The 113,012-nt window shown below is 59.6% G+C and carries 109 protein-coding genes, 1 tRNA gene and 2 pseudogenes (1 of these 112 running past the window's edge); 44 read left to right on the top strand and 68 right to left on the bottom strand.

The features are described 5' to 3' along the window. From infB to ggt, 10 genes are all read left to right on the top strand, one after another. A protein-coding gene (gene infB, locus REA38_RS07280; protein WP_033636822.1) for a translation initiation factor IF-2 crosses the window boundary here: on the top strand, window positions 1-1,892 show its 3' portion. 796 nt of this gene lie to the left of the window's left edge; 1,892 of the gene's 2,688 nt are visible here — the last part of the coding sequence; its start codon lies off the left edge, out of view; its stop codon occupies window positions 1,890-1,892. Between the two features lie 69 nt (window positions 1,893-1,961). Next, the gene (gene rbfA, locus REA38_RS07275; RefSeq protein WP_004933508.1) at window positions 1,962-2,372 is read left to right on the top strand and encodes a 30S ribosome-binding factor RbfA; all 411 of its coding nucleotides are present in this window, start codon (window positions 1,962-1,964) and stop codon (window positions 2,370-2,372) included. Further along, entirely contained in the window at window positions 2,372-3,316 is a 945-nt protein-coding gene (truB, locus tag REA38_RS07270; RefSeq protein WP_033636823.1) for a tRNA pseudouridine(55) synthase TruB, read from the top strand. The genes rbfA and truB overlap by 1 nt, the downstream gene beginning before the upstream one ends. 124 nt (window positions 3,317-3,440) lie before the next feature. Beyond that, the gene (rpsO, locus tag REA38_RS07265) at window positions 3,441-3,710 is read left to right on the top strand and encodes a 30S ribosomal protein S15 (protein WP_004933502.1); all 270 of its coding nucleotides are present in this window, start codon (window positions 3,441-3,443) and stop codon (window positions 3,708-3,710) included. A 256-nt stretch (window positions 3,711-3,966) separates the two neighbouring features. Beyond that, window positions 3,967-6,084, top strand: coding sequence for a polyribonucleotide nucleotidyltransferase (gene pnp, locus REA38_RS07260; protein WP_033636825.1), 2,118 nt, complete (start codon window positions 3,967-3,969; stop codon window positions 6,082-6,084). A 128-nt stretch (window positions 6,085-6,212) separates the two neighbouring features. Then, window positions 6,213-7,097: a lipoprotein NlpI gene (gene nlpI, locus REA38_RS07255; RefSeq protein ID WP_033636826.1), complete on the top strand. Its 885-nt coding sequence runs from the start codon at window positions 6,213-6,215 to the stop codon at window positions 7,095-7,097. Window positions 7,098-7,213: 116 nt separating this feature from the next. Next, window positions 7,214-7,294: a protein YrbN gene (gene yrbN / locus REA38_RS24550; protein ID WP_099032700.1), complete on the top strand. Its 81-nt coding sequence runs from the start codon at window positions 7,214-7,216 to the stop codon at window positions 7,292-7,294. Beyond that, window positions 7,284-9,206, top strand: a complete 1,923-nt coding sequence (locus tag REA38_RS07250) for a DEAD/DEAH family ATP-dependent RNA helicase (RefSeq protein WP_004933492.1) — start codon at window positions 7,284-7,286, stop codon at window positions 9,204-9,206. The genes yrbN and REA38_RS07250 overlap by 11 nt, the downstream gene beginning before the upstream one ends. Window positions 9,207-9,332: 126 nt before the next feature. Further along, window positions 9,333-10,337 carry an IS110 family transposase gene (locus REA38_RS07245; protein ID WP_308885504.1) on the top strand — a complete coding sequence of 335 codons (1,005 nt, stop codon included), beginning with the start codon at window positions 9,333-9,335 and terminating at the stop codon, window positions 10,335-10,337. A 470-nt stretch (window positions 10,338-10,807) separates the two neighbouring features. Next, window positions 10,808-12,571: a gamma-glutamyltransferase gene (ggt, locus tag REA38_RS07240; protein WP_308885503.1), complete on the top strand. Its 1,764-nt coding sequence runs from the start codon at window positions 10,808-10,810 to the stop codon at window positions 12,569-12,571. 53 nt (window positions 12,572-12,624) lie between these two features. Here the strand turns inward: ggt and malZ are convergent, their stop codons facing one another. Then, window positions 12,625-14,448, bottom strand: a complete 1,824-nt coding sequence (malZ, locus tag REA38_RS07235; RefSeq protein WP_308885501.1) for a maltodextrin glucosidase — start codon at window positions 14,446-14,448, stop codon at window positions 12,625-12,627. Window positions 14,449-14,694: 246 nt separating this feature from the next. On the opposite strand from malZ, the gene REA38_RS07230 reads away from it, so the two are divergent. The 4 genes from REA38_RS07230 (at window position 14,695) to REA38_RS07215 (ending at window position 17,004) form a co-directional block, all read left to right on the top strand. Then, window positions 14,695-15,951, top strand: a complete 1,257-nt coding sequence (locus REA38_RS07230; protein ID WP_039566999.1) for a mechanosensitive ion channel family protein — start codon at window positions 14,695-14,697, stop codon at window positions 15,949-15,951. A gap of 132 nt (window positions 15,952-16,083) precedes the next feature. After that, window positions 16,084-16,353, top strand: coding sequence for a hypothetical protein (locus REA38_RS07225; RefSeq protein ID WP_033637289.1), 270 nt, complete (start codon window positions 16,084-16,086; stop codon window positions 16,351-16,353). 85 nt (window positions 16,354-16,438) lie between these two features. Further along, on the top strand, window positions 16,439-16,717 hold the full coding sequence (locus REA38_RS07220; RefSeq protein WP_308885499.1) for a type II toxin-antitoxin system RelE/ParE family toxin: 279 nt from the start codon (window positions 16,439-16,441) through the stop codon (window positions 16,715-16,717). Further along, window positions 16,717-17,004: a HigA family addiction module antitoxin gene (locus REA38_RS07215; protein ID WP_033653280.1), complete on the top strand. Its 288-nt coding sequence runs from the start codon at window positions 16,717-16,719 to the stop codon at window positions 17,002-17,004. The genes REA38_RS07220 and REA38_RS07215 overlap by 1 nt, the downstream gene beginning before the upstream one ends. Before the next feature lie 45 nt (window positions 17,005-17,049). On the opposite strand, the gene proY is transcribed toward REA38_RS07215, so the two are convergent. From proY to phoB, 5 genes are all read right to left on the bottom strand, one after another. Beyond that, a complete protein-coding gene (gene proY / locus REA38_RS07210) occupies window positions 17,050-18,456 on the bottom strand; it encodes a proline-specific permease ProY (RefSeq protein ID WP_019454218.1) in 1,407 nt (468 codons plus the stop codon). A 73-nt stretch (window positions 18,457-18,529) separates the two neighbouring features. Further along, window positions 18,530-19,846, bottom strand: coding sequence for a branched-chain amino acid transport system II carrier protein (brnQ, locus tag REA38_RS07205; protein ID WP_033653282.1), 1,317 nt, complete (start codon window positions 19,844-19,846; stop codon window positions 18,530-18,532). A gap of 484 nt (window positions 19,847-20,330) precedes the next feature. Next, a complete protein-coding gene (locus tag REA38_RS07200; protein ID WP_308885496.1) occupies window positions 20,331-21,293 on the bottom strand; it encodes a phosphate ABC transporter substrate-binding protein PstS family protein in 963 nt (320 codons plus the stop codon). A gap of 14 nt (window positions 21,294-21,307) precedes the next feature. After that, on the bottom strand, window positions 21,308-22,624 hold the full coding sequence (gene phoR, locus REA38_RS07195; RefSeq protein ID WP_025301740.1) for a phosphate regulon sensor histidine kinase PhoR: 1,317 nt from the start codon (window positions 22,622-22,624) through the stop codon (window positions 21,308-21,310). A 24-nt stretch (window positions 22,625-22,648) separates the two neighbouring features. Beyond that, window positions 22,649-23,338 carry a phosphate response regulator transcription factor PhoB gene (gene phoB / locus REA38_RS07190; protein ID WP_004940438.1) on the bottom strand — a complete coding sequence of 230 codons (690 nt, stop codon included), beginning with the start codon at window positions 23,336-23,338 and terminating at the stop codon, window positions 22,649-22,651. Window positions 23,339-23,553: 215 nt separating this feature from the next. Here phoB and sbcD point away from each other — a divergent pair, with 215 nt between their 5' ends. The 3 genes from sbcD (at window position 23,554) to licT (ending at window position 29,114) form a co-directional block, all read left to right on the top strand. Next, window positions 23,554-24,786, top strand: a complete 1,233-nt coding sequence (gene sbcD / locus REA38_RS07185; protein ID WP_308885494.1) for an exonuclease subunit SbcD — start codon at window positions 23,554-23,556, stop codon at window positions 24,784-24,786. After that, the gene (gene sbcC / locus REA38_RS07180; RefSeq protein WP_308885492.1) at window positions 24,783-28,034 is read left to right on the top strand and encodes an exonuclease subunit SbcC; all 3,252 of its coding nucleotides are present in this window, start codon (window positions 24,783-24,785) and stop codon (window positions 28,032-28,034) included. Before sbcD ends, sbcC begins: the two co-directional genes overlap by 4 nt. Before the next feature lie 231 nt (window positions 28,035-28,265). Continuing rightward, the gene (gene licT, locus REA38_RS07175) at window positions 28,266-29,114 is read left to right on the top strand and encodes a BglG family transcription antiterminator LicT (RefSeq protein WP_041033609.1); all 849 of its coding nucleotides are present in this window, start codon (window positions 28,266-28,268) and stop codon (window positions 29,112-29,114) included. On the opposite strand, the gene REA38_RS07170 is transcribed toward licT, so the two are convergent. The 3 genes and pseudogenes from REA38_RS07170 to mak form a co-directional block, all read right to left on the bottom strand. Beyond that, window positions 29,111-29,497 (bottom strand): type II toxin-antitoxin system VapC family toxin, encoded by a 387-nt coding sequence (locus REA38_RS07170; RefSeq protein ID WP_033637281.1) that lies wholly within the window; start codon window positions 29,495-29,497, stop codon window positions 29,111-29,113. The two genes, licT and REA38_RS07170, sit on opposite strands and share 4 nt — an antisense overlap. Continuing rightward, window positions 29,494-29,727: a type II toxin-antitoxin system Phd/YefM family antitoxin gene (locus REA38_RS07165; RefSeq protein ID WP_060429530.1), complete on the bottom strand. Its 234-nt coding sequence runs from the start codon at window positions 29,725-29,727 to the stop codon at window positions 29,494-29,496. Before REA38_RS07165 ends, REA38_RS07170 begins: the two co-directional genes overlap by 4 nt. A gap of 102 nt (window positions 29,728-29,829) precedes the next feature. After that, window positions 29,830-30,743, bottom strand: a pseudogene (gene mak / locus REA38_RS07160) (fructokinase). Between the two features lie 216 nt (window positions 30,744-30,959). Here mak and rdgC point away from each other — a divergent pair. Next, window positions 30,960-31,871, top strand: coding sequence for a recombination-associated protein RdgC (gene rdgC, locus REA38_RS07155; protein WP_004940461.1), 912 nt, complete (start codon window positions 30,960-30,962; stop codon window positions 31,869-31,871). A 65-nt stretch (window positions 31,872-31,936) separates the two neighbouring features. Here rdgC and ppnP read toward each other — a convergent pair whose 3' ends face one another. The 14 genes from ppnP to REA38_RS07085 all read right to left on the bottom strand — a co-directional run bounded on the left by ppnP (window position 31,937) and on the right by REA38_RS07085 (window position 46,692). Continuing rightward, entirely contained in the window at window positions 31,937-32,227 is a 291-nt protein-coding gene (gene ppnP / locus REA38_RS07150) for a pyrimidine/purine nucleoside phosphorylase (RefSeq protein WP_004940463.1), read from the bottom strand. A gap of 211 nt (window positions 32,228-32,438) precedes the next feature. Further along, window positions 32,439-33,116 (bottom strand): AroM family protein, encoded by a 678-nt coding sequence (locus REA38_RS07145; RefSeq protein WP_039567007.1) that lies wholly within the window; start codon window positions 33,114-33,116, stop codon window positions 32,439-32,441. A gap of 4 nt (window positions 33,117-33,120) precedes the next feature. Continuing rightward, entirely contained in the window at window positions 33,121-34,050 is a 930-nt protein-coding gene (locus REA38_RS07140) for a DUF1177 domain-containing protein (RefSeq protein WP_033647333.1), read from the bottom strand. 34 nt (window positions 34,051-34,084) lie between these two features. Continuing rightward, window positions 34,085-35,641 (bottom strand): OPT/YSL family transporter, encoded by a 1,557-nt coding sequence (locus REA38_RS07135; protein WP_060420419.1) that lies wholly within the window; start codon window positions 35,639-35,641, stop codon window positions 34,085-34,087. 219 nt (window positions 35,642-35,860) lie between these two features. Continuing rightward, the gene (locus REA38_RS07130) at window positions 35,861-36,634 is read right to left on the bottom strand and encodes an IclR family transcriptional regulator (protein ID WP_033647338.1); all 774 of its coding nucleotides are present in this window, start codon (window positions 36,632-36,634) and stop codon (window positions 35,861-35,863) included. A 253-nt stretch (window positions 36,635-36,887) separates the two neighbouring features. After that, a complete protein-coding gene (locus tag REA38_RS07125; RefSeq protein ID WP_308885487.1) occupies window positions 36,888-37,679 on the bottom strand; it encodes a TonB family protein in 792 nt (263 codons plus the stop codon). 2 nt (window positions 37,680-37,681) lie between these two features. Then, on the bottom strand, window positions 37,682-39,013 hold the full coding sequence (locus tag REA38_RS07120) for an HlyD family type I secretion periplasmic adaptor subunit (protein WP_033647342.1): 1,332 nt from the start codon (window positions 39,011-39,013) through the stop codon (window positions 37,682-37,684). Beyond that, entirely contained in the window at window positions 39,010-40,791 is a 1,782-nt protein-coding gene (locus tag REA38_RS07115) for a type I secretion system permease/ATPase (protein ID WP_308885485.1), read from the bottom strand. Before REA38_RS07115 ends, REA38_RS07120 begins: the two co-directional genes overlap by 4 nt. 72 nt (window positions 40,792-40,863) lie before the next feature. Beyond that, entirely contained in the window at window positions 40,864-41,430 is a 567-nt protein-coding gene (locus REA38_RS07110; RefSeq protein ID WP_308885483.1) for a heme acquisition protein HasA, read from the bottom strand. 78 nt (window positions 41,431-41,508) lie between these two features. Continuing rightward, window positions 41,509-44,208, bottom strand: coding sequence for a TonB-dependent hemoglobin/transferrin/lactoferrin family receptor (locus REA38_RS07105; RefSeq protein ID WP_308885482.1), 2,700 nt, complete (start codon window positions 44,206-44,208; stop codon window positions 41,509-41,511). A 156-nt stretch (window positions 44,209-44,364) separates the two neighbouring features. After that, window positions 44,365-45,318 carry a FecR domain-containing protein gene (locus REA38_RS07100; RefSeq protein WP_049196414.1) on the bottom strand — a complete coding sequence of 318 codons (954 nt, stop codon included), beginning with the start codon at window positions 45,316-45,318 and terminating at the stop codon, window positions 44,365-44,367. A 76-nt stretch (window positions 45,319-45,394) separates the two neighbouring features. Then, window positions 45,395-45,895 (bottom strand): RNA polymerase sigma factor, encoded by a 501-nt coding sequence (locus tag REA38_RS07095; protein ID WP_033653296.1) that lies wholly within the window; start codon window positions 45,893-45,895, stop codon window positions 45,395-45,397. A 144-nt stretch (window positions 45,896-46,039) separates the two neighbouring features. Further along, window positions 46,040-46,240 carry a YaiA family protein gene (locus tag REA38_RS07090; RefSeq protein ID WP_004940491.1) on the bottom strand — a complete coding sequence of 67 codons (201 nt, stop codon included), beginning with the start codon at window positions 46,238-46,240 and terminating at the stop codon, window positions 46,040-46,042. Window positions 46,241-46,287: 47 nt separating this feature from the next. Continuing rightward, entirely contained in the window at window positions 46,288-46,692 is a 405-nt protein-coding gene (locus REA38_RS07085; protein ID WP_041033588.1) for a nuclear transport factor 2 family protein, read from the bottom strand. 96 nt (window positions 46,693-46,788) lie between these two features. On the opposite strand from REA38_RS07085, the gene REA38_RS07080 reads away from it, so the two are divergent. Beyond that, window positions 46,789-47,532 carry an AraC family transcriptional regulator gene (locus tag REA38_RS07080; RefSeq protein ID WP_033647351.1) on the top strand — a complete coding sequence of 248 codons (744 nt, stop codon included), beginning with the start codon at window positions 46,789-46,791 and terminating at the stop codon, window positions 47,530-47,532. Between the two features lie 36 nt (window positions 47,533-47,568). Here the strand turns inward: REA38_RS07080 and aroL are convergent, their stop codons facing one another. The 4 genes and pseudogenes from aroL to REA38_RS07060 all read right to left on the bottom strand — a co-directional run bounded on the left by aroL (window position 47,569) and on the right by REA38_RS07060 (window position 52,007). Beyond that, window positions 47,569-48,093, bottom strand: a complete 525-nt coding sequence (gene aroL, locus REA38_RS07075; RefSeq protein WP_033637260.1) for a shikimate kinase AroL — start codon at window positions 48,091-48,093, stop codon at window positions 47,569-47,571. A gap of 109 nt (window positions 48,094-48,202) precedes the next feature. Continuing rightward, window positions 48,203-48,721 (bottom strand): GNAT family N-acetyltransferase, encoded by a 519-nt coding sequence (locus REA38_RS07070; RefSeq protein WP_033647354.1) that lies wholly within the window; start codon window positions 48,719-48,721, stop codon window positions 48,203-48,205. 53 nt (window positions 48,722-48,774) lie between these two features. Further along, window positions 48,775-50,899, bottom strand: a pseudogene (locus tag REA38_RS07065) (TonB-dependent siderophore receptor). Further along, window positions 50,892-52,007, bottom strand: coding sequence for an ABC transporter substrate-binding protein (locus REA38_RS07060; RefSeq protein WP_308885478.1), 1,116 nt, complete (start codon window positions 52,005-52,007; stop codon window positions 50,892-50,894). Before REA38_RS07060 ends, REA38_RS07065 begins: the two are co-directional and overlap by 8 nt. A gap of 216 nt (window positions 52,008-52,223) precedes the next feature. Between REA38_RS07060 and REA38_RS07055 the strand changes: the two genes are divergently transcribed. Beyond that, complete coding sequence (locus tag REA38_RS07055) at window positions 52,224-52,685, top strand: GNAT family N-acetyltransferase (RefSeq protein ID WP_308885476.1); 462 nt, start codon at window positions 52,224-52,226, stop codon at window positions 52,683-52,685. On the opposite strand, the gene REA38_RS07050 is transcribed toward REA38_RS07055, so the two are convergent. From REA38_RS07050 to REA38_RS07040, 3 genes are all read right to left on the bottom strand, one after another. Next, the gene (locus tag REA38_RS07050; protein ID WP_033647359.1) at window positions 52,686-53,243 is read right to left on the bottom strand and encodes a class I SAM-dependent methyltransferase; all 558 of its coding nucleotides are present in this window, start codon (window positions 53,241-53,243) and stop codon (window positions 52,686-52,688) included. Between the two features lie 240 nt (window positions 53,244-53,483). After that, complete coding sequence (locus tag REA38_RS07045; protein ID WP_033647361.1) at window positions 53,484-53,768, bottom strand: YdgH/BhsA/McbA-like domain containing protein; 285 nt, start codon at window positions 53,766-53,768, stop codon at window positions 53,484-53,486. 371 nt (window positions 53,769-54,139) lie between these two features. Beyond that, window positions 54,140-55,501: an esterase-like activity of phytase family protein gene (locus REA38_RS07040; protein ID WP_308885473.1), complete on the bottom strand. Its 1,362-nt coding sequence runs from the start codon at window positions 55,499-55,501 to the stop codon at window positions 54,140-54,142. A 426-nt stretch (window positions 55,502-55,927) separates the two neighbouring features. Here REA38_RS07040 and aqpZ point away from each other — a divergent pair, with 426 nt between their 5' ends. Then, window positions 55,928-56,623 carry an aquaporin Z gene (gene aqpZ, locus REA38_RS07035; protein WP_025301712.1) on the top strand — a complete coding sequence of 232 codons (696 nt, stop codon included), beginning with the start codon at window positions 55,928-55,930 and terminating at the stop codon, window positions 56,621-56,623. Window positions 56,624-56,680: 57 nt separating this feature from the next. On the opposite strand, the gene REA38_RS07030 is transcribed toward aqpZ, so the two are convergent. After that, window positions 56,681-57,451: a class I SAM-dependent methyltransferase gene (locus REA38_RS07030; RefSeq protein WP_033647366.1), complete on the bottom strand. Its 771-nt coding sequence runs from the start codon at window positions 57,449-57,451 to the stop codon at window positions 56,681-56,683. Window positions 57,452-57,568: 117 nt separating this feature from the next. On the opposite strand from REA38_RS07030, the gene REA38_RS07025 reads away from it, so the two are divergent. The 3 genes from REA38_RS07025 (at window position 57,569) to REA38_RS07015 (ending at window position 59,871) form a co-directional block, all read left to right on the top strand. Next, a complete protein-coding gene (locus REA38_RS07025; RefSeq protein WP_041033575.1) occupies window positions 57,569-58,354 on the top strand; it encodes a helix-turn-helix transcriptional regulator in 786 nt (261 codons plus the stop codon). Window positions 58,355-58,479: 125 nt separating this feature from the next. Further along, window positions 58,480-59,226, top strand: a complete 747-nt coding sequence (locus REA38_RS07020; RefSeq protein WP_103829812.1) for a DUF2076 domain-containing protein — start codon at window positions 58,480-58,482, stop codon at window positions 59,224-59,226. 96 nt (window positions 59,227-59,322) lie between these two features. Continuing rightward, window positions 59,323-59,871: a GNAT family N-acetyltransferase gene (locus REA38_RS07015; protein ID WP_197837983.1), complete on the top strand. Its 549-nt coding sequence runs from the start codon at window positions 59,323-59,325 to the stop codon at window positions 59,869-59,871. On the opposite strand, the gene REA38_RS07010 is transcribed toward REA38_RS07015, so the two are convergent. The 5 genes from REA38_RS07010 to REA38_RS06990 all read right to left on the bottom strand — a co-directional run bounded on the left by REA38_RS07010 (window position 59,862) and on the right by REA38_RS06990 (window position 62,832). Then, on the bottom strand, window positions 59,862-60,113 hold the full coding sequence (locus tag REA38_RS07010; protein WP_033637247.1) for a hypothetical protein: 252 nt from the start codon (window positions 60,111-60,113) through the stop codon (window positions 59,862-59,864). The genes REA38_RS07015 and REA38_RS07010 overlap by 10 nt on opposite strands. Window positions 60,114-60,199: 86 nt before the next feature. After that, on the bottom strand, window positions 60,200-60,652 hold the full coding sequence (locus tag REA38_RS07005; protein WP_103829814.1) for a thiol-disulfide oxidoreductase DCC family protein: 453 nt from the start codon (window positions 60,650-60,652) through the stop codon (window positions 60,200-60,202). A gap of 73 nt (window positions 60,653-60,725) precedes the next feature. Continuing rightward, window positions 60,726-61,055, bottom strand: a complete 330-nt coding sequence (locus tag REA38_RS07000; protein ID WP_308885469.1) for a hypothetical protein — start codon at window positions 61,053-61,055, stop codon at window positions 60,726-60,728. Between the two features lie 154 nt (window positions 61,056-61,209). After that, window positions 61,210-61,836 carry an isochorismate family cysteine hydrolase YcaC gene (ycaC, locus tag REA38_RS06995; protein WP_004928476.1) on the bottom strand — a complete coding sequence of 209 codons (627 nt, stop codon included), beginning with the start codon at window positions 61,834-61,836 and terminating at the stop codon, window positions 61,210-61,212. 114 nt (window positions 61,837-61,950) lie between these two features. Beyond that, window positions 61,951-62,832 carry a pirin family protein gene (locus REA38_RS06990; RefSeq protein ID WP_033637244.1) on the bottom strand — a complete coding sequence of 294 codons (882 nt, stop codon included), beginning with the start codon at window positions 62,830-62,832 and terminating at the stop codon, window positions 61,951-61,953. A gap of 125 nt (window positions 62,833-62,957) precedes the next feature. Between REA38_RS06990 and REA38_RS06985 the strand changes: the two genes are divergently transcribed. After that, entirely contained in the window at window positions 62,958-63,866 is a 909-nt protein-coding gene (locus tag REA38_RS06985; protein WP_033637243.1) for a LysR family transcriptional regulator, read from the top strand. Here REA38_RS06985 and REA38_RS06980 read toward each other — a convergent pair whose 3' ends face one another. Then, window positions 63,867-64,250, bottom strand: a complete 384-nt coding sequence (locus REA38_RS06980; RefSeq protein ID WP_060445709.1) for a VOC family protein — start codon at window positions 64,248-64,250, stop codon at window positions 63,867-63,869. It abuts the gene before it with no gap. A 2-nt stretch (window positions 64,251-64,252) separates the two neighbouring features. Continuing rightward, window positions 64,253-65,035 carry a DeoR/GlpR family DNA-binding transcription regulator gene (locus tag REA38_RS06975; RefSeq protein ID WP_033647381.1) on the bottom strand — a complete coding sequence of 261 codons (783 nt, stop codon included), beginning with the start codon at window positions 65,033-65,035 and terminating at the stop codon, window positions 64,253-64,255. A 33-nt stretch (window positions 65,036-65,068) separates the two neighbouring features. Between REA38_RS06975 and REA38_RS06970 the strand changes: the two genes are divergently transcribed. Then, window positions 65,069-65,359 (top strand): hypothetical protein, encoded by a 291-nt coding sequence (locus tag REA38_RS06970; protein ID WP_308885462.1) that lies wholly within the window; start codon window positions 65,069-65,071, stop codon window positions 65,357-65,359. Next, window positions 65,301-65,825 carry a hypothetical protein gene (locus REA38_RS06965; RefSeq protein WP_223307172.1) on the top strand — a complete coding sequence of 175 codons (525 nt, stop codon included), beginning with the start codon at window positions 65,301-65,303 and terminating at the stop codon, window positions 65,823-65,825. Before REA38_RS06970 ends, REA38_RS06965 begins: the two co-directional genes overlap by 59 nt. A gap of 35 nt (window positions 65,826-65,860) precedes the next feature. On the opposite strand, the gene REA38_RS06960 is transcribed toward REA38_RS06965, so the two are convergent. The 4 genes from REA38_RS06960 to REA38_RS06945 form a co-directional block, all read right to left on the bottom strand. Beyond that, window positions 65,861-66,124: a DUF333 domain-containing protein gene (locus REA38_RS06960; protein ID WP_004940597.1), complete on the bottom strand. Its 264-nt coding sequence runs from the start codon at window positions 66,122-66,124 to the stop codon at window positions 65,861-65,863. Window positions 66,125-66,174: 50 nt separating this feature from the next. Then, window positions 66,175-66,663 (bottom strand): DUF2501 domain-containing protein, encoded by a 489-nt coding sequence (locus REA38_RS06955; RefSeq protein ID WP_015376789.1) that lies wholly within the window; start codon window positions 66,661-66,663, stop codon window positions 66,175-66,177. 126 nt (window positions 66,664-66,789) lie between these two features. Further along, window positions 66,790-67,380: a lipid IV(A) palmitoyltransferase PagP gene (gene pagP, locus REA38_RS06950; RefSeq protein WP_025301698.1), complete on the bottom strand. Its 591-nt coding sequence runs from the start codon at window positions 67,378-67,380 to the stop codon at window positions 66,790-66,792. A gap of 207 nt (window positions 67,381-67,587) precedes the next feature. Further along, complete coding sequence (locus tag REA38_RS06945; RefSeq protein ID WP_033647383.1) at window positions 67,588-68,016, bottom strand: universal stress protein; 429 nt, start codon at window positions 68,014-68,016, stop codon at window positions 67,588-67,590. 675 nt (window positions 68,017-68,691) lie between these two features. Here REA38_RS06945 and REA38_RS06940 point away from each other — a divergent pair. Further along, on the top strand, window positions 68,692-70,371 hold the full coding sequence (locus REA38_RS06940; RefSeq protein ID WP_039567029.1) for an alpha-keto acid decarboxylase family protein: 1,680 nt from the start codon (window positions 68,692-68,694) through the stop codon (window positions 70,369-70,371). A gap of 53 nt (window positions 70,372-70,424) precedes the next feature. Here the strand turns inward: REA38_RS06940 and REA38_RS06935 are convergent, their stop codons facing one another. Continuing rightward, window positions 70,425-71,528 (bottom strand): DUF1615 domain-containing protein, encoded by a 1,104-nt coding sequence (locus REA38_RS06935; RefSeq protein ID WP_308885460.1) that lies wholly within the window; start codon window positions 71,526-71,528, stop codon window positions 70,425-70,427. 177 nt (window positions 71,529-71,705) lie between these two features. Between REA38_RS06935 and tehB the strand changes: the two genes are divergently transcribed. After that, window positions 71,706-72,569, top strand: coding sequence for an SAM-dependent methyltransferase TehB (gene tehB / locus REA38_RS06930; protein WP_308885458.1), 864 nt, complete (start codon window positions 71,706-71,708; stop codon window positions 72,567-72,569). On the opposite strand, the gene REA38_RS06925 is transcribed toward tehB, so the two are convergent. Next, the gene (locus REA38_RS06925) at window positions 72,564-73,277 is read right to left on the bottom strand and encodes a 2OG-Fe(II) oxygenase (protein WP_308885456.1); all 714 of its coding nucleotides are present in this window, start codon (window positions 73,275-73,277) and stop codon (window positions 72,564-72,566) included. The genes tehB and REA38_RS06925 overlap by 6 nt on opposite strands. Then, window positions 73,274-74,329, bottom strand: coding sequence for a bifunctional DNA-binding transcriptional regulator/O6-methylguanine-DNA methyltransferase Ada (gene ada / locus REA38_RS06920; RefSeq protein WP_060452691.1), 1,056 nt, complete (start codon window positions 74,327-74,329; stop codon window positions 73,274-73,276). Before ada ends, REA38_RS06925 begins: the two co-directional genes overlap by 4 nt. Window positions 74,330-74,566: 237 nt before the next feature. Between ada and leuE the strand changes: the two genes are divergently transcribed. Together leuE and REA38_RS06910 are read left to right on the top strand one after the other, a co-directional pair. Continuing rightward, complete coding sequence (leuE, locus tag REA38_RS06915; protein ID WP_016928933.1) at window positions 74,567-75,205, top strand: leucine efflux protein LeuE; 639 nt, start codon at window positions 74,567-74,569, stop codon at window positions 75,203-75,205. Between the two features lie 159 nt (window positions 75,206-75,364). Beyond that, window positions 75,365-76,864, top strand: a complete 1,500-nt coding sequence (locus tag REA38_RS06910; RefSeq protein WP_308885454.1) for an aldehyde dehydrogenase family protein — start codon at window positions 75,365-75,367, stop codon at window positions 76,862-76,864. A 33-nt stretch (window positions 76,865-76,897) separates the two neighbouring features. Here the strand turns inward: REA38_RS06910 and feaR are convergent, their stop codons facing one another. The 3 genes from feaR to REA38_RS06895 all read right to left on the bottom strand — a co-directional run bounded on the left by feaR (window position 76,898) and on the right by REA38_RS06895 (window position 79,090). Continuing rightward, window positions 76,898-77,797, bottom strand: a complete 900-nt coding sequence (feaR, locus tag REA38_RS06905; protein ID WP_164097306.1) for a transcriptional regulator FeaR — start codon at window positions 77,795-77,797, stop codon at window positions 76,898-76,900. 139 nt (window positions 77,798-77,936) lie between these two features. Beyond that, entirely contained in the window at window positions 77,937-78,578 is a 642-nt protein-coding gene (locus tag REA38_RS06900) for a DsbA family protein (RefSeq protein WP_060422125.1), read from the bottom strand. A 107-nt stretch (window positions 78,579-78,685) separates the two neighbouring features. Further along, on the bottom strand, window positions 78,686-79,090 hold the full coding sequence (locus tag REA38_RS06895; RefSeq protein ID WP_033647394.1) for an Exc2 family lipoprotein: 405 nt from the start codon (window positions 79,088-79,090) through the stop codon (window positions 78,686-78,688). 193 nt (window positions 79,091-79,283) lie between these two features. On the opposite strand from REA38_RS06895, the gene REA38_RS06890 reads away from it, so the two are divergent. Beyond that, window positions 79,284-79,532: a hypothetical protein gene (locus REA38_RS06890; RefSeq protein WP_019454278.1), complete on the top strand. Its 249-nt coding sequence runs from the start codon at window positions 79,284-79,286 to the stop codon at window positions 79,530-79,532. On the opposite strand, the gene REA38_RS06885 is transcribed toward REA38_RS06890, so the two are convergent. Further along, window positions 79,529-80,296: an NAD(P)H-dependent oxidoreductase gene (locus tag REA38_RS06885; RefSeq protein WP_308885452.1), complete on the bottom strand. Its 768-nt coding sequence runs from the start codon at window positions 80,294-80,296 to the stop codon at window positions 79,529-79,531. The two genes, REA38_RS06890 and REA38_RS06885, sit on opposite strands and share 4 nt — an antisense overlap. An 84-nt stretch (window positions 80,297-80,380) precedes the next feature. Between REA38_RS06885 and REA38_RS06880 the strand changes: the two genes are divergently transcribed. The 6 genes from REA38_RS06880 (at window position 80,381) to REA38_RS06855 (ending at window position 86,526) form a co-directional block, all read left to right on the top strand. Continuing rightward, complete coding sequence (locus REA38_RS06880) at window positions 80,381-80,761, top strand: helix-turn-helix domain-containing protein (RefSeq protein WP_047569126.1); 381 nt, start codon at window positions 80,381-80,383, stop codon at window positions 80,759-80,761. A gap of 126 nt (window positions 80,762-80,887) precedes the next feature. After that, entirely contained in the window at window positions 80,888-82,489 is a 1,602-nt protein-coding gene (locus REA38_RS06875; RefSeq protein WP_308885450.1) for an ABC transporter substrate-binding protein, read from the top strand. Between the two features lie 278 nt (window positions 82,490-82,767). After that, entirely contained in the window at window positions 82,768-83,292 is a 525-nt protein-coding gene (gene cybB / locus REA38_RS06870; protein ID WP_079656961.1) for a cytochrome b561, read from the top strand. Between the two features lie 54 nt (window positions 83,293-83,346). Continuing rightward, complete coding sequence (locus REA38_RS06865; RefSeq protein ID WP_308885448.1) at window positions 83,347-84,633, top strand: hypothetical protein; 1,287 nt, start codon at window positions 83,347-83,349, stop codon at window positions 84,631-84,633. Beyond that, window positions 84,630-85,805: a hypothetical protein gene (locus REA38_RS06860; protein ID WP_033647403.1), complete on the top strand. Its 1,176-nt coding sequence runs from the start codon at window positions 84,630-84,632 to the stop codon at window positions 85,803-85,805. The genes REA38_RS06865 and REA38_RS06860 overlap by 4 nt, the downstream gene beginning before the upstream one ends. 16 nt (window positions 85,806-85,821) lie before the next feature. Further along, the gene (locus REA38_RS06855) at window positions 85,822-86,526 is read left to right on the top strand and encodes a hypothetical protein (protein ID WP_033653327.1); all 705 of its coding nucleotides are present in this window, start codon (window positions 85,822-85,824) and stop codon (window positions 86,524-86,526) included. 3 nt (window positions 86,527-86,529) lie between these two features. On the opposite strand, the gene REA38_RS06850 is transcribed toward REA38_RS06855, so the two are convergent. Then, on the bottom strand, window positions 86,530-87,645 hold the full coding sequence (locus REA38_RS06850; RefSeq protein WP_308885443.1) for a hypothetical protein: 1,116 nt from the start codon (window positions 87,643-87,645) through the stop codon (window positions 86,530-86,532). Between the two features lie 486 nt (window positions 87,646-88,131). On the opposite strand from REA38_RS06850, the gene REA38_RS06845 reads away from it, so the two are divergent. After that, window positions 88,132-88,662: a hypothetical protein gene (locus REA38_RS06845; protein ID WP_039567038.1), complete on the top strand. Its 531-nt coding sequence runs from the start codon at window positions 88,132-88,134 to the stop codon at window positions 88,660-88,662. A gap of 50 nt (window positions 88,663-88,712) precedes the next feature. On the opposite strand, the gene REA38_RS06840 is transcribed toward REA38_RS06845, so the two are convergent. After that, on the bottom strand, window positions 88,713-88,931 hold the full coding sequence (locus REA38_RS06840) for a TM2 domain-containing protein (protein WP_015376761.1): 219 nt from the start codon (window positions 88,929-88,931) through the stop codon (window positions 88,713-88,715). Between the two features lie 614 nt (window positions 88,932-89,545). After that, window positions 89,546-90,430: a LysR family transcriptional regulator gene (locus tag REA38_RS06835; RefSeq protein WP_308885439.1), complete on the bottom strand. Its 885-nt coding sequence runs from the start codon at window positions 90,428-90,430 to the stop codon at window positions 89,546-89,548. A gap of 187 nt (window positions 90,431-90,617) precedes the next feature. On the opposite strand from REA38_RS06835, the gene REA38_RS06830 reads away from it, so the two are divergent. Continuing rightward, window positions 90,618-91,754 (top strand): alpha/beta hydrolase, encoded by a 1,137-nt coding sequence (locus tag REA38_RS06830; protein WP_033647518.1) that lies wholly within the window; start codon window positions 90,618-90,620, stop codon window positions 91,752-91,754. Between the two features lie 140 nt (window positions 91,755-91,894). Then, complete coding sequence (locus tag REA38_RS06825) at window positions 91,895-93,022, top strand: MFS transporter (protein WP_308414722.1); 1,128 nt, start codon at window positions 91,895-91,897, stop codon at window positions 93,020-93,022. A gap of 392 nt (window positions 93,023-93,414) precedes the next feature. On the opposite strand, the gene REA38_RS06820 is transcribed toward REA38_RS06825, so the two are convergent. After that, on the bottom strand, window positions 93,415-94,206 hold the full coding sequence (locus tag REA38_RS06820; RefSeq protein ID WP_308885436.1) for an SDR family oxidoreductase: 792 nt from the start codon (window positions 94,204-94,206) through the stop codon (window positions 93,415-93,417). A 148-nt stretch (window positions 94,207-94,354) separates the two neighbouring features. On the opposite strand from REA38_RS06820, the gene REA38_RS06815 reads away from it, so the two are divergent. After that, window positions 94,355-95,248, top strand: coding sequence for a LysR family transcriptional regulator (locus REA38_RS06815; RefSeq protein ID WP_041033515.1), 894 nt, complete (start codon window positions 94,355-94,357; stop codon window positions 95,246-95,248). 171 nt (window positions 95,249-95,419) lie between these two features. Here REA38_RS06815 and REA38_RS06810 read toward each other — a convergent pair whose 3' ends face one another. From REA38_RS06810 to REA38_RS06775, 8 genes are all read right to left on the bottom strand, one after another. Then, a complete protein-coding gene (locus tag REA38_RS06810) occupies window positions 95,420-96,271 on the bottom strand; it encodes an aldo/keto reductase (RefSeq protein WP_041033513.1) in 852 nt (283 codons plus the stop codon). 210 nt (window positions 96,272-96,481) lie between these two features. Continuing rightward, window positions 96,482-97,546: an alpha/beta fold hydrolase gene (locus tag REA38_RS06805; protein WP_193145750.1), complete on the bottom strand. Its 1,065-nt coding sequence runs from the start codon at window positions 97,544-97,546 to the stop codon at window positions 96,482-96,484. Window positions 97,547-97,653: 107 nt separating this feature from the next. Further along, window positions 97,654-98,238: a flavodoxin gene (locus REA38_RS06800; protein ID WP_308885431.1), complete on the bottom strand. Its 585-nt coding sequence runs from the start codon at window positions 98,236-98,238 to the stop codon at window positions 97,654-97,656. Between the two features lie 9 nt (window positions 98,239-98,247). After that, entirely contained in the window at window positions 98,248-99,009 is a 762-nt protein-coding gene (locus REA38_RS06795; protein ID WP_308885429.1) for a carboxymuconolactone decarboxylase family protein, read from the bottom strand. Next, window positions 98,987-99,466 carry a cupin domain-containing protein gene (locus REA38_RS06790; RefSeq protein ID WP_060452689.1) on the bottom strand — a complete coding sequence of 160 codons (480 nt, stop codon included), beginning with the start codon at window positions 99,464-99,466 and terminating at the stop codon, window positions 98,987-98,989. The genes REA38_RS06795 and REA38_RS06790 overlap by 23 nt, the downstream gene beginning before the upstream one ends. Window positions 99,467-99,530: 64 nt before the next feature. Next, window positions 99,531-100,988 (bottom strand): heavy metal sensor histidine kinase, encoded by a 1,458-nt coding sequence (locus tag REA38_RS06785; protein WP_308885427.1) that lies wholly within the window; start codon window positions 100,986-100,988, stop codon window positions 99,531-99,533. A 14-nt stretch (window positions 100,989-101,002) separates the two neighbouring features. After that, window positions 101,003-101,683 carry a heavy metal response regulator transcription factor gene (locus REA38_RS06780; protein WP_197839149.1) on the bottom strand — a complete coding sequence of 227 codons (681 nt, stop codon included), beginning with the start codon at window positions 101,681-101,683 and terminating at the stop codon, window positions 101,003-101,005. Window positions 101,684-101,697: 14 nt separating this feature from the next. After that, a complete protein-coding gene (locus tag REA38_RS06775; protein WP_308885424.1) occupies window positions 101,698-102,864 on the bottom strand; it encodes an aldo/keto reductase in 1,167 nt (388 codons plus the stop codon). Window positions 102,865-103,154: 290 nt separating this feature from the next. Here REA38_RS06775 and REA38_RS06770 point away from each other — a divergent pair, with 290 nt between their 5' ends. Then, the gene (locus tag REA38_RS06770; protein WP_374213776.1) at window positions 103,155-104,165 is read left to right on the top strand and encodes an alpha/beta hydrolase; all 1,011 of its coding nucleotides are present in this window, start codon (window positions 103,155-103,157) and stop codon (window positions 104,163-104,165) included. A 174-nt stretch (window positions 104,166-104,339) separates the two neighbouring features. Here REA38_RS06770 and REA38_RS06765 read toward each other — a convergent pair whose 3' ends face one another. The 7 genes from REA38_RS06765 to gpt all read right to left on the bottom strand — a co-directional run bounded on the left by REA38_RS06765 (window position 104,340) and on the right by gpt (window position 111,041). Then, window positions 104,340-105,530, bottom strand: coding sequence for a multidrug effflux MFS transporter (locus REA38_RS06765; RefSeq protein WP_308885419.1), 1,191 nt, complete (start codon window positions 105,528-105,530; stop codon window positions 104,340-104,342). Window positions 105,531-105,992: 462 nt separating this feature from the next. Continuing rightward, a tRNA-Thr gene (locus tag REA38_RS06760) sits at window positions 105,993-106,068 on the bottom strand. Between the two features lie 180 nt (window positions 106,069-106,248). Further along, a complete protein-coding gene (gene proA / locus REA38_RS06755; RefSeq protein ID WP_308885417.1) occupies window positions 106,249-107,502 on the bottom strand; it encodes a glutamate-5-semialdehyde dehydrogenase in 1,254 nt (417 codons plus the stop codon). Window positions 107,503-107,511: 9 nt separating this feature from the next. Then, window positions 107,512-108,615, bottom strand: coding sequence for a glutamate 5-kinase (proB, locus tag REA38_RS06750; RefSeq protein ID WP_033637217.1), 1,104 nt, complete (start codon window positions 108,613-108,615; stop codon window positions 107,512-107,514). Window positions 108,616-108,731: 116 nt separating this feature from the next. Beyond that, complete coding sequence (crl, locus tag REA38_RS06745; protein ID WP_004930258.1) at window positions 108,732-109,133, bottom strand: sigma factor-binding protein Crl; 402 nt, start codon at window positions 109,131-109,133, stop codon at window positions 108,732-108,734. Window positions 109,134-109,193: 60 nt separating this feature from the next. After that, on the bottom strand, window positions 109,194-110,441 hold the full coding sequence (gene frsA, locus REA38_RS06740; RefSeq protein ID WP_033653332.1) for an esterase FrsA: 1,248 nt from the start codon (window positions 110,439-110,441) through the stop codon (window positions 109,194-109,196). A 141-nt stretch (window positions 110,442-110,582) separates the two neighbouring features. Further along, entirely contained in the window at window positions 110,583-111,041 is a 459-nt protein-coding gene (gpt, locus tag REA38_RS06735) for a xanthine phosphoribosyltransferase (RefSeq protein WP_033637215.1), read from the bottom strand. Between the two features lie 339 nt (window positions 111,042-111,380). On the opposite strand from gpt, the gene pepD reads away from it, so the two are divergent. Further along, window positions 111,381-112,841 carry a beta-Ala-His dipeptidase gene (pepD, locus tag REA38_RS06730; protein ID WP_049196487.1) on the top strand — a complete coding sequence of 487 codons (1,461 nt, stop codon included), beginning with the start codon at window positions 111,381-111,383 and terminating at the stop codon, window positions 112,839-112,841. Window positions 112,842-113,012 lie beyond the last annotated feature (171 nt).

The following is a 113,012-nucleotide window of genomic DNA, read 5'->3' as shown; positions in this document are numbered from 1 at the left end:
CCAAGCAGAAGAAAGGCAACAAGCTGTCCGAATCCAAAGCGGATCGCGAAGAAGCGCGTGCCGTTACCCGTGGCGGTAAAGGCAAACGCAAGCCTAGCGCTCTGCAGCAGGGCTTCAACAAGCCGGCGCAGGTGGTTAACCGTGACGTGGTGATTGGCGAAACCATCACCGTGGCCGAGCTGGCCAACAAGATGGCGGTAAAAGGTTCTCAGGTCATCAAAGTGATGATGAAGCTGGGCGCCATGGCCACCATCAACCAGGTTATCGACCAGGAAACCGCACAGCTGGTTGCCGAAGAGATGGGCCACAAAGTTATCCTGCGTCGTGAAAACGAGCTGGAAGAAGCGCTGATGAGCGACCGTGATACGGGCGCTGCGGCCGAGCCGCGCGCGCCGGTCGTGACCATCATGGGCCACGTTGACCACGGTAAAACCTCTCTGCTGGACTACATCCGCTCCACCAAAGTGGCGGCGGGCGAAGCCGGCGGCATTACCCAGCACATCGGTGCCTACCACGTAGAAACCGAGAACGGCATGATCACCTTCCTGGATACCCCGGGCCACGCCGCGTTTACCTCGATGCGTGCTCGCGGTGCTCAGGCGACTGACATCGTGGTGCTGGTAGTGGCGGCCGACGACGGCGTGATGCCACAGACCATCGAAGCTATCCAGCACGCGAAAGCGGCGCAGGTGCCGTTGGTGGTTGCGGTGAACAAAATCGACAAGCCGGAAGCCGATCCGGACCGCGTTAAGCAGGAACTGTCTCAGTACGGCGTTATGCCGGAAGAGTGGGGCGGCGAAGCGCAGTTCGTCCACGTGTCCGCGAAAGCCGGTACCGGTATCGACGAACTGCTGCAGGCTATCCTGCTGCAGGCCGAAGTTCTGGAACTGAAAGCGGTTCGCAGCGGCATGGCGAGCGGCGTGGTGATCGAGTCCTTCCTGGATAAAGGCCGTGGCCCTGTGGCTACCGTGCTGGTTCAGGAAGGTACGCTGAACAAGGGCGATATCGTTCTGTGCGGCTTCGAATACGGCCGTGTGCGTGCGATGCGCGACGAGCTGGGCCGTGACGTGACCTCCGCCGGTCCGTCTATCCCTGTGGAAATCCTGGGTCTGTCCAGCGTGCCTGCAGCGGGTGACGAAGCGACCGTGGTGCGCGATGAGAAGAAAGCGCGTGAAGTGGCGCTGTACCGTCAGGGCAAGTTCCGCGAAGTCAAACTGGCGCGTCAGCAGAAGTCCAAGCTGGAAAACATGTTCGCCAACATGACCGACGGCGAAGTGTCCGAGCTGAACATCGTACTGAAGTCCGACGTACAGGGTTCTTGCGAAGCGATCAGCGACTCGCTGCTGAAACTCTCCACCGACGAAGTGAAGGTGAAGATTGTCGGCTCCGGCGTAGGTGGCATCACCGAAACCGACGCGACGCTGGCTGCGGCATCCAACGCCATCATCCTGGGCTTCAATGTGCGTGCCGACGCTTCTGCGCGCCGCGTGATCGAAGCGGAAAGCCTGGATCTGCGTTATTACTCCGTGATCTATAACCTGATCGACGAAGTGAAGCAGGCGATGAGCGGTATGCTGGCGCCGGAATACAAGCAGCAGATCATCGGCCTGGCCGAAGTGCGTGACGTGTTCAAATCGCCTAAGTTCGGCGCTATCGCCGGCTGTATGGTTACCGAAGGGACCATCAAGCGTCACAACCCAATCCGCGTACTGCGCGACAACGTGGTTATCTATGAAGGCGAGCTGGAATCCCTGCGTCGCTTCAAAGATGACGTTAACGAAGTCCGTAACGGCATGGAATGTGGTATCGGCGTTAAGAACTATAACGACGTGCGCGTCGGCGACATGATCGAAGTGTTCGAAATCATTGAGATCCAACGCTCCATCGCTTAACGATTGCACATCTGCTTATATCTGTTTACGGGGGGCCTTGTGCCCCCCGATTTGTCTGGAGAATCCAAAATGGCAAAAGAATTCAGCCGCGGCCAACGCGTGGCGCAAGAGATGCAGAAAGAGATTGCGATCATTCTGCAGCGTGAAGTGAAAGATCCGCGCGTCGGCATGGCGACCGTTTCCGGCGTAGAAGTGTCCCGTGACCTGGCGTATGCCAAGGTTTACGTCACCTTTCTGAACGTACTGACCGAGAACCACGATCCGGATCTGGTCACCAACGGCATTAAAGCGTTGCAGGACGCTTCCGGTTATATCCGCACCCTGCTGGGCAAAGCGATGCGCCTGCGCGTGGTGCCGGAGCTGACCTTCGCTTACGACAACTCCCTGGTGGAAGGCATGCGCATGTCCAACCTGGTGACCAACGTGGTGAAGAACGACGCCGAGCGCCGTTCCGCCTCAGGCGATGACAAGGAGGATTAATGAGTCGCCCTCGTCGCCGCGGCCGTGATATCCACGGCGTGCTGTTGCTGGACAAGCCGCAGGGTTTGTCGTCCAACGATGCGCTGCAAAAAGTAAAACGCCTGTACAACGCCAACCGGGCGGGCCATACCGGCGCGCTCGATCCGCTGGCGACCGGCATGCTGCCTATCTGCCTGGGCGAAGCGACCAAGTTTTCGCAATATCTGCTCGATTCCGACAAGCGCTATCGGGTGATCGCCAAGCTGGGACAGCGTACCGATACCTCCGACGCCGACGGCCAGATCGTGCAGGAGCGCCCGGTGAACTTCACCCAGGCGCAGCTCGACGCGGCGCTGGACACCTTCCGCGGCGATATCCAGCAGGTGCCGTCGATGTATTCGGCGCTGAAATACCAGGGCAAGAAACTCTACGAGTATGCGCGCCAGGGCATTGAAGTGCCGCGCGAAGCGCGCAGCATCACGGTGTACGAGCTGCAGTTTATCCGTTGGGAAGGGGATGAGCTGGAGCTGGAGATCCACTGCTCGAAAGGCACCTACATCCGCACCATCACTGACGATCTCGGCGAGCTGCTGGGCTGCGGCGCGCACGTGATCTATCTGCGCCGCCTGCAGGTGGCGACTTACCCGATCGCGCGCATGGTGACGCTGGAACAGCTGAACGCCCTGCTGGAGCAAGCGCAGGAACAAGCGATCGCTCCCGGCGAGCTGCTCGATCCGCTGCTGATGCCGATGGACAGCCCGGTTGAGAACTATCCGGAAGTGAATTTGCTGCCGGTGGTGGCGGGCTACGTCAAGCAGGGGCAACCGGTGCAAGTGGCCGGCGCGCCGGCTTCTGGCCTGGTGCGCATCACCGAGGGTGAAGAGCGAAAATTCATCGGCGTTGGTGACATCGCCGAGGACGGTCGCGTGGCGCCGCGCCGCCTGGTGGTCGAGCATTTCGACTGACGGCGGGGCTCTGCGTCGCCTTGCGATCGCACTGCGCTAAGAGTAGAATGGCGCAGCTTATGCATTGGGTTGCTGAATTAGAGATCGGCGCCTGTTTTTATTATCTATAATCTGGAGTATTACAATGTCTCTAAGTGTTGAAGCTAAAGCTCAAATCGTAGCTGATTTCGGTCGTGGTACTAACGACAGCGGTTCTACCGAAGTTCAGGTTGCCCTGCTGACTGCGCAGATCAACCATCTGCAAGGCCACTTCTCCGAGCACAAAAAAGATCACCACAGCCGTCGTGGTCTGCTGCGTATGGTTTCTCAGCGTCGTAAGCTGCTGGACTACCTGAAGCGTAAAGATGTAGCACGTTACACCAGCCTGATCGAGCGTCTGGGTCTGCGTCGCTAATCTAGCAAGTTTCAGTGGAAAGGGGCCTATTTTGGCCCCTTTCTTCTAGGAAGCATAAGCAAATCAGGTTAATGTATTACTGATGTTTCCAAACAGGTTCTTCCGTTACAGAGGTTCGCGCGGCTAATGAGAGGCTTTATCTCCCGCCTGAGATAAGGATTGTCATTAGTCGCGAGGATGTAGTGAGAAGGCAAATCGAGTCACAGGCGTGTCGAGTCGTCAATGCGATTGCGCGCCGCTAATCAAGGATATAATTTTGCTGACACCGATCATTCGCAAATTCCAGTATGGCCAGCATACCGTCACCATCGAAACCGGTATGATGGCGCGTCAGGCCACCGCCGCCGTTATGGTGAGCATGGATGACACCGCCGTATTCGTTACCGTCGTTGGCCAGAAAAAAGCCAAGCCGGGCCAGAGCTTCTTCCCGCTGACCGTTAACTACCAAGAGCGTACCTACGCCGCCGGCCGCATCCCGGGCAGCTTCTTCCGTCGCGAAGGCCGTCCGAGCGAAGGCGAGACCCTGACTTCTCGTCTGATCGACCGTCCGATCCGTCCACTGTTCCCGGACAACTTCCTGAACGAAGTTCAGGTGATCGCGACCGTGGTTTCCGTTAACCCGCAGGTGAACCCGGACATCGTTGCGATGATCGGTGCTTCCGCAGCCCTGAGCCTGTCCGGTATTCCGTTCAACGGCCCAATCGGCGCCGCGCGCGTGGGTTACATCAACGATCAGTACGTACTGAACCCGACGACCGATGAGCTGAAAGAAAGCCGTCTGGATCTGGTGGTTGCCGGTACCGCCGGCGCAGTGCTGATGGTGGAATCCGAAGCGGACGTGCTGAGCGAAGATCAGATGCTGGGCGCCGTGGTGTTCGGCCACGACCAGCAGCAAGTGGTTATCGAAAACATCAACGCGCTGGTTGCCGAAGCCGGCAAACCGAAGTGGGATTGGCAGGCGCCTGCGGTCAACGAAGCGCTGCAAGCGCGCGTGGCTGAACTGGCCGAAGCTCGCCTGGGCGATGCTTACCACATCACCGAAAAACAAGAGCGTTACGCTCAGGTTGACGCGATCAAAGACAGCGTTGTTGAAACCCTGCTGGCGCAGGACGAAACGCTGGACGCCGGCGAAATCCAGGACATCCTGGGCAACCTGGAGAAAAACGTGGTGCGTAGCCGCGTACTGCGTGGCGAGCCGCGTATCGACGGCCGTGAAAAAGACATGATCCGTGGCCTGGACGTGCGCACCGGCGTACTGCCGCGCACCCACGGTTCCGCGCTGTTCACCCGTGGCGAAACTCAGGCGCTGGTTACCGCGACCCTGGGCACCGCGCGCGACGCGCAGAACCTGGACGAGCTGATGGGCGAGAAGACCGACAGCTTCCTGTTCCACTACAACTTCCCTCCGTACTCCGTGGGCGAAACCGGCATGGTCGGTTCTCCTAAGCGTCGTGAAATCGGTCACGGTCGCCTGGCGAAACGCGGCGTATTGGCTATGATGCCTAAACCGGAAGATTTCCCGTACACCGTTCGCGTGGTGTCTGAAATCACCGAATCCAACGGTTCTTCTTCCATGGCTTCCGTGTGCGGCGCGTCTCTGGCGCTGATGGACGCCGGTGTGCCAATCAAGGCTGCCGTTGCGGGTATCGCGATGGGCCTGGTGAAAGAAGCCGATAACTTTGTGGTTCTGTCCGACATTCTGGGTGACGAAGATCACCTGGGCGACATGGACTTCAAAGTGGCCGGTAGCCGCGACGGTATCACCGCGCTGCAGATGGACATCAAAATCGAAGGTATCACCCGCGAAATCATGCAGGTGGCTCTGAACCAGGCCAAGGGCGCGCGTCTGCACATCCTGGGCGTGATGGAACAGGCTATCAGCACCCCACGCGGCGATATCTCCGAATTCGCACCGCGTATTCATACTATCCGCATCAACCCGGATAAGATTAAAGACGTGATCGGTAAGGGCGGTTCCGTTATCCGCGCGCTGACCGAAGAGACTGGCACTACCATCGAAATCGAAGATGATGGTACAGTTAAAATCGCTGCGACCGACGGGGAGAAGGCGAAATTCGCTATCCGTCGTATCGAAGAGATCACGGCAGAGATCGAAGTGGGCCGTATCTACCAGGGTAAAGTGACCCGTATCGTTGATTTCGGCGCATTCGTCGCTATCGGCGGTGGTAAAGAAGGTCTGGTACACATTTCTCAGATCGCCGACAAGCGCGTCGAGAAAGTGACCGACTATCTGCAGATGGGTCAGGAAGTGCCGGTTAAGGTACTGGAAGTTGACCGTCAGGGCCGCGTGCGTCTGAGCATCAAAGAAGCGATGGCGCCGGAAGCGGGTTCACCTGCGCCTGAAGCAGAATAACTGTATAGATAGTTTTACAGCTCCCCGCCACGGGGTTGGGAGCTGTTCGTATCGCGCGGGTAGGATGCCCGCGTTTTAGCAAACGGAGGACAGGACGTTCATCCAATGTTTGTCTTCGGGAGTGGGAAATGAAGCCTTTCTTGCGCTGGTGTTACGTTGCGACAGCACTCATGCTGGCAGGATGCAGCAACCATGATTGGCGTAAAGACGAAGTTTTGGCAATCCCGTTGCAGCCAACGTTGCAGCAGGAAGTGATCCTGGCGCGCATGGAACAAATTCTTGCCAGCCGGGCACTGACGGATGACGAACGCGCACAGCTTTTATATGAGCGCGGTGTGCTGTATGATAGCCTCGGGTTACGTGCATTAGCGCGCAATGATTTCTCGCAGGCGCTGGCGATACGTCCCGACATGCCGGAAGTTTTCAACTACCTGGGCATTTACTTAACGCAGGCAGGCAATTTTGATGCTGCCTATGAAGCGTTTGATTCTGTACTAGAGCTTGATCCAACTTACAATTACGCGCGTTTAAACCGGGGCATCGCACTGTATTATGGCGGCCGCTTCCCGTTGGCGCAGGATGATCTGCAGGCGTTTTATCAAGACGACCCAAACGATCCCTTCCGTTCGTTATGGCTGTATCTGGTGGAGCGAGAAATCGATCCCAAGAAGGCCGAGGTAGCGCTTCAGCAGCGCTATGACAAAGCGGACAGAGGGCAATGGGGATGGAATATTGTCGAATTCTACCTGGGCAAGATCAGCGAAAAAACGCTGATGGAACGCCTCAAGGCAGATGCAACGGATAACACTTCGCTCGCTGAGCATCTCAGTGAAACTGACTTCTATTTGGGTAAACACTACCTGAGTCTGGGGGACAAGGACACCGCTTCGGCGCTGTTCAAACTGACGGTGGCTAACAACGTTCACAACTTCGTTGAGCACCGCTATGCATTGTTGGAATTGGCGCTTTTGGGCCAAGAGCAAGACGACCTATCGGAATCGGACCAGCAATAGCTGACGAACACCTATCAGCCTGATGAACATTGGTTTTTAACCAAAGTTATCGCCTTCACGGGCGAGGGCTTTTTTGTTCGTTTTATAATCTAATTTGAGCCGGTTCACACTTTTCAATGAAAATGACTGAAAATTTTCTCGACGAGTTATGTAGACTGGCTGCCATTATTAATGAGGCACGTGTACATGACGACTGAGTTTGAAACCTCTTTTGCTGATCTGGGGCTGTCTGCTCCAATCATTTCCGCCCTGAACGATCTGGGCTATGAAAAACCATCTCCGATCCAGGCTGAGTGTATTCCTCACCTGTTGAACGGCCGCGACGTGCTGGGCATGGCACAGACCGGTAGTGGTAAAACTGCAGCGTTCTCGCTGCCGCTGCTGCACAACCTGCAGGCAGACCTGAAAGCACCTCAGATCCTGGTGCTGGCACCGACCCGCGAACTGGCGGTTCAGGTTGCCGAAGCGATGACCGATTTCTCCAAACACATGAACGGCGTCAACGTGGTAGCCCTGTACGGCGGCCAGCGTTACGACGTGCAGCTGCGCGCTCTGCGCCAGGGCCCGCAAATCGTTGTGGGTACCCCAGGTCGCCTGCTGGACCACCTGAAGCGCGGCACCCTGAACCTCTCCAACCTGAGCGGTCTGGTGCTGGATGAAGCCGACGAAATGCTGCGCATGGGCTTTATCGAAGACGTAGAAACCATCATGGCTGAGATCCCGGCTGAACATCAGACCGCGCTGTTCTCCGCCACCATGCCGGAAGCGATCCGTCGCATCACCCGCCGCTTTATGAAAGAGCCGCAGGAAGTGCGCATCCAGTCCAGCGTGACCACCCGTCCGGACATTAGCCAGAGCTACTGGTCGGTGTACGGCATGCGTAAAAACGAAGCGCTGGTGCGTTTCCTGGAAGCTGAAGACTTTGACGCAGCGATCATCTTCGTCCGTACCAAGAACGCGACCCTGGAAGTGGCCGAAGCGCTGGAGCGCAGCGGTTACAGCAGCGCCGCGCTGAACGGCGACATGAACCAGGCACTGCGTGAGCAGACCCTGGAGCGCCTGAAAGATGGTCGTCTGGATATCCTGATCGCAACCGACGTTGCGGCTCGCGGCCTGGACGTTGAGCGCATCAGCCTGGTTGTCAACTACGACATCCCGATGGACTCCGAGTCTTACGTTCACCGTATCGGCCGTACCGGCCGTGCGGGCCGCGCCGGCCGCGCGCTGCTGTTCGTGGAAAACCGCGAACGCCGCCTGCTGCGCAACATCGAACGCACCATGAAGCTGACCATCCCGGAAGTGGAACTGCCGAACGCAGAACTGCTGGGTGAGCGTCGTCTGGCCAAGTTCGCCGCAAAAGTTCAGCAGCAGCTGGAAAGCAGCGATCTGGATCTGTACCGCGCACTGCTGACCAAACTGCAGCCGGAAGAAGAGCTGGATATGGAAACCCTGGCCGCAGCGCTGCTGAAAATGGCACAGGGCGAACGTCCGCTGATCCTGCCACCGGATCCGGTCTTCAAGCCGCGTCAGCGCCGCGAGTTCAACGACCGTGACGATCGTCGCGGTGACCGTGGCGATCGCCGCGACAGCCGTGACGGCGATCGTCCGCGTCGCGAACGTCGTGACGTTGGCGAAATGCAGCTGTACCGCATCGAAGTGGGCCGTGACGATGGCGTAGAAGTGCGTCACATCGTTGGCGCTATCGCTAACGAAGGCGACATCAGCAGCCGTTACATCGGTAACATCAAGCTGTTCGCGTCCCACTCCACCATCGAGCTGCCAAAAGGCATGCCGGGCGAGATTCTGAATCACTTCACTCGCACCCGCATCCTGAACAAGCCGATGAACATGCAGCTGCTGGGCGATGCACAGCCGTTCGAACGCCGCGAGCGTCGTGACGGTGGCAACGGCGGCGAGCGTCGCGGCAACGGGCGTCCGTTCAACGGCGAACGTCGCGAAGGCGGCCCACGTCGTTCCTTCGGCGAACGTCGTGAAGGCGGCAACGGCGGCGAGCGTCGTGGCGGTAACTACAACCGTGACGGCAAACCGGCGCCACGCCGTGATGACGGCGCACCGGCTGCACCACGCCGTCGTTTCGGCGACGCGTAATCGCTGATTCACCGTTCGCGGTGAAGCGCTCTGAAAAACCAGCCTGCGGGCTGGTTAATGAGATGGTCACCCCCACCCTGTGAGCGGTACGCTGGCAGGGTGTTTTTCTTTCTGAAGGGGATCATCATGCAAAACGTTACGCTCATCGGTATTGACCTCGGCAAGCAGTCGTTTCATGTTCACGCTCAGGATAAAAATGGCAATGCTTTGCTGCGTAAGAAGTTTTCGCGCACCCAGTTAACCGTCTTTCTCTCTACCTGCATCGCCTCTACCGTGGTTATGGAGTCCTGCGCCGGTGCCCACTTTATGGCTCGTCATATCACCCTGCTCGGCCATCAGGTCAAGCTTATTTCTCCCCAATTCGTCAGGCCTTTCGTCAAGAGCAACAAGAATGATTTCATCGACGCCGAAGCCATTTGCGAAGCCGCCTCTCGGCCCTCTATGCGTTTCGTTACCCCACGAACCGAAGAACAACAGGCTATGTCTGCTTTGCATTGTGTCCGCGATTCACTCGTCAGGGAACGGGTCAGGACCACTAATCAGATGCACGCTTTCCTGCTGGAGTTTGGCATCAGCATGCCGCGCGGTATTGCCGTGATTAAACGCCTGTCTGCCGTACTGGAAGAACACAGGCTCCCGCCTTATTTAACCCGGCTGCTTGTACGCCTCCATCAACATTACACCTACCTCAGCGAACAGATTGAGGTACTTGAACAAGAGCTAAAAAACCATATGGCCAACGATGATGCCGCACAGCGGCTGCTGACCATTCCCGGCGTCGGCGTGATAACGGCCAGTCTTTTGGCAACGAAGCTGGGCGATGGGAAAAACTATGCCAGTAGCCGGGACTTCGCCGCATCGACGGGATTGGTCCCGCGACAATACAGCACCGGTGGGAGAAACACCCTGATGGGGATAAGCAAGCGCGGGGATAAAAACTTACGCCGTTTATTGGTCCAGTGTGCTCGTGTTTTCATGCAGCGAATTAAGCATCATCCGGGGCGGTTGGCGGATTGGGTGACGAGCCAGCTAACGCGACATCATTCGAACGTCGTGGCTTGCGGATTAGCCAACAAGCTGGCGCGCATAGCCTGGGCGGTCACCACGCACCGTACTGCTTTTAACCAATAAAAAAGAGCTAACAGCGAGTACTTGTTAGCTCTTGGGCATTACCCAGTGACTTTCTGGTTTTGCGACGACCGATTATTGATGACATGAACGGCACCGTGGCCTGTTGAGAAACCTGACATAAAAAATGGCTCTTTGAAGCCGACCGGTTTTTCAGGTTCAACAGGCGCGAAACTCATCGTGGCGCGAACAGGGTATCGTTCACCAGACGCCGAATAGATTTACGCAAGCCCATCATAGATCAAAATCGGTGTTGCAAAAACGGGGGTGACCATAGATTTTTTTATGCCCCTTTATGGGGCAGACCGCCCACCTTCAGTGCTTTATTTCCCTGTTTCCGCTCACATTTCCCACCCTGCTCGCCGCGCGTGCGCCCATCAGCGGCTACTATCAATAACGCTGGCTCGCGCTTTGCAAGCGAACAGCGGCAAGCAAACACAACACAATAAAAAACTGACAGGGTAGGAATAACTATGTTTTTACAGAAATGGAGCAAACCCCTGACCATGGCGGCGCTGCTGGTCAGCGGCAGCCTGTATGCGGCATCCAACCCCGCGGTGGAAGCCAAAAACGGCATGGTGGTCACCTCGCAGCACCTGGCCTCGCAGGTCGGCGTGGATATCCTGAAGATGGGCGGCAACGCCATCGACGCCGCCGTGGCGGTGGGCTATGCGCAGGCGGTGGTTAACCCCTGCTGCGGCAACATCGGCGGCGGCGGCTTTATGACCGTTCACCTGGCGGACGGCACCGACACCTTCATCAACTTCCGTGAAACCGCGCCGGCGGCGGCCAGCGCCAACATGTATCTGGATGCCGACGGCAAGGTGAAGAAAGACGCCAGCCTGTACGGCTATCTGGCGGCGGGCGTGCCGGGCACCGTGCTGGGGATGGAAACCGCGCGTGAGAAGTACGGCAAGCTGAGCCGTGAACAGGTGCTGGCGCCGGCGATCAGGCTGGCGCGCGAAGGCTTTGTGCTGACCCGCGCCGATACCGATATCCTCGACACCACCGTCGCGCGCTTCAAACAGGATCCCGAGTCGGCCAAAATCTTCCTGCGCCCGGACGGCAGCCCGCTGCAGCCGGGGGACAAACTGGTGCAAACCGATCTGGCCAATACGCTGGAAGCCATCGCCAAAGGGGGAACCGACGCCTTCTATAAAGGCAAGATCCCGCAGGCGGTGGAGGCGGCGGCCAAACAGGGCGGCGGCATCTTGACCGCCGCCGACTTCGCCAATTACAAGGTCACCGAAACCCCGCCGATTACCTGCAGCTATCGCGGCTACAAGTTCGTGTCGGCGCCGCCTCCCAGCTCCGGCGGCGTGACGCTGTGCGAAATCCTCAACGTGGTGGAAGGCTACGACCTGAAAAGCATGGGCTTCAACTCGGCGGCGGCCATTCACACCATGACCGAAGCGATGCGCCATGCCTACATGGACCGCAACACCTACCTCGGCGACCCGGAGTTCATCAAAAACCCGATCGACCGGCTGGTGAGCAAGAGCTACGCCGAGCAGATCCGCAAGAAAATCGTCGCGGACAAGGCCACGCCGTCGGAAAACGTGCAGCCCGGCATGGAACCGCATGAGAAGCCGGAAACCACCCACTATTCGATCGTCGACCATGACGGCAACGCGGTCTCCACCACCTATACCGTCAACGGCCGCTTCGGCGCCGTGGTGATCGCACCGGGCACCGGCTTCTTCCTCAACGACGAGATGGACGACTTTACGGTCAAAGTGGGCGAGAAAAACCTGTACGGGCTGGTGCAGGGCACCGCCAACAGCATTGCCCCCGGTAAGCGCCCACTATCGTCGATGAGCCCGACGCTGGTGACCAAGGACAACAAGATCTTTATGGTGCTGGGCTCGCCGGGCGGTTCGCGCATCATCACCATCACCCTGCAGACCGCGTTGAACGTGATCGACCACGGCATGGCGCCGCAGGAAGCGGTGGACGCGCCGCGCATCCATCACCAATGGTTGCCGGATGAGGTGTACTACGAACAGCGCGGCGTTTCCGCCGATACGCTGAAGCTGCTGAGCGGCATGGGCTATAAGATGGTCGAGCAAACGCCGTGGGGCGCCGCCGAACTGATTCTGGTCGGCTTGCCGGGTGCGGTGGGCGTCAGCCCGGCCAACTCCGGCAACGACTCGGCGGTTTCCGGCAAGGTGCGCGAAGGCTATCTGTACGGCACCAACGACGTGCGTCGCCCGGCAGGTTCTGCGGTCGGTTACTGATGTAAACGCCTACTCACCTTTATCGCGGGGGCCCTTCGGCCCCCGCAGTGTCTTTAGCCTTCACAGCGCCACACGGTGGCCGTCTCTTCCGCCAGCTGCAGGCGCAGCCCGCCTGCCGTTTCGCTCAACTCTCCCCGCCCTTCCACACGCCGCCACGGGCCGCGCGCCAACAGCGGGTTGTACGGCAGCTGCGCCTGGCCGCTGCCGTCGCGCTGCAGCGCCACCAACACCTTCTCCTGCTGATACAGGCGCACGAACACCAGCGTTTCCCCGCTGGCGTACAGCACCTGACAACCGCCGCGGCGCAATGCCACGCTCTGTTTACGCAGCGCCGCCATGCGCTGGAACAGCGCCAGCAGCGGCCGGTCCCAGTCGCCGACGTCCCACGGGAACGGCTTGCGGCAGAACGGATCGTTGCCACCGTCCAGACCAATCTCATCGCCGTAATAGAGGCAAGGCACGCCGATCCAGCTCAGCAACCACACCGCCGCCATCTGCATGCGCGCCACGTTCCCCTGCAACAGCGTGAGAAAACGCGCGGTATCGTGGCTGTCCAGTTGGTTGAACTGGATCAGCTGTCGGCCATGCGGCAGCCCTGCGCGGTAGCCGTCCATCCACTGCGCGCACCCGGCGGCGTCCAGCCGCACCGGGTGATAGGCCACGTCCAGCCCCGCCAAAAATGCCCGCACCGGCAGCGCGAAGCCCATGTAGTTCATCGCCGCATCCTCCACGCCGGCGTGCAGCCAACGGCGCGCGTCGCCGAAGTGCTCGCCCAATACGTAGGCCTGCGGATTCTCCTGCTTCACCGCCTGATAGATGCCAGCCAGGTGGTACAGGTTGCCGGTGGCGCCGCCGTTCTCCCCCAGCATGTGCACCACGTCCAGTCGCCAACCGTCGATGCTGTACGGCGGGCGCAGCCAGTGGCGCACCACGCTGCCTTCCCCGCGATAGATCGCTTCCGCCACCTGCGGCTCGGCAAAGTTGAGCTTCGGCAGGCTGGCGTTGCCCTTCCAGTCGAGCGCGCGGCCGTCCGGGTAAAAGTTGAACCAGCCGCGATACGGCGAATCGGGGTGGTGACAGGCGCCGTTTTCGCCCTGACGATGGCGGTCGAACCACGGATGCGAGTCGCCGGTGTGATTGAATACCCCGTCCAGCACCAGTTTCATGCCCACCTTGTGAGTGCTCACTCGCAAACGCTGCAGCGCCGCGTTGCCGCCGAAGTGCGGATCGACCTGGTAATAGTCCTCGGTATCGTACTTATGCACGCTCGGTGCGGTAAAAATCGGGTTCAGGTACAGCGCCGTCACCCCCAGCTGCTGCAAATACGGCAGTTTGGCGCCGATGCCGTCCAGATCGCCGCCGTAAAAGGTCGAGGCGGCGTGGCGATCCTCCAGCGGGTGCTGCCAGTCGCGCCGAATCACCTCGGCGCCGGCCGCGTGATGGCGGTAGCTGCCGCTCTGGATGCCGTGCTCGCCGCCGCTGCTGGCGAAGCGATCGGGGAAAATCTGGTAGAACAGCTGATCCGCCACCCACTCGGGGCCGTTGTCAGGTTCGTCGACGGCGAACTGCGCCAGCTGCCCCGGCGGCGTTGGCGACCAGCCCTGCGGCCCGAACCACTGCTGGCGATCGGCCCACAGCAGCTTGAAGCAGTAACGCCGCGTCGGCTCGCCCTCATTCAGCGTCAGGCTGGCCTGGTAGCGCCGCATCCCCTCGTGGCGCTGCGCTTTCATCGCCAGCAGCCACTCTTCGTTGTCCGGTTCGGCGCGCAAAAACACCCGTTCCGGCAGTTCATCCCCCTGTAACCACAGCGTGATATCCAAACGTTGCCCTTGCTTCACCACAAAAGGCGGGACCGGTTGATGCCAGGCGTTAAGCATACTGTTCTCCTGCTGTACCAAACGAAATCGACGGCGTTCTTCAAGAAGCGAACAATGCCACGTTAAGTGCAACTCCCCCTCCTCTCTGGCCGCAAAACCCGGGGATGAGCCGGGGGGCGGAGACCGAAAAATAACGCTAACCCGATGTAAAAAAAGGTAAACAGGCACAAATCCTGCACGTTACCCCTTAGGCTAACGCGTTTTAAGTTTACAGGATATTTTTTGCGCATTTTTTAAGGAGCGGTAATGCAACAACAGATAACGCGCTGGCTGGAACAATTTGGTTTGGAATTCGGCGGAGTGATGTCGCTGTTGATGGTATTGGGGTTGATTGTCCTGATCTCGGTCGCGATCCACCTGGTGCTGCACCGGGTGGTGCTGGCCGCCCTTCAGCGCCGCGGCCAGCAATCGCAGCGCGTCTGGCAACAGGCCATCACCCAATACAAACTGTTCCAGCGCGTGGCGCTGCTGCTGCAAGGGGTGATCATCAGCATCCAGGCGACGCTGTGGTTACAGAGCGGCAGCCAGACCCAGGCGGTGATCGTCACCGCCGCACAGGTGTGGATCCTCGCCTTCACCCTGCTGTCGCTGTTCTCGCTGCTGGATACGCTGCTGGCGCTGCTGCGCCAAAGCCCGATCTCCAATCAGCTGCCGCTGCGCGGCATTTTCCAGGGCCTGAAACTGGTGGCGGCGATCCTGATCGGCATCATGATCGTCTCGCTGCTGATGGGCAAATCGCCGCTGCTGCTGCTCAGCGGCCTGGGCGCCATGACCGCAGTTCTGATGTTGGTGTTCAAGGATCCGATCCTCGGCCTGGTGGCCGGCATCCAGCTCTCCGCCAACGATATGCTGAAGATCGGCGACTGGCTGGAAATGCCGAAATACGGCGCCGACGGCGCGGTCACCGACATCGGCCTGACCACGGTCAAAGTGCGTAACTGGGACAACACCGTCACCACCATTCCCACCTACGCGCTGATCTCCGACTCGTTCAAAAACTGGCGGTCGATGTCGGAATCCGGCGGGCGCCGCATCAAGCGCAGCCTGAATATCGACACCGGCAGCGTGCACTTCCTGTCGCAAGAGGAACAGCGCCGCCTGCAGCGCAACCCGCTGCTGCACAGCTACCTGAACGATAAAACCCAGGAGCTGAGCCGGCACAATCAGGAGATTGCCATCGATCTGGCCTCGCCGCTCAACGGCCGCCGCCTGACCAACCTCGGCACGCTGCGCGCCTATCTGGAAGCCTACCTGCGCGCTCACCCGCGCATTCACCAGAACATGACGCTGATGGTGCGCCAGCTGGCGCCGACGCCGGAAGGCCTGCCGCTGGAAATCTACGCCTTCACCAACACCACGGTCTGGGCGGAGTATGAAAGCATTCAGGCGGATATTTTCGATCATATTCTGGCGGTGATCGACGAGTTCGGCCTGCGCGTGCATCAAACGCCAACCGGCAATGACCTGCGCGGCATGCTGCTACAAAACGCCAACGCTTCCTGACGTCGGCTGACGTAACTGTGTCTGCTGGTAATGATGTTCTTTCAATTGCCAGCAGATATCTCCATCCCCTTCTTTTCCCCGGTGAAAACGGCGTTAATGCGCCATCATCTTCACCACCGAGAGGGAAAGCCCTTGCTGAAACGCTTACGTCACCGGCTGTTTACCCTGATGGCCACCCTGCTGTTTATCGGCTGCCTGCACAGCGCTTCGCTGGACGAAAGCCGCATGCCCCGCAACCTGCAACCTTCGCTGAGCGCCCTGAGCAGCAATATGCAAGACATTCGCGAGGTGCTGGCGCGCTGTGCCGGCGAGGAAGAGGAGGAACGCCTTAACGGCGGCGACGTGCGTATCGAAGCGCGCGCCGCCGGGGAGGATGAAGCGGAAGACAAACGCCCGGCATAATAGGTTAAAAAACGCCCCATCTTGTTGCGCCATACGCAACACCTGGCTATGATGCGTATAGCGCAACACTCATGGAGCCGTCAGGATGATAAGAAGCTTCAAGCATAAGGGACTCAAAAAGTTTTTCGAAACCGGTTCAACGGCGGGTATCGACGCCAAGCAGGCGAAGAAAATCGCGCTGCGGCTGAGCGTGCTGGATCTGGCGAAAGTGATTGATGACGTAGATCTGCCCGGCTTCTTCTTGCACCCGCTAACGGGCGCTCGCAGCGGGCAATGGTCCGTCACCGTAACCGGCAACTGGCGTATCACGTTTGAACTGGTCGAGGGTGATGTTTATATCGTGAATTATGAGGACCATCACTAATGAACCGCATGCATAATCCCCCTCATCCTGGCGAGTTGATCAAAGAAACCATGGAAACGCTGAATCTCAGCGCGCGTGCGCTGGCTAAAGCGCTGGACGTCGCGCCCTCCACGGTTCAACGCCTGATCAGCGGAAAGTCCGATATCTCGCCGGAAATGGCCATCCGCCTGTCCATCGTGATAGGCAGTTCCGAACAGGTTTGGATGGGCATGCAGGATGCTTACGATCTGTGGCAGGCCAGGCAGTGCATCGACGTTTCCAAACTGCGCAAGCTGGACTTCGCTTGACGCCTGCTCCTAAAAAAACACCGGCCTTAGCCGGTGTTTTTCCATTTAGTCTTGCTGCGTCGCCAACGGTGCGCGTTTTTTCTGATGGTTGACCTTGAACCAGTACCCCGCCAGCAGCAATACCACCCAAACCAGGCCGGCGTACAGCGAGACGCGCGTGGTCGGGAAATAGCCGATCAGGCCGATGATGAACACCAGGAACACGATCGCCACCACCGAGGTGAACACCCCGCCGCGCAGCGGGAACGCCAGCTGCTTCACCTGTTCTTTGCTCAGGCTGCGGCGGAAGGCGATTTGGGAGAACAGGATCATGATCCACACCCACACGGTGGCGAAGGTCGCCAGGGAGGCGATCACCAGGAACACGCTCTCCGGCATGATGTAGTTGAGGTATACCGCCAGCAGCAGCGCCAGCATCATCACCACCACCGTCACCCAGGGAATGCCGCGCTTCGACACCTTGCTGAACATCTTCGGCGCATGGCCCTGCTCGGCCATGCCGTGCAGCATGCGGCCGACGCCGAACACGTCGCTGTTGATCGCCGACAGCGAAGCGGTGATCACCACGAAGTTGAGGATACCTGCCGCCACGGTGATGCCCATATGCTGGAAGGTCAGCACGAACGGGCTGCCGTTGGTGCCCACCTGATTCCACGGGTAGATAGACATGATGACGAACAGCGTGCCGACGTAGAACACCAGAATGCGCCACGGCACCGAGTTGATGGCCTTCGGAATCGATTTTTTCGGATCTTTGGCTTCGCCGGCGGTGATGCCGATGATTTCAATGCCGCCGTAAGCGAACATCACCAGCTGCAGCGACAGGATCATGCCGATAAAGCCGTTGCTGAAGAAGCCGCCGTTCGACCACAGGTTATGAATGCCGGTCGGTTGCCCGCCGTTACCGATGCCCCAGATGATGATGCCGATGCCGGCCGCGATCATGATGATGATGGTGGCGACCTTGAAGAACGAGAACCAGAACTCCAGCTCACCGAACACCTTGACGCTCATCAGGTTGATGGCGCCGATGATCAGCACCACGCTCAGCACCCAGATCCAGTGCGGCACTTCCGGGAACCAGACCCCCATATAGATGCCGAAGGCGGTCACGTCGGCGATGGCGACGATCAGGATTTCAAAGCAGTAGGTCCAGCCGGTGATGTAACCCGCCATCGGGCCGAGGTAGTCCTGCGCATAGCGGGAAAACGAGCTGGCCTGCGGGTTGTTGACCGACATCTCCCCCAGGGCGCGCATGATGATAAAGGCCACGATGCCGCCGATCAGGTAAGCCAGCAGCACGCTCGGGCCGGCCATTTTGATGGCGTCCGCCGAGCCGTAGAACAACCCGGTGCCGATGGCCGATCCCAGTGCCATAAAGCGGATATGACGCGTACTGAGGCCGCGTTTCAGCTTATTGTCGGGGGCAGTGGTGGGTGACTGTTGTTGCATGAAAATGACCCATAGTTTTAAACGTAAAAAAGCCACGGACATGTCCGTGGCCCTGGATTAAGCCGGGGGATTATCAGTGCGCGGTCACTTGGGAACGCGTGCACACCCGATCATAAATCGCGACCAGCACCAGCATCAGCAGCGAAGGCGGCAACCATGCCAACCCCTGCTCCGCCAGCGGCAGGTGAGTGGTCCAGGCCGGCAGCAGCTGCTGGAAACTGGAGGCTTTCACCGCGTCAAGGATACCAAACAACAGGCTGACAAGCATCACCGGCGCGATGATGCGCGGCGCGCTGTGCCACCAACGCAGGGTGAAGCTCAGCACCACCAGCACGATGCACGGCGGGTAAATCGCGGTCAGCACCGGAATGGAGATCTGGATCAGGTGGCTCAGGCCGAGGTTGGACACCACCATCGAGAACAGACCCAGGATAAACACCAGCGTCTTGTACGAGAACGGCAGGTATTGCGCGAAGAACTCGGCGCAGGCGCAGGTCAGGCCTACCGCGGTCACCATACAGGCGATGAAGATCAGCGCCGCCAGGAAGAAGCTGCCCAGGCCGCCGAAGGTGTTCTGAACGTAAGCGTGCAGGATCACCGCGCCGTTGGTGGCGTCCGGCACCAGCGCGCCGCTACCGGAGCCCAGCTTGAACAGGCTCAGGTAAACCAGCGTCAGGCCCACGCCGGCGATCAAACCGGCCAGAATGGTGTAGCGGGTTAACAGACCGGCGTCTTTCACGCCGCGCGAGCGCGCCGCGTTGACGATAACGATGCCGAATACCAGCGCGCCCAGCGTATCCATGGTCAGGTAGCCGTTAACGAAGCCGGAAGAGAAAGGCACGCTCTGGTAAGCCGCCGTCGCCGGAATCGGCGCGCCGGCAGGCCACAGCAGCGCGGCGATGCCCAGTACGCCTAACGCCACAATCTTCAGCGGCGCCAGCACATGGCCGACGGTGTCGAGCAGGCGGCCCGGATACAGGGAGATGCCGATCACCAGCGCGAAGTACACCAGGCTGTAGATGAACAGCGGCATGGCGCCGTCGCCGGTCAGCGGGGCGATGCCCACTTCAAAGGACACGGTGGCGGTGCGCGGCGTGGCGAACAGCGGGCCGACGGCCAGGTAGCAGACGGTCGCCAGCAGCAGGCCGGCGCCGCGGCCGATCGGCGAACTGAGGGCATCGATGCCGCCGCCGACGCGCGCCAGCGCGATGACGGTGATGACCGGCAGACCGACGGCGGTGATCAGGAAGCCCAGCGCCGCGATCCAGACGTGTTCACCGGACTGCAAGCCGACCATCGGCGGGAAGATGATGTTCCCAGCCCCAACGAATAAGGCAAAGGTCATGAAGCCCAGTGCCAGGATATCTTTTGACGTTAAACGATGACTCATACGATGTCGTGTTGCCTGTTCAAATGAAAAAAATTGTCCGATAGCGTGGTGGCGTGACGCCCCACCGGTTGCCGGCATGCCCGATCGTCGCAGCGCCAAATAAGCATCCTAAACGCAGTCGATCCGGCGTTTATGTCCCTATTCGAAAGTGGCCGCTCATGAAGATGGGCAAAATTTTAGGAGTTATAAAAATGGAGGTTTAATCCGACAACGAGGGCTAAGGTAAACGTTTATAGCGCTTCAAGGCAAGACGCACGGCGAAAAGCAGAGCTATCGACCATATAAACTTTAGCCACCAGTCGATCATATTGGCTATCAATAAATATACACTACATGATTTGTATCATTTTTGAACAATGGATTCACGAAACGTGAAACATATACCGCTTTACCGCGCGAAAACGCCAATAAATGCCCGGTTTTCGCGTGGTATAAGCTCCGTTTGGCCGTTAAAAAAGGCGAAAATTACGCCGCTTTTTGTCGCTTATTGCACCGTGGCCGCCGCGAGCGGCTGCAGCCCGAGCGCCTGGCGGGTCCTCTGCAGGGCGGCCGGCGGCAGCGGCAGATAGCCGTCGTGATTGACCAGGTTCTGCCCTGCGTTCGACAGCACGCGATCGAGGAACGCGGCGGTCAGCGGCTCCAGCGGTTGATTGGGGGCTTTGTTGATGTAGATATAGAGATAGCGCGACAGCGGGTAGCGATCGTTGCGCACGTTGGCGGCGGTAGGCGCGACATAGTCCTCTCCCGATTCCGCCAACGGCAGCAGCCGCACGCCGCTGGCGCGAAAACCGATGCTGGCGTAGCCGATGCCGTTGAGCGAACCGGCCACCGCCTGCACCACCGAGGCCGAACCGGGCAGCTCATTGACGCGCGGCATAAAATCGCCGCCGCACAGCGCGCGCAGTTTGAAATAGCCGTAGGTGCCGGACGCCGAGTTGCGGCCGAAGCGCTGCAGCGAGCGCGTCGCCCAGTCGCCGCTCAGCCCCAGCTCGCCCCAACGCGTCAGCGGCTTGCTTTCACCGCAGCGCCGGGTGGCGGAGAAAATGCGATCGAGCTGCTGCAGATTGAGGCCGCGCAGCGGGTTATCCTGATGCACCAACACCACCAGTGCGTCCACCGCCACCGGCACCGCCAGCGGCGCATAGCCGTAACGGTGTTCGAACGCCGAAACCTCGGCCGCCTTCATCGGCCGGCTCATCGGGCCCAGCTGCGCGGCGCCCGCCGCCAACGCGGTCGGCGCGGTCGACGAGCCGGCGGCCTGGATCTGCAGGTTAACGTTGGGGTAATGCCGGCTGAAATCCTGCGCCCACAGCGCCATCAGATTCGCCAAAGTATCGGAACCGACGCTGGACAGGTTGCCCGCCAGCATGCCGTCGGGCTGCGCCAGCGCGCCGCGTCCGGCCAGCAACGCCAGGCAAAGCAACAGCCCTCGGGTTATTCGGGTCATACCGGTGTCTCGCGTTAATTTTTCACCGCATTCTCTGATAAAGCGGCGGGAACAATCAACCGGTTGGGTAAGGTAAAGATAAAGCGGGTGCCGATCCCCGGCTCGCTGAGGATCTCCAGCCGCGCGTCGTGATGGCTGAGCGCATGTTTGACGATCGCCAGCCCCAGCCCGCTGCCGCCGGTCTGGCGCGAACGGGCCTTGTCGACGCGGTAAAAACGCTCGGTCAGGCGCGGCAGGTGTTCGGCGGCGATGCCCGGCCCGTTGTCGCTGACCTGGAACTGCGCGCCGTGCGCCGTCTGCTGCCAGCTCACTTCGATATGGGTGCCCTTCGGCGTGTGGTTGACCGCGTTGTACACCAGGTTAGACACCGCGCTGCGCAACTGGTCTTCATTGCCGAACACGTTGAGCTGTTCGTTCACCCGGAAAGTGATCTCGTGATTGCCGCCGCTCAGCGATTGCGCCTCGCGCTGCAACACCCGCAGCATCAGCGGGATATCCACCCGCTCGTTCATGTCGACATTGGGCGCCGCCTCGATGCGCGACAGCGTCAGCAGCTGCTTGACCAGCCCGTCCATCCGGCGGGTCTGCTCCTGCATGGTGCCGAGCGCCTTGCTGCGCAGCGAACCGTCCTGCTCTTCGTCGCCCATCATCTCCAGATAGCCCTGCAGCACCGTCAGCGGCGTGCGCAGCTCATGGCTGACGTTGGCGAAGAAGTTGCGCCGCGCCCCCTCCAGCTGGCGCATCTGGGTGACGTCGCGCGCCACCATCAGCAACTGCCCTTCGGAATAGGGCATCACGCGGAATTCGACGTAGTGTTCGTTGTTCAGCTGCAGCGTCAGCGGGCGCGAGAACTCCTGCTGTTGCAGATAATGGCTGAATTCCGGATAACGCAGCAGGTTGAGGATGTGCTGGCCGTTGTCCTCCGGCCAGCGGAAGCCGAGCAGATGCTGCGCCAGCCCGTTGCACCAGAAGATGTTGCCTTCAACGGTGGTCATCACCACCGCGTCAGGCAGCGATTCGGCCCCGCTGCGAAAGCGCTTGATCAACAGCGCCAGCTCGCGCCGGCGGCGGCGATTGCGCTGCTGCATCTGATACAGGCCATAGAACAACGGCTCCCAACTCCAGCGGCCGGGCGGCGGCGTCATGCTGCGGTCGATCCACAGCCAATGGGAGAGTTTGAGCTGGTTGTAGAAATTCCACACCAGCGCGGCCAGCGCGGAGGCCAGCAGGAACCAGGGCAGATAACCGAAAATCAGCCCCAGCAGTAAGGCGGGCAAACAGAAAAGAGCCAGCTCCAGAGCCAGCCTCTTCCACGACAGACGTTCTAACACGGCATATTCTCCAGCGCAGCGCGATCAGTAGCGCGTTGAGAACCGGTAGCCGGTGCCCCGAACGGTTTGAACCATTTTATCATGCCCACTGGTTTCTAATGCCTTGCGGAGCCGACGGATATGCACGTCAACGGTACGGTCTTCCACATAAACGTTAGTGCCCCAGACGTGATTAAGCAACTGCTCACGGCTATAAACCCGCTCCGGGTGGGTCATAAAGAAGTGCAGCAGCTTGAACTCGGTCGGCCCCATGTCCAGCGCCTGATCGTTCGCCATCACGCGGTGGGAGGACGGATCCAGGCTCAGCCCTTGCATTTCAATCACCTCTTCCACCGCCATCGGTGAAATGCGGCGCATGACCGCTTTGATGCGCGCCACCAGCTCCTTGGGCGAGAACGGCTTGGTGATGTAATCATCCGCCCCCACTTCCAGGCCGCGCACCCGGTCTTCTTCTTCGCCGCGCGCGGTCAGCATCATCACCGGAATATCGCGCGTCAGCGCTTCGCGCTTCATATGTTTGATAAACTGAATGCCGGAACCGCCGGGCAACATCCAGTCGAGCAACACCAAATCAGGGAACGGCTCAGACAGGCGCGTCACGGCGCTGTCATAATCCTCGGCTTCCAACGGTTGGTAACCATTCTGTTCCAACACAAAGCACACCATCTCACGGATCGGCGCTTCGTCTTCCACCACCAGTATGCGTCTTGCCATCGTCAATCCTGCCAATGTGTTAGCGACTTTGCGGGCGCCATTATGCGTCAGTTTTGTGACACTTTTATGAAAAAAAGCGGCTGTTATAGGCAGTAAGCATAGCGATTATTTCCCACCGCAAAGAAAAATCATCCGGTTGTCATCATCATTGCGCCGGGACAGCCGCCGCCGCGGCCTTTATAATCATCGCCATTACCTTTGCATCCGGGAGTGTCATGCGCCTGATCCACACCTCTGACTGGCACCTTGGCCAGTACTTTTTCACCAAAAGCCGCGCCGCCGAGCACCAGGCTTTTCTGAACTGGCTGATCGAGCAGATCGAGCAGCAGCAGGTGGATGCGCTGATCGTCGCCGGGGATCTGTTCGATACCGGTTCGCCGCCCAGCTACGCCCGCGAGCTGTACAACCGCTTCGTGGTGGAGCTGCAGCGCACCGGCTGTCAGCTGGTGGTGCTGGGCGGCAACCACGACTCGGTGGCGACGCTGAACGAATCGCGTGAGCTGCTCTCCTGCCTGAACACCACGGTGATCGCGAGCGCGCAAAGCGCCCCCGAACAGCAGATTGTGGTGCTGAACCGGCGCGACGGCCAGCCGGGCGCCGTGCTGTGCGCCATCCCGTTCCTGCGGCCGCGCGATCTGCTCACCAGCCGCGCCGGCGAATCCGGCGCGCAAAAACAGCAAGCGCTGCAGGAAGCCATCGCCGAACATTACCAGGTGCTGTATCAGGCGGCCTGCGAACGCCGCGATCGGCTGGGCCTGCCGCTGCCGATCGTCGCCACCGGCCACCTGACCACCGTCGGCGTCACCACCTCCGACTCGGTGCGCGACATCTATATCGGCACCCTCGACGCCTTCCCGGCGCAGGCCTTCCCGCCCGCCGACTATATCGCGCTGGGCCACATTCACCGCGCGCAGAACGTCGCCAAATCAGAGCATATTCGCTATAGCGGCTCACCGATTCCGCTCAGCTTCGATGAACTGGGCAAAGCCAAAAGCGTCTTCCAGGTCGATTTCGCCGGCGGCGCCCTGCAGCAGGTAGAAGCGTTAGCGATCCCGCAGTTCCAGCCCATGCAGCTGATCAAAGGCGATCTGGCCGAGATCGAACGGCAGCTGCAGCAATTTGCCGACTATGCCGGCGAGCTGCCGGTGTGGCTGGATATCGAAGTGGCGACGCAGGACTACCTCAGCGATATCCAGCGCCGCATCCAGCTGATGGCGGATGAGCTGCCGGTGGAAGTGGTGCTGCTGCGGCGCAGTAAAGAGCAGCGCCGCCAGGCGATCGCGCAGCAGGATAAGGAAACGCTCAACGAACTGAGCGTCAACGAGGTGTTCGAACGGCGCCTGGCGCAGGAGGCCGACATGCCAGAAGCGCGCCAACGGCGGATGCACCAACTGTTCCGCCAGGTGGTCGAGGCGGTGCAGCACAATCCTGAGGAAACCAATCCATGAAGATCCTCAGCCTGCGGTTAAAAAACCTCAACTCGCTGCAGGGCGAGTGGAAAATTGACTTCACCGCCGAGCCGTTCGCCAGCAACGGCCTGTTCGCCATTACCGGCCCGACCGGCGCGGGCAAAACCACCCTGCTGGACGCCATCTGCCTGGCGCTGTACCACCAGACGCCGCGTCTCAACGTCACGCCGAGCCAGAATGAGCTGATGACCCGCCACACCGCCGAATCGCTGGCGGAGGTCGAATTCGAGGTCAAGGGCGTCGGCTATCGCGCCTTCTGGAGCCAGCGCCGCGCCAAAAACGCGCCGGACGGCAATCTGCAGGCACCGAAGGTGGAACTGGCGCGCCGCGAGGACGGCAAGATCCTGGCGGACAAGGTGCGCGACAAGCTGGAGATCACCGCCGCCATCACCGGGCTGGACTTCGGCCGCTTCACCAAATCGATGATGCTGTCTCAGGGGCAGTTCGCCGCGTTCCTCAACGCCGACGCCAACGATCGCGCCGAACTGTTGGAAGAGCTGACCGGCACCGAAATCTACGGGCGGTTGTCCGAACAGGTGTTCGAATCGCACAAGCAGGCCAAAACCGTCCTGGATGGGTTGCACCAGCGCGCCAGCGGCATCGAGCTGCTGAACGATGAACAGCGCCACTCCCTGACTGAACAGCTGACGGCGCTGAGCGCGCAGGAAAGCGCCCTCGGTAAGCAAACTCAGCAACAGCAACAGGCGCTGAGCTGGCTGCAGCAATGGCAACGCCTCCAGCAACAGCAAAACGAGGGTCAACGGCGGCTGGAAACCGCCCAGCGCGAGCAGACGGAGGCCGCCCCGCAGCTGCAGCGGCTGGCGCTCAGCGAACCGGCCGAGAAATTGCGGCCGCTGCGCGGTGAACGCGATCGCTGCCGCGCCGAGCTGCAGACGATACAACAGCAGGCAGCCCAGCTGACGCAGCAACAGGAACAGCACTCGGCGCAGCTGGCGCCACTGCAGCAGGCGGTGGAAAAGGCCCGTCTGGCGCAGCAAGCCCATGCCGAGCATATGCGGCAGCAGCAACAGCTGATCGATGACCAGGTCGCCCCGCTCGACCACCAAATAGCCCAACTGCAGTCGACGCAGGCCGAGCGGCGACAGGCCGGCGATGCCGCCGCGCAGCAGTGTGCCAAACAGCAAACCACGCTGGAGCAGCTCACCGCCGAGCGCAGCCAGCTGACGGCGCAGGCCGCACAGCATCAGCAGCGGTTGAACGCGCTGACCGAAGCGCTGGCCGTTCAGCAGCAACAGCAGCAGGCGCTGGCGGCGCAAACGCCGCTGGCCCCGCTGCGCCAGCGCCTGAGCGCCCTGGCGGATCTGCGCCCGACGCGCCAGCAGTTATTTACGCTCGCCTCTTTATCGCAACAAGTTGTTAAACGGCTGGAACAGCAGCGGCAAGAGCTAAACATCGGTCAAAATGAACTGACCCAGTTGGAGCCACAGTTAGAGCTCATCCGTCAGCAATTTAAGCAGCAGAAAGCCCACCAGGCCGATGTTGAAAAAACCTATGCGCTGGAACAACGGATCGTGGGTCTGGAAGCCGAGCGCGCCCGTTTGCAACCCGGCGCCCCCTGCCCGCTGTGCGGCTCATGCGATCACCCGGCGGTAGAACAATACCAAGAGGTAAAACTGTCAGAAACTGCGCAACGTCTGGAGCAAATGAAAGTCCAGACCGAAGCATTGCAAAAACAAGGCGTCGAGCTGCGAGCCCGTTACGACAACCTGCAACAGCAATTGCAACGCCAACAGCAGGCTATCGCGCAGGATGAGCAGCAGTTGGCTGCCCAACAGCAGCAGTGGCAGCAGCTCAGCGCGCCGCTGGCATTCGACTTTACGTTGGCCGAGGGCGAGCGCCTCAGCGCCTGGCTGAGCGGCTGCGACGACGAAGAGCGGCGCGGGCAGCACGCGCTGCAGCAGCATGAACAGGCGGCGCAGGCGGTACAGCAGGCAAAAGACGCGCTCGCCGCTCTGCAAACGCAGCAGCAGCAGGCGCAGCAACGGCTGGCGCTGCTCGAAGAGCGCTTTACGCTGCTGCAGAAAACCCATGCCGACAGCCTGCAACAGCAGCAAGACCTGCAACAACGCTGGCAAGAAGGCGAGAAGACCCTCGCCGAACGGCGCGCGCAGCGGCTGGCGCTGTTCGGCGAACAGCAGGTCGCCGAGGTGCGCGAACAGCTGCGCGCCAAACAAACCGCCTGTGAGCAGGCCAGCTTGCAGGCCGCCGAGCAGTGGCAAAAAGCGCAGGAACTGCGCGAGCGCCTGGCCGGCCAGCAGGCCGGATTGCAACAACAGCACACCCAAATGCAGGAACGGCTGCAGCAGGCGCAGCAGCTGTGGCAGCAGGCGCTGGCCGACAGCGAATTCGCCGATGAAACCGCCTTCGCCGCTGCGCTGCTGGACGACGCCCTGCGCCGCGAATTGCAGCAGCGCAAAGAGCAACTGCAACAGCGGCAGGTGGAGGCCGCCGCCCTGCTGACGCAGGCGACGCAAACGCTGGAGCAGCATCGGCAAAGCCGCCCAGAAGGGGTGGATGAAGCCAACGCGGATCTCGACGCACTCACCCAATCGCTGGCCGAGCTGGCACAGCAGTTGAAAACGTTGCAGCTGCGCCAGGGTGAACTGCGCAACCAGTTGGAAAGCGACGCCGCCCGCCGCCTCAATCAACAGGCGCTGTTCGAGCAAATCGCCCGCAGCCAGCAAGACTACGACGACTGGAGCTACCTCAACCAGCTGATCGGCTCGAAAGAAGGCGACAAGTTCCGCCGCTTCGCTCAGGGGCTGACGCTCGATCATCTGGTTTATCTGGCCAACCAGCAACTCGGCCGGCTGCACGGGCGCTACCTGCTGCAGCGCAAAACCAGCGACGCGCTGGAGCTGCAGGTGGTGGACACCTGGCAGGCCGACGCGCTGCGCGATACCCGCACCCTGTCCGGCGGCGAGAGCTTCCTGGTCAGCCTGGCGCTGGCGCTGGCGTTGTCCGATCTGGTCAGCCACAAAACCAGCATCGACTCGCTGTTCCTCGACGAAGGCTTCGGCACGCTGGACGCCGAAACCCTCGATACCGCGCTGGACGCGCTGGACAGCCTGAACGCCTCCGGCAAAACCATTGGCGTGATCAGCCACGTCGAGGCGATGAAAGAGCGTATTCCGGTGCAGATCAAGGTGAAAAAGGTCAACGGACTCGGCGTCAGCCGGCTGGGGGCGCACTTCAGGCTGGAGTGATCCCGCCGCGCGCGGCGCAGAAGTGTGACCGCGGCGGCACTCCGCGGTGAAAAGCGTTGAGCCGCGGCGAGCACGGGTTATTATGCAGGCATAACAGGATTGTTACTGTATCCCCTCCGCCGCTCAGGCCGCAGGACAGAAACATAAAATACAGGCAAAACCTGACGCCCGGGATCGCTTCCGGGCGTCAGGTTTTTTCGTTTTCAGGATGCTGAAACACCGGGAAAGACCATGAAAATCGCTAAAATACTCAATAATAACGTGGTGATTACGCTGGACGACCGTCAGGAAGAGACGGTGGTAATGGGAAAAGGAATCGGCTTTAAAAAGAAGCCCGGCGACACGCTGGACGAAAGCCTGATCGAAAAGGTGTTCACCCATAACGGCGGTGAAATCGCCGAGCGCTATAAAGAGCTGCTCTCCGAGATCCCGCTGGCCTGCGTCACCACCGCCGACCGGATTATTACCCTCGCCCGCGAACGGCTGCCGGGCAAGTTGCATAACATCGTCTACATCACGCTGACCGACCACATCCATTTCGCTCTGCAGCGCCATGCGGAAGGGTTGGATATCAAAAATGCGTTGCTGTGGGAGATTAAAAAGCTCTATCAGGCCGAGTTCGCCGTCGGGCTGGAGGCGCTGGCCTTGATCGCCGAGCGGCTGAATACCGCGCTGCCGGAAGACGAGGCCGGATTTATCGCCCTGCACCTGGTCAACGCCCAGCTTAACGACGAGATGCACAACACGCTGCACATCACCCGCGTAATGCAAGAGATCCTCAACCTGGTCAAATACCACTTCCGCTTTGATTACAACGAGGAAGCCCTGAGCTACCATCGTTTCGTCACCCATTTGAAATTCTTTGCCCAGCGCCTGCTGGGGAAAAACTACGTCGACAGCGACGACGACTCGCTGTATCAGGTGGTGAAAGAGAAATACCGTGAGTCATTCGCCTGCGCCGGCAAGATCAACCGCCACATCGAAAAGCACTATCAGCACCAGCTCACCACGGAAGAGATGATGTTCCTGACCATTCATATCGAACGGGTGCGCAGCGAAAGCGAGGAGAAACCGGCTTAACGGCGGGCATCCGCCACCCGCACGCCGTACTGCGGAAACACCGCGTCGGCGGAGATCAGCGTCAGCCCCTCGGCCTGCGCCTGTGCGATCAGCATGCGATCGAAAGGATCCTGATGATAGGGCGGCAGCTGCCCGGCCTGTTGGCAATGAAAGGCGTCCATCGGCAGCGCCAGAAAATCTTCGGCCTCGATGATCGCAAAGATGTCTTCCGGCAGCGCCAGCTTGCCCAGCGCCTGCTTGATCGAGATCTCCCAAATGCTGGCCGCGCTGACGTACACCGCATTGCCCGGATCGGCGATCTGCCTTTTGGCGTTCGCGCCCAGGCAGGCGTCATCAATCAGCCACCACAGCAACGCGTGGGTATCCAGCAGCAGGCGCTTCATGCATCGCCCTCAAACAGCGCCGCAATGGCCGCATCCCCCGCGTTGAAATCCACCGGCACGGTAAACTTGCCCTTGGCGGCGCCGGGCCGGCGCGCTTCGCCCTGGATGGCGACCAGCTGTACGTACGGCTTCCCTGCTTTTGCAATAATCACGGTTTCTCCCTCCGCGGCTCTGTCCGCCAGCTGGCTCAGATTGGATTTGGCTTCGTGCATATTGGCCTGAATCGGCATACGCGTCCTCCTTAGCTAAGTTAGCTAAAGCATAAAGCGCCGTCCAGTTTTTGTACAGGGAATGGTTTAAAGCGCGAGCAGCCTCGCGCTTTGCTGCAACGCTTAGCGCTGCTGTTGCGGCCATAACCAGGCCGCGCCGCGTACGCCGCTGGAGTCGCCGTGCACCGCTTTGCGGATCGGCGTTTCACACTCGCCGCCGAACACCCAATCTTTCACCCGCTGCGGCACCGTGCGGTACAGGCGATCCACGTTGCTCATGCCGCCGCCGAGCACCACCACGTCCGGATCCAGAATGTTGATCACGTGCGCCAACGCTTTCGCCAGCCGCATTTCGTAGCGCACGATCGCCTGCTCCGCCAGCGCATCGCCCCGCTCGCTCAGCGCCATGATTTCGTGCCCTTGCAGCGCGTTGCCGCCCAGGCGCGCATAGTCGGTGGCGAAACCGGTGCCGGAAATAAAGGTTTCGATGCAGCCCGGTTTGCCGCAGTAGCACGGCACTTCGCGGGCGTAGCGCAGCTCATCGTCATCCTGCCACGGCAGCGGATTGTGGCCCCACTCGCCGGCGATGCCGTTGCCGCCGGAATGCGCCTGCCCATTCAGCGCCACGCCGGCGCCGCAGCCGGTGCCGACAATGACCGCAAACACGGTTTGCGCGCCGGCGCCTGCGCCGTCGGTGGCTTCCGACACCGCCAGGCAGTTGGCGTCGTTGGCGATACGCACCTCGCGCGCCAACAGCGCTGAGAGATCCTTGTCCAGCGGTTGGCCGTTGAGCCATACCGAGTTGGCGTTTTTCACCCGCCCGGTAAACGGCGACAGCGTGCCGGGAATGCCGATCCCGACCGATCCCCGCTCGCCGGTATGATCTTCCGCCAGTTTCACCAGCCCGACGATCGCCGCCAGGGTTTGCCCATAGTCATGGCGCGGCGTGGCGATGCGATGGCGAAACAGCTCCCGGCCGTCGTCCGCCAACGCAATCACTTCAATTTTGTCCCGCCCAAATCGATGCCAATGCGCATGTATTTTTCTCCTCGATGCCGCGCAGCGTTGCCACAGCCTAATGTAAGTACGCGGATGAATCACCTGTTTCCCTCTCCCCCGCCCGGCCTTTTCCGCTGCGGTCGGCGACGCAATTCGGAGAGAATGGGGCGATTTTTCAGCGTCAATTCGTTATCATGCCGCCCTGCTTTTGACGAATCAGCGTGCCGAGCGCACGCCCAGCCAGGGATAACATTATGCTGTGGTTTAAGAATTTGATGGTTTACCGTTTGAGCCGCGAAGTGGCGTTAAACGCGGATGAAATGGAAAAACAACTCAGCGCGTTCGCCTTCACGCCGTGCGGCAGCCAGGACATGGCCAAGACCGGCTGGGTCTCCCCGATGGGCTCGCACAGCGATGCGCTGACGCACGCGGTCAACGGCCAAATCGTCATCTGCGCGCGCAAGGAAGAGAAAATCCTGCCGTCGCCGGTCATCAAGCAAGAGCTGCAGGCCAAAATTGAGCGCCTGGAGGCGGAACAACATCGCAAACTGAAGAAAACCGAGAAAGACGCGCTGAAGGACGAAGTGCTGCACAGCCTGCTGCCGCGCGCCTTCAGCCGCTTCAACCAAACCTTCATGTGGATCGATACCGTCAACGATCTGATCATGGTCGATGCCGCCAGCGCCAAACGCGCCGAAGATACGCTGGCGCTGCTGCGCAAAAGCCTCGGCTCGCTGCCGGTGGTGCCGCTGACCATGGAAAGCCCGATCGAACTGACGCTGACCGAATGGGTGCGTTCCGGCGAGATGCCGGCTGGTTTCGCCATTCAGGATGAAGCGGAACTGAAAGCGATTCTGGAAGAAGGCGGCGTGATCCGCTGCAAGAAACAGAATCTGATCAGCGACGAAATCGCGGTGCATATCGAAGCCGGCAAGCTGGTGACCAAGCTGGCGGTGGATTGGCAGGAGCGCATTCAGCTGATGCTGTCGGACGACGGCTCGCTCAAGCGCCTGAAGTTCGCCGACACGCTGCGCGAGCAGAACGACGATATCGATCGCGACGACTTCGCCCAGCGCTTTGACGCCGACTTTATCCTGATGACCAGCGAGCTGGCGGCGTTGATCAAAAACACCATCGAAGCGCTCGGCGGCGAAGCCCAGCGTTAATCCCGCCGCAGAAATGACCAGGGCCCAGCATCCGCTGAGCCCTGCGTTTCCCTAACGAACAAAATTTATTTGCTCAGGTAGCGGCACAGATAGGCGGTCGCGTCGGCCACCTGCAGGTTGAACTCGCTGTGCCCCGGCACGAAGAACTTCTCGCCCGGCGTAAACACCTGCCAGTCCGGCGCCCCCGGCAGCAGCACTTTCAGCGCCCCGGTGATCACCGTCATTTCTTCCGGCTGCGCGGTGGAGAAGGTGTATTCCCCCTCTTCCATCACGCCCACGCTGGTAAGACCGATGCTGCTACTGTCAAAACCGATAGACTTCACTTTTCCGGCAAAATACTCATTCACTTTCAGCATAGACTGGCACCCGCGTAATCATCTTGATGGAAAATCCATATTGGGGGATTGCGGTTGATCTGTCACTGGTTTTTCGCGCGAAATGCGATCGCGGCGCAGAGGAAAACGCCGCCGGGCCTCTCTACGGCAGTCAGGGCTGCTGAAACCCGGGGATACCCGCGAGCGCAAAGCGCCCGAGGCCGCGCCGGGCGGTGATTTATGGCTATTTGAATCAGCCGATTAACTCTGCGGCCAGCTTGGCGACCAGAACGTTCGACAGCAGCACCGGCACCGACAGACGCGCCTGCAAAAAAGCGCGGTGGCGCTGGTGATAACCGATGCAATCGAGCACCACCACCTCCGCCCCCTGCCGCAGCAGTGCGCAAGCCGCCTGCTCCAGCGCGGCGTCATCCGCCAGATAAGGACTGGCGACGGCATAGCTCGGCGGCGTCGCCAGCTGCCGCCATTTGCGCGCCTGCTGCCCAACCTGTTCCGCCACCGGCACCACGATGCCGACGCGGTGTTCGCCGACGATCGCGGAGATCAACGGCGGGATGATGCGATCCGGCTCCAGCAACAGCGCCTGCTCCGCCTGCAATCGGCCGAATTCGCCGGTGCACAGCAGCAGAATCACCTGGCATCCCGCCGCCTCCAACTCGCGGATCTTCTGCTGCAACCCGCTTTCGACGCGAGCGGCACAGAGCGTCACCTGCGTGCCGTCCAACAGGCGCGACACCAGCAGCTTATCGCCCCGTTGCGGCGCATAACGCTCGGCGATCTGCCCGGCATCCAGGCCGTCCAGCAAACCGACGTGCCTCACCCGCTCCGCCGGCAGATAAGCAGACAGCAGCGGCATGATATCGCTGCGTGGCGCCTGACCGATGGTCAGCGTGGCGAATGAAGCCGTCATGGGGCTATCTCCTTTTTTGCAGGTGACTCAGACTGCCGTACAGCGCCAGCAGCTGGCCATATTCGGCGGCATCGTAGAACCGGCAGGTGCCGCGGCCGAATTCTTTGGCGACTTCCACCGCGAATTTGACCGCCAGCGCGATATCCGTTTCGTGGCTGGCGCCGGTGCCGCAGCCCGGCACCACCGATTCGCTGCAGATCGCCACGCCGACTACCGGCGCCGCAGTAGCGGTCGAGGGCTGCAGGATGCTGTTGAGGTGATGCACGCCGTTGCCGTAAGGGGTGATGTCCTGCGTGGTGATCGGGAAGGTCACCGCCGGGCGGCCGCTGGTCATCTCCATGATGCGCAGCAGATCTTCCGCCACCCGCAGGATGTAGCCCTCTTTCACCGTCGGCGATAGCGCATAGCCTTTGTGGTTGATGATGCGGTTGCCTTTGGTGGTATCGATCGACAGGATGGCGTCAGCCTCCGGCACCACTTCATTATCGTTCATCGTCACGTCATCGATCGGCGAATCCATAAAATCGACCGGATCGTGCGGCCGGGTCGGTGCGTTCGGGCAAATATGGGTGGTGACGATCACATCCCCCGGCAGCGTATCGCCCTTGCGCTGCATCTCCGCCAGCTTCAGCGCGGCGGCAATGGCGGCGATCGCGCCGTCGCCGTCGGACACCAGCCCGATACGCGTCGGCCGCGCGCCGATGCCGCCCAGGCGGCCGATAATGCCCAGCGTCGGCGCCGCACCGCCAGCGAATTTGCCTGCGCTGCCGGGGATCTCGATGCGCACAAAATCGGTGCCGCCCTTCGGCCCCTCGGCGCGCAGGGTGCTGGCGCGGATCGCCGGGTAAGGCGCAAACAGATCGACGACGTCCTGGCCGCTGACGAATGCGCTATCAATCAATTCAAAAACCTGCAGCGTTTGTTGCAAACTCATGGTCGTTTTACCTCACCAATGTCATCGGCAGGGGCTATTTGCCCTTGCTGGAAAAAATCGAGCTGAAGAAGTTGTAGAGCGCGTCGCCGGCGATAAATCCGGCCGCCATGATCTCCATCGGCGTGCGGCCGCGATCGCCCCAACGGCGCAGGATCGCCACGCGCAGCGCGATGCCCACCAGCACCGCCCACCCAGCCAAAGCGTTGTTGATCAGCAGGCCGGTTGCCAGCAGCACGCCGAGCTGGCGCTTGGGGCCGCCGATCAGCTGCACCACGGCACCGGGGATCGCCCAGATCAAAAGGCTCCAGGCGATGCCCGGCTGCGCACCGGCCTCGATGGTCTTGGCGTAAACGCGCGCGACCGGCGGGATCAGGTCCTGCAGGAAATAGCTGTGATAAGAGAGGTAAACCACCGGAATGGCGATGAGGAAGGCGATCAGCGCCGCAAACAGTTGAATGCGGCGCCCCAGCAGCTCCTGCCGCAGATCCTCGCCGTAGCCGCGCAGGATGAAGCCGGCTTTCAAGTCAAAGCCCATGTCGGCGAAGGCCGGCCCGGTGGCGGCGGTAAAGCCGGTCAGGATGCACAGCGCCAGCGGTGGGAAACCGATCAGGATACCGACGATCAGGGTGATCAACGCCACCGCGAACGCCGGAAACCAGCCGGAGTGCATGGCGGCGATACCGACGATCAGCTCATGAACGAAAGCGGCGAACGCCGCGTAAATCACGAACAGCGCCAGCATCGGCAGCGACATCTCGCTAAACAGCCCGCCGACCAGAGCCAAAAACGCGGCGATGGCGATGTAGCCGACCGCCCCCAGGCCGAGCGCTTTGCTTACCGCGCTGTCCGGTTGGGTATAACCGGCGCTATCGGCGCGGCGGCTGCGGATCACCTGCGCGACCTGGATCAGCGCCACCAGGCCGGCGCCGACCATCACGCCGTGCGGAATAAAATGGGCATTGATATCGAAACCGGCCACCGGCTCGGCGTAGGCCCGCAGCAATAGCCCGACGCCGAACATGCTCAGCGCCCAGATATTGCCGATAAAGGCGGTGCCGAAGGCCGCCATGGGGATCTTGAGCATTGATCCGGCGATGCCCACCCCTACGCCCACCACCAAAAGCCAGGCCTGCTTGCCGCCGCGATCGCCGGCTTTAATCGCCTCCGCGGCGGCGACGCCCGGCGGCCAGGCATTGGCGGCGGGGAACACTTTGGTATCGAACAGACGATAAAGCAGATAGGCGTCGAGCAGCATCGCCGCCGCCACGCCGCAGAACATCGGCAGAATAAGCTGCGGTTGCCCCATCACGTAAGGCACCGCAATCGGCATCAGCAGACAGTTGGCCGCGCCGAAGGTGGCGGAGGAGATCACCGTCTGCGCCAGGTTCTGGGTGTGCACCGAGCGGTAGCGTTGAAACATTTGCAGCGGAATGCGTGCCAGCAGCATGGCGATCAGCGCACCGATGATCGAGGTGTTGGGCGTCACGCCCAGCGTAGTGATCAGCTGAACGCCGATGATCGCCCCCACCACCGAAAGCAGCGCCATGACCAACAGCGTGCCGGCCTCTTTTAGCGGATTATTTGATTTCATACTTGGTATCCCTGAATATTTCCTGCCGCATGCCGGAAATAACGCCCGACGATAGTTCGCCGCGGCAGTTCCATTATTTGGAACTGCCGGCGTCATAACGTGATTATTTTTTTATTTAGCCCGTCTGTTTCTCACCAATAAAATACGGTGAAATATAATTAATGAGTTCCCTGGTGTCGGCGCTCGTTAATGACGATGAAACGTTATAGCTCCGGCGCGTTAGTTGATCTGCTGCCAATAATCATCGCCATATTTTTCCGCCAGTTGGCGGCTGACTGCGGTTAATTCGGCCAGAACTTCCGGTACAAACGGCTGTTCCTCGCCCTGCGAAGGGAAGGACAGACACAGCCCCACCGTCTCGCTGCCGTGCTTGTTCACCAGCGCGGTCGCCAGCGAACTGATGCCGTTCAAGGTTTCATTGCGCGCCAGCGACCAGCCCTGGCGCCTCACCTGCTGCAACTTCTGCAGCAGCGCATCCAGCGTTTGCGGCGCATTGGGCGAAGCCGCCCGGTAACCGCCGGCGTAACGCGCCCGAACCTGCTCGTCGCTTTCACGCGCCAGTATCGCCCGACCAACCGAGGTTTCCGCCGCCGGTGAACGGTAGCCCGCCGGGGTGACCACCTGCAAAAAGTGGCGGCCGGGGAACATGCGCATCACCATGATCTCCTGCCCCTCCAGCACCGAGAGGTAGCCGGTACACGCCGTCTGGCGGCACAGCTGCGCCATGCTGGCCGCCAGGTTGTCCACCAGCGGCATCGACAGGTAGTGGCTGGATGCCGCCAGCAACAGCGCGCCGATGCGGTAACGCCGGCTATCGGGATCGCGCTCCAGCATGCCCTGATTTTCCATGCTCTGCAGCAGGCGCGATACCGTGCTTTTCGGCAGCGCCAATTGATCTACCACGTCGCTGAATGCAATGCCCGGTTGGCCATGCATCACGCGTTGTTGAGAAAAGAGTTTTAATACCGCAGCGGCATTTTCCAGCGTTGTCATGATCCGCCTTGTTCCACTATATGGAACTCAGTTCCTATTTTATAATTAAAAACTAAAACCCGAACTCCGCAGCGTCAAGCTGTTTATTTTTTGTCAGCCGTAAAATAAAAGGCATTCGTGCTTTTTAAATGAAAATATCGCGCAGAACGCCAACTCCGCCGCGCCAAATAAAATAACGATACGCTTTGAAAATAATGAATGGCAGGACAAGCTGCTGAAAAATGATTTTATCAGGGAGAGATATTGTCGCGGCTCAAAAACTTGCGCCGCGCAAACTGAAATCGATCGGCAACGTCAATTCCACCGTGTCGTTGACGTAGGCGTCCGCCGGCGGCGTAGGCAACGGCGAAGCGCGCTTGACCAGCGCCTGGATTTCGCGATCCAGCGACGGCAACCCGGCGCTGCTGACCAGCGTCACCGCCAACACATGGCCCTGCCTGTCCAGGGTGAAACGCACCTGCCCGACGCCCTGGCGCTTCAGCCGCAAGGCGTCTTTGGGATAACGCTTAAAGCGATTAAGGCGGCCGTTGATGCGGCTGCGCCAGCTATCTTCCCCCGCCTGTGCATAGGGCGTCAGGCGGGTTTGCGGCGCGGCCGCTTTATCCGCCCGGCCCGGCGGCGGTGCGCCGACGCTTTGCTCCTGAATTCTCGGCGGCGCGATCGTTTTCTCCTGCGGCGGCGTGCGCGGCAGGGGGATTTTCTTCACCGGCTTGGGCGATTTTTTCTGCTTCGGCGGTACGGCGATGTTCGGCCGTACGGCTTCAGGCACCTTCACCGCCGGCAAGGGTTCCGGCGGCGCCGGCGGTTCAACCTGAGGCGGCGGCGTCCTTTGCCCCGGCGGTTGTTTTACCTCGGCCGGAGCCTGCGGTGCGTCGGCCATCACCACCATGACCGCCGGCGGCGGCACCCACGGCGGCTCGGCCTTGTCTCGCCAGGGCCAGAGCAGCGCCGCGGCCAGCAGGTGCAGCGCCAGCACCAGCACCAGGCAACGGCGCCAGGGCATGGCATCGCCGGGCGCGGCGAAAGGCAGCGGCGAAACCGACATGCTCACTCTTCCGTCAGCGCCAGATGAAGGCGATCGGTCAGCGGTTTGAACAGGTAGTTCATCATCGAACGCTCGCCGGTGCGGATGAACCCTTCGACCGGCATCCCCGGGCGGATTTCCAACCCGTTCAGCCGCTGCAGACCCGCTTCGCTGACCTTGGCGCGCACGCTGTAATAGGGCGCGCCGCTTTTCTCATCGGTCAGGCGATCGGCCCCGACCAGCGTCACCTCGCCCTCGACGCGCGGCGTGGTGCTTTGGTTAAACGCCGAGAACAACAGCTCGACCGGCAAGCCCACCTGCACCTTGTCGATCAGTTCGACCGGAATACGCGCCTCCACCTGCAGCCCCCGATCGCTGGGCACGATCTCCATCAGCTGCTGACCGGCGCCGATCACGCCGCCTTCGGTGAACACGCTCAGCCCCACCACGGTGCCCGCCACCGGCGCTTTCACCTGCGTATGGCCCAGATCGGCCTCCGCCTTGGCCAGGCGGTTATCCAGTTCGTCCAGCTTCATCCGCACCTCGGCCAATTGGCTGCTGACCTCTTTTTGATACTCTTCCCGCCGCTGGATCGCCCGCAGCTTCAGCTCCAGGATCTGGCGCCCCAGGCGGCCGATATTGCCGGTGTCTTCGGACGCCTGGCCGTCGATCTGCGCATACTGCCCTTCCAGATCCAGCAGCCGATTGCGCGCCACATACCCTTGCGCCGCCAGCTTGCGCATGCCGCTCAGTTGCTCCTGCAACATGGCCTTTTGCCGCTGCTTGCTGGCGTAAGACTGCCGGATCCCTTCCAGCATCGCCTGCGATCCGGCGATGCTCTCCGCGATCGCCGCCAGCTCGCTCTGCAACGCCGCGCGGCGGCTGGTGAACAGCTGCTGTTGCAGCAGCATCAACGACATCACCTCCGGCTCCTCCCGCCGCGCCTGCAGCAATGCCGGGAAAGCGATCGCCTGCAGGCCGTCGCGCTCGGCCTGCAGCCGCGCCCGCTGCGCGGCGTTGCTCAACTGCTGGCTGCGCAGCGCATCGCGCTGGGTGCGGCTGTCGACGGTATCCATCAGCAGCAGCACCTGCCCGGCGCTGACCCGGTCGCCCTCATGCACCTGAATTTGCGACACCACGCCGCCGCTCGGGTGCTGTACCGCCTTGCGGTTGCCGGCCACCACCACGCTGCCGGAGACCGGCACGCCCTTATCCAGCGGCGCCAACAGCCCCCACAGCAGGAAACCGCCAAACCCCAACAGCACCAGCCAACCACCGAGCCGCAGGTGGCGCCCTTCGTCGAACTGCCGGGAAAGCGCGTCGATATCGCCGGGGATCACACTCTGATTGCTCATACTTTTCGTTCACCGCTGGCCGTTTTGGCAAAATTGGCGTAGTTGACGTTGAAACCGCCGCCGCTGCTGCGGCCGGCGTTGGCCGGTACGGCCGCGGGCGTAAAACCAGGCAGTTTTTTCAGGATGGCGTCGCTGGGGCCGAAGTGCTGCACCTGGCCGGCGGCCAGCACCAGCAATATGTCGGTCGTCGCCAGGATCGCCGGTTTGTGGGTCACCAACACGATGGTGGTGCCGCGCTTTTTCAGCGCTTCGATCGCCCGCTGCAGCGCCTCTTCCCCTTCGCGATCGAGGTTGGCGTTCGGTTCGTCCAATACCACCAACGCCGGAGAGCCATACAGCGCGCGCGCCAGCGCCACCCGCTGACGCTGGCCGCCGGACAGGCCGCTGCCGCCCTCGCCCAGCTCGGTTTCATACCCTTTGGGCAAATGCAGGATCAGTTGGTGCACGCCGGCCAGCGCGGCGGCGGCCACCACCTTCTCGGCGTCAACCTGGCCAAAGCGGGCGATATTTTCCGTCAGGGTGCCGGCGAACAGCTGGATATCCTGCGGCAAGTAGCCGATATGCGGCCCCAGCTGCTGTTTGTCCCACTGCCGAAGATCCGCACCGTCCAGCCGCACGTCGCCGCTGAGCGGCGTCAGCGCGCCGACCAGTTGGCGCATCAGCAGCGTTTTGCCGGAGCCGGACGCGCCAATGACGCCCAGCACCTCCCCGGCCTCCAGACGAAAACTAACGCCGTGCAACACCGGCGCGCTCCCGCCCGGCGCGCCGGCGGTCAACTGATTCACGGCCAATGTGCCGCTGGGCGCAGGCAGCGGCAGGCTCGCCGCCTGCGGCGGGTTGGCGGCCAGCATCACCTCCAGCCGCTGCAGGGACTGGCGCGCCGACGACCACTGCTTCCAGGCGCCGATCAGCTGATCGATCGGCCCCAGCACCCTGCCGATCAGGATCGATCCGGCGATCATCATGCCCGGCGTAATGTCGCCGTTGACCGCCAGCAGCGCGCCGCAGCCCAACATCAGCGACTGCAGCGCCAGCCGCACGGTTTTCGACCAGGCGGTGACGGCGGCGATTTTCTCGCTGGCGCGGTTCTGCAACAGCAGGAACTGCTGATGCTGCCGCAGCCAGCGCAGGCGCAAGTCGGTCAGCATCCCCATGGCGGCGATGGCCTCCGCATTGCGCAGGTTGCCGTTGGCCTGCTGCGTGGCGCTCAGCGCGACCCGGCCGGCCTCCGCGAGCGGCGCCTGCGACACCCGCTGGTTGAGCCAGGCCAGCAGCACCAGCACGATCACCCCGGCGCTGGCCAACGCGCCAAGCCAGGGGTGGAGCAGAAAAACCACCAGCAGATAAACCGGGAACCAGGGGGCATCGAAAAAGGCGAACAGCGCATTGCCGGTGGCGAACTGGCGCAGGTTGGTCAGATCGTTCAGCGCCTGCCCCGCCAGCGGGTTGCCGGTTTTCAGGTTGGTTTCGAAGGCGGCGTCGTAGACCCGCTGATTCAGGCGCATATCCATCTGGGCGCCGAGGCGGATCACCACCTGGCTGCGCACCCACTCCAGCAGCCCCATAAACAGGTAAAGGCCGACCACCATCAGGGTCAACATCGCCAACGTCATGCGGTTGCCCGACGGCAACACACGATCGTAGACCTGCAGCATGTACAGCGCCGGTGCCAGCATCAGCAGGTTGATCACCGCGGTAAACAGCGCGATGCCCCAAAATCCGCGCCGGTATGCGGCCAGCACGCTCATCACTTCTCCGCGCCTGACGGCGTTTTTCATGGCGTTTTCCATCGGCTAAAAACGAGAAAATGCCCGCCGGGGCGCGCGGCGCCGGCGGGCAAACGGCCGCGATCAGGCCGCCAACAGTTCCGGGCTGTCGGCGTGCTGCACGCCCACCGCTGTCGCCGCCGCCACCTGATCGAAGGTGGAGTTGACGCTCAGGCCGTAGTCGTCGAGGATGCCGTTCAGCGCGGTTTCCAGCGCGCCGGTATCGCCGGACATCAGGCCGTACACCACCTGGTGCACCACGCCATCGTGGCCCTGCGCCTGCAGGTTGCTGAGGTTCAGGCCGCCGAAGCTGACGTCAGGCACCTGAATGCTGTACGGTGATGTATCGCCACCGCTCAAACCGTCGCCGAACGACAGGGAATCCAGCTGGCCGTACAGGGTATGCGCCGGTTCATTGAACAGCGTGTAGGTCAGGTTGCCACCCGCCACGACCGACGTGACATGGTTGTCCGTACTGGTCACGGCATATTGGCTGCCGGACAGGCTGCCGCCATAGAAGCCACCGCTGTTGGAGTCGGTGACGTTACCGTTGGTGTGGTTGATATCGCCAAATGACGACGCCCACTCGTTCAGATAGTTATGGATGCTGTAGCTGCCGAAACTGCTGTCATAGTTGACTGAAAATGCCATTTCTCTATCTCCATTGATGAACGGCGCCCCTTGCGAGGCAGCCCTTGTGCTCAAGGATGAGCAACGCCCTTTTACTGCTTAAAAACGGTATTCCACCCCGCCCTGCACGGTGCGGCCGCGCCCCAGGGTATTGGCCAGCGTCTCCCCATAGCTGACGACGTAGGCGCGGTTGGTCAGGTTCTCCACCGAGCCGCGCAGCGTCAGGCTGTCGGTCAGCTTGTAGCTGGCGTACAGATCGAACAGGGTGTACTTCGGCCAGTCGGCCAGGTACGGATAGTTGGATGGCACCGAGCTGTCCTGATAGCCCGGCGCAAAGCGCACGGTCACCCCGGCGTCCAGCTTGCGATCGAAGGCGCGGCCGCCCAGCGTCACCGAGCCGCGATCGCCCGGCAGGTAGGCGGCGGAGCCGAACTGCGTCCCCCCGTCACACGTGACGAAGTCATTGGAAGCGGCATCCGGCTCAACATAGAAGTTGCCGCGGCGCGATCCGTCGCCGTAGCGCAGACGCCCTCCCAACCAGGCCTTGTTCGAGCAGAACTCATTTTTGCCGATCATGTGGGTGTAGGTCAGGTCGGCGTAGAACACCCCGGCGTCATAGTTGAGCTGGTACTCCAGCCCGCGGAAGCGGGTTTTAGACAGGTTGTTGACGTAAGCGGCATTGCCGATGCTCGGCTGCACCAGCCCCGGTTTATTGCGGTCTATCGCCAGGTTGATGTAGTTATCCACTTTGGTGTCGAAGTAGGCCACCTTGGCCACCAACCGATCGCCCTCAAACCACAGATCCGGCTGCTGCACGTTGAACCCGACTTCCCAGGCGCGCGAGCCCTCGGGCTGCAGGAACGGGTTGGGGTATTGCGTGGAAGAACTGTGCGCGCTGCCGTTAGTCAGCGTTTCGGTGATCGCCGGCGGCCGCCAGGATTTGCCGTAGGTGGTATACAGCTCAAGCCACTCCACGCCGGGGCGCACCGCCACCGCCAGCGTCGGCGACAGCTTGCCCTGATCGCGATCCACGTCCCAATCTTCGCGGGTAGTGGTTGAACAGCCGGTCAGACGCAACGCTTTGCAAGGATTGTCAATCGTGTAGCGTTGCCCATCCTTGGCCAAATCCGGATAGCTCAGGCCGGTCTGGCCGCGCAGGCGATAGCGGTCGTAACGCAGCCCGCCCTCCAGCGTCAGCCAGCCGTCGTAGTCGTAGGTCAGGTTGGCGAACAGGCTGCCGACCGAACGGTTGCCGGCCGGCGTCACCCCTTCCATACCCTCACGGGAAGAGTCGCTGGTCGCTTTGTCGTAATAGAACTCCAGCCCGTAGTTGGCGCGGAAGTCATGCCCCGGCGCCAGGCTGAAACGCGAGATGTTTTGCGCCTGCGCGCCATAGGTGCGCAGGCGGGTGCGCGTCGCGTAGCCGTTGTCCAGCAGCGAGCTGGTGCTGTAGGTGTCGCTGTCGTCCTGAGTATCGACGTAATACAGCTTGGCCTGAAAATCGAGCCAGTCGACGCCTTCCGGCGCCAGGCTGTAGTCGAACGCCGCGTTGCGCGCCATCACGTCGCTGTAACCGGTGCGCTTCCAGCCCAGTTCATAAGGCGGCCGGGTGCCCAGGTTGGTCAAGGTGCCGGCGATCGGCGACGCGGTCTGGGTCTGCAGATAGCTCAATTGCAGGCGTTGGTTGGCGGGCAGATTCCAGCCCACCTTGGCCAGCCGCGAGTGCATGCGGTAATTAGTGTCGGGGATTTTGTTGTTCTTGATGCTCTCGGCGTAGCGATCGTAATTGCCGGTGTCGTTATTGATGCGAATGTTGCCGATGTCGCCCTTGTTGCCGGGCCAATAGTCGCCGAGGTGGCGTTCGCTGGCGGCCAGCAGGATATCGCCGGTTTCGTTGCCCAATGCCAGTATGCCGCTGCCGATGAAGTGGGTGCCGTTATCGCCGGTGCTGGCGTGCAGCTTGCCGCCCAGCTCTTTGCCCGGCGCCAGGAAATCGCTCGCGCTGACGGTATTGAAGGTGGCGATGCCGCCGAGCGTGCCGGCGCTGCCCATACCGCCGGTGGTGCCCTTGTCGATGGTTACGCCGGACAGCAGTTCGGAATCGATGTACATGGTGCCGTTACGCTGGCCATGGCCGCTCTTTTGAAAATTCTGCCGCATGCCGTCGATGTTCATGTTCACCCGGCCGTAGTCTTGTATGCCGCGGATGTTGACCGACAATGCCGGATCTTGCTGGCTGACGCTGGAATAGGCCCCCGTCGTCTGCTCCAGAATATCGGCCGCGTGTCGCGCCGGGCGGTTGTCCATCTGTTCGCGGCTGATGACGCTGACCGAGCGCGGTTCGTCGTAAACCCAATCGTTAGCGTTGATGCCGCCGGCGCCCAGCACCGTCAGGCTGTCCAGCGCCAGCGCACCGCCGTCGCCGTTCGCCGTCGGCAGCCGGCTCAATACGATCTGCCCCTGCGGCTGCAGGCGGAAAGCCACCGGATTGCCGCCGATCAAGCGCCGCAGGCCCTGTTCAACGCTCATGCTGCCGTTCAGCGCCGCCGCCTGCATGCCGTCGAGCTTCACCTCGTCGAAAAATACCTGCATGCCGGCCTGCTCGGCGAAGCGCAACATGGCGCTTTGCAGCGGCTGCGCCGCAATGTTGAAATGCTTTTGCTGTGCAGCCTGCGCGCCGTTCGCCTCAGCCTGGGCGGCGAGCGCCACAGCCGGCTGAGTCAACATCATCGCCGCCAGCGCGGCGCGTACCGCCGTGGCCAATCGGCCGGCCGGCGTGGTTCCCTTGTGAATAAACATGCGTGTGTGTTCCACCCGAAAGAATGCCAAACCAAGTGATAATGGAAATCAATCTCGTTTAAACATAAGGACGTTCCGGGAGGCAAAAACCCGTAAAGATTTTTTACAGAAAGTGAAAATAGCGGCGAAACGGGCATCCCGGCCCGCCTGCGCCGCTCAGTAAAGCAGCGTGATGCCGGGGAGATTCAGTTGGCGGGCGGAGAGTTCCTGACGAATGGCGCCGACGCCGTCGTCGAGCTTATTGAGCGCAAACACGCCGCTCACCGTGCGCGCTCTTAGCGCGGGATTGACCGCCACGATGCGGGTCGCGCGATAGCGGTTGAGCTGCGCGAGCGCCTGCGGCAGCGGTTGGCGGTCGATCACCAGCCAGCCGCGCCGCCAGGCGTCATCGCCGGCCGTTTGCCGCGTCAGCTGCAGCTGCCCGTTGCGGTAATGCGCCGCCTGGCGTTGCGCGACCACCAACGAGCGCTCACCGCGCTCAAGCGTCACCCGCACGCTGTGCTGATGCACGCTGATGTCCACGCCCCGTTCAGTGCGCGCCACGCTGAACTCGGTGCCCAGCGCCTGGGTGACACCGTTTTCCGCCTCCACCCTGAATGGGCGGCTTTCCGCCCCACCTAACGGCGCGACGATAAAATAGGCGGCGCCGCTCAGCAGCCGCACCTTGCGTTCGCCTGCGGAATACGCCAGTGCGATCGCGCTGCCGCTGTCCAGCGCCACCCGGCTGCCGTCCGGCAATGCCACTTCGCGCACCTCGCCGCGAACGGTTTGATAATCCGCCTGCATGCCGATCCACAGATCCGGCCCGCGATAAACGCCGAAGGAAACGGCGATCGCCACCGCCGCCGCCACCGCCCAGCGGGGCCATCGATGGTGAGATGGCGTTTTCAGCGCCGCCACCTGCGGTTGTAACGCCTGCCGCTGCTCTGGCGGCAGTTGCCCCAGCGTCGTCCACAGCAGCCGTGCCTGACGCAGCGCCGCCGGATGCTGCGGATCGGCGGCCAGCCAGGCGTCCAACGCTCGCCGCCGATCGGCCGGCAGCGCCCCTTCGGCCAGGCTCACGGCCCAGGCGGCCGCCTGCTGTCGCGCCTGTGCGGTTAGCGGTTTCATAATGGCATAGACCTCTGTTTTTTCTGGTTATAGGTTAAGACGTCTGAGCGCGGATAAACCCGTAAAAAAATTGCCATTATTGTTCTTCCATCCGCGCCATCAGCCGCTCGAGCGCGCTGGCCAAGTGTTTTTCCACCGTGCTGAGCGACACGCCCAGCTGCGCCGCCACCTGCGCCTGGGTCAGGCCATCGAGCCGGTTAAGGCGGAAAATCTGCTGCGTGCGCGGCGGCATGTCCGCCAGCGCCTGTTGCAACAGCTGCAGCAATTGGCTATCGATCGCCAGTTGTTCAAGCGCCGGTTCACCGGAGGGATACTGCGCCAGAACGTCGTCTTCGACCGCTTCGGTCTGCCGCCGCTGCTGCTGGCGCAGATGGTCGAGCATCAGGTTTTTGGCGGTTTTGTACAGGTAGGCCTCGATATCGAGAATATTACCCTGCGGATACTGCTCGGTCAGGCGGGTAAAACTTTCCTGCGCCAAGTCCGCAGCCAGCTGAGGGTCGCGCAGTTTGGCGTTCAAATAGGCTTGCAGCGGCCGCATATGGCGCAGAAACAACGCCTGCAACTCGGAATTGGACATCTCTTTTCCCAGAAGTGAAACACCCAATAGGGGCGATAAAAATCACATAAATGATTATCATTATCAATATTGTTCTGGGAAATATGTGCTAAGGCGGGGATAAACGGGAAACCGGCCTGGCGCCGGTTTCCGCTGGGCTGCAGGTCAGAGCTCTAACGCCTCGTCCTCATAGCGATGCTTGGCGTCGAGCGCTTCCTGCTCGGTTTCATGTTCACTGAGCAGCGTATTCGGCTCAATGTCGTCGGTGCGCACTTCAAAACGGCGCAGATGCAGGTTCGGGTCGCCCCGAAACACCTCTACGACGCGGGCGCTCCGTGGATAAGCAGGTTGATCATTTTCGCGCATGTCGTTCTCCCGTGTGTTTCACACAGTAGCAAGTATAGCAGCCGCCCTCATTCCGACACGCGCGAGCCAAGATCGCGATCGCCGGGCACGCCCGCCAGCAGCTCGGTCAGTTCGTCGCAGGCGCAAATGCGGCCTTCACGCACGGTGAAGTGCGCTAGCACCCGCACGCGGCTGCAGGAGCCGTCGCGCTTTTCCACCTCGACCAGATGATGGGTCAGCACCGCCTCGCCCCGCTCCGCCGCCGCGATCACGCTCAGCGTCATGCGCCGGGTTTGCCGCTTCAGCAGCGCCATGTGTTGCTCAAACTGCTCGAAGTTCAGCACCTTGCCATCCACCTGCTGGCGGTAGTCTGCGCTGAAACGGGCGGCGAGCTGCGTTGGCCGGTGCTCCGGGCTGGCGACGACCTGCTGCAGCGTATCGAGTACCAGATCCAGTGGGGTAAGTTGAGTCATCAGGTTTCTCCGAAATAGGGTGAACGGCGATCCTATCCCGACCAGGCGATGGCATAATAACCACATCAAGACTTTTAATAACGTTAAACGGCCAATATGACGCAGATCCGCAGCCAACGCCTTCAGCATGAAAAAAAGCACCTGACGCCCTGGCACCGGCACGAAGGCGGCCAGATCTATCTCTTGACGCGCGGCATGCTGGCAATGGAGCTCCCGGGCCGGCAATGGGCGATCACCGGCGGTACGCTGGGCTGGCTGCCGCCGGGATGCGCCCATCAGGCGCTGGCCTGCGGCGACGTGGCGGGCTGGAGTCTGTATCTGCCGGTGGAAAGCGTGCCGGAGATGCCGCAGCTGCCGCAGCTGTTTACGGCCTCTGCGCTGTTGCAGGCCCTGGTGGAGCGCATCGCGCAGTTCCCCGCCGGCCCGCTAAGCGCGCCGCAACGGCGGCTGCTGCAGGTGCTGCTGGACGAAATGCACGCGGCAAGCCGCGCGCCGTTACAATTGCCGCTGCCGCAGGACGCCAGGTTGCTGAACATCGCCCGGGCGCTGCTGAACGATCCCGCCAGCCCGCGCAGCCAGCGCGACTGGGCCATTTGGGCCGGGCTCAGCCCGCGCACCCTGAGCCGCCGCTTTCTGCAGGAAACCGGCATCAGCTTCGCGCTGTGGCGCCAGCAGGCGCGGGTATTGCGTTCACTGGAGGGATTATCACGCGGCAAAGCGGTCGGCGAGGTGGCCGACGCCTGTGGCTATGACAACGTCAGCGCCTATATCGCCGCCTTTCGTCGCCGCTTCGGCGTCACGCCCGGGGCGTACTTTGCGCCGGCTCGGCAAACGGAATAGGAAAACGGGCGCCCGGCGCCCGAAGAGAAGAAAGGGTTACTTCACCGTCTCACGCGGCAACACCGCGAGGATTTGTTCCACCACCCGCTGCGGATCGGCGGCGCCGTCTATCACGTAATGCGCGGCGTCCTGATACAGCGCTTCGCGCGCCGCCAGCACCTCGAGCATCTCCTCGGCGATCGGTCTGCCGGTGAGCGTCGGGCGCTGCGCATCTTCCGGGTACTCTTCCAACCGCTGCGCCAACACGCTGGCCGGCGCGCGCAGGTAGATAACGGTGCCATGCTGGCGCATAAACTGACGGTTCTCCTCCGCCAGGATCGCCCCGCCGCCGGTGGCAACTATAGTTGACGGCTTGGTCACGGTTTGCAACGCGATGGTCTCGCGGCGGCGGAACCCCAGCCAGCCCTCGCGCTCGACCATTTCCGCCACGCTCATCTGCGCCGCCTGCTGCATAAACAGATCGGTATCGACGAACTGATAGCCCAACGCCAACGCCAATGCGCTGCCTACCGTGGTCTTGCCGGCTCCGCGAGCGCCTATCATGAACAGGGTTTGTGTCATTACGGGTTGTCCCTTATGCGGTGACTTGAGTGCATTGCATACCAAAATACCGAGCGGGTGCGATGGCGTGGTGGCAGCATCATACCCTGCCCGCTCTGTATTTCAATATTTACGATAGTGTAAATTCCATGGCACAGCGACTGCCTGCGGCAAAGCCGTGCGCCAGATCCTCATCCAGGTGCCGCCGCAGAGCGGCCGTGAGCCGCGCGTCGTCAAGCGGCCGGAATCCCAGCCGCCGGTAGTAAGGCGCATTCCACGGCACCTCAATGAAAGTGGTGAGCGTCAGGCGGCCCGCCCCCTGCCGTTTGGCCTCTTGCGCCACCGCGCCGATCAGGCGACGGCCGACGCCCTGCCGCTGCCAGGTGCCGGCGACCGACAATTCGGCGATGTGCCAATCTTCCCCCTGAGCCTGCACGGCAATAAAACCGGCGCACTCGCCGTTGTCGCTTTCCGCCAGCCATTCACGGCGCTCGGCGATAAATGCGGCATGCTGCTGCGGGGCCATCACCTCGCCTTCGGCGATAAAGCGCCATTCCGGCTGCTGGCGAAACAGCTGCGCCGCCGAACGTTCAACCGCCATCAAGTGCACAATATCCCGCTGCTGCGCCAAACGAATCTGCAGGCTCATGGGTTCTCCTTAACGTTGGGGCGGTTATTTAAGCAAATTTCACCGCCCGTGGCTTAGAAATCGACACTGCCGCGCAGCACCACCTCACGCGGTTCCCCCACCGCCACGCGCAGGTTGCCGCCGCTGGACGGGTAGTAGGTTTTATCGAACAGGTTCTTCACGTTCAGCTGCCATTTCACCCGATAGCCGTTGATCGGCATAGTGTAAGCGGCGAACGCATCGGCAACGGTGTAATTATCCAGGTAGAAGCTGTTGGCGGCGTCACCCGGGCGGCGGCCCACGTAACGCGCGCCGGCGCCGATGCGCACCTCATCGCCGCTGTACAGGCCCGGGCTGCCCAGATTCTGGGTCAGGAACAGCGAGGCGGTGTGACGCGCCACGTTGGTCATCTCTTTCCCCTTGTTGTCCGGATCGTCCACCACCCGCGCGTCGGTATACGCATAGGAACCGATCAGGCTCAGCGAGTCGGTGAGATTGCCGGCCACGTCCAGCTCCACGCCCTGCGAACGCACGCGCCCGGCGGTGCGCGTCACGGTTTCGCCCTCCACCAGCTCACTGACCATCACGTTGCGCTTGGTGATGTCAAACAGCGCCAGCGTGCCGGTAACGCCGTTCGGCAGCGCCAGCTTGCCGCCGACTTCCCACGACTTGCCCTGCTCCGGCGGCAGCGAACCAATTTGGGTGGCGATGGAAGAGTTCGGCTTGAACGACTCGGTATAGCTGCTGTACAGCGATACGTAAGGCGTCAGCTTGTAGACCACCCCGGCGCGCGGCACCAGCTTGCTGTCCGAGTTGTCGGTATTGGCCTGGAACGGCCGCCCCTTGCCGGCATAGACGTCGAAAGCGTCGTAACGCAGCCCGCCCATCACCAGCCATTTATCGGTCAGTTGGATGGAATCCTGCATAAACCAGCCGTAGCTGGTGAGGTTTTCCCGCTGGTCGCTGTCTTTGGCGCTGACCGCGGTCGACGGCGGCATCAGGCCGTATACCGGATGATAGATATTGAAATCGCTGTTCTTTTTACCGCGGATCATGTCGCCGCGGTAGGTGCGGTTATCTTCAAAATCGAAGCCGAACAGCATCTGGTGGTTGATGCTGCCCCAGTCCACGTCGCCATTGAGCGTCAGCTGCACCGCGTTGGCGTGGCTGACGGCGTTGGCGGTCGCATCGGCTTGGCGAACCAACACGCCTGTGACCGGGTTCAGATCCGTGGCGCGCGCCTGGTTGTCGCTGTAGCTGTTGCGGCTGTAGGCGTAGGTCAGTGAGCTTTTCCAGCGCTCGTTGAGCGTTTGATCGATCTGCAGGGTAACGCTGTCCTGATCGCCGCGGGTGGCGTTATAGGCTTCGTCGAAACGGCGATCGCGCGGCGTATTCACCGGTTTGCCGGTGCGCGAATCGATAATGGTGCCGCGATCGAACGGCACCAGATATTCCATATGTTCATAGGCCAAGCGCACGGTGGTGTTCTCGCCGTACCACATCAACGACGGCGCGATCACCGTCTGGCGGTTGCGGCCAAAGTTGCGCCAGTAATCGGTTTCATCGTGATCGACGATCATGCGATAGGCAAACCCTGACGTGCCGAGCGGCCCGGTAACGTCAAGCTGACCGCCGCCGCCGTTGAAGCTGCTGCCCCCAGCCTTCCACGTGGGTATGCTGCTGCAGCTGGGGCTTTTTGGTGATCATGTTGATCATCCCGCCCGGCTCGCCCATGCCGTACAGCATCGAGGCCGGCCCCTTGAGCACCTCCACCCGCTCGGTGGTCGGCGTGAAGTTGCGCGCCTGCACCGAGCGCACGCCGTCGCGCAGAATGGAGCCATCGCGGTTATCGCCGAAGCCGCGTTTCATGACCGCGTCCTGGGTGCCGCCCAGCGTGTTGGCCTGGGTAATGCCGCTGACGTTGTACAGCGCTTCGTCCAGGCTGCTGACCGCCTGATCGGTAATCACCTGCTGCGGCACCACGTCGATCGCCTGCGGCACGTTCAGCAGGCTGGTTTCGCTGCGGGTGCCGGTGACGCTGGTCAACGGCTGGTAGCTTTACACTCCGTCGGCGTCTTTGCGGCCAATCACCACCAGGCTTTCTTCTTTCGATGCGGCTTTTTCCGCCGCCCACGTCGGCGATGTTGCGCAGGCCGCCAAAGGCAACGCGCACCACCAGCCGCGCTTGTTGTTATTCATTATCTAACTGACTCCAATAGGTCCCTGAAAAAGGTAACGGCAAAAACTGCTGATACAGCTGTTGGAGGGTCTGCTGCGGGTTAATGTCGGCGAACAGATCCGGGTAAAACGCTTTGGCGAACATCTCGACCAGCACCACGTGATACGGGCTGAGGTAAAAATTGTGCCAGACGCTCCAGGCGCGATGGTTTTTCACCGCCTGCAGGCTGGCCAGCATTGGCTGTTTGGCGATCAGCCGGCGGAAGCTGTCGGCGGCGTCCTGTTGGCTGACCTGCGGCCCGAGGCGCAGATCGGACAGCCGTTTGCCCTGCGGGCCGGCCATGCCGGTGGCGAGGTAAACGTCGGGATTGGCGCTCAGAATGGTTTCCGGGTTCAGTTCGCCATACACCCCTTTGACGCTGGCGTTGGCGATGTTGTCGCCGCCGGCGAAGGTCAGCAGATCGCCGAGATTGCCGTGCGCGGCGGTGGTGCAGCAGGTGTCGCGCCGCCCCAGATGCAGGTGCAGCATCACTTTGGGCTTCGGTCCCTGATAGCCCGCCAGCCGTTGCCGGATCACCGCCATATGCTGCTGATAAAACGCGATGAACTGCTCGGCGCGCTGCCGGCGATTGAGCACTTCGCCCAGCAGCCGCACGCTCGGCACGGTGTTGTTCAGCAAATCGATGCGCAGATCGACGTAGATCACCGCCACGCCGGCCTTGTTCAGCGTGGAAACCAGCAGATCGTTGTCGCCGTCTTCACGCGCGTAGCGCGCCAGGATCACCAGATCCGGCTTCAGCTGCAGCAGGCTTTCGATGTTGACCTGGCGGAAATTATTGCCGCTGATAATGGGGATCGCGGCGATCTGCGGGAATTTCTGCGTATAGAGCTGCCAGCTTTGTGCATCGAACCGCGCCAGATCCGCCGGCCAGCCGACGATGCGCTGCGCCGGGTTGCCCGGCTCCAGCAGCGCCAGCGTATACAGCATGCGGCTCTCCCCCACCACGATGCGCTGCGGGTTGTCCGGCACCACGACCTGGCGGCCGGTGATATCGGTCACCGTCTTCGCCTGAGCGGAAAACACGCCAAAGCACAGGGAAAGCAGCAGTAAAATGAGGGAATTGCGCATGATTGAACCGACACGGGGAATAGTGTGCGCATGATAATCACTCTCATTAGCACTTGCAATCCTGCGCCGCAATTGCCAAAAGAAATCCGGGAAACGGCGCCGGGCGCGCGCCGAAACACCGCGAAACCGCTGAAAGAGCGGCTTTAAAAAGTTAAAAAAATGGCGGAAAAGTCGGTTAAATAGAACGGAGAAACAGCAAAAAATCGGGAGATCACCATGACTCAACGCATCATTCCGCTGGCGGAGTGCCCGCAGTTTGCCGATGTGTGCGCCGCCTGGGCCTTCGGACAGTGGGGCTCACAGCGCGGCGGAACGCTGGAGCGCACCCAGCTGCGCTTCGCCCAATGCAGCCGGCCGAGCGACGATCACCTGACGTTGATGATGATCGATGGCGATCGCCCGGTGGGCATGGCCAGCCTGTGGCCCAGCGACGATCATCAGCGCCAGGATCTCACCCCGTGGCTGGCCGGCGTTTTCGTGCATCCCAATCACCGCCGCAAGGGCATCGCCCACCGTCTGGAAATGGCCATCGTCGAGGCGGCGCGGCAGCGCCATCACTCGGTCTTACATCTCATCACCGATAAATCGGAAGCGCTGTACGCCGGCTGGGGTTGGCAGCCTCTGGAACGCCGGCGGCAGTATGACGAAGACGTGGTGGTGATGGAGAAAACGCTGTAGCTAACGCGGCGTACAGACATACACCAGCGCCGGCGGGAAGTTGCGCACCACCCGCAGGCGCTTCCAGTGAAAATAGCGCGACAGCAATTTTTCCGACAGGTGACTGTATTGGAACAGCACCAGCGTGCCATTGCGCGCCAGCAGCCGCTGCCGGGCCTGCTGAAGAATGCGCACGCTGATCCTGACCGGGATCGACAGCAGCGGCAGGCAGGAAAACACCACGTCGTAATCCGTGGCCATCCGGGTCGCCGAATGGGCCATCACCTGCAGCCGCCGATCGTCTATTCCACGCAGCCGATGCACGAAATGGGGTTGGATCTCGAAAGCCTCCAGCGCCGCATCGGCGCGCATCCGCCCCAGAATGCGTTTGGTCAGTACGCCGTCCGCCGCGCCCAGCTCCGCGATCGACAACGCCCGGGTCCATTCAATCTGATTCAACATCGCCTGGCACAGCCACGGAGAAGAAGGCGCCAGCGTGCCGACGGTGCGCGGCGAAGCCATAAATTGCTGCAGGTAAGCGAAGTGATTCATCAGTTGCAGCCGGGTCGCATTTAACATTGAGGCCTCCTTGGGTTAAGCCCTCAATGTGAGCCGAATTTCTTAAGTAATCATTAACATGATTCCGAAAGCGGCGGACACAGTTGTAAAAAAATGCAACCTCTGCCGCGGTGGAAAAAGAAAAACGGTCGTAATAATGACCTGAAAATAAGCCGCTATGCCCCCGGCTATTCAGATAATTATTACGACCGTTTATTTTATTGACCGCACTGCCGCGGCCAGAGGGTAAAAAACCAACGCTTAGCGATAAATTTCCGCATTGCCGCGCCAGTTGCTGGAATCCCCGGGGGTATCCAGACCGATAATGCGGTAATGGCTGGCGCCGTCCGCCGCGGCTTTTTCTTTCAGGGCGGTGATGGCGTCATGCGGTGAGCCGCTAATGCCGGAAACCGACACTACGCCGACGCTTTGCAGATTGGCGGCCTGCTCGCTGTTGACCTGTTTCACCGACGACAGCGGCGCGGCGAAAGTGGAGAAGGAAGCGGCGGCGATCAATACGGCTGCGATGCTTGGGATAAGTTTCATGATTGACTCCAGGTGTTCTTGTTTATTAGCTCGTTGTCAGTGATGTTAATTATCCGCTAGCCAATGAAAACGGACGTCACGCAACGTAAAGAACATCAATCATTGTGAGGAGAATAAGGAGGAAGTGAGAGCGAGTATGTATTTTCAGGCAGGAATGACTTTATAGGCTTCACCTTACCCCTATTTGATGAACAATTAAAGACAGGACGAAAGAAAGAACGCGCGCCGCCGCTATTTAAGATTTTTTACCCGCCGAGGCGCGCTGAGCTACGCTGATTTTGGCGATGTGGGAGAGCATCTCGCGCGGCAGAACGCCGCAGCGGCACGCGGAAGCCTGAAGCAAAAGGGGGCGCTATCGCCCCCGATATCGGTCACTTCAAGGGGTGCGGCAAGGTGAGCACCCAGAGCTCGCTCAGCGACTCCGGCTGCTCCAGCGGGCGCAATTCGATGCGGGCGTCGGTCTTGTCGCCGTCGAGGCTCAACCGCCCTTCTTTCTCCAGCTGGTAGTCGCCGATTTTCTTGCTCTTTGGCGACGCATCCACCAGCTTGGCCTGCAAGCCGAAATCGTTGTCGTTGATCACCGCCAGCGTGCGATCGTCGATCAGCGCCAACCCTTCGGCTTTCTCCTGGCGCCAGCCCAACTGGCGCAGATCCGCCACTTCCCGTTTCTGCGCCAGCTTCACGCCGCGTTTGGCGAGCTCTTTCGCATCGTCGAACTCCAGCGCTTTCCCCTGGCCGTCAAACGCGCTCAGATCGCTGGCCTGCGCGAGATCCACCAGATAGATCTTGTTGATCATCGTCTTATCTTTATCGCTTCCCTGTTCAATCAACAGGATGCGCTGGTTGTCCAACGCCACCACATCGCCAATCTTGGCGTCTTTGGCTTTTTTATAGCTGTCGATATCGATGGGATAGCCGTACATGGCGGTTTTGCCACTGCGCGGATCGAAGCTCACCAGCCGGATAAACTGCGCCTTGTTTTTGCTTTTGCCCTCGACATCCAGCGTACTCTGCACCGCCGCCAGAATGCGCCCATCCGGCATTCGGGTCAGCCCCTCAAAACCGCGGTTGGGCTGGCGCCACTTCAGGATGTTCGGTAAACCGCTCGCCACCGCCTGCTCGCCGGCCTGCGGCGTTGGGCCGTATTTGGCGAGAATTTTGCCTTTACCGTCGACATGGATCAGAAACGGTCCGTACTCGTCACACAGCCAATAGCCGCCGTTGCCGTCACCGATGATGCCTTCTGTATCCAACCCGCGGCGATCGCCGGACAGCGGTTGCAGCGCGTCATTCAACGCCACTTCGTTCGTGGAACCAATCAGCTCGCCCGGCAGCGGCAGCCCGCTGATCGGCCCTTTTTCGTCATGCAAGGGCCGCGCATTCTCGGCCACGGCCTTGCCGCCGCCAATACGAATGTCCATCAACAGGGGCACGAATTGCGGATTGGCGAAAATCTTGGCTTCTTGCTTGCCCACCGCAGGGGCATCGGCATTCGGGCCGCGATCGGTCAGCGTCGTCAGCACCAGATCGTCGCCCTGCTTGCTGTTGAACGTCAGCCCTGAGCCGATCCCCACCGGCAGCCCCTGCGGGAAATTCTTGGCGAACGCCCCCTGATACGCGACGCGTTCCCCGCCGGGAAAGCCGACCACATAACGCGCCACCTCAATGTCGGCAGCGTAGGTGAATACAGGAAACAGTGAAGCCAACAGCAGGGAGAGCGATTTTATTTTCATGATTTTTACCCGAGGTTGAATGAAGCGTTATCAGGCAGAAGAAGATATTAATTTAGCATGACACTTAGATGACAACAGGCCATTCGTCAAATGCACAATCGGTAATAAGGTTGGCTGGCAAATAGAAATTAGCAATTAACCTGAGCGTATTGAATGGGGAAAACCGCTGGAAAAAATCGCCCGAAAATAGCGTGCCATTTCGCTTAGGGTAAATTCTTATGGTAAAGATAAAAAAATCGGCAAACGCGCGTCGGCACGGGGAAAAACGGCGTTTTTCTCATAGACAAAATAAAATACCGGGGATTTAATACCGCCGTTATTCAAGGTGCATTAAGAAAATTCTATAGAATATCTGCATGAACTGAAAAAGCTGTTCTATAGTTTTTAGTGCTAACGCCCGTTAGTCAATTCCGCAGGATGGAATCTATGTCAAAGCGACTTTTTGCCGAATTTTTTGGCACATTTTGGTTGGTGTTTGGTGGTTGTGGTAGCGCAGTATTAGCAGCGGCATTCCCACAGCTGGGTATTGGTTTCCTCGGCGTCGCGCTCGCTTTCGGTCTGACCGTGGTGACGATGGCCTATGCCGTCGGCCATATTTCCGGCGGGCACTTTAACCCGGCGATCACCGTCGGCTTATTCGCCGGCGGCCGTTTCGCGGCGAAAGACGTGATCCCTTACGTGATCGCACAGGTGATCGGCGGTATCGCCGCAGCGGCGGTGCTGTATTTGATCGCCAGTGGCAAAGCCGGTTTCGACGCCACCGCAGGCGGTTTCGCCTCCAACGGTTACGGCGAACATTCTCCGGGCGGTTATTCTCTGCAATCAGCAATCGTGATTGAACTGGTACTGACCGCCTTCTTCCTGATCGTTATTCATGGCGTGACCGACAAACGCGCGCCGGCAGGCTTCGCCCCGCTGGCGATCGGCCTGACGCTGACCCTGATCCACCTGATCAGCATCCCGGTGACCAACACCTCCGTCAACCCGGCGCGCAGCACCGGCGTAGCGATCTTCCAGGGCACCTGGGCGCTGCAGCAGCTGTGGGTATTCTGGCTGGTGCCGCTGGTCGGCGGCATTATCGGCGGCCTTATCTACCGCTGCCTGCTGGAAGATAAAAAATAAGCGCATCGCAGCCGATAGCGTTTCGCGGGGCAGCCTTCATCGGCTGCCCCGTTGCTTTCAGCCCTTCGTCACTTCAAACATCATGATATCGCTGGTAAAGGTGCCGTCCGGCTGAATGGCGAAATGCGCCGCCACCTCCTGCGACACGCTTTGCTGCAGCGCGCGGATCGCGGTAACGAAATGCGCCGGCGTGCGCATACGCGCCACCCAACTGCCAAACTCCAGCATCAACCGATCCGACGTCACCTCGCGCACCACCAGCCCGGCTTCGGTCAGCAACGTCAGCCACTCGCCCGGCGCATAGTTGCGCACGTGTGAGGTGTCGCGCAGCACTTCCACGGTTTGCAGATAGATATCCAACAGCGGATGCCCCGGCGAGACCACGTCCATAAAGATCGCTCTGCCGCCCGGCTTGAGTACCCGCCTGACCTCACGCAGCGCCTGGCCGACGTCGTGCCAGTGGTGCGCCGAATAGCGGCTGATGACCAGATCGAAGCCGGCGTCCTCAAACGGCAAAGACTCCGCCACGCCCTGCTGCAGCTGAATGTTGTTCAGGCCTTTTTCCGCCGCCGCCTGCTCCACCACCGCCAGCATCTGCGCCGACAGATCGTAGGCCACCACCTGTGCCACCCTGGCCGCCGCCGTGAAGCTGGCATGCCCGGCGCCGCAGCCCAGATCGAGCAAGCGCGCGCCGGCGTGCGGTTCCAGTAACTGTGCAAGGCGCTGCAAATCCTTGCCCTGCGCGTGTACCGCGCTGGTTAAGTAGGCGTTGGCCTGCTCGCCGAACTGCCGGTCTACCGCGTTTTTATGGCTGTTGCTGATACTCATGTTTGCTCCCGTTATTATCCGGCTTGCGCCTGTGTCTGAAGACTTTCGGCTACTATAATCAGGCTACTATACGGGTACAATATGAGCAGTTATCCTGGTATAAATAGGTACCACGCTATGTCATCAGAAGCCTTATCCGGGCCAAAGGCCCTCGGCGCGTTTCTGCGCGCACACCGCGAACGCATCACGCCGGAAATGCTCGGCCTGCCCAGTTCCTCACGCCGCCGCACCAGCGGCCTGCGGCGCGAAGAGCTGGCGCAAATCAGCGGCATCAGCGCCACCTGGTATACCTGGATCGAACAGGGGCGCGAGGTGTCCATTTCCCCCTTCACGCTGGCGCGCATCGCCAAGGCGCTGCGGCTCGGCCCCGCCGAACGCCACTACCTGTTTACCCTGGCGCGCGTCGCCGATCCCGAGCAGGAAACTCACCGCGAAACCGCCAATGACGCGGTGCTGCAAAGCGTGCACCAGATGACGGTGCCCTGTTACCTGCTGGACGTGACCTGGAACGTCGTCGCCTGGAACCCGCAGGCAGCGGCGCTGTTCAGCGGCTGGCTGGATGTGGCCAACAGCCCCAACCTACTGCACTTCATGTTCTTCCACCCGCTGGCGAAAACGCTGGTCAGCGATTGGGAAGAGCGCGCTCGCCGCGTGGTGGCCGAATTCCGCGCCGAAACCAGCCACCATCAAAACACCGAAGAGATGCGCGCCTTCGTGCGCAACATGACGCACAACAGCGCGGACTTTAATCACTGGTGGAAACAGCATGACGTGATGGCGCGCGAAGGCGGCGAGCGCGCGTTCGAGCACCCTCAGCAAGGTACGCTGCGCTATCGCCAGCTCACCTTCCATCCGGCGGAGCACGGCGGCCTGAAGCTGGTGATGCTGATCCCGCTGCCGTAATTGGTAACAAATTCATAGACAGGTTTACCCGTCATTTATTTATTGGTTCATGTAAACGCGCTAGGGTGATTGTTACCGATGACAACGATCATCCAGCACCGTTATTTATCTCCCGAGGTACGCCTATGCAATCCGAAGAACAACGCCTTATCGATGGTCTGTTTGGCCGCCTGAAAGAAGCCGAGACCAAGACGGGCCCACGGGATCTCCAGGCAGAACAGCAAATCAATCAGCATATTCGCGAACAGCCTTCCGCCCCTTATTACATGGCGCAGGCGATGATCATTCAGGAAGCGGCGCTCAAGCAGATGGACCAGCGGGTCAAAGAGCTGGAAGCCCAGGTTGCGCAGCTGCAGCAAACCGCCAACGACCAACAGAGCAGCGGCGGTTTCCTGGCCGGCCTGTTCGGCGGCGGCAGCCGCAATACGCCAAGCCCGCGTGAACAGTATCAGGCGCAGCAGCAAAATACGGCGGCCTGGAACAACGCGCAGCAGGGGGGCTACGCGCAGCCGCAGCAGCCAGCCTACGCCCAACCGCAGCAGGCGGCGCCTTCACGCGCCGGCGGCTTCCTGGGAGGCGCCTTGCAAACGGCGGCGGGCGTCGCCGGCGGCGTGGTATTGGCCGACATGCTGACCGGCATGTTCCGCCATTCGCAGCCGCAGGAAATCGTGAACATTATCGAAGAAACCCCGGCGCCGCTGGACGACAGCGCGATGCGCAATTTCGACGCCTCCAACAACCTTGATACCTTCAACAACGGCGACGGCGGCAGCTTCCTGAATCAGGACAACGGCTTCCAGAACGCCAACTACCAGGACGACCAGGACTACGCCGACGACGATTACAACGACGACGACGATTCCTTCCTGTAATGCCTCTCTCCCCCTCTCACCCGCAGAGGGGGGATTTCCCGTTTCGCCGATCTGGACTACAGTGAACGCTGTTTATTTATCCGGCCGGGAGAAACGATGCCGAGCTTTAATCCTTCAGCCCCGTACTTCAGCGAACGCCTGCAGATGCGGCCGCCGGTGATGGCGGACCTCGAACGTTTCTACGCCATCTTTGGCGATCCGCAAACCCAACGCTTCAACCCCGCCGGCCCACTCACCAGCGAGGCGCAGGCCGCTTCGGCGCTGCAGGAGCGGCTCGCCGTCTGGCGGCAACACGGCTACGGCTCCTGGGCGCTCGCCCTGCGCGAACGGCCGGATTGGGTTATCGGGTTTGGCGGGTTGTCCTGGAAACCGCTCGGCGCGCAGCGCACCGTGAACCTCGGCTATCGCTTCGACACCCGCGTCTGGGGCATGGGGCTGGCCACCGAGATGGCGCGGGCTTCACTGCAATACGGGTTTGTCGGGCTGGGAATGGGTGAGATTTCCGCCATTGTGCGCGCGGAGAATCAGGCTTCGTGGCGGGTGCTGGAAAAGATCGGCATGCAGCGTGTGGATACGCTGGATGACGTGCCCGGCGCGGCGCCGAGCCTGGTGTATACGCTAAAGCGCGGCGACTATCAGGGCTGATCGTCGCTGATTTTAGCCAACGCCATGCGGTAAGATTTGACCTTCTGACGCTTTTTCAGCCAGGTGGTGGTAGAGACGATGAACACCGCGCCCGACATCGCCAACACGCCGATCGGGTGGCCGTAAAACACCATCAAGGCAAAGTATACGGCGGAAACGATCGCCACCCACTTCGCCGTATTGCCCATGTCGTTCTTCTCCTGGGTCAAACGGCGGATGTGCTCTTCTTCACTGATTCCCATACGCGCTCCTTGTTGGCTGAACGTTCCATTATATGGGGCTGGAATGTTGATATTTCAAGCAGTTGGATGGTAAAGAAGCGTAAAGCTCAGGCCGGCGGCTCCCACCGCCGAGGCAGATAGCGCCCGGGCTGATCGGCGCCCGGCAGGCCGGTGCCGTCGTTGCGGCCAAACAGCCGGTAGCGATTGCCGGCGACCGCGTCGTAGACCTTGTCCGCCAGCCACGGCGGCAGGTAACGCGCCAGCGCCAGCACGCGATACGGCCACCCCAATTGGCGCAGCGCCTGGAACAGCGCAGCCGAACGCAGCCAATAGCGCCCCTGCTCAACATAGACCACGGAATCGAAACGATCGGTCGGCAGCCCCAACGCCTGCAGGATCGCCTGCCCTTCGACGGATTGCACCGTCGCCAACAGAATGCACCGCTGCCGATCGGCGCGAATAAGATACCTCACCAGCCCGTGACACAGATTGCATTCGCCGTCGAACAACAGCGCGCGATCGCCGGGCTGGAGATAGGGCAATGGTGATAAAGGGGTCATTCCGCCTCCCGTTAAACGCACGCCTTAGCCTAACGCGCCTTGAGCGTGCGAACCAGAGCGGGATGACGGCCCGTTAACGCGCAGGCGGGGCGTCCGGCACGGCGACCACCGCGACGCGCACCTCGTAATGTTTGGCGCTGCCCGCCGGGATCACCGCCGTCAGTTTATTGATGGTTTCCACCGGATTGTCGCTGGCCGAGGTGACGCAGAACAGTTCGCCGCCGTGGCAGAACCCCGGCTTGGGCGGGTGGCCGCCCGGGAAAGGCGGCATGCGCATCGGCTCCTCCGCCGCGGGCGGCACCGCTTTGGCCGCAGGCGCCTCGGGGGCAGACATCGCGCTCGCGCTGAACAACAGCGCCATGCCCATGCAGGGCAGCGCCAGGATCTTGATTGCTTGTTTCATTGAATTAGCCTCATTTGCCGGGTTCGGGATTACGCTACCCCGCTCCCGGCTAATGAGAAAGCCGCTTTTCGCTACCTTTTCGCCCCGCTACGTTTTGCTTACATCCCGCGTCTAACGTGATGAAAGGCGAAAGGTGGGGTAAAGGAGCGTCGCGTTACTTACCGTTTGTCAGCGTGTTATAGCTGGTCATCAGATTGCGGTAGTCCGGGATATGGTTGGAGAACAGCGTGCCCAGGCCTTCGATGTCGTTGCGCCAGTCGCGGTGCAGCTCGCAGGCGACGCCGAACCAGGTCATCAGCTGCGCGCCGGCGGCTTCCATACGGCTCCAGGCCGACTGACGCGTCAGCTCATTGAAGGTGCCGGAGGCGTCGGTCACCACAAAGACCTCAAAGCCTTCATTGAGCGCCGACAGCGCCGGGAATGCCACGCACACTTCGGTCACCACGCCGGCGATGATCAGCTGCTTGCGGCCGGTGGCTTTTACCGCCTTGACGAAGTCGTCGTTGTCCCAGGCGTTGATTTGGCCGGGGCGAGGAATGAAAGGGGCATCGGGGAATTGGGCCTTCAGTTCCGGCACCAGCGGGCCGTTGGGGCCGTTTTCGAAACTGGTGGTGAGAATGGTCGGCAGATTGAAGTACTTCGCTAAATCACCCAGCGCCAGCACGTTGTTTTTAAACCGATCGGGATCGATATCGCGCACCAGCGAAAGCAGCCCTGCCTGATGATCCACCAGCAATACGGCGGCCTGGTCCTTGTCGAGGCGCTTGTAATTTGCAGTCATGGTTTTACTCCTGTGGGGGTTGATGTTGCGGATGAAACGCCCCGCCAGGGCGGGGCGTTGAGGTTTAAGTGTAGCGCCTGAGCCGGGGAACACGTCCCGCCCCAGGCGCCAAGGTCAGCCGGCGCTTGCTTCGGCGTTCATGCTGCCGAACTTGCCGCTGTTGAAATCGCGGAACGCCTGCTGGATTTCCGCGTCGCTGTTCATGACGAACGGGCCGTAGCCGACGATAGGCTCATCGATCGGTTCGCCGCTCAGCACCAGCAGCGCGACGTCGTTGTTGGCTTCAATCGTGATCGAATCCCCCGCCCGGTCGAAACGCACCATTTGGGTTTCGCGCACCACCTCTTCGCCGTTGACCAGGATCGCACCGTGCAGCATCACCAACGCCAGCGTATGGCCTTCTTTCACCGTCAGCGTGGTGGTGTGGCCGGCATTCAGCTTCATATCCCACACGTTGAGCGGGCTGAAAGTGCGTGCCGGGCCTGCGTGGCCGCCAAAGTCCCCGGCGATCACCCGCACCTGCCCTGCGCCGTCCGCCAGCGGAACCACCGGAATATCGGCGTTCAGCAGCGTCTGGTAACCCGGCTCGGCCATTTTGTCCTTGGCCGGCAGGTTGACCCACAGCTGCACCATTTCCATGGTGCCGCCCTTGCGCGAGAACTCCCGCGAATGGAACTCTTCGTGCAGAATGCCGGAGGCGGCGGTCATCCACTGGACGTCGCCGGGGCCAATCACCCCGCCGCTGCCGGTCGAGTCGCGGTGTTCCACTTCGCCTTGATAGACGATGGTCACCGTTTCAAAACCGCGATGCGGATGCTGACCCACGCCGCGGGTGCCGGAGGCAGAGCGGAATTTGGTTGGCGCCGCGTGATCAAGCAGCAGGAACGGGCTCATTTCCGCCCCCAAATCGTTATAAGAGAACAGCGAATTCACCAGGAAACCGTTACCGACCCAATGTGCTTCCGGGCTGTTGTGAATACCGAGGATTTTTTTCATCTTGAACTCCCGTTTCAGGCCTCACGGCCTTAAGTTGATGTCGGAAGTTTAATCCGTCGGGGTTTGCTGCAGTAGTAGGCAAGATGTACACTCAGCGTTCTACTGGTAGAACGATAAGGGATAGGATGCTGACCGATCTGAACGATCTGTTTTTCTTCGCCAGCGTGGTCGATCACCAGGGATTCGCCCCCGCCGGCCGGGCGTTGGGCATTCCCAAATCCAAGCTCAGCCGCCGCGTGGCGCTGCTGGAAGAGCGGCTGGGCGTGCGCCTGATCCAGCGCTCGACGCGGCGTTTCTCGGTGACCGAGGTCGGCCAAAACTATTACGCGCACTGCAAGGCGATGCTGGTGGAAGCGGAAGCGGCGCAGCAGGCGATCGAACAGACGCGCGCCGAGCCCTGCGGCACGGTGCGCATGTCCTGCCCGGTGGCGATCCTGCACACCCGCGTCGGCAGCATGGTGGCGGCCTTTATGGCCGACTATCCGAAGGTGACGGTGCATCTGGAAGCGACCAACCGCCGGGTGGACGTGGTGGGGGAAGGGTTGGATCTGGCGATCCGCGTGCGGCCGCCGCCGCTGGAAGACAGCGATCTGGTGCTGAAGATCCTGGCGCAGCGCACCTGGTGCGTCGCCGCCAGCCCGGCGCTGGTGCGTACCCTCGGGCCGGCGCACGCGCCGGAAGACCTGCGTAAATACCCGACGCTCGATCTCGGCCCCGCGCGCGCTCAGCACCAATGGCGGCTGACCGGCCCGCAGGGTGAACGGGTGGAGTGGGAACACACGCCGCGGCTGGTCACCGACGACATGCTGATGCTGCGCACCGCCGCCATCGCCGGCGCCGGCATCGTTCAGCTGCCGGCGATGATGATGCGCGACGACATGCTGCGCGGCGAACTGGTCCAGCTCCTGCCCGGCTGGCAGCCGCAGGGCGGCGTGGTGCATGCGGTTTACCCGTCGCGCCGCGGGCTGCTGCCGGCGGTAAGGCTGCTGCTCGATTATCTGGGCGAGCAGTTCACCAGCATCGAAGAGGAGTGATCAGGCGGTGATTTCAATCGCGTTGCCGTCCGGATCGCGGATGACGGCCTCGTAGAAGCCATCGCCGGTCCAGCGCGGCGCGGACAGCAGGATACCCTCCTGCTGCGCGCGCTGCGCCAACCGATCGACCTGCCCCTCATCCCCCAGCGACAGCGCGATGTGCGCCCAGCCCACCCGCTCTTCCTGGGTCTGCGCCGGCAACAGCGTCGGCACGCGCATGATCTCCAGCGTCGGCCCGGCCGCCAGGCTGACGAAGCGGGAAACAAACCCCGGCCGGTTGCGGCTGACATACTCCTCGCCCGCCTCAGCGTTGAAATAGCGCTGCCAGAACGCCAGCTGCGCGTCGATGTCGCGGGTCCACAGGGCTACATGGGCTATTTTCATCATCATTCTCCGGTCGGTAAATCGCTGTGCCAAACCTGGCCACCGCCCTGCGCCACCTGCAGCTCGAGCTGCGGGTGCGCGCCGCGCGCCGTCACCAGATGATCCACCCGCCCGGCGGGCAGGAAGGGGTAAGGGGCGTAGGTATTGAGCTTGTCGCGGGTACACAGCACCGCCACGCTGCCGGCGCGCGTCAGCAGCCGCTTTTTGAACGTGGCATCCTGGTAGCTCAGCGCGGAAAAGCCGCCGTCCGGGTCATAGGCGCAGATGCCGGTGAACACCAGATCGAAATGGAAACCGTCTATCTCTTCCGCGGCTTTGGCGTCCACGCAGCCGCCAACCTGCGCATCCAGCTCGCCGCCGATCAGAATGGTGCGGAGCCCCGGCCGTTCCAGCATTTTGCCGGCGATGCTCAACGCATTGGTCACCACCGTCAAACGCCGATCGCGCGGCAACAGATCCGCCAGATACAGGTGGGTGCTGCCGGCGTCGAGGAAGATCAGCTGCTCTTCACCGATCAACCCCAGCGCGGTCTGCGCCAGCGCCAGCTTCTCATCGCCGCTGAGCGCCATGCGCGCCGCAACGGGCCCCTCGGCCGGCGTCGGCGCCAGCGCGCCGCCATAGATGCGTTTGCACAGATTCTGCGCCGCCAGCTGGCGCAGATCGCGGCGGATGGTGGCTTCGGTGGTATTCAGCCGCTGCGCCATCTCCAGCGCCAGCACCCGCCCCTGTTGGCGAAGCGTGTCGAGAATGGCCTGGTGGCGCTCATTCGGTAGCAGTTTGGACATCGTGTCAATCCGGTGACGCTAAAGTGATCACAAATGTACACAAACAAACATAAACGTACAACCGTGGGCGAAAGAAAAATCGCCGCGCAGGATTTTCGCCTGCGGGATGTTGGCTATACTGAGGCAAGCGAAGTTACCGCAGACGTAACGGCTTGGACGCTAAGGGAAAACGATGTTATTGACGATCGCAAGGTGGCTGTTTCAACTCCCCGGGAAGCTGTTCGGGCTGATTTTCAAAAATCGCCTGAGGATATTTTTGTTCTTCATGCTGGTCGCCGTTGGGGTGCTCGGCGCCAAGCGCTATCTGCGCGCCCACCAATATGACGACGAGTTCAGCCTCGCCGCCCCCGCCGATTACAACCGCGCAATAAAGCGCGAAATGCCGCTGCGCGAGGCGCGTGAACAGTGCGGCGGGCCGCTGCATGACAATGCCGGGCAGCCGTGGCCCGCCTCAGCGGGTTATCTGCATCAGCCGACGCGGCTGCCCACGGCCGGTCTGCATCGGCTGACGCTGGATAATCAGGGCAACGATTTTGCGGTGCTGGTCAAGCTGGAAACGCCGACGGCGCCGCAGCAGCTGGCGGAAGTCTTTATTCCGCCCGCCGGCAGCTTCGAGGTGAAAATCAATGCGGACGCGGAACACGTGATGAAAATCAAGAACATCAAGACCGGCTGCATGTTCCGCTCCCGGCCGTTCAACCTGGATAAACAGCGCGATTGGCGCATGCCGCTGACGCTACAAAAGGACGGCAGCCTGCAGCTGCAGTCGATAGGGGATCGCCAATTCTGATCGGGCGCCGGGCGGAAAAGCCGGCGCCGCGAGGGTTACTTTTTCACCGGATGATCGCGGCGGAACAGCTCCCAGCTTTCAATTTCCTGCCCACTCGGCAAGGTGCAGGTGGAATACTGGCCTGCCGCATTCTCTTTGGCGTTCAGCTTGCCGCCGATTTGGGTGCAGTACACGTCGGCCGGGTTCGCCATGCCGATCGGTTTCACCTGCGGCGGCGGTGGCGCATCGTTGGATTTCACGGAACACCCCTGCAACATCGTCATCCCTGCCAGCAGGGAAAGCATCAACGTTTTTTTCATTTTTCCAGCTTATGCAAAAAAGAACGGCGGAGCGCTCCGCCGTTCGCTTATCATGAAATAAAGGATTTGCCCTGTTTCAGCACCAGATCGCAGGCTTTTTGCTTCACCTTCTCGGTGATCTGCGAGGTGCCCAGGCTGTTCAGATCCAGGCTCTTGCCTTCGCCGGTCTGCAGCAAGCCGCCCAGGCCCTGCTGATAATCCTGGCTCTTGGCGTTTTCGGTGCTGGTGATGCCCAGCTTGCTGAGCAGCTGATCTTTCACCCCTTCGGCGCCGTTAGCCGACAGCACGTTGTTTTTCACGCAGTACTGCAGGATGCCGGCGGCATTGGTCATGCTGCTGGAACTCAACGCCTTGTCGCCACCGTTCAGCAGGCCGGTCAACGAGGAGAGCGACATGCCGCCACTGCTGTCGCCGCCCGACTTGCTCAGTTCGCCCGCCGCGCTGCTGAGGGAATCCATCAGCCCGGCGGCCTGGGTGGCGCCGCTGGCCAGGGTAGCGGACAGCGCCAAAGCCAGCAGTAAACGATGTTTGGTGATCATAGTGGTGAAACTCCTGTAATAACGGCATGCAATCGGCGCAGCGCGCCGGGATACCCTTCCGACGCCGCTGGCGGCGACAAGTTCCTTTAATCTCGCCGCCGCGCCGTTTTTCGGAATTCAGGAAGTTTAGAACTGCCAGCGCAGCCAGGCGAAGAACACGTTGCCGTTGTTATAGGTGCCGGGAATGTAGGTCGCCTGGAACGTCAGCCGCTGATAGCCGATAGAGGCCAGCGGCAGCGGCGCCGGGATGGGAATGTATTTCCAGTTGTCACGCGCGGTGACGCTGGCGGTAAAGCCCAGCCCCAGGCGGAAATCCTTGTCATCCAGCGGGCGCCAGATCTTCTCGTAGGCGTAGCCGCCGATCGGCTCCCACTTGTTGAAAGAGTCCTTGAACGCCATGATGTAGATGCCGTGCCAGTCACCGTCGCTGTCGTAGCGGGAGATGCCGTAACCGGCGCCCCACGGGCGTTCGTTGTACTTATCGATATGTTCATCATCGTAAGTCCAACGGTTGTGCCAGGTAATGGCCGGGATATAGAGATCGTGGTTAGGCGAGTTGTTCCAGGTCTCCGCCACGTTATCGGTAAAACGCTGCCATAGACCCGGTTTTTCAGCCTGCGCGGTATTGCCACTTTCTGTACCAACCTCAGCGTAAGAAGGCAGTGCAGGAAATATCAACGCCAGAGAACATGCCAAAAGAGTCCGTTTGAGAAACATCGTAAAGCTCCTGTAAAAATACGGCCGCAGATTTTTACCGATAGCCCAGGCAAGATCAAGCTGTATCTAATTTATCCAACGCCCGTTGTGCTTTGGTTAAGTTTAGCGCCGGAAAATGCCCAATAATTCATAACAAATTGTACCGATATCCGCATGCTATCGCCTTTAAGGCGGCAAAGCCGTGGGAAAAGTCCGCTTTGTCGCACGCTACTCGCGGGCAAGATGCTTGACCAACACATCGACATCGAGACGGTTCACAAATTCCAGAGAATATGAGGAATAGAGGCCGAACAGGCGGTTTTGGTGCCCGACCACCACCAGATCGATGCCGGCCTGATGAATGAAATCGTTGACGTCCTTAAAGCGCCGGATGGTGACGATTTCCTTGACCGCAACCGGCGCATCGACGGCGCTCACCAACCGGCTCAGCATCGCCTTGGCGGCGATCACCTCCTGCGCCTGGCGATCTTTGACCAGCGCATCGCTGCCGTACTCCAGCTCCGCATAGTCGGCGTTAAGGTGGCCGACGGTGATGGCGATCGGCAACCCGCGCACCATTGCCACCGTTTGACGCAGCAACGGCAGCCCATCGCGCTCATCGTGAATCAGTACCAGAATATGCCGATAGCTTTTCATCGCGTAACCCCCTCACAGACCAGCACCGCAGGGACATCATCCCCTCTGGTAGGTATACGCCATCTGCGCGCACGTGGAGAAAAGTTTACGTATCACTTCCCACGGAATGTGATGGCCACCACGTTATATTAGCGCCCGCAACGGCGTATTTTAACGCCGGCCCGACGTGGCGCGCACCGCCGCCCCCGTAAAGCAAAGCTGACGGAAACCGACGAATAAAAAACGATTGTTGTTAATTTTTTGTTTTTAATTGGTTGCGTGATGGTTTCTTAAAATAAGCGTGCGGCGGATCACCAAAATTCCCCTTTACGTCAGCGTCGGCTTTTCTTTTCCAGGCTAACTGCCGGGTACCGCCAGGCAGGATTTAACGCGGCATCAAAAGTACCGGTAAACTCCCCCTGCATCATGATAAATGCCAACGCGGCGCCGTTTCTCTGCTGATATTCCATCAAGGAAAAATACCACCGCACGCCAATACGCAATATCCCTACTTTTTATGTCTTACTCAATCGCGTAAAGCGCCGAATACAAACCGCCCATTTTCCGGCTGCCAACCCTATCTTGAACAAGTCGACGCTTTAAATAACTGTTAAAGCTAACGACACAACATCGCCAGCAATTTATTTTTGCTGATTTTCGCCTGACAAAATAAAGATAAATAATCCGGAGCAATCAATGAAAATAACTATCGGGTCATTCATTCTGCAACAGCTTCACGCCCTGAACGTCGATCGTATTTACGGCGTGCCCGGCGACTATAACCTCAGCCTGCTGGAGCTGCTGGAAAGCGACGACCGGTTGGCGTTTATCGGCAACTGCAATGAATTGAACGCCGCCTACGCCGCCGACGGCTATGCCCGAATGAAGGGCGCCGGCGCGCTGATCGTCACCTACGGCGTCGGCGATCTGGCCGCGCTGTCCGGCATCGCCGGAGCCTATGCCGAATCCTCGCCGGTGGTCTGCATCGCCGGCACGCCGCCGCTGCACGCGATGAAGAATCATCAGCTATTGCACCATACTCTGGGCGACGGCAATTTCGACAACGTCATGAACTGTTTTAAACAATTCACCGTTGCTCAAGCCTTGATTACGCCGGAAAATGCCGCGCAGGAAATTCCGCGCGTTATTTCCCGCGCCTGGATAGAGAAGAAACCGGTCTATTTACAGCTGCCTTCCGATATTTGCGACGTCGAAATTGAAATCGCCGCAGCCGCAGCGGCGCCGCAGTTGCCGGCCAGCGATAAATACAATGTGCAATTAGCGGCGATGGCGCTGTTAACCAAAATAAAACGCGCGCAGCGCCCGATCATGTTGGTCGACCAAATGGTGGATCGCTATCAGCTGCAGCGGTTGGTGATCGAGGTCGCTCACCGCTTTGCCATTCCGCTGACCAATATGCCGACCGCCAAATGCATCATTCCGGAAGATACCGCCGGTTGGATGGGCGGCTACAGCGGCAACCTGTCGCGCCCCGAACTGTATGAACGCATGGCGCACTCGGACTGCGTGCTGAGCTTCGGCGTGCGTCTGGTGGACTCCACCACCGGCTATTTCTCGCAGCAAATTCCCGCCGCCGCTCAGGTAGATATCCAGCCGTTCTCGCTAAAGTTGGACAACACCTCCTATCCGGCGGTGGCGACGGCGGATCTGCTGCAGGCGCTGCTGGATCTGAGCGAAGACGCGCCGGTACAGCCCCTGGCGCCGCTGCCCGATCCGCGTGAAAAGCTGGCGACGCCGAGCGACGCCCCCATCGACCAGGCCTATCTGTGGCAACGGATCCAGCGATTTATCCGGGCAGATGACGTGGTGGTGGTGGAAAACGGCACCTCGGGCGCCGCCATCGGCGGCATGCGCATGCCCGGCGGTGTCAAGGTGGTCAACCAACCGATCTGGGGTTCGATCGGCTATACCCTGCCGGCGCTGCTCGGCACACTGATGGCGGCGCCTGAGCGCCGTCACCTGCTGTTCATCGGCGACGGCTCCTTCCAGCTCACCGCGCAGGAAGTGTCTACCCTGCTGCGCTGCGAGCAAAAGCCGATCATCTTCCTGATCAACAACGACGGCTACACCATCGAGCGTTATATCCTCGGCGAAAACTCGTCCTACAACGACATCGGCCCGTGGGACTACGCCAAACTGCCGGCGGTATTGAATACCCAGGCGCAGCCGTTCAGCGTGGCGGTGGAAACCACGCAGCAGCTGGAAATGGCCCTGGAACACGCCTCGCGGCAGGATCGGCTGGCGTTTATCGAGGTGAAAGTGCCGATGATGGACACGCCGCCGGTGATGAAAGAGTTCTGCAACCGCTGCAACAGCTTTAACTTCGGCCTGACCAACCCGCGCCGCAGCGCCTGATGCGCGATCGCGCCGCCGATGGTTTCAGGCCACCGGCGGCGTTTTCTTTTGGGTTACCCGCCGGCGCGCGCCATGCAGCGCTGGCGGCGTTCATCCACCCGTTTGGCGAACCAGGCGGTGGTCAGCTTGCGGGTGATTTTCGGGCTTTCCAGCTGGATGCCCGGTAGCATCTCGCGCGGCAGCTTGCCGCCCGCCAGCGCAAAGACCTTCTTATACAGATCGGTGCCGGCAAAGTCGGCCGTCTCGCCTTTCTCGAGCGCCCGGCGAATGGCGCTGTCGCTCATATTCAGGCGCTTGCCGAGCGTGCGCACCGCCAGCTCGGTCGAGCCGGGCTTGTCGCTGCCGAAGTCGATAAGATCGCCGTCCAGCGCCAGCGGAATGGCGCTCGCCCGGCTGACCGCGTTTTGGAACGCCGCGTTGCGGCTGGCGTACCAGCCGGCGTTGAAGTCGGCAAAGCGATAAATCGGCCGGCTGTAATCGGCCGGATATCCCAGCAAATGCATAATGCCGAAGTACATGCCGCCGCGCCGGCTGAAGACTTCGCAGCGAATCGAGCCGTCGACCGGATAAGGGTACCCTTTGGCGTGCGCCTCGGCGAAGGCGATGCTCACCTGCATCGGGCCACCGGTATGTACCGGATTTAAATGGCCGAACAGCTTCTGCCCCATCGGCACGCGGTCGATCATGTCATCGAAGATATCGCTCAGATCCTTCTCGGTGCGCACCTTATCCAGCCGCTCGCTGTAGCTCTGGCCGTTCGACGACGAGATCTTCAACGCGGTATGCACCAAAAAGTTCGGGATGTGCATCTGATCGGCGCGGCGGTCGATCTCCTTCCAGGCGATCTTCGGCAGCCCCGGCACCTGCGGGTTAGCCCGGAACGTCGACTCCTGTTCGGTCACCGCCAGCACCGAACACAGGTTCTCATCGCTCGGCTCGATGCCCTGCGCGGCGAAGGCGGCGGTAATATCGGTGGCCCAGCCCTGACGATCGCCGGCGTTGGCCGGGATCAGCGTCAGCAGCCGGGCTTTGACATCGGCGGGGCGCGCCGTCGGCGCCGTGGTGGTGGTTTTGCTGGTACAGCCCGCCAGCGCCAGCAGCGCGGCCAGGCTCAGCAAACGGAAGGATATCGGGTGGAATAAACGAGGTATCGGCATCTTTTCCCTGAACGTGATGACATGAACAGCACTGAAATTAGCCCAGCCGCCGCGCACAATCCAGTATAAAGATATGCCACGCCTTTCCGTCAGGCCGCTATGTTCAAACGCTCGATAAAGATGTATTTTATATACATCATATAAATCACTTTGCTTGCCCAGCCAGAGGAGCCCCTTATGGAGCAGCAGCTGCTTTGCTATAAAACCCTGCCGGAATGGAACAGCGACACGCTGCCGGAGGTCTTCCGCCAGCGCCACAACACCCAGAGCGGCACCTGGGCGAAGCTCACCGTACTGAGCGGCAGCCTGACGTTCGCCATGATGACCGAGGACGGCGCCACCACCGAGACCTGGCAGTTCAGCCCCGAAAGCCAGCCGCCGTTTATCGCACCGCAGCAGTGGCATCGCATCGTTTCCTTCTCGGACGACATGACCTGCCGGCTGGCGTTTTACTGCACGGCGGAAGATTACTACCACAAGAAATACGAACTGACGCGCACCCACTCCGAAGTGATCGAGGCGGCGGCGCGCATCGCGCCGGGCAAGGCGCTGGATCTGGGCTGCGGCGGCGGCCGCAATTCGCTCTATCTCAATCTGAAGGGTTTCGACGTCACCGCCTGGGACAAGCACGCGCCGTCGATAGACCGCCTCAATCAGATCATCGACGCCGAGCAGCTGACCCGCCTGAGCGTCGGAGTGCAGGATCTCAATACCCACCGCTTCAGCGGCGAATACGACTTCATCCTGTCCACCGTGGTGATGATGTTTCTCGAACGCCAGCAAATTCCGCATATCGTGCAAAACATGCAGGACAGCACCGTTCGCGGCGGCCATAACCTGATCGTGGCGGCGATGGATAGCGAGGATTATCCCTGCCCGCTGCCGTTTCCGTTTACCTTCAGCCCGGGTGAGCTGAAGCATTATTATCGCGACTGGGAGATCCTCAAATACAACGAGGACGTCGGCCAGTTGCACAAGACCGACGCCGCCGGCAACCGTATCTCGCTGCGCTTCGCCACCCTGCTGGCGCGCAAGCTATAGCGCGTCGTGAAAGATCACCCCCAGCGTGTGGCGTTGGCCGGAACGTACCCGGCTGACGCCGTGGCGCAGATTGACCCGATAACAGCCTTTCCCCCCCGCCACCGGCCGGTGATGCACGGCGAACACCACCGCGTCGCCCTGCTGTAGCGGCACCACCTCCGGCCGGCTCTGCATCCGCGGCCGCTGTTCGGTCAACACGAATTCGCCGCCGGTGAAATCCCGTTCGGGGGCGGAGAGCAAAAACGCCACCTGCAGCGGAAACACCCGCTCGCCGTACAGATCCTGATGCAGGCAGTTGTAATCCCCCGCTTCGTAACGCAACAGCAGCGGCGTCGGCCGCCGTTGGCCGGCCCGGTGGCATTCGGCCAGGTAGGCTTCGTGTTCGGCGGGATAGCGCGCCGCCAGGCCCAATAAGGTATTCCAGCGGTTGGCTACCGGCGCCAGCCGCGCATACATCAGGCTGCGCGCCTCGGCCACCGGCAGCGGCAGCGGATAGGCGAAATACCGGTACTCGCCGCGGCCAAAACCGTGCTGCGCCATCACGATGCGGCTGCGAAAATGCGCATCGTGCGGGTAAAGCGCCGAAAGCTCGCGGCACAGCTCTTGGCTGAGCACGCCAGGCAGCCGCGCACAGCCCTGCGCATCGAGTTCACGTTCAATTGCCGCCCAGTCCAATTCGGCCAGCCGCGCCGCCAGCGAGCGGCTCATCGCTGCGCCTCTTTTTCCAGCAAGGCTTTCTTGCGCTCGACGCCCCAGCGATAGCCGGACAAAGCGCCGTCGTTGCGCACCACCCGATGACAGGGGATCGCCACCGCCAGCACGTTGGCGGCGCAGGCGCCGGCCACCGCGCGCACCGCTTTGGGCGCGCCGATGCGCCGGGCGATATCGGCATAGCTGACGGTTTCACCGACCGGTATCGTCTGCAGCGCTTGCCAGACCCGCTGTTGAAACGCGGTGCCGCGAATATCCAGCGGCAGCGCCAGCCCGTTCTCCGGCGCTTCAATCAGCCCCACCACCTGCGCCATCAGCGCTTCATACTGCGCGTCGCCGCCGATCAGCTCGGCGTTGGGAAATTTGTCCTGCAGATCCTGCACCAACCGCTGCGCATCGTCCCCCAGCAGAATGGCGCAGATGCCCACCTCGCTTTGTGCCGCCAGGATCTCGCCCAGCGAACAGCGCCCGACGGCGAAATGGATGCGCATGCCTTTGCCGCCCGCCCGGTAAGCCTTCGGCGTCATGCCCAGCGCGGCGTTGGCTTGCTGGTAGAAGCGGCCATTGGCGCCATAGCCGGCGTCGAAGATCGCGTCGGTCACCGTCTCCTGCTGCGTCAGACCGGTGCGCAAGCGCTGGCTGCGCTGCGCGTCGGCATAGCCTTTCGGCGTCAGGCCGGTGATCGCTTTGAACAGCCGGTGGAAATGGTATTGGCTCAACCCGACGTGACGCGCCAGCGTCTGCAGCGACGGCGCTTTCTCCGCCCGTTCGATATAGCGGCAGGCCTCGGCTATCTGCCGCGCATGCTGCTCGGTCAACGGCGTCAGCCCCTGGCGGCAGCGTTTGCAGGGCCGATAACCCGCCGCCTCCGCCTGCTCGGCATCGTCGAACAGTTCCACGTTTTGCCGATTCGGCTGGCGTGACGGGCAAGAAGGCGAGCAATACACGCCGGTGGTTTTCACCGCATAGATAAAGCGGCCGTCGGCGTGTTTATCGCGGCTGACGATCGCCAGCCAGCGCGGGTCGGCGCTGTCGATTACGTTTTTCATCATCCGTTCCTCACTGCGGTTTCGATGTTAACCAGCATAGTGACGGGCCGTTGGCGAAACACGTCGGCTCTTGCTTTTTAATTCGGCGCCGACGTTTTCAACAATGTTTCGACAATTTTTAACCAACAACATGAAGTTTATTACGTTGCCAACCCGGTTGCACAGCGTTAGGATCGCGGCCGGTCACGGGCGTGGCCAGTGTTTTTGCCTGTTAGTTGCGCGCATGGAGAGGTTATTGTGTTAGAGAGTTTTGGCGTCCTGAATTTATGGACCTATTTGGCCGGGGTGGTCTTCATTATCATTCTGCCGGGGCCGAATACGCTGTACGTACTGAAAACCGGCGTATCGCGCGGCGTGCGCGCCGGCTACACCGCGGCGCTCGGCGTGTTCATCGGCGATGCGATCCTGATCTTCTGCGCCTATATCGGCGTGGCTTCGCTGATCCGCACCACGCCGTTCCTGTTCACCCTGGTGCGTTTTCTCGGCGCGATTTACCTGCTGTTCCTCGGCGCAAAAATCCTCTACGCCACCTTCGTGCAGAAGGCGCAGGCACAACAGCAGCAGATTGAAGGCGGCCACAGCATTCTGCGCAAATCGCTGACGCTGAGCCTGACCAACCCGAAAGCTATCTTGTTTTACGTGTCGTTCTTCGTGCAGTTCATCGACTTCAACTACGCGCACACCGGACTGTCGTTCACCATTTTGGCGCTGATCCTCGAAGCCGTCAGCTTTATCTACATGAGCACGCTGATCTTCTCCGGCGCGATGCTGGCGCATTTCTTCAACCACAAGAAAGGCCTGGCGAAGCTCGGCAACGGCCTGATCGGCCTGCTGTTCCTCGGCTTCGCCACCCGTCTGGCAACCCTGAGCTCGTGATCCCTCCCGGCCGGCGCCCGCCGGCCGCGGTTTACCCTTCCGTCACGGCAAAATGACACGCAGGGCAAACCGAATGTCAGGCAGACCAAAGCCGCCGCTTTTCCGCTGATCTAGACTTGCAGGGTTAACGATAACCTGATGAGCCTGATCGGAGGATGTATGTCTGACAATACCGTAGCCGTGCTGGATAGCGTGTCGCGTTTTCTCGATCGTCAGCATGGGCTGTATATCGACGGCCAGTGGCGCGCGTCCGCCGCGGAAGGCCGCCTGGCGGTGTATAACCCCGCCAATGGGCAGCAGATCGCCACCACCGCCGACGCCAACGAACACGACGTCGCGCTGGCGGTGCAGTCCGCCCACAAAGCCTTCAGCGAAGGCGTCTGGGCGCAGCGTCTGCCGGTAGAACGAGAACGCATCCTGCTGCGCTTCGCCGATCTGGTGGAGCAGCACGCCGAGGAGCTGGCGCAGCTGGAAACCCTGGAGCAGGGCAAATCCATCAACATCGCCCGCGCTTTCGAAGTCGGCAGCACCCTGAACTGGATGCGCTACACCGCCGGGCTGGCGACCAAAATCACCGGCCAGACGCTGGACGTCTCCATTCCGATGCCGCCGGGCGCTAAATATCAGGTTTATACCCGTAAAGAGCCGATCGGCGTGGTCGCCGGCATCGTGCCCTGGAACTTCCCGCTGATGATCGGCATGTGGAAAGTGATGCCGGCGCTGGCGGCGGGCTGCTCCATCGTCATCAAGCCGTCGGAAACCACCCCGCTCACCCTGCTGCGCATCGCCGAACTGGCGAGCGAAGCCGGCGTGCCGCCGGGCGTGTTCAACGTGGTCACCGGCCGCGGCACCTTGTGCGGCAAGGCGCTGACCGAACATCCGCTGATCGCCAAAGTCAGCTTTACCGGCTCCACGCCGGTGGGCAAAAGCATCGCGCGCGCGGCGGCGGATCGCCTGACCCGCGTGACGCTGGAGCTGGGCGGCAAAAACCCGGCCATCGTGCTGAAAGATGCCGATCCGCAGCAGGTGATCGAAGGCCTGATGCTCGGCAGCTTCCTCAATCAGGGGCAGGTGTGCGCCGCCAGCTCGCGGATTTATATCGAAGCGCCGATTTATGACCAACTGGTGGCAGGTTTCGAACAGGCGGTGAAATCGCTGTCGGTCGGGCCGGGGATGGATACCGGCGCGCAAATCAACCCGCTGGTGTCGCTCGCGCACCGCGACAAGGTGGCGGCCTACCTGGACGACGCCCGGGCGAAAAACGCCGAGCTTATCGGCGGCGCGGCCGGGCCGGACGCCAACGGCTTCTACATCTCGCCAACGCTGGTGATCAACCCGGACGATCGGCTGAACCTGACGCGTGAAGAAGTGTTCGGCCCGGTGGTCAACCTGATTCGGGTGGCGAGCGCCGAGGAGGCACTGAGCAAGGCCAACGACACCGACTTCGGGCTGACTGCCAGCCTGTGGACCACCAGCCTGCAGCAGGCGATGGCGCTGACGCCGCGCATTCAGGCCGGCACCGTGTGGGTCAACACCCATACGCTGATCGACCCTAACATGCCGTTCGGCGGGTTCAAACAGTCGGGCAGCGGCCGTGATTTCGGCCCGGATTGGCTGGACGCTTACACCGAGTCGAAATCGGTCTGCATCCGCTATTGAGTGAAGCGGCGCGGGCCTGGCCCGCGCCCTGGCTTACTGATACTGCCGACGGTACTCGCTCGGCGACATGCCGAAACGCTGCTTGAAAGCGGTCGAGAAATGGCTGTGATCGGCAAAACCCCAGTCGAGGCCGACTCCGGCCAGCTTCTCCTGCCCGGCGGCGCTGCGCAGCGCCTGCGCGCACAGATCCAGCCGGCGGTTCCTGATGTACTGGGCCACCACCAGCCCCTGACGGGCAAACAGCCGATACAGGCTGCGCAGTGACACCCCCAACTCGGCCGCCACCCATTCCGGGCGCAGCTGCGGCGACTGAATATGCCTGTCGATCAACGCCAGCGCCTTGTCGAAAACCGGCTGTTGCCCCTCCGGGCGCGCCTGTTCGAGCGCCAGCGCCGGGCGCAGCAGCGCCGCCAGCGCATTCAGCACCGCCTCGCTTTCCGCCGCGGCAAGCTGAGGATCCTGCATGCTGCTCAGCACCAGTTGGCGGCTGAGGCGCACCGCGCTGAGCTCTGCCCCGAGACGCTGGGCGCAAGGCGGCGGCAGCGGCAGGCAGCCGCGCGGCAACAACAAGGAGATTTGGCGCGAATCGCGCTGGAAGGTGAAGCTGCTGGGCCGTGAGGCGTCGATCAGCGTGATGTCGCCGGGAGAGAGCACCGTCTGGCTCTCGCCCTGCTCCATCAACGCGCTGCCGCGCAGTTGGAAGACGGTAAAAAAGTGCGCGCCGTCGCTGCGGGCGATCTCGCGCGGCGTGCGGTACAGCCGGGCCTGAGACACGTCGACCACGCTCAGGCGCAGCGCATGGGCGCGGAATTCCTGCATCGCCCCGCTGAAGCCCGGCCCCAGCGTTTTTGCGCAGAATCTGCCGCAGGCGGTGTTGATTTTGCCCAGCCACTCTTCGAAGCCGACGTCCCGGAGCGTTGCCAATGCCGTCATGATCTCTCCCTTCAAACAGCAGCGGTGCTGCGCCGTTGAACAGAAAACCACCATAACAATCCGTTAACACACAATCAATGGCGAGCCGGGGATTTGGCGCCGCGATCACAGATCATCGGGCGCCGGAGGAGGAATCGCCTTAAGGCTGCGTATCCAACAGATGCCGCACCACCGCCGCGTACTCTTTGGCGTAGCCTTCAACGCTGGTGCTGGCCATGCCGGCATTGTCTATCTTGTATTTGCCGGCTACGTAGAACGACGGGGTGCCGCGCACCTCGAACGCCTTCACCGCTTCGTTCTGCTTGGCGATCAACCCTTTGACCAGCAGGCTGTGGCGCGCGTTTTCATAGGTGGCGGCATCGATGCCGGCCGCCGTGAACACCCGCTGAATATCTTCGGCGCTATTGACGGCGCGCTGTTTCTGCACCGCGTCGAACATCGCCCCTTCAATCTTGTCTTCCACGCCCAGCACCGTCGCCACCGCCCAGGCTTCGGTCAGCTCATTGCCCAATTTGCCCATCAGGCTGACGTGATACTTGGTGACTTTCTCACCGGCGGGCAGCGCCTGCGCCACGGTGCTGCCTACGCGGTAGGTTTCGGCGAACTGATAGCAAGGGCCGCAGTAGAAGGAGAAGAACTCCACCACCGCCGGCGCGGCGGCTACCGGCTTATCCAGCCGGGTGTATTGCTCGCCCGCACGGTAATCCGCGGCCTGAACCGCGGGTAGCGCCAACATCAATACGATGGCGGCGGCGAACGAACGCTTAACGTTTGCCAACATAAACACTCCTGGTTTCGATTATGAACATCGTCCTTAGCGCCGGTTTTTATAATCAAATAACCGGCAGAAGGCCAGTTTTTATTACCTTATGTTTATGTGGGATTCAATCAACGGCCTTCGTAACCGTCCCAGTAGGCGCCCACCGCTTCCTGCGACAGCACCTGACGGCGTTTAGGATTGTCGGAGCCGCTGTAGGCGCGATTGATGAAAATGGTTTTGTGTTCCATGTTCTGCTGGAATTCCGGGCTGGCCAGATAATCGGCCTTTTTCTGCGCCTCGCTGCGCGCCACGCCCGCCGCGCGATCCTTTTTCCCCTGCTGGTAGAACTGTTCGAACATCGGCACGGCGTTTTTAATGCTGCCGTTCACATCGGTGCGGAATTGCGGGTCGAAGTCGTCGCGCGTTTGATAAACGTAGTGCTTGGCATGTCGCTCCGCGCTGCTGAGGTGGTGGGTGCAGGCGCTGAGCGCCAACAGCGGCAACAACAGCGCCGCGCTTTTCAGTCTTTTCATGTCGTCTGTCCCTGTCAGTGAGGAAGGTTCCTTTAGCGCCAAGAGCATAGCGCCGGCCCCCGGTAAACGTCAAACGACAAAATACGCATCACATTGTTTTATATTAATATTATATACATTTATTGGTATTCATTGCCTGAAACACTATGCTTTAACCGAACAGGGTAAACACTCACCGACAGCGAGGCGGCCAATGAAACCGATCGACAAAAACGTGGGGGAGTACGACCTCACGGCGGAAAAAAAAGCGGGCATGATCACCGGCACTATCCGCGGCGAACTGCCGGACAGCGACGCCAATCTGCCGCTGCTGCCCTTCTCCGGCACCTTTGCCGGCCCGAGCGTGGCCGAAGCCATCGCCGATATTCAGCAGCAGTTCCCCGACATCGAACCGGCGATTATCGACGACTTGCGCGAGGAACTGCTGAAGGCCGGTTTCTAAACCGGATCGCGGTGGCGCACGAACGGGCTATAGACCGGCGCACCGGGCTTCAGCGCCAGATCGGCGTCAAAATCGTCATTGCGGTTGAACCGCACCGCCGGCCAGGCGGCAAGATCGCCTAAGCCAGCCCGATACGCCTGCGTCACCTGCACCAAAGCAGCGTTCTGCGCCTGCAGCGCCTCGCCCGTCAACCCGCCGCGCACGCCATAAACCAGGAACGGCTCCAGCACGCTAAAGCCGATATAGTGCAGCGCATGCATGATCGGCCACAGCATCAGCCGCATATCGCCGTCGCGCCCGTTCGGCGCGCAGGCCTGAGCGGAGGCGCCGGCGGTGACGGTCAGCAGCGCCCGTTTGCCGCGCATCACGCCGTTTTCATGGCGGTGGCGGCTGTCGTAGATCCCACCGTAAACGAACACCCGATCCATCCAGCCCTTGAGGATGGCCGGCGCGCCGAACCACCAGAAAGGGAACTGCAGCACCAGCGTGTCCGCCCAGCGCAGCAGCTCGATATGCCGCCGGATCTCCGCCGGCAGCGCCTGAGTCGTCCAGTGATGGCGCTGCTCCTGCATCGCATCAAATCTGTCCGCCTGCTTTCTGCTGGGGTAATGGTCTGCGCCTTCACGCGGATCAAACCCCTCCTGATACAGATCAACCGTCTTCACCTGGTGCCCCTGCGCCAGCCAGGCCTGCCGCGCCTGTTCGGCCAAATGGGCATTGAAAGAATGCGGCTCGGGGTGAGCCAGCACAATCAGCACGTTCATCCTGTGTCTCCCGCTGTAAGGTGGTGCTGCTATGCTGTGGCTTTATCGCACCCTTGGCAATTACGCACCTGAAGGTAACCCCCCATGGCCTATCCCGGCGACGTCTATTCGAGTAAATGCTCCGCGCGCGATGCGCTGGCGCTGATTTCCGGCAAGTGGGTGATGCTGATCCTGCCCGCGCTGGCGCAGCGGCCGATGCGCAACGGCGAACTGCTGCGCCGCATCGACGGCATTTCACAGAAGGTGCTGACGCAAACGCTGCGCCAGTTGGAACGCAACGGGCTGCTCGAACGCTTGGATTTAAGTGAAAGGAATCAGGCGCATGTGGAATACCGGCTCAGCGCCGTCGCCTGCTCGCTGGTCGAGACGCTGACGGCGCTCGACCGATGGGCGGAATACCATTTCCCCGAGTTGGACGCCGCCCGCGAGCGCTATGATGCAGACCGCAAGCGCGCGGCCGATTAAAGCGGTTTGCCTGGCAACGCGGGGCGCACAGAATGCGCAGCTGAGACGCTTGTTCCCCGTCGCGCCATCCGTTATCTATAGTTAAATCAATTCGCCGCTAACGGCCCCCCACCTGAGGATCTTGCCTTGACGTTTTTAAAACACCCTATCGCCGGATTGGCGCTGGCAAGCGCCGGCCTGCTGTCGGCGGGCGGCGCGCTGGCCGCTTCCGATGCGCTGGTGTACTGCACCGTCGCCTCGCCGGAATCGTTCAACCCGCAGCTCGCCAGCTCCGGGCCGACCTTTATCGCCACCTCACAGGTGCTGTACAACCGCTTGGTGACGCTGAGCGAAAGCGATAAAACCCCCGCCCCTTCGCTGGCCACCGAGTGGAGCGTCAGCCCGGACGGCAAGACCTACACCTTTACCCTGCGCCAGGGCGTGAAATTCAACAGCAATAAATACTTCACCCCAACACGCGATTTCAACGCCGAAGACGTGGTGTTCACCGTGATACGGCAGAAGGATCCCGCTAACCCGTATCACAAGGTCTCCGGCGGCAACTATGAATACTTCACCGACATGGGCCTGGACAAGCTGATCGCCAAGGTGGAAGCGGTGGACGAGCATCACGTGCGCTTCACGCTGAGCCAGCCCAACGCCGCCTTCGTCGCCGACTGGGCGATGGATTTCGCCTCGATCCTGTCCGCCGAGTACGCCGACGCGATGCTGAAAAAGGGCACGCCGGAATACGTCGACAACTGGCCGATCGGCACCGGGCCGTTCGCGCTGCAGCAGTACAAACAGGATTCGCTGATCCGCTACATCGCCAATCCGCACTACTGGCAGGGCGAAGTGGCCAGCAAGCACCTGATCTTCTCGATTACGCCTGATCCGCAAACCCGGCTGGCCAAACTGAAAACCAATGAATGCCAGATTATCCCCGCGCCGCTGCCGGAACAGTTCGCCGCCATCAAGGCCGACGGCAACCTGCAGCTGCACGACATCACCGGGCTGAACGTCGGCTATCTGGCGTTCAACACCCAGAAAAAGCCGTTCGACAACCTGCTGGTGCGCCAGGCGCTGAGCTATGCGGTGGACAAGAAAGCGATCGTCGCCGCGGTGTTCAAAGACAGCGGCACACCGGCCAACTCGCTGCTGCCGCCGGGCATGCTGGGCTACAACGATCAACTGCCGGAATACGCCTACGATCCGCAGAAGGCGCGCGAGCTGCTGAAGCAGGCCGGGCTGGAGCAGGGCTTTGAGACCGATATCTGGTCGATGCCGGTACAGCGCCCCTACAATCCGAACTCGAAGCGCATCGCCGAGATGATCCAGAGCGACTGGGCGAAGGTGGGCGTGAAGGCCAAGATCGTCACCTGGGAGTGGGGCCAGTATCTGGCCGGGCTGCGCAAAGGCGAACAGCAGAGCGCGCTGTACGGTTGGGTGTCGGACAACGGCGATCCGGACAACTTCGCCACCCTGCTCGGCTGCGCCGGGGTGCAGAGCGGCGCCAACGTGGCGCGCTGGTGCGATAAGGATTATGACAGCCTGATCCAGCAGGCGATTCTGGAGAACCAGCCACAGGCTCGCGCCAAGCTGTATCAACAGGCACAGGTGATCTTCGCCAAACAGGCGCCGTGGCTGCCGCTGGCCACCGGCAAAGTGTTCTACGCCACCCGCAGCAACCTGAGCGGCTATGTGGTGGACGTGAACGGCAGCGATTTCGCCAAGGCCAAATTGAACTGATCCCGGGCGCCGCAGCGAGGGCTGCGGCGCTATTTGCTTCGCTACTTATTAAGCTGCCAGCCTCTGAATCTATCGTCCATTAGCTTCACAACTTACGATGCCAACTACCTCCTCTGCCGCCAAACACTTAGCCCACTAAATTCATAGCTTAATAAGCGGTTTAACCCCTGGCATTTTGCTTAAACTGCACACGGGCGCTTTCCTCACCTGTAACATTTCGTTACCATCGGCGCACAGACCCTTTAACATCAAAAGGCAACTCGGTGCAGAACACCTACATGCCGTGGCAAATTCGCCTGCACTGGCTGGTGGCGATCCTGCTGGTCATCACCTGCGTCACTATCGAGCTACGCGGCTTTGCCGAACCGGGCAGCGCCCCCTGGTACGTGCTGGTTGTCACCCACTTCAGCTGCGGCGTAACGGTGTTTGCGCTGATGATCGCCCGCCTGTTCCTGCGCTGGCGCCACCCTTCTCCCGCCATCGCGCCCAAACCGCCTAAGTGGCAAACCGGCCTGGCGCACCTGACGCATACCCTGATTTACCTGCTGCTGTTGACGCTGCCGGTGCTGGGGGTGTATTCGCGCTATCTGGGCGGCAAGGAGTGGTATCTGTTCGGCCTGCCGATGCCGTTCGCCGACGTGGCCGATCGGCCGCAGGCGCGGATGATTATCGGCTGGCACAAAACGCTGGCGTCATTCGGCTACTGGCTGATCGGCCTGCATGCCGCCGCCGCGCTGTTTCACCACTACATCGTCAAGGACAATGCGCTGGTGCGCATGCTGCCGTTGATGAAAAAGCGCTGAATAATTTGGCGCCAGGGATGAATTTTCGGGCCACGCCCGCTGACAGGGAATGACATGCAAACCCAATTTTTTAATGTGACCGTCGAACAATGTGCCTGCCAACAGACGGCGCCCGACAACCTGGTGAGGATCATCGCCGCCGGCCAAACGTTCTTTTTTTACCGTGACGACTTCAGCGACAGCGAAAATCTGCTGGCCACGCTCGCCGCCGGCGATCGGGTGAAGATTGGCGCCCATCGCCTGCAGGACGGCAGCTACTGGCTGCACTGGCTGCTGCACGAGACAAAAGGCCGGCTGGAGCCCGACAGAACGCTGAAATACAAGCTGAAATACTTCGCCCTGCTGGTGCTGGGCGCGGCGCTGGTCGGCGGTTTTCCGGCAGCCTTTTTCATCATGGACGGGGAAGATTCCTGGCTGACCATCGTTCTGTTCTTTATCGCCGTAATCGCCGGCCTTGTCGGCATCGGCATGGTGCTGTTCGTCGGTTCTGAGCTGCTGCTGATCGGGCATCGCGGCCGCAGGCGCCTGCTCAAGGCGCTGGATCGCGTGCTGCAGGGGCAAGACGTCACGCCGCCCGGATCGCTCAGCCTGAAAATCCCCGGCATCAAATACCGGGCCGTCAGTGCAGACGCCGCGTCAGTGCCCGCAGCGCAGCAAACCGACGTCCCCCTCCCCGACGGCGTCGAGGCCTCCGGCATCGAGACGGTCAACGCCCTGAGCTACGAACTCCGCCACTATGAGATCCCGCGCCAGGTGCAGTATTTGGACACCTATGCGTGGCGCCAGAAGGAGACGCACTTCGCGTTGACGACCCGTGCGCTCAACGTCCCCAATACCAAACTGCATCCGGTATTTCGTCGGCAACATCCGCTTTTCATCGCCAAAGGCGATCCGCTGCAGGTGCTGTATTGCGAGAACGACACCGTCCCCGAGTTGCCTACGGTGCGTGGGATCATCAACCACCGCGATCGCCAGACCTACCTCATCGGCGGCCGCCGCTACTTCACCGAATCCGGCCTTAACCTGTGCGCGCGCGTTGTCTTCATTCTCGGCGCGATCGTGACGTGCTTTGTGCTCGGCCTGGCGGTGGCGGATAACGCCGATACCCCGGCGGGCTTTTACCTGGATGCCTGGACCCTGCAGCGTCTCGGCAGCGAATTGCCACCGATTCTTCTCTTAATGATGCTGATGGTCAGCGGCCTCGCGCTGTTGATCGAGGGCTTCGCCCAGATCTGCCGCCTTTACTCTTTTGACCAGCACCGCACGTTTAAAACGTTTAAATACCTGCGCAATCTGCGCCGCAGGTTATGGCAGCAGGATCAGGTGACGGAGCTGAAATGATGACGTTAGCGCTTTATAAAAGACCCCTTATTATCCTGACGCTGTTTTTGGCCAGCGCGCTGGGCGTCTATTTCCTCGCCCCAGAACAACGCTATGCGCAGTGGCAATGGACCCAGAGCGACGAAGCATTGCCGACGATAGCCCATTACGATCTCATCCACAGCTACCCGGCGCAGGACGGCGCCCTGCTGCTCATCAGCAAAAGGAGTGAGCGCGGGGCCTACAATAGCTTTTACGGCTGGGCGGCCAACTATCTCAGCCAGGTGTTGTTCAGCGGCCCGCAGGGATTGCAGATGCTGGGGGAACTCGACGAGTCTATCCACGATGCGGTTTGCGGCGGGCAGGAGTGCGTGCTTTTTCTGTCCAAGGGGCGCCGGATGGTCGATGTGAAACAGGGCACCATCGGGGCGCTGATCCCTTGGCCGGAGGGCGACGACAACCGGCCTTCCTTTATCGGCGGCAAACTGGTGGCGCTGCCGGGTAAACGCGCGCTGTATCTCATCAGCACCGAAGGCGTATTCTACAGCCCGGACTTTGGCGCCCATTGGCGGCAAACGCTGGATCTGCCGGCGCTGTTGGAAGCGCGACAGCTGCTGGGTTTTGAGCGCGGCGAGGAGGACTCACCGACGGCTTACGCCTCCGGCAAGCGCAAATCCATACCCGAGATCTTTACCGCCGTTGACGGCGATCGCGTGCTGTTCTGGATGAATCCGGTGCTCGGCTCCGGCGCCTTGCACATCGCCGTTAACGGCAAAACCGGCGAGGTGGCCGAACCGCATTGGCTCACGGTGCGCGTGACGGAAAGTGCGCAGGCCCCGGATGGCGGCATCTACCTGATCGCACAGACGCTGGAAAGAGGGCTGTATCAGCTCCTGCGTTATCAATCCGACGGGCAGTTGAAGGTGCTGCTGGAGACCGGCGATAAATCGCTGTATCAGCTGTGGGCAGGCAACGACAAGCTGGTCGCCCAAACGGATAACGGCGATGCGCGCCTTTCGCTGATTTTAGATCTGCGCTCATCCGACGTGCGCTACCGCCAGCCGTTGGAGTACCGCTACAACGGGCGCGACGACGCACGCCAAACCGTGATCGAACCGGAAAGCCACTATGGCGATGACGGGGAGCCCCCGGCGCTGCCCTACTTCGTTCGCTACCGTTCCACCACGCCGTGAACATGAGGAACTTGCCATGCTGTTAGGTTATGGCGCCGGCGTTGCAGGGCTGGTGGCGCTGTTGTTGGCGCTGCTGCTCGCCGGCATCCTGCTCGCCTGGTGGGGCTGGCGCTACGCTTCTGCCCGCTGCGGCCGCCCACGCCCGCCGCTTTCCTGGGGCGGCTATCTGCTGGCCTCGGCGCTGGCGATCTACCCGGTGGCGTTCGTGCTGATGCTGATCGACATCGCCATCCAGGATCTCAAGAGCCAGCGGGCGGAAGAACGCTGGAATCGGCGCAGCTACCTGACGCTCGACGAAGCCAAACCGTTCGGTGAAATCACGCTGACGAAAGGCAGCTGGGTAAACCGGCAGGAACCGCGCCTGCCCGGCACCGAAGACAGCCCCATCACGATGGACGGCGTGACCGCCGTGCGTTTTCCTCGGCCGCAGAGCGTGGCCGGCGTGCCGATCATTGCCTTCGAGGTTTTACCGCCGGTAATGGAGCTGGCGAGCGCGCACACCTTTACCCGCCCGAGCGGCCAAAGGGTGCACTGCGAAGCGGGTTGGCTGGTCTCTTTCTCTTTACCGCCGGATAAGCCGGCCCCGCAGTGGGAAGAGTGGCAGGCCGGGCTGCCTGCGGCGGCGTTTCGGCCCAGCGACTGGATCTTTAGGGAGTGCTTCCCCGGCAGCCCGATCGCCGTGCTGACCTTGCACAACGGCGAAGTCAGGGTGCTGCCTTAAGCCTTACGCCGTGGCGTTAGGCAAGCGCACGGTCACGCGGTTATTGGCCGTGGGCAGCCGCAGCGGCGCGTCCTGCCAGCTTACTGCGATAACCAAGACCGGCGGCGCCGCTACGCGCGGCGCACGCCCGTCGGGCCCCACGCTGTAGGCATCCCATTCAATCACGAATACGCCGCCGTCTTGCGGCTCGACCCGCTCGACAAAAAAGGTGGTGTCCGAACCGCGCCAGCCCGCCGGTTTGTGCGCGTAGGAGAGCAGGCTGAACCACTCGCCGGCGAAGTACAGATGGTACAGACCATCGACGATATGCTCACCGCGGAACTGGCAGCCGCCGACGCTCAAGCCGTCGCCCGTCGGCGATTCCGCCACGCGTTCGAGATCGCACACCAAGCGATCGGTCGGCCGGTTATCCAGCAACAGCTCATAAGGCGGCGCGTGCAGCAGCGCGGCAGGATCGTCCGCATGGCGCAAATCCGCCGGTAACGTCGAGCGCGCCGCCAGCGCGCGGCCACTGGGCAAGGCGATCTCCAGACGATCCGCCGGATCCTCTGCCCACTGCGGCACCCACAGACCGCGCACCTGACGCAGCGGCGTGGCCACCGCCTGCCGACAGCTCGCCCGCAGCCACGCCAGCGCCTCGGCGGAACCGCCGGCCACTGCTTCCAGCTCGCGATCGGTCAGCGCAGGCAGCGCGTACATCGCCCGGGCGGCAGGTTCGTAGACCGTCAGCCCCTCACCCTCGCGGCTGCGGGTCGGGATCAGGCGCAACCTGCCGCCGTCCACGTCCTGCGGCGCCGCACAGGCGCCATGCACAATCGCTCCGTCGCGCAGCAGCAGCGTCCAAAAATTGGGGCCGCCCATGCCCAGCTCCCCCACGCCGCCAATCTGCCGGTCGCTGTCGCCGGCGTGCGCCATTTCAATCGGCTGCGAACGCCAGTCGGTCTTGCGCCACTCTGCGGCCTCTTCGGGGTTTTGCACGCCTTTTGCGGCGTATTTGGCCCATTGCAGCACGGCGAACAGCGCGATGCACAACGCGCCGAAAATCGGGTAATCCCGCCAAATCAACAGCCAACCGACGATCAAAAAGGCCCAGGCGGCCATGGCGATATCCTTTTTCAAGAGCAAACCGCCTGATTCTAGCGCAGGCGGTTAGCGGGGTTGAAGCCTATGCCATGAATAATTAGCCGTTAAATAGAAAGGCAATAATTTCAGCGTTATTTCTGTGACCATGAAGATCACATAAATAACGCTTCACTGAGTGATTTTAACGTAGAAAAGATAACTCTCTGTATCTCAATGCAATATTTAAACCCGTATTAAAATGCAAAGAATTAAAGCGGGAAAAAACCGCAATAATTTGTGCATATTCTAAACATTGACTATGTTTAGACATACTCTTTATATGCAGGTAAACGTACTGAAAAACAAAAAAGCAAGACCCTCAAGATAATTAAACCAACCTCGCGCACCGCGTGGGTGAAACACTATTTACTATAAAAATTCCGAGGATATTTGATCTCCACGGAACGAGTAACTTTGCGTTTTATCAGGCCAATAGGCTACACACCGCAATTAATATCATTATTAGCATTTCGGAGAGCGACAATGAAAATCGTTACAGGCATTATCCTTACCTCTGTGGCCGCCTTCAGCGGCGCGGCTTACGCGGCCGATGCGCAGCCTACCACCGGCAACGCGGAAGTGACGCTGGAACACGTGCACGCCGTGATGGAAAACGGCAGCCCGGCGCCGCAGCACGACGCCGCCTGCAAAAAAGAACTTTCCATGCCGGAATCGAAATATATGGGCATGAAGGTCAAAACCGATTACACCATCAACAGCAGCACCATGATGATGTCGGCCAAATCGATGTTCCCATCGCCAAACGATAAACAGCCGATGGAACTGACGGTCGATCTCTCCGCGCTAGGCCTGGCGGATGTGTATGCCTTCGGCGCCTTTAAACCGGCCGCGCTGCCGCAGGCGTATATTTATTTCACCATCGACAAGGATTTTAAAAATCCGGTCAGCACCTTTATGGTCATTAACCAAGGCAAGCAATATAACTGCGTGATCTCCAGCTCGAATAAAATGATGAGTGAAGAAATGCGCGGCAAGATGATGAAGAAACAGTAACGGAACGAAAAACGGCGCTTCCCTTAACAGGAAGCGCCGTCAGCAAAGCATTAAATCAGACCAGGATTGTATTTCTGATTGAATTTCTCTTCCGATTGGAACAGATAAATAATGCCTTCGATAAAGCCGACAATCGCCGGGATCCCCGTCCAGCAGAACAGCAGGTAGAACAGCCCCCACCACTTCATCCCTAAGTAAAACTTGTGAATGCCCAGCCCACCCAGGAAGATGGCCAGCAGGGCCGCCGCGAGCTTGTCTTTTCTACTCATAGTGCACTTCTCCTTACTTCTCACCGAACCACCGGCATGTCCAAAAAACGGATGCCGCTCCAGAGAGCGCCGCATCGCAATGCTTACGGAGAAAAACATTCACTCCTGCAAGGCTCAACGGGAGTAATTATAACAGTAATTAATTAAACGGTTGTTTAACCGGCGAAACGGTAGACAAATGGGAGATCGCATTGATTTGACTATGCGCTATCCCTCCGTACTATCCCTGAGGCATAAGTTATTAACAGCGCCATATTTAATCCGCTGCAAAAAAGAGTGACAGGAAAATTGCACTCTCTGTTGGCAATCGGAATTTAGTATTTAATTCAATTAATTATCCGATTAACAGCCATCACCCTACCGTACACCAGGGTTCGCCTATTTGAACCAATGGCGTCAAAGCCGGTGTGGCAAGTGAGCATCTAATAGGCCAGGCCGCTCAGCCATTACTATTGATCGCCCCTATCGCCCGACGCATCGTCCTTCATACGGCGTTGTATTTCGCCAATCGGTTTACCTCATTTCCATCATTCATTTTGATGTCAACTAAGTCTGCTTTATACAAGCGGCTTTGCCGTCCATCCTGCACAGTGCAGGAGCGGCCATCGCAACTCTCAAATTTTCAATGTCTCAATGACCATTCTTAGGGCGGGGGATACATTGCGATGGGGATAATAAAGAAATAACCCTTCCATTCGCAGGCTGTAACGCTGTAATACCCTGATTAGCACCCCACGCTCTAAATCATCGGCAACCAACTCGACAGGAACATAGGCCAGCCCCAGGCCCAGCCGCGCGGCTTCTACCTCCATATAGCTGTCAGATAAGGCCCATTGCCCTTCCGGCCGATGAGTGATTTTTTTATCATCCTGATGGAGTTCCCACTGGTATAGGTTGCCGTCGGCAAGCTGATAGGCGATACAGGGATGTGTCTTTAAATCCGCAGGATTTTGTGGAAAACCGTAACGACGAAAATGTTCAGGAGTCCCCACAATCGCCATCTCCATATCGGGCGTAATACGCACCGCGACCATGCCCTGGCCTACTTCAGGCCCAAGACGTACGCCTGCATCGAATCTTTCCTCGATAATATCGACGAACCGGCTCTCGTTCATGAGTTCGAGCCTGATATCAGGATAGCGCTGTTTAAATACCGCAAGCTTTGGCAGCAGGCATTTATCAATCGCGTGCTGGCTGGCATTGATGCGGACCGTGCCGGAAGGGGTCTCACGATAATGCGCCAGTGTCGCAAGCCCAAGATCTAAGGTATCAAATCCGGACTCCGTTTTCTGATAGAGCTGCTCACCCGCTTGCGTCAGCGATAGCTTACGCGTGGTGCGCACCAGTAGCTGGACACCTAACCTTTCTTCAAGCTCGCGAACAGAACGGCTTATCCCCGATTGAGCCAGGCCAAGCCTGTGAGCCGCAGCGGTAAAACTGCCTTCCCGTACTACCTGCATAAACAGGTAAAGCTCGTTGTAGTTCTCCCTTTTTGCCATTGATTTACTCCCCCAAGAATGACGCCAGTCTCAGCATTAATTTATAACAATATGGTATTAATCTTAGCAATTATCTCCCTCTAATCAGCATTAATTCTGCTCACTATAATGAGCCCATCAAAACAAAGCACAGCAGCGTTGTCCGTAGGAAACCTGTCTCTCTATCTTGTTTTTCATGGGGATTTTTATGAAAGCTTTCACCCGAACGCTAAAAACCGCAATGCCTGCCATGCTGTTATTCGCATCATTAAGTGGAGTCACGACAATGAGTTATGCTGATTCAGTCAATCCGAATGCTCCTGTTTCGATGATCGATAAATGGGACAAGACGTTTGCCGAGAGCCAGAAAGTCGATCATCGTAAGGTCTCGTTTCAGAATCGATATGGGATCACCTTAGTGGGCGACCTTTATCTCCCCAAAGATCGTGGCGATCGCAAGCTGGCGGCGATTGCCGTCAGCGGGCCTTTTGGCGCGGTGAAGGAGCAATCCAGCGGCCTGTATGCGCAAACGCTGGCGGAACAGGGATTTGTTACCCTGGCGTTCGACCCTTCTTATACGGGGGAAAGCGGCGGCTATCCGCGTAACGTCGCCTCGCCGGATATCAACACGGAAGATTTCAGCGCGGCGGTAGATTTCTTGGGGCTGCAAAAAGAGGTGGATCGCAACCGTATTGGGCTGCTCGGCATTTGCGGCTGGGGCGGCATGGCGTTAAACGACGCCGCGATGGATACCCGCGTCAAAGCGGTGGCCACCAGCGTGATGTACGACATGAGCCGGGCGATGGGCCATGGCGTAGGTGATGGCAAAGACCGTTATTCGACCGCCGACCGTCGTGCCGTTCTGCAGTATCTGAATGAACAACGCTGGAAGGATGCGGAAAGCGGAACGTTCGCACGAGGTGGCCATGATATTAACGTCGACAGCAATGGCAAGGTCAGCGCGGGTGAGCGCATTCTGCCAGAAACCCTGCCGGCCGATCCGCATCCGGTGCTGAAGGAGTTCTTTGATTACTACCGCATGCCGCGCGGTTTCCACGAACGCTCCGTTAACTCGACCGGGGCGTGGACGGCAACGATGCCGCTGTCGTTTATGAATATGCCGCTGCTGAGCTACGCCAGCGAAATTACTATCCCGACGCTTATCGTGACCGGTGAAAAAGCCCATTCACGCTATTTTGCCGAAGATGCTTATAAGGCGGTCGGCAGTAAAGAAAAAGAGCTGGTGATTGTCCCCGGTGCAAATCATGTGGACCTGTACGACAATGCGGCCGGTAAAATACCTTTCGCTAAGTTCGAACAATTTTTCAAAGCCAATCTGAAATAGCCCCTCTACTGACAACATTAAAAGCCGCCTGTCTACGCGGGTGGCTTTTATTCTGACTTCCGTGAAATCTGACTATGTCTGCACTTAGCCAAACACCATCACCGAATAATCAGCCCGCTTACTGGAGCGGCATTTTTGCCATGACCCTGTGCGTCTTTGTGCTGATTGCATCGGAATTTATGCCCGTCAGCCTGCTTACGCCGATTGCCCGTGATTTAGACGTGACGGAGGGGCTGGCGGGACAGGGAATTGCCATCTCCGGCGCGCTGGCCGTCCTGACCAGCCTGACGCTTTCGACGTTGGCTGGAAATGTGAATCGCAAGTACTTACTGCTGGGGATGACGATTCTGATGGCCGTGTCGGGGCTCGTTATCGCACTGGCTTCCAACTATCTGATGTATATGGCAGGCCGCGCGATGATAGGTATTGCGATCGGTGGATTCTGGTCGATGTCTGCGGCAACGGCAATTCGTCTGGTGCCACAGCATCAGGTTACGCGTGCGCTGGCTATTTTCAACGCCGGCAATGCGCTGGCGACGGTAGTGGCAGCGCCGCTGGGGAGCTATCTTGGAGCGACCATCGGATGGCGAGGCGCTTTCTTGTGCCTGGTCCCCGTCGCGGCCGCTGCCTTTATCTGGCAGTGCGTGAGTCTGCCGGGTATGAACGGCAATAATAACCCTGCGTCACGCGGATCCGTATTGCGCCTGCTCAGTCGCCCTGTTGTCTCCATTGGCATGCTGGCTTGTGGCCTGTTCTTTATGGGGCAGTTTGCGTTATTTACCTATGTGCGTCCGTTTCTGGAATTGGTGACGCGGGTTGATTTCTCTGGCTTGTCGTTAATTTTACTGGTTATCGGTGTAGCCGGTTTTATTGGCACGCTGGTTGTCCCGGCATTCCTCAATAGGAAATTCTATCTAACGCTGATGGCCATTCCTGGGCTGATGGCTGTCATTGCCATCGCCCTGATTCTTGCCGGGCATAACGTTTGGGCTGTCTCGTTGCTGTTAGGCCTCTGGGGCATGCTGGCAACCGCCGCGCCAACGGGATGGTGGACATGGATTACACGCACGCTGCCCGAGGATGCGGAAGCCGGAGGCGGCCTGATGGTTGCGGTGATTCAGCTCTCGATTGCCCTTGGTTCAACGGCAGGTGGCATGATGTTTGACAGCCTGGGATGGCGAAGTACTTTTGGCTTGAGTGGCTTATTACTTCTTGGTGCGGTAGCGATGGCGTTTCTTACGTCCCGTCAAAATAGCAATACGTACTAGCGTAATCAGTTTGTTCAAACGAACTCTCAGCCATGGCAGTGAAAGCTAGCCGAAAATTCAAGACCGAACAGAAGTACGCGCGCGCCGGTTTTTACCGGACAACAAACCAATCGATTCATTGTAATTCAAAGCGTTTAGGGATAATTAAGGATGTGGTAGGAAGAGATGAGGGTGCCGATGACAGGAGTAAAAAACATCTTCAACCAATTTTTTTAATAAACTTATTTTTGCAAGGGAATCTAACCACACACCAATATGAATCCCTGATGTTGCTATATGCATTCTGAGCACTACTACTATAGGCCGTGTAACAAGTGAGCATCTAATGGGCAAGGCATGCCCTGCCCTACAGGGCGACGCATCATTCTTTACACGGCGCTATATTTCGGCAATCAGCCCGCTTCATTTCCATTATTCATTTTGATATCAGCCAAATCTGATTTTATACAAGCCGCTTCATCGTCCACTGGCATATTGTCAAGGTCATCAACTCCGTCGTTCTTTGAAGAAACATCTCGTTTTAGCTTATAAAATAAAGCTTCAATATTAACTTGCTCTCGACCCTTCACCGCCACCAATTCCAACGTTTTATTTATTGCCGCGTCACAACTCAGAGCACTTATCAATACACGGGCTATTTGTTTACGAGATATCACACCATCTTCAGGCGTTCCAGCATGGCGTCGGTCTCCCTGAAGCATGACGAGTTTGTGTTCATCATCATTGTTGTAATCAAACCAGCCGGGCCTGACGATGGTATAGGGGTGACCGCTAGCCCTGACCAGACGTTCAGCACGTCTTTTCCAGTCATGAACCTCAGTACGTTGATTCCATGTACTGAGCCGCTCGGTGACACCAATTGTTGTCATTAAAGCAATGCGAACAGGTACATCCTTCAACACTTTCAGGATATTACGCACGCCGCCATAATCTATCGCTCTAGCCCCAATGCGCCCCTGGCCATCGGAACCGAGAGTAAAAATGACTGCCTCAACATCTTTCGGTAAATCTACCAATGTCTCAGGCATTGAAACATCACCGTAAAAAACATCAGTTTCACGAGGAAGCAATTTTACTTTTCTCTTGTTTCTGACCAGCGCTACGGGCTGATGGCCCATTTCAATGGCGGTATTCACGACATGAAGACCAACACTTCCTGTCGCGCCTGCAATGAGTACTTTCATGATAAACCTTCTGATAATTCAGACTTATTTTCGATACAGTCAGAATATCAATTTTCATTATTTCCAGTAATGGGGCTAAAATGATTGTGTCTATGAACACCCTTCATAAATGCGCTTTGAAGGGAATGCTTCCATAAGGAAATCGCCAATGCTCAAAGAAAATTTCAACGAACTGCAAATCTTTCTTGTGGTAGCGAGGGAGCGAAGTTTTACCAAAGCAGCGGGTAAGCTGGGCGTTTCCCAGTCTGCACTCAGCCACGCGATGAAGGCACTGGAGGAAAGGCTGAATATCCGCCTTCTGACCCGCACGACCAGAAGCGTAGCCCCTACAGAAGCCGGCGAGAGGATTATTGCCTGCCTTGAACCTCGTATTGCCGATCTTGAACAGGAACTGGAATCGCTTGTTCAACTGAACGGCACTGCCTCCGGCAATATCCGTTTATCTGCCGGAGAGCATGCCGCGCGAAATCTGGTATGGCCGAAGTTAAAACCCTTCCTCAGGGAATATCCGGAAATTAATCTCGAACTGGTGGTTGATAACGGCTTTGTCGATATTGTTGAGAGGCGTTTCGATGCCGGGATCCGTCTGGGTGAAAGCGTGGATAAAGATATGATTGCGGTGAGAATTGGGCCGGACATGAGAATGGCCGTAGTGGGAGCACCATCTTATTTCGCTGCAAATCCTGCACCTGAAACGCCGCACGAGCTACAAAATCATCGGTGCATCAATATGCGCCTGCCAACAGCCGGTGGACTTTACCATTGGGAGTTTGAGAAGGATGGGAAACCGTTACGAGTCAGAGTGGAAGGCCAGGTCACGTTTAATCTGCAGGCGGAAAGGATTGATGCGGCGTTATCCGGTTTTGGCATTGCCTGCATACCTGAGGACAGGGTGCAGGATTATATAAAGTCAGGAGAGCTTATTCAGGTTCTGCAGGACTGGTGTCCATCTTTCCCCGGATACTATCTTTACTACCCGAGCCGTAAGCAGCATCCGCCCGCGTTTGCACTGATGATCGATGCACTTCGCTACTCGGAATAACGAGTCCGCCATTCACTGCAGACCCGTCCGGGCAATTAACGGCCTACGCGAGCCTGGTGCTCAGGAGAGTAACGTTCGCCGACAATTTTAATCGTTTCAAGCGCGGAGACTTCAAGTCCGGATTTGCCCAGATAACGTTTTTGCATTGAATGAATACCTCCTTATTGCGACTTAAACATCAAGTTTGCGGCCAGTCAGCCATTCCACCATCGCGGGGTCGCGGTGAGAAAAGAAGGCGCTGGTTGCGGTATCGAGTGCGGCGATCTGCAGCATATCTTCAGAACTGAGTTCAAAATCGAGAATGTTGATGTTCTCTTCCATACGTTCTTTCCGCACTGATTTCGCCAGCGAAATGATGCCTCGCTGGAAGATCCACCGCAGCACCACCTGGCCTACACTTTTGCCGTACTTCTGACCAATCGCTGTTAACACGGGATGCTGGAACAGGCCATTTTTACCTTCTGCAAACGGTGCCCAGGCCTCCGGCTGAATGCCACGGCTTTGCATCCATGGAACGGCATGCAGTTGCTGGTTAAAGGGGTTAACTTCAATTTGGTTTACCGCAGGGGCAACGTTGTTGAAGGCGATAAGATCGGCCAGTCTGTCAGGATGGAAGTTGCTGACACCAATGGCGCGAATTTTGCCTGCCTGTTGCAATTCTTCCATGGCCCGCCACGCCCCATGGACATCACCGTAAGGCTGGTGAATCAGGTACAGGTCAACGTAATCGAGTTGAAGTCGATTCAGAGAGCGTTCGAACTGTGCTTTAGCGCCTTCGTAGTTAGTATCCTGCAGCCACAGTTTGGTTGTAACAAAGAGTTCGTTACGGGCGATACCGATCTGTTTCAGCGCATTCCCGACCTGGGTTTCATTCTGGTAAGACGCGGCGGTATCGATCAGACGGTATCCCGTATCGATGGCATCAATAACGGCTCTTTCGCATTCAGCGGCATCAGACATCTGAAACACACCAAAGCCCAGCAGGGGCATTTCAATACCGTTGTTCAGTTTTACAGTTTGCATGACGTTATCCTTCATCTGTTGTGTTGGAAAAGCATAACTCAAAGTGATTTATTCGATTAGGTGGGATAATTAGCTAGGGTTTATTAGACGTACTCATTAATTTAGAGGAGGCTGACGGCCGACTTTATGCCAGGATTAGGCTACTTTATTTTTTGTAAAGCTGATGTTTGTATTGAGCCCTCATGATTGAGGGCTCAATACTATCTAGCTCTACTGCAGTTTTTTCTCTTTCAGAAACTGACTCACCAAATCAGCAATCTGCACATTGTTGAGGTCAGAAAACGGGAAGTGAGTATTGCCTTTGATCCCTACCTCTGGCAGATGCGTCACAGTAACATCCCCGCCATGCTTGTTCACCACGTCACGCCACTCACGAGCCATTGCCAGGCGCACGCGCCAGCTGTCCTGCGCGGGCATGGCGACGGGTTTATCCGGTATGTTGTCGCCGTAAATAATCAGAATCGGGATTTTGGTCAGTGCCATAAACTGCTCCATTGGCACAGGCTCCCCCTTCAGCGTGTCGAACGCGCTTGGCATAGGGGCTGGGAGTTCCTTCTCCGGGAAGACAAAGCTGCTGCCTGGCTCGAAGGCGACAATGGCTTTGACCTTGTCGTTTTTCATCGCCGTGTACCAGCCTGGTCCACCACCCTGAGAGTGAGTGAAGAGGATAGCCGGGCCGGATTTATCTACGACGGCGGACATCGCATCAGAGATGACATTGATATCAAACGGCCCGGTATTCGGGGTCATCTGACGGAAATACTGGTTCAACGCTTCTTTGTCGTGAGAGAACTGAACGCCTTTAAAATACTCCGGCCACACGCCAACGCGGAACTGGTTGAACCACATCTGTTCATCCGGTTTAGGCGTAACGGTACCTTCTACAGTCGTGCGCCCGGCGCTGCCCCGACGTGGCTGATCGACAAGATAAGTTGAGAATCCACGCCGCAGGAAGATGTTCTGGAAACCTTCACGACCATCCGGAGTGCTCTCCCAGGTACGGGAGAACTGACCTGCGCCGTGCAGCATCAGGATAGGGTATTTATGCGGATTTTCCGGGATTTGGTAGAACACAGAAGCATGATCGCCATGGTAGGTTTGGCCAGCAGAATCCAGCGGCTTTTTTGCGTCAAATGTTCCTGGTGCGGTGATGATAGTGCCACCAGCAGAAAAGCTTCCCTGTTCCTGAATGACCAGCGGCTCAGCGTATACCGACTGCGCCACCAGGCCACCCGCCATCACGCAGATGGCCAGCGTTTTTAAGATTGTCTTCAAGATTACATCCTCTGTTATGTTTGCCGTTCAATCATATCTGAGTTGTCAGCGATAATTATTTAGCCCCCCTGATTGCCCTTATTTGGCAGACTCATGAATTCGCACGATTAATTGCGTATGGTCTCTAACCAACGGGTGACCGTTTCAGTCGTTCTTCGTTCCTGGTCACATTCAATGACCAGCGGTTTTTCCCGGCGAGCTGTTGGCGCGAGACTGGCAAGGATGTCGTCGCTGTCTCCTTTACCATAGCCACCGTGAGTAATGAAGGGGATGAGTAGTTTGCCCGCAAGGTTGTGGCTGCTGAGAAATGCTTGCACGACAGGCGGCACGCTGGTCCCCCAGATCGGAAAGCCTAAATACACGGTCTCGTAGCGTGAGATATCTGCGACGCTATTTTTCAATGCGGGTTTGACTCCTCGCTCACGCTCATTTTTCGCCTGTTCAACGGTCTGAAAATAGTCTTCCGGATAAGGTGTTGCCGGTTCAATTTCAGATAGGTCGGTGTTCAGGCTACGGTGAATGACGCCCGCAATCACCCGTGTATTTCCGCTGCGAGAAAAGTAGGCCACCAGAATTCGACTTTTACCCTGCACGTTTGCGTTTCCGGTGGCAGCTGTCGCCAGGGAGACGTTCGCCAGCGTGAGCCCGGCAAGTGCGGTGATCAACATTCTGCGGTTGGGATCATGCTCCATTACTAACTCCTAATTGTTAGCGAGCGCCTGCTGCAGCGCCTTTTCAGCTCGCGTAGCCGCATCATTTTCGCCATGTTCACGCAGAACCTGTGCCAACTGGCGCAGCTGCGCTGCCGTCAGGCCAACCCGTATGCTTGCTCGCGTATGCGATAACAGCTGGGCTTCAACGCCTGGTGTGGCCGCCAATGCGCCAACCGTTGCCAGCTCGCGGCTTTGCCAGTCGAGGTTATCGCGGGCGAAAATGTCCCCGAACAGATGCGTTTGCAGGAACTGGTTAATCACCGGTGCAAAATCAAACAGTGGGCCCTGGACGGGAGCGCCTGAGATTTTCGTCTGGTTTGCGGTACCGACACGGCGAAGTTCATCCCCGACAGGAATCGGGGCAGCGGGTTCTTTCCCCTCAAGGTCTTGGATGCCACGTTGTTTACGTGCTTCGACGACCTTCATCAATTCACTAAGCGCATTCAGGCTACGGGGGAATCCCGTGTAGGCATAAAGCTGGACGAGAATCTCTTTGGTTTCGTTTATCGTGAGCCCGGCGTCAAGTCCTTGGTTCAGTGCGGTATTCAGCTTATCCATCTGGCTGCTGGCCATCGATGCCGCAATCAACGGGATGGCCTGTTGGCGGGCTGACAACGTAGCTGAAACCGTTTGTTCGTGGTTCATTTCCGAGGCTCCTTTATTGGCGGGCGCAGCATGTGCCGTGAGACCAAAACCAAAGGTCAGCAGTACCGCTGCCGCTAATGCCTTAATGGCCGTGGTATTGTTCATCTGTCACTTTCTCCATCCAGTTAACGCTTTTGCCATCCACAATCCCGGTTATCGCCAGATGCGTCATCGCGCTGCCGGGTGCCGCCCCGTGCCAGTGTTTGACGCCCGCCGGGCAAGAAACAACGTCGCCAGCGCGGATAACCTGTACCGGCTGGCCTGCTTGTTGCGTTAGCCCAACACCCGAGGTCACAATCAGCCGCTGACCTGCCGGATGCGTATGCCAAGCGGAACGAGCGCCGGGTTCAAAGGTGACATAAGCCCCGGAAACATTGATGTCGTTATCCGGTTTGAAGAGAGGATCAACCCGGACGCGACCGGTAAAGTTCTCGGCTGGCCCGTACACCGCGTTCTGACTTCCTGCGGGGGCGATATGAACAGCGGGATTTTGTTCCGCTGCCCAGGATGAAAATGTGAAGAGGGGCAGTAACACCCCGAGGTAACGTAAATGTCCGATCATGCAAAGCGTCCTTATCGATGTAGAGGGAATTGCCTGCGATGATTTTATCGAGGGCGTAATGACGTCAGGCTGACGCCCCCCTGACAATTCTGTCAGTTAACCCAGGCCCCGGCTCAGTGTCGGGGTAAGCATTGCCCGCCGCTTTACCCGCTTGCATCGCAAAGGTGAGGCCAAATGTATTGATGCCACCTTCACTACGGGCAAAGACATCCCCTCGGTGCATAATGGCGACGGCACGCACGATCGACAGGCCCAGCCCATGATGGGTATCACTCCTGGCTCGGGAGGTGTCAACGCGATAGAACCGCTCGAAAAGCCGATGTAAGTGTTCTGGTGTTATCGGATCGCCAGGGTTAGAAACCTCAACACAGGCTTGATGGTTTTTTTCGCTTACCCGCACCGTAACCGTGCTATTGAAGGGTGAGTGTCTTGCGCTATTTTCCAGTAAATTAGCCAGTGAACGGTGGAACAGTCGCCGGTCGATGTGCGCGGTGACATCGCCTTCTACATCCAGAGAAAGCTGTTTTTCAGCAAAAGAGGGTTCAACATACTCCGCTGTTTTCAGGGTTTCTTCTCGCAGGGAGACCTGCATAAGCTGAGAAGCATGTTCACCCGCGTGGGCATGGGACAAGAACAGCATGTCGTTAACTATCGACGTCATGCGTTCAAGCTCTTCCAAATTGGAACCTAATAACTCTTCCAGTTCATCTTGCGAACGTCGGCGCGAGAGGCCCAGTTGCGTCTGGCCGATAAGGTTGGTCAGCGGTGTACGGAGTTCATGCGCAACATCGGCGTTAAAGCTGTCGAGCTGTCGCCAGGCGATTTCCTGACGCGCTAACACGCCATTAAATGATGATGCCAGTTGCTGCAGTTCTTTGGGTAAAGCGCGGGTATTCAGGCGCTGGCCATTGTCCCCGGGTGCGAGATGCCGGGCCTGTTTACTGAGAGTACCAACGGGACGAAGACCGATCCTTGAGACGATGTATCCCAGTAAGGCGACAATCACTACGCCCAGTGCGGTAATGATCAGCAATGTACGCGTGAACGCATCGAGTGTGCCCATGTACGGCGTGGAGTCGATGGCAACCACAAAACGCAGTTCAGGCCTTTCATCGTTCGCGGGGATGGTGTTCACTAACAGGAACAGCGAGCATGCACCGTCCGATGCGCCGGGCACTTTATTAAAGCCTTCCTGCAAAGACGACCACTGAACCCCCACCGGTGGTGTTCCCCCCATGCTAAAGCGCGGGTTATCGCTCACTATCCAGTAGCGAACGCGCTCACCTTCAGAATTGGTTAATACAGTGAATTTATTGGCAAGCAGTGACCAACCGTCAGCCGAGACTCGTGCGGTGATCCACGGACTCATTAATGATTCCCGGAACAACAGCTCGTTGTGCATCTGCTTTTGCAAAGAGTCATGCAAGGAGCTTCTGAGCAGGATACCGATAACGGACACAATCAGCAGCGCGGATAAGGCAAACATCAGCGCCAGGTGAACGGAGATGGAACGCTTAAGCATGCTTGTCCCCTTCATTATTCAGACCGGACTTCGAGGACATATCCCATGCCACGAACGGTATGTAACAGTTTGATATCGAAAGGAGTATCAACTTTGGCTCGAAGACGTTTAATGGCAACTTCAACCACGTTGGCATCGCTATCAAAATTCATGTCCCATATCTGCTCCGCAATCATCATCTTTGACAGAATCTCCCCCTGATGTCGGGCCAAAAGGCTCAGCAGGGAAAACTCTTTTGCGGTCAGCTCCAATCTCGTTCCGGCACGAAAAACCCGGCGAGCCAGTAAGTCGAGATGCAGATCGTGAATTTGCAACTGGGTGATGTCTGCACCGTCCGTCGCGCGGCGACGCACCAGCGCCTGGATGCGCGCCACCAGTTCAATGAGAGAAAAGGGTTTAGGGAGATAATCATCCGCGCCAAGACGAAGTCCTTTGACGCGCTCGTCGACCGATCCCCGCGCAGAAAGCATCAGCACCGGCGTCTGTTTGGCTGCTCGCACCCCCTCAAGTACCCGGTAACCATCCATCCCCGGCAGCATCACATCCAGTATTATCGCGTCGTAGTCGAACTCCAGCGCGTAATGAAGACCTTCGGCACCATCTGCAGAGACATCAACCGTAAATCCGGACTCACTCAACGCACGGTTGAGATAGGTTGACGTTTTTTCTTCATCTTCGACTAACAACAGGCGCATAACGGGACTTCCTCTTAACTTTTCATCGGTGCTTCAACATCTGAATAAACCTGCACGGCATCCGGCAGACGTTGACCTTGGATAGTAATGGCATCCAGTGAGCGGGTGAGCTCGGTCATCTCAGCGTAAGTCAGCGATACGCCGGTAGCCGCTGTGTTTTGCAGCATATGGTCTTTATTGGTGGTGCCAGGGATGGGAACAATCCAGGGTTTACGCGCCAGGAGCCATGCCAGCGCAATCTGTCCCGGTGCCGCATTTTTTCGTATTGCCCAGGATTTCAGTAGTTCAACCAGCTGTAAGTTGTGTGGCAAGTTTTCAGGCGAGAAACGCGCTTCTGTCGCGCGGAAATCACCGGCAGCGAACCGGGTATTCTCATCAATCCAGCCCGTTAAAAACTGCACGCCGAGTGGACTCCATGGCACGAACCCAATGCCCAGCTCTTCACACACTGGAAGCACCTGTTTTTCAGGGCCGCGCCAGAGCATGGAGTATTCACTTTGCACGGCGGTAACGGATAATGTTGCATGGGCGCGCCTCAACGTGTTGATGCCCATTTCAGACAGACCCCAGTGCAGGACTTTTCCTTGATCCATTAAATCTTTCACCACATCGGCGACATCTTCGATGGGGATCTGTGGATCAACCCGGTGTTGATACAGTAAATCGATGCGATCGGTACGCAGGCGCTTGAGCATATTGTCGACGACCTGCCTGATATGCTCCGGTCTGCTGTTAAGGCCCGGCAGACGCTTCCCCGTCTGTTGGTCAATGTTCCAGCCAAACTTGGTGGCGATAACGATTTTGTCCCTGAACGGGGCGACGCCTTCCCCGAGAATTTTTTCGACTTCAAACGGGCCGTAGGCTTCAGCTGCGTCGAAAAACGTCACCCCTTCATCAAATGCCCGGTGGATAACATTGATCATCTCGGGACGCCAGGGAACGGAAGTGTCGTATTTGCGACTCATGTTCTGCACGCCCAGACCGACGGCAGAAACTTCCTGCTTCCCGAGTTTACGTTTGCCCGGAGCAGTATTGCGTTGGCTGGGTTGTCTGGATGAATCGACCTGAGAGGATTGGCTCGCCGCTGATACGTGCGGAATCAGCGAGGCGGCGGCAATACCGGCCCCGGCGACTAATAGCTTGCGCCGCTCTGGCATTGTTAGGTCATTCTGGCTTTTCATTGATCGCTCCGTTTCTCAGAAAATTGAACATGAATCTCATTTAAGCGAGACCATTCTGCGTCGTGATTGCCAACATAAAGCTGACGGCTACCTGACAGCGTTGTCAGAAACACCTACCTATCCCAGTCTGTTTCCTGACAAAAATGTTATTTCCCTGTCACGATGCTGACAGCTCTCCCCTTCTAATCTGAGCCTGCAAATTTGATTCCGCGAGCTTGCTTAAGCAGGCTGATACCCATCGGGAGATGACCATGAAACTCACTCTTATAAGTGCAATACTGCTAACGGCAATGGCTGGAGTTACCACAGTCAATGCGGCTGATTACAAAAAAAACCCATTCACACTGGCCTATGACGGAGCCATCACTGAGAACGTCAAAGGCAAGGTCAACATTCATCCAGTGAAATACGATCTGCATGGCATCCAGATTGCTGCGAATGTCTATACCCCTGCTAACTACGATCCCGCCAAAAAATATCCTGCGGTGGTGGTTGCACATCCTAATGGGGGCGTAAAAGAACAGGTCGCCGGGTTGTATGCCCAGCGTCTCGCCGAACAGGGCTACGTCACGATTACCGCCGATGCGGCTTATCAGGGCGCTAGCGGTGGTGTGCCTCGCAGCGTGGATAAACCTGCTAATCGCATCGAAGATATCCACGGGATGGCTGACTACATCAACCAGTATCCTGGTGTGGATACCGCCCGCCTTGGTCTGCTGGGTATTTGCGGAGGCGGCGGGTATTCACTTGTTGCGGCCGAAACTGACAAACGGTTCAAATCGATTGCAACCATCAGCATGTTTAATTCAGGACTTGTGCGCCGCAACGGTATGCAGGATTCGCAGCGGGACACTATCCAGCAGCGTCTTCAGCAGGCTTCTGACGCACGTGCTCAGGAAGCAGCCGGAGGCGAAGTGCTTTACTCCGGCGATGCCAACCTGACTGATGAACAGATTGCTAAATTACCTTTTGCCTTATATCGCCAGGGCTACGAGTACTACTGGAAAACTCACGCCCACCCGAACTCCACGTTTAAATACACCACCAGCAGCCTGTTGGATTTAATGAGCTTTGACGTAACGGACCATATCAATCTCATCAATAAACCGCTGCTGATGATTGCAGGTACAAAAGCGGATACGCTCTATATGACTGAAGATGCGTTCGCGAAAGCCACCGGTACGAAGGACAAAGAACTCTTCCTGATCGATGGCGCTACTCATATCGAGACGTATTGGGTGCCTAAATACGTTGATCAGGCAATGCAAAAGTTAGACGTCTTCTTCGATAAAAATATTTAATCCGTATCTGACGATACCCCGGCCAGCCTGACAGGCTGGCCGTTTCAAGAACTTGAGCAGTGCTTATTCAGGCATGCATCTAAGACTAACGAAGTCGGGAAGAAAGATAATTGCGTTCACTGAATAGCCTCTATGAATGAAATTCATAAACCCAACATAGGGAGTGCGTAATGGTTATTTTTTTATCTGAATGGTAAGCGCTATCAAGGTGCTGGCTGCTGTAAATACTGCAATGATCCATCCCATCGTCCAGGGTGAGCCATCGCTGAACAGAGCCAGCAGCAGTGAAGATATGATGCCACTGCCGTATTGAAATGCTCCCATTAATGCCGACGCTGAACCTGCAACATTAGGCACTGCGTCAAGTGCGCAAGCGGTGGATGTTGCCGCGATGATGCCATTCATGGAGAAGAACACGAACACAGCCCCGACAATCAAGAATAATCCACCTACGCCCAGACCGGTTGTGACTGCCAGCACTAATGCCGCAATAGTAGCGATGAATACGGCATTCTTGAGTAGCATTTCCAGGGGATAGCGGTGAACCAGGCGTCTGTTGACCATACTCACCGCCATTAATCCGACAATGTTGATGGCAAATAGCCAACCGTAATGTTGCGGATCAACACCAAAGTACGTGATGTACACAAACGGGGAGCCCGTGATAAAGGCATAGGCCGCGACGTAATAGAAGGTCAGGCACAGAGTAAACCGCATGTATCTGGTGTTGGTTAGCAAGGTAAAGTAGTTTTTAAAGGCTTTGGTTACGGAGGTTTGCGAGCGTTTCTCAGCAGGTAATGTCTCCGGCAACCAGAATAAAGACATCAGCATCAATGCTCCGATAATCGCCAGTAACCAGAAAATGGCGTGCCATGAGGTGACTTTAATCATTTGTCCGCCAATTAGGGGACCAGCAATCGGCGCGATAGCCATAATAATCATCAGGGTCGATAACATTTGCGCAGCGCGAGTGCGGCTAAACAAGTCACGTATCATTGCACGAGCCAGCATCGGACCGGTACAGGCACCTAATGCCTGAAAAACACGCCAGAAAATAATTTGCCCGATATCGGTTGATAACGCGCAGCCCATGGAGCCTATAACGAATAACCCCATTCCTATGAACAGTGGCAGACGTCGTCCGAAGCGATCGCTAACTGGCCCCCAAATCAGTTGAGCCAGGCAAAAACCAATCAAGAAACCGGTAATTGTCAACTCTGCATTACCCCGCAAGTCTTTAGCCATAAGGGGCATAGCCGGTAAATAGATATCTGTTGACAAGGACGTTACAGCCATTAATGCACTGAGTGTGATAACAAAAATCATCCCTGACGTTTTCTTTGAGTATTGCAATGCGTTGCTCATGGGGTTCCACATGTATGGTATTCATGTGGAATATATTACAGCCCCGGATGTGAATAATAATGAGCTGCTTAAGGATAGAGTTTATGAGCGCTGCTCATGAATAGCGCCCCCTCACGGCCTGAGGCAAAAGTTGCAGCCTATTGCGGAAAATACGCTCATTAATGAGCGTATTTATCCTGGCCGTTGCTTTTTCATTTTAGGCAGCCCCTTTCAACACCTCTTCCGAACGCTGCGCAGGTCACATTGGGGTTGTAGAGAGACAGCCCCAATCCATCACTGATATGTGTAAGGTGAGGGATTAGTTTGCCATTACAGACTTGTAAATTATTAAGTCGCATGTGTATAGAAATTCAAGACCGAACAGAAGTACGCGCGCGCCGGATTTTACCGGACAACAAACCAATCGATTCATTGTAATTCAAAGCGTTTAGGGATAATCAAGGATGTGGTAGGAAGAGAGTATGGTGCCGATAATAGGAGTCGAACCTACGACCTTCGCATTACGAATGCGCTGCTCTACCAACTGAGCTATATCGGCATCGCGCCGGGCCTGCGGGGCAAGCCGGAAGTGCGTTGAACAAGGTAGACCTGCGCGCGAAATGAGTCAATAGCCGCCGGGGCGTTTGGTTGTTTTGCAAGCAGTGATACTGCCGTGCCCCCAAAAACACTCAGGGCGCAGCACGCTACGCCCTGACGTCTTTATGACCGCAATCCGGCCTTAGCTGCGCACCAGATCGTCGCCGTAGCCAATCCACTTGTAGGTGGTCAGCGCGTCCAGGCCCATCGGGCCGCGGGCGTGCAGTTTCTGGGTACTCACCGCCACTTCCGCGCCCAGGCCGAACTGGCCGCCGTCGGTGAAGCGGGTGCTGGCGTTGACGTACACCGCCGAAGAGTCCACCGCGCGCACGAAGTGCTCTGCGCTGCTCAGCGAGCGGGTGAGGATCGCGTCGGAGTGGTTGGTGCCGTGGGTGCGGATGTGGTCGATGGCCTGATCGATATCGTCCACCAGCAACACGTTCAGATCCAGCGAGAGCCATTCGTCGTCGTAATCCTCCGCGTTCACCGGCACCACCGTCGCCGGGCCGCCCTGCAGCAGCGGCAGCGCGTTTTCCGCCGCGTGCAGCGTCACGCCCGCCGCCGCCATTTTGGCGCTCAGCGCCGGCAGGAACTCGGCGGCGATGCTGCGGTTCACCAGCAGCGTTTCCAGCGAGTTACAGGCGCTCGGGCGCTGGATCTTGGCGTTTTCAATCACCGTCAGCGCCTTGTCGAAATCGACATCGGCATCCACGTAGGTGTGGCACACGCCGATGCCGCCGGTGATCACCGGGATGGTCGATTGCTCGCGGCACAGCTTGTGCAGGCCGGCGCCGCCGCGCGGGATCAGCATGTCGACATAGCGATCCAGGCGCAGCAGTTCGTTCACCAGCGCGCGATCCGGGCTGTCGATCGCCTGCACCGCCGCCGCCGGCAGGCCGCACTGTTCCAGCGCCTGCTGGATCACTTGCACCGTCGCCTGGTTGGTGTTATGCGTCTCTTTACCACCGCGCAGGATCACCGCGTTGCCGGTTTTCAGGCACAGGCTGGCGACGTCGATGGTGACGTTGGGCCGCGCCTCGTAAATCACGCCGATCACGCCGAGCGGCACCCGGCGGCGCTCCAGCTTCAGCCCGCTGTCCAGCAGGTTGCCGTCCAGCACGTGGCCGACCGGGTCGTTCAGGCGGCACACCTGGCGCACGTCGTTGGCGATCGCCGCCAGCCGCGCCGGGGTCAGCAGCAGGCGATCGAGCAGCGCTTCGCTCATGCCGGTGGCGCGCGCCTGCGCCATGTCTTGTTCGTTCGCCAACAGGATCGCTTCGCTGTTGGCCTCCAGCCTGTCGGCCATCACCGACAGCACCTGATTCTTCTTCGCCGTGCTCAGCACCGCCAGCTGCCAGGAGGCCTGCTTGGCGGCCTTCCCCATCTGCTCCAGCATGCTCACTCCTTAACTGACAATCATATCGTCGCGGTGCACTGCCACCGGACCGTATTCATAACCGAGGATTTCGCTGATTTCCTGCGAGTGGTGCCCGGCGATCATGCGCATCGCGTCGCTGTTGTAGCGGCTGACGCCGTGCGCCAGATCGCGCCCCGCCAGGTTGCGGATGCGGATCACTTCGCCGCGCGAGAAGTCGCCCTTCACATCGCGAATGCCCTTCGGCAGCAGCGAACTGCCGCGTGCCATCATCGCTTCCACCGCGCCATCGTCGACGGTGATCTCGCCGGCCGGCGGCGCGCCAAAGATCCAGCGTTTGCGGTTTTCCAGCGGGGTTTCCAGCGCGTGGAAACGGGTGCCCACCGGTTTGCCTTCGATCACGTCCGCCACCACGCCCGGTTTGCTGCCCGCGGCGATCACCACGTCGATGCCGGCGCGGCAGGCCACGTCGGCCGCCTGCAGCTTGGTGCCCATGCCACCAGTGCCCAGGCCGGAGACGCTGTCGCCGGCGATGGCGCGCAGCGCGTCATCGATGCCGTGCACTTCACGGATCAGTTCGGCCTGCGGGTTGTTGCGCGGATCGGCGGTGTAGAGGCCCTGCTGATCGGTCAGCAGCAGCAGTTTGTCGGCCCCGGCCAGAATGGCCGCCAGCGCCGACAGGTTATCGTTGTCGCCCACCTTGATTTCGGCGGTGGCGACGGCGTCGTTCTCATTGATTACCGGCACGATGCGGTTGTCCAGCAGCGCCGTCATGGTGTCGCGCGCGTTGAGGAAGCGCTCGCGGTCTTCCAGATCGGCGCGCGTCAGCAGCATCTGCCCGACGTGGATGCCGTAAATGGAAAACAGCTGTTCCCACAGCTGGATCAGCCGGCTCTGCCCCACCGCCGCCAGCAGCTGCTTGGAAGCGATAGTGGCGGGCAGCTCGGGGTAGCCCAGGTGTTCGCGCCCGGCGGCGATGGCGCCGGAGGTGACGATGACGATGCGGTGGCCCGCGGCGTGTTGCTGCGCGCACTGGCGCACCAATTCGACGATGTGGGCGCGGTTCAGACGCAGCGATCCGCCGGTCAACACGCTGGTGCCCAATTTCACAACCAATGTCTGGCTGCCGTTCATAGTATTTCTGCCGTGTGTAATGATGAGAAGAAGAGTGCAAAGGTCTTTGTAACAGGAGAGACGCGTTATGCCAACAGGCACAACGCGAAATCAGCACAATACGTGGTCAAACGGGGTCAGGCGGAGAGTTTGATCAGTTTTTCTTTGAAATCGTCGGCGGGTTCCAGCCCCAGTTCCATGGTCGCCAGCAGCTCGCCCAGGCGGCGATGGAAGTCGCGCAGGGTGTCTTCCAGCTTGGCGTTCACTTCATCATCCTTAATGTTTTGCGCCGTCCAGTCGCCTTCTTTGTCGAACAGGCCGAATTGGTACGAATAGGTGAAGCGCGCCTCTTCCGCCTGCAGCTCCATCCACCAGCCCCAGAACTCGCGCTTCTCCGGAGCGGGCTTTACATTGACGCAGACGGCCAAACAATCAAAGAAAAAACGGTCGTTTTCACATTGCCCTTCACGCAGGTACGGCCCCAAGCTGGCAAAACGTTTCATTAGTCGGCTTTTAGGGTGACCACTCGGTAACGTCATTCTCTAACCTCCTCAATGTAGACCACTCTTTTTAACAAACTGTTAAAATTTAGCAACTAATTAACGCATTTTGTCCTTCAGCCAGCCGGACATTTGCAGCAACGCCCGGTGGAAACTGTCGTAAACCGGGGTGCGTGGGATGGCGACCAGCTTGCCGCTCACCGAGGAGGTGACGATCAGCTGCGACTCCTCTTTCGGGCTGAGCGTATCGCGCTCCCAGTAGCCGGAGATCATCGGCGTCGGGCAACGGCGCCCCAGCAGCCCCTGCATTTTCAGCGAGTAGCTGTTCAGCTCCACCTTCAGCACGTTGTCGGAGGCGTTGGCCATGCCCATGCGGCTGGCCAGCACGTCCATATACATGTCCGGTACGTTCAGTTGGGTGCTGCTGTCGCACAGCAGGCGATGCACCACCGGCCCCAGGCAGGCTACGCCGCGCAGCCGCTGCGGCTCCAGGTAGGCCAACCGCACCGCCACGTTGGCGCCGAAGCGGAAGCCGAAGGCGCTCACCCGCTGATGATCCACCCACGGCACCGAGGCCAGCTGGATCAGCACCTGCTGGTGCAGGTAGCTGGAATCCTGCGTCAGCTTCCATTTGCAGGAGGAGCCGATCGACGGCATGTCGAGCGTCAGCATGGCGATGCCGTGCGGCGCCAGGTAGTCGCGGAACAGGCGATGATAGTCGGTCTGCAGCGTATCGAGGCTGCCGCACATCAGCACCGTCGGGAACGGCGCTTCGCCCTTCTCCGGCATGTGCAGGAAGCCGGTGACGCTGGCGCCGCCTTCGATGCGGAACTCCAGCTCTTTCAACTGATACGGCAGCAGCAGCGCCGCCTCTTCGTACGCGCGGTTGGCGAGCATCTCCGCCTGTTCGGCCAGCTCGTCGCCCTTCAGGTGCGGGTAACCGGCGATGCTGTACAGGCTCGCGGCCTTCAGCCAGTATTGGCCGCCGAGCAGCGGATCCTGCTGCTCCGTCGCCCGCTGCTGCCACTGCATGCCCTGATGGATCCACTCGTAGATCCAGTTGCCGTTGCGGTAGCCCACCACGGTATCCAGCCGCTGCGGATTGCTGCGTTCGGCGTCGGAGGCGGCGATGCGCGCCAGCACTTCGTGGATTTCGATCGGGCTGACGCCACGCCAGGCCCACAGCAGCGGATTCAGCATGCGGTACCAGCTGCCGGTGGTGTCGCCTTCCAATGCGGAATGCATGGCGGCGCTCACTTTGTTGCGCGCGCGCAGCACCAGCGTCGAGGTTTCAGGGTGTTTGAATTTGGGCTTGAAAAGAATTTCAGAAAGGTTGGCCTGTGCCATGGTAACAACAGCCTCCGTAAATCTGGCGATAGGCCGCAAAAGGCCTACTTAACTGGAGGTAGTGTACCTAACTCTGGCGGGAGAAACCAAAATAACGCAAACGCCCGGCATAACCGGGCGTTTGCTTGGAACTGGCTGGGCTTAGCGGCCGCCGATCGGTGGAACGAAGCTGACGCCCATATCCCACGGCTGTTCGATCCAGGTGTCCTGCGGGATATCGACCACGTAGTCGTCCACCAGCGGACGGCCCGCCGGTTTGGCGAAGATGGTGACGAAATGCGCTTTCGGGTACATATCGCGGATCGCTTTCGCGGTGCCGCCAGTATCCACCAAATCATCCACCACGATGAAGCCTTCACCGTCGCCTTCGGCGCGCTTGAGCACTTTCATTTCGCGTTGGTTGTCATGGTCGTAGCTGGAAATGCAGACGGTATCCACATGGCGGATGCCCAGTTCGCGCGCCAGCAGAGCCGCCGGCACCAGGCCGCCGCGGCTTACGGCAATGATGCCCGTCCATTTGTCGGCAGGCAGCAGGCGGTGCGCCAGCTTGCGTGCGTGCATTTGCAGCATATCCCAGGTAACAACGTATTTTTCGCTCATAGAATCGTGTCCCAGCCGGCTGGTGAAGCGGCTTACTTTATAGTTCAGGGGAAAAAAGGTTGCGCGAGATTATAGAGACTGGCCGCGTTGAATTCCAGTTGTACCGAGGAAAACCTCGCGATTTCCGCCGCGCGGCTTTTCGGTGATTGATGCTGAAAAAGCGAACGTTCCCGCAGCGAAGCCGTGTGATCAAGCGCTTAAACCGCACAATACGGTGCGCGCACCGCCGGAAATAAAGTGATATTCTCTGGTGATCGTGCCACGACGCACAGATACCCGCTCACCTTAACCGCGCGGCACGCCCGTCCTGTCGGAGCCTGCCGTCACAGGAGACTTATAGTGTCTGAATTGTCTCAGCTTTCGCCACAGCCGCTGTGGGATATTTTCGCCAAGATCTGTTCTATCCCCCACCCTTCTTATCATGAAGAAGCGCTGGCGCAGCACATCCTCACCTGGGCCAAAGAAAAGAACCTGCACGCCGAGCGCGATCCGGTCGGCAATATCCTGCTGCGCAAGCCGGCCACCAAAGGCATGGAAAATCGTAAGCCGGTCGCGCTGCAGGCGCACCTGGACATGGTGCCGCAAAAGAATAACGACACCGTGCACGATTTCGCCAAGGATCCGATCCAGCCTTATATCGCCGGCGAGTGGGTGAAAGCGCGCGGCACCACGCTGGGCGCCGACAATGGCATCGGCATGGCCTCCGCCCTGGCGGTGCTGGCCGACGACAGCGTTGAGCACGGCCCGCTGGAAGTGCTGCTGACCATGACCGAAGAGGCCGGCATGGACGGCGCCTTCGGGCTGCAGCCGAACTGGCTGCAGGCGGATATCCTGATCAATACCGACTCCGAAGAAGAAGGCGAAATCTACATGGGTTGCGCCGGCGGTATCGACTTCATCACTACCCTGCCGCTGCAGCGCGAAGCGGTGCCGGCCGGTTATCAAACCCTGAAGCTGACCCTCAAGGGCCTGAAAGGCGGCCACTCCGGCGCCGAGATCCACGTCGGTCTGGGCAACGCCAACAAGCTGCTGGCGCGCTTCTTGTTCGCCCATGCGGCGGCGCTGAACCTGCGCGTGCTGGATCTGAACGGCGGCACCTTGCGCAACGCCATCCCGCGTGAAGCCTCTGCGGTGGTTGCGGTGCCGGCGGACAAGGCCGACGCGCTGAAAGCGCTGAGCCAGGAGTTCCTGGCGGTGCTGCAGAACGAACTCTCCGCCAAAGAGAAGAACATCACCGTGCTGCTGGAGCCGACCACCAGCGCTTGGCAGGCGCTGAGCGCCGACAGCCAGCAGCGCTTCCTGGCGCTGCTGAACGGCACGCCGAACGGCGTGATCCGCATGAGCGACGCGGTAAAAGGCGTGGTGGAAACCTCGCTGAACGTCGGCGTGGTCACCACCAGCGAAAACGAAGCGGAAATCATCTGCCTGATCCGCTCCCTTATCGACAGCGGCAAAGACTACGTGGTCGAGATGCTGACCGCGCTGGGCCAGCTGGCCGGCGCCAAGGTGGCGCCGAAGGGCGGCTACCCGGGCTGGCAGCCGGACGCCGACTCGCCGGTGATGCACCTGGTGCGCGAGCTGTATCAGGAGCTGTTCGACAAGACGCCGAACATCATGGTGATCCACGCCGGCCTGGAATGCGGTCTGTTCAAAAAGCCGTATCCAAACATGGACATGGTATCGATCGGGCCAACCATCACCGGCCCGCACTCGCCGGATGAGCAAGTGCATATCGAAAGCGTCGGTCTGTACTGGAAGCTGCTGACCTCGCTGCTGAAAGCGATCCCTGAGCGCGCATAAGCCGCGCGCTTAACGCAAAAAGCCGGCGACTTGCCTAATGCTGGTCACTTAAGGGTGGCCAGCAACTTTTTTATCTGGATATTTCCTGCTTCTGGCTCTGAGCTCTCTCGGATAACTTCGCTCTCTGCGACCTGGCAACACCAGCCATTTTGCCTGTTCATACAACGTTCT

The organism is Serratia sp. MF1(2023) (assembly GCF_030954545.1).
GTDB lineage: Bacteria > Pseudomonadota > Gammaproteobacteria > Enterobacterales > Enterobacteriaceae > Serratia > Serratia sarumanii.
This window is presented reverse-complemented; position numbering and strand designations above follow the sequence as displayed.

Excerpts from the sequence above, each read along its gene's own strand:
- REA38_RS06845 (WP_039567038.1), top strand. The coding sequence starts at position 88,132 with ATGAAAATCGTTACAGGCATTATCCTTACCTCTGTGGCCGCCTTCAGC.
- gpt (WP_033637215.1), bottom strand. The coding sequence starts at position 111,041 with ATGAGCGAAAAATACGTTGTTACCTGGGATATGCTGCAAATGCACGCA.
- REA38_RS07050 (WP_033647359.1), bottom strand. The coding sequence starts at position 53,243 with ATGTTAAATGCGACCCGGCTGCAACTGATGAATCACTTCGCTTACCTG.
- REA38_RS06960 (WP_004940597.1), bottom strand. The coding sequence starts at position 66,124 with ATGAAAAAAACGTTGATGCTTTCCCTGCTGGCAGGGATGACGATGTTG.
- REA38_RS06855 (WP_033653327.1), top strand. The coding sequence starts at position 85,822 with ATGCTGTTAGGTTATGGCGCCGGCGTTGCAGGGCTGGTGGCGCTGTTG.
- ppnP (WP_004940463.1), bottom strand. The coding sequence starts at position 32,227 with ATGCTGAAAGTGAATGAGTATTTTGCCGGAAAAGTGAAGTCTATCGGT.
- REA38_RS07165 (WP_060429530.1), bottom strand. The coding sequence starts at position 29,727 with ATGCCGATTCAGGCCAATATGCACGAAGCCAAATCCAATCTGAGCCAG.
- feaR (WP_164097306.1), bottom strand. The coding sequence starts at position 77,797 with ATGACGGCATTGGCAACGCTCCGGGACGTCGGCTTCGAAGAGTGGCTG.
- malZ (WP_308885501.1), bottom strand. The coding sequence starts at position 14,448 with ATGCTTAACGCCTGGCATCAACCGGTCCCGCCTTTTGTGGTGAAGCAA.
- proA (WP_308885417.1), bottom strand. The coding sequence starts at position 107,502 with ATGCTGGAGCAGATGGGGAAGGCCGCCAAGCAGGCCTCCTGGCAGCTG.
- REA38_RS07020 (WP_103829812.1), top strand. The coding sequence starts at position 58,480 with ATGCAATCCGAAGAACAACGCCTTATCGATGGTCTGTTTGGCCGCCTG.
- REA38_RS07010 (WP_033637247.1), bottom strand. The coding sequence starts at position 60,113 with ATGGGAATCAGTGAAGAAGAGCACATCCGCCGTTTGACCCAGGAGAAG.
- REA38_RS07095 (WP_033653296.1), bottom strand. The coding sequence starts at position 45,895 with ATGTCCAATTCCGAGTTGCAGGCGTTGTTTCTGCGCCATATGCGGCCG.
- REA38_RS06955 (WP_015376789.1), bottom strand. The coding sequence starts at position 66,663 with ATGATCACCAAACATCGTTTACTGCTGGCTTTGGCGCTGTCCGCTACC.
- REA38_RS07060 (WP_308885478.1), bottom strand. The coding sequence starts at position 52,007 with ATGCGCAATTCCCTCATTTTACTGCTGCTTTCCCTGTGCTTTGGCGTG.
- pagP (WP_025301698.1), bottom strand. The coding sequence starts at position 67,380 with ATGTTTCTCAAACGGACTCTTTTGGCATGTTCTCTGGCGTTGATATTT.
- REA38_RS06940 (WP_039567029.1), top strand. The coding sequence starts at position 68,692 with ATGAAAATAACTATCGGGTCATTCATTCTGCAACAGCTTCACGCCCTG.
- REA38_RS07005 (WP_103829814.1), bottom strand. The coding sequence starts at position 60,652 with ATGACCCCTTTATCACCATTGCCCTATCTCCAGCCCGGCGATCGCGCG.
- REA38_RS06970 (WP_308885462.1), top strand. The coding sequence starts at position 65,069 with ATGTACACAAACAAACATAAACGTACAACCGTGGGCGAAAGAAAAATC.
- REA38_RS07140 (WP_033647333.1), bottom strand. The coding sequence starts at position 34,050 with ATGAGTTTGCAACAAACGCTGCAGGTTTTTGAATTGATTGATAGCGCA.
- REA38_RS06840 (WP_015376761.1), bottom strand. The coding sequence starts at position 88,931 with ATGAGTAGAAAAGACAAGCTCGCGGCGGCCCTGCTGGCCATCTTCCTG.
- REA38_RS06980 (WP_060445709.1), bottom strand. The coding sequence starts at position 64,250 with ATGAAAATAGCCCATGTAGCCCTGTGGACCCGCGACATCGACGCGCAG.
- crl (WP_004930258.1), bottom strand. The coding sequence starts at position 109,133 with ATGACGTTACCGAGTGGTCACCCTAAAAGCCGACTAATGAAACGTTTT.
- REA38_RS07145 (WP_039567007.1), bottom strand. The coding sequence starts at position 33,116 with ATGACGGCTTCATTCGCCACGCTGACCATCGGTCAGGCGCCACGCAGC.
- REA38_RS06975 (WP_033647381.1), bottom strand. The coding sequence starts at position 65,035 with ATGTCCAAACTGCTACCGAATGAGCGCCACCAGGCCATTCTCGACACG.
- REA38_RS07120 (WP_033647342.1), bottom strand. The coding sequence starts at position 39,013 with ATGAGCAATCAGAGTGTGATCCCCGGCGATATCGACGCGCTTTCCCGG.
- phoB (WP_004940438.1), bottom strand. The coding sequence starts at position 23,338 with ATGGCAAGACGCATACTGGTGGTGGAAGACGAAGCGCCGATCCGTGAG.
- ada (WP_060452691.1), bottom strand. The coding sequence starts at position 74,329 with ATGAAAAACGTAATCGACAGCGCCGACCCGCGCTGGCTGGCGATCGTC.
- rdgC (WP_004940461.1), top strand. The coding sequence starts at position 30,960 with ATGCTGTGGTTTAAGAATTTGATGGTTTACCGTTTGAGCCGCGAAGTG.
- REA38_RS07090 (WP_004940491.1), bottom strand. The coding sequence starts at position 46,240 with ATGCGCGAAAATGATCAACCTGCTTATCCACGGAGCGCCCGCGTCGTA.
- REA38_RS06790 (WP_060452689.1), bottom strand. The coding sequence starts at position 99,466 with ATGATCGGACATTTACGTTACCTCGGGGTGTTACTGCCCCTCTTCACA.
- REA38_RS06830 (WP_033647518.1), top strand. The coding sequence starts at position 90,618 with ATGAAAGCTTTCACCCGAACGCTAAAAACCGCAATGCCTGCCATGCTG.
- rbfA (WP_004933508.1), top strand. The coding sequence starts at position 1,962 with ATGGCAAAAGAATTCAGCCGCGGCCAACGCGTGGCGCAAGAGATGCAG.
- REA38_RS07105 (WP_308885482.1), bottom strand. The coding sequence starts at position 44,208 with ATGTTTATTCACAAGGGAACCACGCCGGCCGGCCGATTGGCCACGGCG.
- REA38_RS07220 (WP_308885499.1), top strand. The coding sequence starts at position 16,439 with ATGATAAGAAGCTTCAAGCATAAGGGACTCAAAAAGTTTTTCGAAACC.
- REA38_RS07125 (WP_308885487.1), bottom strand. The coding sequence starts at position 37,679 with ATGTCGGTTTCGCCGCTGCCTTTCGCCGCGCCCGGCGATGCCATGCCC.
- REA38_RS07230 (WP_039566999.1), top strand. The coding sequence starts at position 14,695 with ATGCAACAACAGATAACGCGCTGGCTGGAACAATTTGGTTTGGAATTC.
- REA38_RS06780 (WP_197839149.1), bottom strand. The coding sequence starts at position 101,683 with ATGCGCCTGTTGTTAGTCGAAGATGAAGAAAAAACGTCAACCTATCTC.
- REA38_RS06800 (WP_308885431.1), bottom strand. The coding sequence starts at position 98,238 with ATGGAGCATGATCCCAACCGCAGAATGTTGATCACCGCACTTGCCGGG.
- truB (WP_033636823.1), top strand. The coding sequence starts at position 2,372 with ATGAGTCGCCCTCGTCGCCGCGGCCGTGATATCCACGGCGTGCTGTTG.
- REA38_RS06795 (WP_308885429.1), bottom strand. The coding sequence starts at position 99,009 with ATGAACAATACCACGGCCATTAAGGCATTAGCGGCAGCGGTACTGCTG.
- aroL (WP_033637260.1), bottom strand. The coding sequence starts at position 48,093 with ATGACACAAACCCTGTTCATGATAGGCGCTCGCGGAGCCGGCAAGACC.
- REA38_RS07100 (WP_049196414.1), bottom strand. The coding sequence starts at position 45,318 with ATGAAACCGCTAACCGCACAGGCGCGACAGCAGGCGGCCGCCTGGGCC.
- ggt (WP_308885503.1), top strand. The coding sequence starts at position 10,808 with ATGTTTTTACAGAAATGGAGCAAACCCCTGACCATGGCGGCGCTGCTG.
- REA38_RS06835 (WP_308885439.1), bottom strand. The coding sequence starts at position 90,430 with ATGGCAAAAAGGGAGAACTACAACGAGCTTTACCTGTTTATGCAGGTA.
- REA38_RS06865 (WP_308885448.1), top strand. The coding sequence starts at position 83,347 with ATGCAAACCCAATTTTTTAATGTGACCGTCGAACAATGTGCCTGCCAA.
- REA38_RS07000 (WP_308885469.1), bottom strand. The coding sequence starts at position 61,055 with ATGAAACAAGCAATCAAGATCCTGGCGCTGCCCTGCATGGGCATGGCG.
- sbcC (WP_308885492.1), top strand. The coding sequence starts at position 24,783 with ATGAAGATCCTCAGCCTGCGGTTAAAAAACCTCAACTCGCTGCAGGGC.
- nlpI (WP_033636826.1), top strand. The coding sequence starts at position 6,213 with ATGAAGCCTTTCTTGCGCTGGTGTTACGTTGCGACAGCACTCATGCTG.
- REA38_RS07200 (WP_308885496.1), bottom strand. The coding sequence starts at position 21,293 with ATGACCCGAATAACCCGAGGGCTGTTGCTTTGCCTGGCGTTGCTGGCC.
- brnQ (WP_033653282.1), bottom strand. The coding sequence starts at position 19,846 with ATGAGTCATCGTTTAACGTCAAAAGATATCCTGGCACTGGGCTTCATG.
- REA38_RS07045 (WP_033647361.1), bottom strand. The coding sequence starts at position 53,768 with ATGAAACTTATCCCAAGCATCGCAGCCGTATTGATCGCCGCCGCTTCC.
- frsA (WP_033653332.1), bottom strand. The coding sequence starts at position 110,441 with ATGGCACAGGCCAACCTTTCTGAAATTCTTTTCAAGCCCAAATTCAAA.
- proB (WP_033637217.1), bottom strand. The coding sequence starts at position 108,615 with ATGAACGGCAGCCAGACATTGGTTGTGAAATTGGGCACCAGCGTGTTG.
- REA38_RS07215 (WP_033653280.1), top strand. The coding sequence starts at position 16,717 with ATGAACCGCATGCATAATCCCCCTCATCCTGGCGAGTTGATCAAAGAA.
- REA38_RS07245 (WP_308885504.1), top strand. The coding sequence starts at position 9,333 with ATGCAAAACGTTACGCTCATCGGTATTGACCTCGGCAAGCAGTCGTTT.
- REA38_RS06825 (WP_308414722.1), top strand. The coding sequence starts at position 91,895 with ATGACCCTGTGCGTCTTTGTGCTGATTGCATCGGAATTTATGCCCGTC.
- REA38_RS07055 (WP_308885476.1), top strand. The coding sequence starts at position 52,224 with ATGACTCAACGCATCATTCCGCTGGCGGAGTGCCCGCAGTTTGCCGAT.
- REA38_RS07085 (WP_041033588.1), bottom strand. The coding sequence starts at position 46,692 with ATGACTCAACTTACCCCACTGGATCTGGTACTCGATACGCTGCAGCAG.
- REA38_RS06890 (WP_019454278.1), top strand. The coding sequence starts at position 79,284 with ATGAAACCGATCGACAAAAACGTGGGGGAGTACGACCTCACGGCGGAA.
- REA38_RS07070 (WP_033647354.1), bottom strand. The coding sequence starts at position 48,721 with ATGAGCCTGCAGATTCGTTTGGCGCAGCAGCGGGATATTGTGCACTTG.
- proY (WP_019454218.1), bottom strand. The coding sequence starts at position 18,456 with ATGCAACAACAGTCACCCACCACTGCCCCCGACAATAAGCTGAAACGC.
- REA38_RS07110 (WP_308885483.1), bottom strand. The coding sequence starts at position 41,430 with ATGGCATTTTCAGTCAACTATGACAGCAGTTTCGGCAGCTACAGCATC.
- REA38_RS07115 (WP_308885485.1), bottom strand. The coding sequence starts at position 40,791 with ATGAAAAACGCCGTCAGGCGCGGAGAAGTGATGAGCGTGCTGGCCGCA.
- sbcD (WP_308885494.1), top strand. The coding sequence starts at position 23,554 with ATGCGCCTGATCCACACCTCTGACTGGCACCTTGGCCAGTACTTTTTC.
- tehB (WP_308885458.1), top strand. The coding sequence starts at position 71,706 with ATGGAGCAGCAGCTGCTTTGCTATAAAACCCTGCCGGAATGGAACAGC.
- REA38_RS06900 (WP_060422125.1), bottom strand. The coding sequence starts at position 78,578 with ATGTTGGCAAACGTTAAGCGTTCGTTCGCCGCCGCCATCGTATTGATG.
- ycaC (WP_004928476.1), bottom strand. The coding sequence starts at position 61,836 with ATGACTGCAAATTACAAGCGCCTCGACAAGGACCAGGCCGCCGTATTG.
- yrbN (WP_099032700.1), top strand. The coding sequence starts at position 7,214 with ATGAAAATGACTGAAAATTTTCTCGACGAGTTATGTAGACTGGCTGCC.
- REA38_RS07130 (WP_033647338.1), bottom strand. The coding sequence starts at position 36,634 with ATGACAACGCTGGAAAATGCCGCTGCGGTATTAAAACTCTTTTCTCAA.
- REA38_RS06770 (WP_374213776.1), top strand. The coding sequence starts at position 103,155 with ATGGCTGGAGTTACCACAGTCAATGCGGCTGATTACAAAAAAAACCCA.
- REA38_RS06935 (WP_308885460.1), bottom strand. The coding sequence starts at position 71,528 with ATGCCGATACCTCGTTTATTCCACCCGATATCCTTCCGTTTGCTGAGC.
- REA38_RS06945 (WP_033647383.1), bottom strand. The coding sequence starts at position 68,016 with ATGAAAAGCTATCGGCATATTCTGGTACTGATTCACGATGAGCGCGAT.
- REA38_RS06965 (WP_223307172.1), top strand. The coding sequence starts at position 65,301 with ATGCTGGTCGCCGTTGGGGTGCTCGGCGCCAAGCGCTATCTGCGCGCC.
- REA38_RS06910 (WP_308885454.1), top strand. The coding sequence starts at position 75,365 with ATGTCTGACAATACCGTAGCCGTGCTGGATAGCGTGTCGCGTTTTCTC.
- REA38_RS07015 (WP_197837983.1), top strand. The coding sequence starts at position 59,323 with ATGCCGAGCTTTAATCCTTCAGCCCCGTACTTCAGCGAACGCCTGCAG.
- licT (WP_041033609.1), top strand. The coding sequence starts at position 28,266 with ATGAAAATCGCTAAAATACTCAATAATAACGTGGTGATTACGCTGGAC.
- REA38_RS06765 (WP_308885419.1), bottom strand. The coding sequence starts at position 105,530 with ATGAGCAACGCATTGCAATACTCAAAGAAAACGTCAGGGATGATTTTT.
- REA38_RS06895 (WP_033647394.1), bottom strand. The coding sequence starts at position 79,090 with ATGAAAAGACTGAAAAGCGCGGCGCTGTTGTTGCCGCTGTTGGCGCTC.
- REA38_RS06815 (WP_041033515.1), top strand. The coding sequence starts at position 94,355 with ATGCTCAAAGAAAATTTCAACGAACTGCAAATCTTTCTTGTGGTAGCG.
- aqpZ (WP_025301712.1), top strand. The coding sequence starts at position 55,928 with ATGTCAAAGCGACTTTTTGCCGAATTTTTTGGCACATTTTGGTTGGTG.
- REA38_RS06785 (WP_308885427.1), bottom strand. The coding sequence starts at position 100,988 with ATGCTTAAGCGTTCCATCTCCGTTCACCTGGCGCTGATGTTTGCCTTA.
- REA38_RS07170 (WP_033637281.1), bottom strand. The coding sequence starts at position 29,497 with ATGAAGCGCCTGCTGCTGGATACCCACGCGTTGCTGTGGTGGCTGATT.
- cybB (WP_079656961.1), top strand. The coding sequence starts at position 82,768 with ATGCCGTGGCAAATTCGCCTGCACTGGCTGGTGGCGATCCTGCTGGTC.
- REA38_RS06885 (WP_308885452.1), bottom strand. The coding sequence starts at position 80,296 with ATGAACGTGCTGATTGTGCTGGCTCACCCCGAGCCGCATTCTTTCAAT.
- REA38_RS07250 (WP_004933492.1), top strand. The coding sequence starts at position 7,284 with ATGACGACTGAGTTTGAAACCTCTTTTGCTGATCTGGGGCTGTCTGCT.
- REA38_RS06925 (WP_308885456.1), bottom strand. The coding sequence starts at position 73,277 with ATGAGCCGCTCGCTGGCGGCGCGGCTGGCCGAATTGGACTGGGCGGCA.
- REA38_RS06990 (WP_033637244.1), bottom strand. The coding sequence starts at position 62,832 with ATGAAAAAAATCCTCGGTATTCACAACAGCCCGGAAGCACATTGGGTC.
- REA38_RS06810 (WP_041033513.1), bottom strand. The coding sequence starts at position 96,271 with ATGCAAACTGTAAAACTGAACAACGGTATTGAAATGCCCCTGCTGGGC.
- REA38_RS07135 (WP_060420419.1), bottom strand. The coding sequence starts at position 35,641 with ATGAAATCAAATAATCCGCTAAAAGAGGCCGGCACGCTGTTGGTCATG.
- REA38_RS07025 (WP_041033575.1), top strand. The coding sequence starts at position 57,569 with ATGTCATCAGAAGCCTTATCCGGGCCAAAGGCCCTCGGCGCGTTTCTG.
- REA38_RS07080 (WP_033647351.1), top strand. The coding sequence starts at position 46,789 with ATGACGCAGATCCGCAGCCAACGCCTTCAGCATGAAAAAAAGCACCTG.
- REA38_RS07040 (WP_308885473.1), bottom strand. The coding sequence starts at position 55,501 with ATGAAAATAAAATCGCTCTCCCTGCTGTTGGCTTCACTGTTTCCTGTA.
- REA38_RS06820 (WP_308885436.1), bottom strand. The coding sequence starts at position 94,206 with ATGAAAGTACTCATTGCAGGCGCGACAGGAAGTGTTGGTCTTCATGTC.
- REA38_RS06775 (WP_308885424.1), bottom strand. The coding sequence starts at position 102,864 with ATGAAAAGCCAGAATGACCTAACAATGCCAGAGCGGCGCAAGCTATTA.
- REA38_RS06880 (WP_047569126.1), top strand. The coding sequence starts at position 80,381 with ATGGCCTATCCCGGCGACGTCTATTCGAGTAAATGCTCCGCGCGCGAT.
- REA38_RS06985 (WP_033637243.1), top strand. The coding sequence starts at position 62,958 with ATGCTGACCGATCTGAACGATCTGTTTTTCTTCGCCAGCGTGGTCGAT.
- rpsO (WP_004933502.1), top strand. The coding sequence starts at position 3,441 with ATGTCTCTAAGTGTTGAAGCTAAAGCTCAAATCGTAGCTGATTTCGGT.
- REA38_RS07030 (WP_033647366.1), bottom strand. The coding sequence starts at position 57,451 with ATGAGTATCAGCAACAGCCATAAAAACGCGGTAGACCGGCAGTTCGGC.
- REA38_RS06860 (WP_033647403.1), top strand. The coding sequence starts at position 84,630 with ATGATGACGTTAGCGCTTTATAAAAGACCCCTTATTATCCTGACGCTG.